The organism is Streptomyces purpurascens (genome assembly GCF_045040895.1).
Lineage (GTDB): Bacteria > Actinomycetota > Actinomycetes > Streptomycetales > Streptomycetaceae > Streptomyces > Streptomyces purpurascens.
Window position 1 is genome coordinate 7458181 of sequence record NZ_CP108341.1, and the last position, 112945, is coordinate 7571125.

Below are 112945 nucleotides of genomic sequence, written 5' to 3' on the forward strand. Positions count from 1 at the left end.
AAGCGGCAGGTCGTGTCGATGTCCGGCGACGGCGGGTTCTCCATGCTGATGGGCGACTTCCTGACGCTGGTGCAGTACGACCTCCCGGTCAAGGTCGTCCTGTTCAACAACTCCTCCCTCGGCATGGTCGAGTTGGAGATGCTGGTCGCCGGGCTGCCGTCCTACGGCACCGCCAACAAGAACCCCGACTTCGCCGCCGTCGCCCGGGCCTGCGGCGCGTACGGCGTACGGGTCGAGAAGCCCAAGGAACTCGCCGGCGCCCTCAAGGACGCCTTCAAGCACAAGGGCCCGGCCCTCGTCGACGTCGTCACCGACCCCAACGCGCTGTCCATCCCACCGAAGATCAAGGCCGAGATGGTGACCGGCTTCGCCCTGTCCGCCTCCAAGATGGTGCTGGACGGCGGGGTCGGCCGGATGCTCCAGATGGCCCGCTCCAACCTGCGCAACGTGCCCCGGCCTTGAGCGCGGTCAGCTGTAAGGCCCCCACTGGCGTGCCGAGGTGTCGTACATGTACCGGGGCAGGCCCTTGATGCCGCTGGTGCGGAACGGCCGACCGGCGTCGTCGATACGGACCGTGCCCTTGCGGCCCTGGGAGGACCAGTCCAGCTCCAGGTACCAGCGGCAGTCGCACGTCACGGTCCGCGCGGTGACCAGCAGCACCTCGGGGTCCTCGGCCGAGACGCGGTACGGCATGCGCACCGCCGGGATCGGCACGCCGGTGTCGCTCCCGGCGACCGCGTGGGCGATGGGGCGGTCCTTGTCCAGGTCCACGTCGAAGGAGCGCGGGGTGACCGCACCGCCGCAGCCCTGGTCCATGGCGTAGGCGTTGCCCGGGGCGGGGGCCGTGCGCCCCACCACGCGCACGCGCAGCGCGTTCAGCACGACGGCCGTGTCGGTCCGCCCCTGCACCGACAGTTCCACGAGCGTCTCGCCGCCGTGCACCGCGCCCTGCGTCGCCGCCCAGGTCCCGGCGTCCTGCGGGGCCGGGGGCGGGGGCACCTGCCGCGGCGGCTTGGCGATGACGTAGTCGTGACCGCAGCCGAGCTTCCAGGCCTGGGAGTTGACGGACCAGGTGAGAGGCAGGGCGGGCTTCTTCCCGCTGCGCGGCGGGGTGGTGGTGGTCCGGGCGGAGGGGGCGGGGGAAGATCTCTTCTTCCTCTTCGGGGTGGCGGATGCGGAAGGCCGCTCGGAGGCGGGGGTGCCGCTCGGGGTGGGCGAGGTGCTGCTTCGGTCCGGTGCCTTGGCTTCCGTCGTGCCGGACGCGGCGGGTCCGGCCGTACGGGCACGGTCGGCGGCGGAGCGCCGTCCGTCCGGCAGCGCCGACAGACTCCCGAGCGTCGCGAGCACCGCACAGGCGGCGGCCAGCCCGATCGCGACGCGCCTGCGGCGGTACCAGGGGTGGCGGGGGAGCGGGGACGGGTCCGGGTCGCCCGCTTCCTCCCCGGCAGGTGTCGTCTCCTCCGCCGCACTCGCCGTACGAGGCCGCCGGCGTGCCGCCACCGCCAGGAGCCAGCGGCGGTGGAGCTCCAGGCGTTCCTCCGGGGTCGCCCCGCAGAGCGCGGCGAAACGCTCCACGGGGGCGAAGTCGACAGGGACCGCCTCGCCCGCGCAATAGCGGTGCAGGGTCGAGGTGTTCATGGCCAGACGGCGGGCCAGCGCACCGTAACTGCGGTCCGTGCGCTCCTTCAGCGCCCTCAGCAGCGCCGCGAACTCACCGACGTCGTCCACGTCGTCCTGTGCCGACACGGTTCCCCCGCCCTCGTAAGGTCCGACCCGGCCCGGGACGGCATCCCAGGCACCCTTGTACCTGCACGTCAGACGGGCTGGGATGGTTCCACCCCGGCCGATCGGCAGCGGGCTGTTGCGCCCGGCCGCTGTGACCGCTGATGCTCTTGGTGTCGCACCGACCAGGCCCGGGCCGACCAGCCGGCCTCGCCGCGGCATCCACGTCCACGCACTCATCCACGGGGGAACACCCATGTCCATGCGCATCCGAACGAGCGCTCTCACCGCACTCACCGTCGCCGCCCTCGCGGCGGGCACGGTCCTCACGGCACCGGCCGCCGGCGCCGCGCCGAAGGCCGCCGCGCCCAAGTTCCTGTCGGCGTCCCAGCTGCCGCCGCACCCGACCTCGTCCTGGACCGCCGGGCCGGTCACCGAGGGGTTCCCGGAGGGACTCGGCTTCTGCGTGAGTACGGAGGGTGTGCTCGACTACGACTACCGGCACCGGGAGTTCCGGACCGACCTGGACACCAGCGCCGTGCAGTTGACCGTCGTGACGGGCTCAGCCGCCCAGGCCAAGGCCCTGGCGAAGCACTACGACGACCTGATCCGCACCTGCGCGGACCGCATCGAGGAGTCCTCCCCCGACATCGAGGCCGAGGGCCGGGACTACGGCTCGCTGCCGGTCGAGGAGGGCGCCCGCGTCCGCGGACTGCACACCGAGACCTCCTGGGGGGCCACGGACATCGCACTGCTGTCCGTCGGACAGGACGGCAGGACCGTCACCGTCGTGGAGTGGGGGCAGATGGGCGACTTCGGCGACGCCCCCGTGGCCGCCTTCAAGAAGACGACGACCACCGCCGTCAAGAAGCTGTACTGACCGCGCGACCACCGGAGAGAACCAGGGCCGTCCTCCCGCCACGGGGGTGGGGAGGACGGCCCTGTTCCGGTCAAGGGCCCGGGGAAGACCGTCGTACTTCGGCCAACTTCACCGGACCGCCGCGCACGGGGGCCGGCTGCCCCGCTCCTTCGTCGCGTACGCAAGGATCGGCAGCCGGCCCTCGGTACTTCGGCCGATCTCCTGCGGTCACGATCCGCACGAGGACATGTACCGGCTACCCTCTTGTCCCCCTCTCCGCATCCGCCGTACCGCTCAGCGGCCCGCAGCCCGGCCCGCCGGTCCCGTCCGATTGGCCGAACACCCGGTCGTTGACGACTCGACATGACTGCCGCGTGTCCGATCGGGCATGGATCCCCGTGAACGTGTTCGAGGCAGGAGGGGAACCGACATCGGCGCGCGGGCGGGGGTCATGGAGAGGCAGGCACGAGGAGGCGGTCCCATAACGATCGGGGCCTTCTCGGCGAAGACGGCGGACGACAAGACCGACGACGACACGGAGCAGGTGCCCGTGCCTCAGCTGAGGCGCAGACTCGGGCGGGCGGACCTGCGGGCCGTGCCGGAAGCCCGCAGGGCCCTGCGGGAGCTGCTCGGGCAGTGGGGGAGGACCGGGCGATCGGACGTAGCGGAACTGCTCACCAGCGAACTCGTCACCAACGCGATCGTCCACACCGATCGCGACGCGCTCCTGACGGCCACGGTCGGACCGCGTGGACTGCGGGTGGAGGTAAGGGACTTCGTGGCCCGCAGACCCCGGCTGCGCGTACCGATCGCCGACGACGGTACGAACGGCAGGGGCCTGTTCCTCGTTCAGTCCCTCGCGGACTCCTGGGGCGTCAGGCCGCACGGAGTGGGCAAGGCCGTCTGGTTCGAGCTGGAGGCCGAGGCGGCGTGAACGGGAAGGGGGCGCGGCCCGCAGGCCACGCCCCCTTCCCGGCTGTTCGGCCGGACTAGCCGAACTGCTGCTCCAAATCCTTGAGCTTGCGCTCCAGGGAGTCGAGACGCGGCAGTGCCATGGTGTCGTCCTCTGCGGTGAGGTCGACGGTCACCGGGTCAGCTCCTTTGCGAGCGGGCTGCAGGGAGGGACGCGAGCGGACGGGCAGCGGCTCCGGCGCGGATATGGCAGGCTCCGCGGTGACCTGCGAGGAGCCGCGCTCCACCTGCACCTCGAGCTGCCGGCCGCCACCGCGGCCGAAGTGGCCGCGGTGACCGCGGCTGATCGCCTTCAACTGGGCTCGCTCCACGCGCTGCTGGTCGCGGCGCCGCTGCCGGGCCTCGTCCTTCTTGCGCTTGTCGTCGCGCACCTCGTCGACCGCCTCGTCGAGGCTGCGCACGCCCTCCAGGAGCATCAGCGACCAGGCGCTGTACGTCTCCCGGGGGGCCCGCAGCCAGCGGACGATACGGATCTGCGGCAGCGGGCGCGGCACCAGGCCCTGCTCCCGCAGGGCGGCGCGGCGGGTCTGCTTCAGCGCGCGGTCGAAGAGCACCGCCGCGGACAGCGACATGCCGGCGAAGAAGTGGGGGGCGCCGTCGTGGCCGATGCCCCTGGGCGCGTGCACCCAGTTGAACCAGGCGGCGGCGAGGGCGAACGTCCAGACCAGTATCCGGGAGCCGAGCGCCGCGTCACCGTGGCTGGCCTCGCGCACCGCGAGCACGGAGCAGAACATCGCCGCGCCGTCCAGGCCGAACGGGACGAGGTACTGCCAGCCGCCGCTGAGGCCGAGGTTCTGCTCGCCGAAGCCGACCAGGCCGTGGAAGGAGAGTGCGGCGGCGACGGCCGCGCAGCAGAAGAGGAGGACGTAGGAGACGGTGCCGTAAAGGGCCTCCTTGCGTCTGCGGCGTTCCTCGCTGCGCTCCCAGGAATCGTCCGCGCTCGTGTCCTTGACCGAGGAGCGCTTGCCGCGCGCGAGAACCGCTATCGCCGCCAGCATGCCCAGGAGGAGCACGGCGCCCGGAAGCAGCCAGTTCAGCGATATGTCGGTCAGTTTCATCTGGGTGGTCCCTTGCATTGGGATAGGGCGTAACGCCCGCCATAGTGGCCCAATCCCAACGGCCCTCAGGGGGTTTCGGGGCAAGAGGCCGCCAAGGAAGTGCAAGGGAATGTTCAGGGCGGCGTTCTGCTCGAACTGCCGCGTGAGGGGCGGGAGTTGAGTTCGAACAAGACTACCCGTACGGGTGGTTCTCCGGAAAGTTCCTGCGAGTTCCCGCGATGATCTTACGGGTGGAGCCGACTAATTCTGAGTGCGTCTCAACTGGCGGTGGCCAGCAGCTTGGTGACCCGGTCGGCGTCGCAGGTGCGCGGGCAGGTGGCGCAGGTGTCCTGCGGGCGCAGTGTGTAGAACATGCAGCAGCTCGCGCGGTCCCGGGTGCGCAGCGGCTCGCCGCCGGGGCCGGTCAGCTCCCGGAACGCCGCCGTGCCCACGTACGGCTTCGTCGCGCCCGGCAGGAGCAGTTCCAGCTCGCGCATCGCGCGCCGTTCCTCGATCTCGCCGAACAGCTGGGCGACGTACCAGAGCCCCTCTACGATCTCGTCGGTCGCCATGCCCCACAGGGCCCGGCCGCGACGCCGCATCCGGGGGCCGAAACCGGTCAGGACCGGCTCCAGGTGCTCGGCGACCGCCGACCGCACCTCGGCCCGCAGCGCGTCCTCGTCCGGGACGACCCGGGCGCCGGGCAGTGCGGCGGCCTCGTCGCCGGGCAGACAGGCGAAGCCGGCCGGGCGGACGGCCATGCGGCCGATGGGGTGGCCGGGGGCGGTGCGGTCGTACGAGACGTGCGTCGCGGGGTAGCGGGGCACGCGGCGGTTCAGGAACCAGGGGACGGTGATCAGGAGGCAGGCGGGCCAGGCGTAGCGGTGCAGGCCGAAGCTGGCGACGACGTCGGGGCGGGCCCGCTGGTCGTAGTCCCGCTCTATCTGATCCTCGTCCCAGGACAGGAAGGCGTCGAGGGCGGGACCGGCGGCCGCGAGGTCGGTGGCCGCGGCCCAGGCGCCGCCCTGCGGGGTCGCGTCCCCGGGGTTCAGTTCGGTGACGGCGAGCCCCGGGAGGACCTCGGCCAGACGGGCGTAGGCGCCGGAGACGGCCGAACGGGGCACGGGCATGCGATCACCGATCCACGTCTGGATAAGAGCGGGGGTTCTTGGAGGTAAGCCTAACCTAACCCAAGATCGCTGGGATTTGAACTGGCGGCCGGTGCGCTTATGGTGCTTGACGGAGAAGTGACAACCCGCCGTAATGACCCCAAGTACCGATACGTCCGGAGGAGGACCCTTGAAGCAGGGCGCGCAGGGTTCCGCCGGGACGGGGGAGCCCTGGCCGGCTGTGCCGGCTGCCGGGCAGGCTCGGGTGCCGCGGCAGGCCGGGGCGGCGAGGGTCGAGGGGGTGGCGGGAGCCGACGGTGCGGTGCGCGGTGAGCACACGCACGGTGAGCCGGTCCTCCCGCGGCCCAGGCCCGTCGTCCAGCGGTCCTCCGTGCGCGGGCAGATCGTGGACGCGCTGCGGGCCGCGCTGGTGGCCGGGGATCTGAGGCCCGGTGAGGTGTACTCGGCGCCGGTGCTGGGCGAGCGGTTCGGGGTGTCGGCGACGCCGGTGCGCGAGGCGATGCAGCAGCTGGCCATCGAGGGTGCCGTCGAGGTTGTGCCGAACCGTGGGTTCCGGGTGGTCGAGCGGGGGGCGCGGGAGCTGGCGGAACTGGCCGAGGTCCGGTCCCTGATCGAGGTCCCGGTGATGCTGCGGCTGGCCCGTACTGTTCCCGCCGAGCGCTGGGCCGAGCTCCGGCCGCTCGCCGAGGCGACGGTCCGCGCGGCGTCCTCCGGCTGCCGCGCGACCTATGCGGAGTCCGACCGGGTGTTCCACCGGGCCGTGCTGTCCCTCTCCGGCAACGAGCAGCTGGTCCAGATCGCGGAGGACCTGCACCGGCGGGCGCAGTGGCCGCTGGTCGGGGGCGGGCCGGGCGGTCGGGGGCGGGCCGACCTGGTGGCGGACGCGCATGAACACACGGCGTTGCTGGACGCGTTGATCGCCCGGGATCTGGATGTGGTGCGGGGGCTGGTGGGGGAGCACTTCACGGGCGCGGGCTGAGGGGAGCGCGCGTCGCGCCTTTCGCCGGGTGGTGGGTCGGGGACGTGTCGGGGGGTGTCCGTCCTCGGAACGGCGCGATGGGGTTGGACGCCGACTGACTGGCGTTGACGCGCCAACCAGCTGCGGGCGGACACCCCCCGACACGTCCCCTTCCGTGCGTACCCAGCTGCGGGCATGCGTGCCGCTGGGGGCGGCACGGGTGGGCGCAGCGGCACCTCGTCGCGCCGAGCTGCGCACCCACCCGGCCTCAGCTGCCACGCCGGGTGCCTCGTGACGTGCTCAAGCTGTCGCCGCCGGCGGCAACGGGGCCAACTGCCGTGCCAGCCACGTCGGTACGCCCCCGAGCAGCCGGTACAGCCGCCGGGCCTCCTCCCGCAGCCGGGACGCCTCCGGCTCGGTCTCCGTGTCGGCCAGGGACACCAGGGCCGGGGCCGTACCCACGAGATACCCCAGCTCCTCCCGGATCCGCAGCGACTCCGCGAAACCATGGCGGGCCTCGGCCAACTCCCCGTCCCGCAGGGCGAGTCCGGCCAGATGGCGCCAGGTGAACGACAGCAACAGGGGGTTGGCGTGCGCCGTAGCCCCCGCGTGCGCACGGCGGTACGCCGCCCGCGCCGCCTGCGGGGCACTCGTCAGGTTCTCCGCCAGCAGACCGCGACGGAAGTCCAGCAGGGCCCGCTGCGCGGCCCCCGGAGGGATCAGCGCGGCCGCCCGCCCCAGCGCGGCCCGCGCCTCGTCGGCCCGGTCCCGCACCACGAGCAGCGTCGACGCGTAGGCCAAGTAACCGCGTTCACAAGCGGCCGCGCCCCGCTCGTCGTCGGTGTGGGCCAGCGCCTCGGCCGTGCGCAGCGCGTCCTCGGCCTCCTCCCAGCCCCGCTCGGTGTACAGACACCGTTCCACCAGCAACGACGCGCGTTGGAGCGCCGCCGCGGGCGTGTCCGGCAGCAGCAGGGCGGCCGCGTCGGCCCAGCACCCGCGTGAGCGCAGCCGCCATACCGCGGTCTGGAGGGGATCGTCGCCAGCGGTCGTTCCGTTACCAGACATGGCGGTATGCGCCACGTTGCCCTCCCCGAGCACGCCATCGAGCTGTTGAGTGGTGGCGGCATCTCAGCACGAATCGCGGCGTCGGGCCAAGAGGGTGGGTGAAGGATTTCACAAAGTCGTGGGACTCAGGGGCGTCCCGTGTTTGGGGACGGGACAGCCCGGGTCTCAGCTCATACGCAGGGCCAGGAAGAAATCCAGCTTGTCCTCGAGCCGCGACAGGTCACGGCCCGTCAACTGCTCGATCCGTCCGACCCGGTAGCGCAGCGTGTTGACGTGCAGGTGGAGGCGGCCGGCGCAGCGGGTCCAGGAGCCGTCGCAGTCCAGGAACGCCTCCAGGGTGGGGATCAGCTCGGCCCGGTGGCGGCGGTCGTAGTCCCGGAGGGGGTCCAGGAGGCGGGCCGTGAAGGCGCGGCGGACGTCGTCCGGGACGAAGGGGAGCAGGAGGACGTGCGACGCCAGTTCCTGGTGGCCCGCCGCGCAGACCCGGCCCGGGCGTGCCGCCGCCACCCGGCGGGCGTGGCGGGCCTCCTCCAGGGCGCCTCGCAGGCCCTCCGCCGAGTGCACGGCCGCGCTGACGCCGATGGTGAGGTGCCCGTCGCCGTCGAGACCCGCCGTGAGGGGGTCCCGTACGGATTCCAGGAGTGCGTCCGCGAGGACGCCGGTCTCGGAGCCGTCGTGCTCCGCCGTGACGGCGGGCAGGGGGACCAGGGCGATGGCCTCGTCGCCGGTGTGGGCGACGGCGATGCGGTCGGAGTGCTCCGGGCCCGCCGCCAGAGGGTCGACGAGGATCTCCTCCAGCAGGGCCTGGGCCACCGGGCCGCCCTCGATCTCGTCCCCGTCCCAGTCGACGCGGGCCACGACCACCTGCCAGTGCGGCGCGGCCCCGAGGCCGGGCAGCAGCACCGGCGCGGCCACGCGCAGGCGGGCGGCGATCTCGGCGGGGGCCGCGCCCGTCTGGACCAGTTCCAGCACCTCCTGGGCGAGACGGCGGCGGACCGTGCGGGCCGCGTCGCGGCGGTCCCGCTCGACCGCGATCAGCTGGGTGACACCGTGCAGCAGGTCGAGGCGCTCCTCGGCCCAGTCCCCGGCGTCCGCCTCGACGGCCAGCAGCCAGTCGGACAGCAGGGTCTCGCGGGCGTCGCGGGCGGTTTGCGGGGAGCGGACCGTCGAGCGGATCGGGAACAGGGAGTAGGTGGTGCCGCCCAGGAGGACGCGGTGCGGGGCGCGGCGGCCCGTGCGGGTGGCGGTCAGGTGTTCCGCCGCCAGTCGTCCGCAGGTCTCGGCGGGCAGAGCGGGCCCCGCGGCCTTCGAGCCCGCGATCAGCCGGCCGGTGGGGGCGAGCACCCAGGCCCGCAGGTCCAGGTCCGAGCCGAGCAGGTCCAGGACCACGTCCGGGCCGCCGCCCGCCGGGCCCGAGGTCATCATCCGGCGGTGGCGGTCGACCACCGCCGCGAGGTCTCCGGCGCGCTCACCTGAGACCTGTCGTACGACGTGCTCGGTGATCGTTGCGAACGCCACCGACTCGTGCACCGCGAAGAGGGGGAGACGGTGGCGGGCGCAGGCCGTGACCAGGTCGGCCGGGACGTCTCCGAGCTCGGCCTCGCCCGCGGCGAGGGCCGTCACGCCCTGCTGCACCAGGATCCGCACGAAGGGCTCCGAGTCCTCGGCGTCATGGCGCCAGGCCAGGCCCGTGAGCACCAGCTCGCCGCCCGAGAGGTAGCGGCTGGGGTCGCGGAGGTCGGTGGTCATCACGCCGCGCACCGAGCGGTCCAGCTCTTCCTCGCCGCCGAGCAGCTTGAGGCCCAGCGCGTCGGTGTCCAGCAGTGCGCGCAGCCGCATTCTCGTCGCCGCCGTTCTTTGTCTCGAAATCAGTGGTGGATCTTGGTGGGGTGCGGGGTGAACGTCTGTTCGTCGGGCTGGTGAGCGATGTTCACCAGCCCCGAACCGTTGTCCCGGCTGTGTCCCAGGTCACGCGGCTGTGTCGCGCGTTTCCACAGGAGAACGAGGAGGTTTCTGATGGCCTCCGTTCATACGAATCTACAAGATGCCCGTCCTGGCCAGCCAACTCCTTCATGGTTTCCGTGACTGACCCCGTCGGAGTACCGCGCTGTGTACTGAGGCCACTACGCGTAAACAGCACATGAACGAGCCGGGACCGCCGCACACGGATTGGCTCAATCTGAACGCCCCACGAGATGACGGAGAAGAGAGCCGGTCATGGACTTCCTTCGCCCCGCCAGCTGGGAGGAGGCGCTCGCCGCGAAAGCCGAGCACCCCACAGCTGTGCCGATTGCGGGTGGCACCGACGTGATGGTCGAGATCAACTTCGACCACCGCCGGCCCGAGTACCTCATGGACCTGAACCGCGTCGGCGATCTCTCCGAGTGGGAGGTCGGCGAGGAGAGCGTACGGCTGGGTGCCTCCGTGCCGTACACGAAGATCATGGAGAACCTGCGCGCGGAACTGCCGGGGCTGGCCCTCGCCTCGCACACGGTCGCCTCCCCGCAGATCCGCAACCGCGGCGGCGTCGGCGGCAACCTCGGCACCGCCTCCCCGGCCGGCGACGCCCACCCCGCCCTGCTCGCCGCGGGCGCGGAGGTGGAGGTCGAGTCGGTGCGCGGGTCGCGCCGTATCCCGATCGACGAGTTCTACAAGGGGGTGAAGCGCAACGCGCTGGCGGCCGATGAGCTGATCCGGGCCGTGCACGTCAAGAAGGCCGACGGGCCGCAGCAGTTCTCCAAGGTGGGGACCAGGAACGCGATGGTCATCGCCGTGTGCGCGTTCGGGCTCGCGCTGCATCCCGAGACGCGGACCGTGCGGACGGGTATCGGCTCGGCCGCCCCGACCCCCATTCGGGCCAAGGCCGCCGAGGAGTTCCTGAACGCCGCTCTGGAGGAGGGCGGCTTCTGGGACAACGGGAAGATCGTCACCCCGTCGGTCGCCAAGCAGTTCGCCGACCTGTGCTCCGCCGCCTGCAACCCGATCGACGACGTCCGGGGCACCGCGAGCTACCGCCGCCACGCCGTCGGCGTCATGGCCCGCCGCACGCTGACCTGGACCTGGGAGTCCTACCGCGGCGCCCGCCGCCACACGGAGGGAGCTGCGTAATGCGCGTCAACTTCACGGTCAACGGCCGTCCGCAGGAAGCCGACGACGTCTGGGAGGGCGAGTCCCTGCTGTACGTGCTGCGGGAGCGCATGGGCCTTCCCGGGTCGAAGAACGCCTGTGAGCAGGGGGAGTGCGGGTCCTGCACGGTCCGGCTCGACGGGGTGCCGGTGTGCTCGTGTCTGGTGGCCGCCGGGCAGGCGGAGGGCCGCGAGGTCGTCACCGTCGAGGGGCTCGCGGACTTCGCCAAGCAGCGCGCCGAGAGCGGCTGCGCGAGCGGGGCCTGCGGTACGTCGCTGCAGGACGCCCAGGAGTGGCAGGCCAAGGGCACCGACTCGCAGACCGGCGAGGGCACCGAACTCTCCCCGATCCAGCAGGCGTTCATCGACGCCGGCGCCGTCCAGTGCGGATTCTGCACGCCCGGACTGCTGGTCGCCGCCGACGAGATGCTGGAGCGCAACCCCAACCCGAGCGACGCGGACATCCGTGAGGCGCTGTCGGGCAACCTGTGCCGCTGCACCGGCTACGAGAAGATCATGGACGCGGTCCGCCTGGCGGCCGCCCGGCAGGGAGAGGCGGTCTGAGCATGCCCACCAATGGCGCACCTACGAAGATCACCCAGGGCTCCCGGACCAAGGGCGGCATCGGCGAGTCCACGCTCCGCCCGGACGGCACCCTCAAGGTCACCGGCGAGTTCGCGTACTCGTCCGACATGTGGCACGAGGACATGCTGTGGGGCCAGATCCTCCGGTCGACCGTCGCGCACGCCGAGATCGTGTCCATCGACACCAGCGAGGCACTGGCCACGCCGGGCGTCTACGCCGTGCTGACGTACGACGACCTGCCCACCGAGGTGAAGAACTACGGGCTGGAGATCCAGGACACCCCGGTCCTCGCCCACGGCAAGGTCCGCCACCACGGAGAGCCGGTCGCGATCGTCGCCGCCGATCATCCGGAGACGGCCCGCCGCGCCGCCGCGAAGATCAAGGTCGACTACCGCGAACTGCCCGTCATCACCGACGAGGCCTCGGCGACCGCGCCGGACGCGATCCTCGTCCACGAGGGCCGCGACGACCACCACGCCGGGCACGTCCCGCACCCGAACATCGTCCACCGCCAGCCGATCATCCGCGGTGACGTCGACGCCGCTCGGCAGCGGGCCGACGTCATCGTCGAGGGCGAGTACACCTTCGGCATGCAGGATCAGGCCTTCCTCGGCCCCGAGTCCGGCCTCGCCGTGCCGGAGGAGGACGGCGGCGTCCACCTCTACATCGCCACCCAGTGGCTGCACAGCGATCTGCGCCAGATCGCGCCCGTGCTCGGCCTGCCCGAGGACAAGGTGCGGATGACGCTGTCCGGCGTCGGCGGCGCGTTCGGCGGCCGCGAGGACCTGTCGATGCAGATCCACGCCTGCCTGCTCGCGCTGCGCACGGGCAAGCCCGTCAAGATCGTCTACAACCGGTTCGAGTCCTTCTTCGGGCACGTCCACCGCCACCCGGCGAAGCTGTACTACGAGCACGGGGCCACGCGCGACGGCAAGCTGACCCACATGAAGTGCCGGATCGTCCTGGACGGCGGCGCCTACGCCTCCGCCTCCCCGGCCGTCGTCGGCAACGCCTCCTCGCTGTCCGTCGGCCCGTACGTGATCGACGACGTGGACATCGAGGCCGTCGCCCTCTACACCAACAACCCGCCCTGCGGCGCCATGCGCGGCTTCGGCGCGGTCCAGGCGTGCTTCGCCTACGAGGCGCAGATGGACAAGGTGGCGAAGAAGCTCGGCATGGATCCGGTGGAGTTCCGGCAGCTCAACGCCATGGAGCAGGGCACGCTCCTGCCGACTGGCCAGCCCGTCGACTCCCCGGCCCCCGTCGCCGAACTCCTGCGCCGCGTCAAGGCGATGCCGATGCCGCTGGAGCGCCAGTGGGAGTCCAGCGAGGGCGCCGACGTACGGCAGCTGCCGGGCGGCCTGTCCAACACCACGCACGGGGAAGGCGTCGTACGCGGTGTCGGCTACGCGGTCGGGATCAAGAACGTGGGCTTCTCCGAGGGGTTCGACGACTACTCGACCGCGAAGGTGCGGATGGAGGTCGTGGGCGGCGAGCCCGTGGTCACGGTCCACACGGCCATGGCCGAGGTCGGGCAGGGCGGTGTCACCGTCCACGCGCAGATCGCCCGGACCGAGCTGGGCGTCACGCAGGTGACCATCAACCCGGCCGACACCCGGGTGGGCAGCGCCGGTTCGACCTCCGCCTCCCGGCAGACGTATGTCACCGGCGGTGCCGTGAAGAACGCCTGCGAGATCGTCCGCGAGAAGGTCCTGGAGATCGGGCGCCGCAAGTTCGGCTCCTACCACCCGGCCTGGGCCACGGCCGAGCTGCTGCTGGAGGGCGGCAAGGTCGTCACCGACGGCGGTGAGGTCCTCTCCGACCTGGCCGACGTCCTGGAGGGCGAGACCGTCGAGGTCGAGGAGGAGTGGCGGCACCGGCCGACCGAGGCCTTCGACCTGCGCACCGGGCAGGGCAACGGGCATGTGCAGTACTCCTTCGCCGCCCACCGTGCCGTCGTCGAGGTCGACACCGAGCTCGGGCTGGTGAAGGTCATCGAGCTGGGCTGTGCCCAGGACGTCGGCAAGGCGCTCAACCCGCTGTCCGTGCTCGGCCAGATCCAGGGCGGCACGACCCAGGGCCTGGGCGTGGCGGTCATGGAGGAGATCGTCGTCGACCCGAAGACGGCGAAGGTGAAGAACCCCTCCTTCACCGACTACCTGATCCCGACCATCCTCGACACGCCGACCATCCCGGTCGACGTCCTCGAACTCGCCGACGAGCACGCCCCGTACGGGCTGCGCGGCATCGGCGAAGCGCCCACCCTGTCGTCGACGCCGGCGGTCCTCGCGGCCATCCGGAACGCGACCGGGCTCGAGCTGAACCGGACTCCGGTACGGCCCGAACACCTCACGGGTACGTCACTCTCCGAGGCCTGAACGGGAGAGTTCCGTCCGGGGGACCGCGTCCCTCGCTCCCCCGGACCCCATTGGTTCGTCCAGTTCGTCTCGGGCCGTCCCCCGGGTCGTGCATCCCAACCCCCTATGAAACTTGGGAGTAGGCCCACATGACCCAGTCACTTGAGCCGAGGACCACAGCCGAAGACGCGGGCGAAGGCACCCGCGTCCCGGCCGGACGGTCCTGGCTCGACCGGTACTTCCACATATCCGGCAGAGGATCCACGGTCGCGCGTGAGGTGCGCGGCGGTGTCACGACCTTCATGGCGATGGCGTACATCCTCCTGCTCAACCCCCTGATCCTGTCCGGCAAGGACGTGGCGGGGGACACCCTCGCGCAGAAGGGCCTGATCACCGCGACCGCCTTCGCGGCGGCCCTCACCACGCTGCTGATGGGGTTCGTCGGCAAGGTGCCGCTCGCCCTCGCCGCGGGCCTGTCCGTCTCCGGCGTCCTCGCCTCCCAGGTCGCGCCCGAGATGACCTGGCCGCAGGCGATGGGCATGTGCGTGATGTACGGCGTGATCATCATGCTGCTGGTCGTCACCGGCCTGCGCGAGATGATCATGAACGCGATCCCGCTCGCGCTCAAGCACGCCATCACCATGGGCATCGGCCTGTTCATCGCCCTCATCGGCTTCTACAAGTCCGGCTTCGTGCACCAGGGGGAGGCCACTCCCGTCACGCTCGGCCCGGCGGGCGAACTGGCCGGCTGGCCGGTCCTGCTCTTCGCCGGCACCCTGCTGCTGATCTTCATGCTCCAGGCCCGGAACATCCCGGGCGCCATCCTCATCGGCATCATCAGCGGCACCGTCGTGGCCGCGATCCTGAACGCGGCCGGCGTCATCGATCCCAAGCAGTGGGCGGCCGGGGCACCCGAACTGCACGGCAGCGCGGTGTCCATGCCCGACTTCTCGCTCTTCGGGGACGTGGAGTTCGGCGGCTGGGGCGAGGTCGGCGCGATGACCGTCGGCATGATCGTCTTCACGCTGGTGCTGGCCGGGTTCTTCGACGCGATGGCGACCATCATCGGCGTGGGCACCGAGGCCGAGCTCGCCGACGACAAGGGCCGGATGCCGGGCCTGTCCAAGGCGCTGTTCATCGACGGGGCCGGCGGCGCGATCGGAGGCGTGTCCGGCGGCTCGGGACAGACGGTGTTCATCGAGTCCGCGACGGGTGTCGGGGAAGGCGCGCGCACGGGCCTCGCCTCGGTCGTCACCGGTGCGTTCTTCGCCGCCTGTCTGTTCTTCACGCCGCTCACCGCGATCGTGCCGCAGGAGGTCGCGTCCGCCGCCCTCGTCGTCATCGGCGCGATGATGCTGATGAACGCCCGGCACGTGGACTGGGCCGACCGGGCCACCGCCATCCCGGTGTTCCTGACGGTCGTCCTGATGCCGTTCACGTACACCATCACCACCGGTGTCGCCGCGGGCGTCATCTCCTACGTCGCCATCAAGACCGCCCAGGGCAAGGTGCGCGAGATCGGCGCCTTCATGTGGATCCTGACGGCGGTGTTCCTCGTGTACTTCGCCCTCAACCCGATCGAGAGCTGGCTGGGCGTCCACTGACGCCCGGCGCACCAGCCCCGCAGCCTCAAGGAGACCGAGACAGATGCTGGACATCGCCGAGGAGCTGAACCGGTGGGTCGGCCAGGGCCGTGACTTCGCCGTGGCCACCGTGGTGGCCGTAGGCGGCAGCGCGCCCCGCCAGCCCGGCGCCGCGCTCGCGGTGGACGCCGAGGGCACGGCGATCGGCTCGGTCTCCGGAGGCTGCGTGGAGGGCGCGGTCTACGAGCTGTGCGCACAGGCGCTGCGGGACGGCGAGACCGTCCTGGAGCGCTTCGGCTACAGCGACGACGACGCCTTCGCCGTGGGCCTGACCTGCGGCGGCGTCATCGACATCCTGGTCACCCCGGTACGGGCCGCCGATCCGGTCCGGCCGGTGGTCGCGTCCGCGCTCACCGCCGCCGCTCAAGGGGAGGCGGCGGCGGTGGCGCGGATCGTGTCGGGCCCGCGCGAACTGACGGGCCGGGCCCTGCTGGTCCGCCCCGACGGGTCCTGCGAAGGCGGTTTCGGCGCCCACCCGGAACTGGACCGTACGGTCGCCGCCGAGGCGGGCGCCTTCCTGGACGCCGGTCGCACCGGCACCCTGGAGATCGGGGAGCAGGGCTCACGCTGCGGAGCACCGCTCACGGTCCTGGTCGAGTCCTCGGTCCCGGCGCCCCGCATGATCGTCTTCGGCGCGATCGACTTCGCGTCGGCACTGGTCCGCATGGGCAAGTTCCTCGGCTACCACGTCACGGTGTGCGACGCGCGGCCCGTCTTCGCGACCCGGACGCGTTTCCCGGAGGCCGACGAGATCGTCGTCGAGTGGCCCCACCGGTACCTGGAGGGCACGGACGTCGACGCCCGTACGGTCCTGTGCGTCCTGACCCACGACGCCAAGTTCGACGTGCCCCTGCTGCGGCTGGCGCTGCGCCTGCCGGTGGCGTACGTCGGTGCCATGGGCTCCCGGCGCACCCACCTGGACCGCAACGCCCGTCTGCGTGAAGTCGGGGTCACCGAGCTGGAGTTGAGTCGGCTGCACTCGCCGATCGGTCTGGACCTCGGGGCCCGTACGCCCGAAGAGACGGCCTTGTCCATCGCGTCGGAGATCGTCGCCGACCGGCGCGGAGGCAGCGGGGTGTCGCTGACCGGGGCCCACACGCCGATCCACCACGAGCCGGAGCCGGGGAGGGTGGGGCGGATCGGGACGGTGGCCTGAGGCCCTGGGGGACCGGCCCGGTGTTCCCGGCGCCCGTCACGCCTGTCGCAGCAGGCGGTTCAGCGCACGGCCGAACACATACCGTGCCGAGCGCCGCACCACGCCGTCGAAGAGCGACGGCAGCAGCCGGATCCGGATCTCCTCCCGCCACACCACGCGGGTGCGGCCGCCGGGCCCCGGCCGCACCTCCAGCTCCGCCCAGCCCAGCACCACACGGCCCCGCTTCTCCAGACGGCACATCCCCGGGGCCCCGTCCTCCGGGGGCTCCCACACCGTGACCTCCATCGGGTCGTCGAACGACAGCGGTCCGACGCCCGTGCGGGCCACGACGCGAGTGCCGACGCGGGTCGGCCCGGCCGGGACCGGCCCGACCCGCGTCAAGGGCACCCCCTCACCGTGCCGCCGCCACTCCGTGATCCGCCGCCACGCCTCGTCGAGGGGGAGCGGGACCGTCCGTTCGAGCAGGATGTTCGCCACGTCCCGATCGTAGGGAACCCACGCTGCCCGGCGGCCCGCTCGGGTACGGCTCACCCACTCGGCCCAGAGCCGTCCGAGGGTTTGTGCCCTACCGGTACACCTTCCCGGGCTCCGCCTTCCCCGGTGCCAACAGGTGGGGCACCGTCACGAACACGTACCCCCGTTCCTTGAGCGCGTCGATGATGCCCGGGACGGCCGGCACCGTGCCGTCGTAGATGTCGTGCAGCAGGATGATCCCGTCCCGGGACGCCTGGGTGAGGACGCGGCGGGTGATCAGGTCCGAGTCGGTCGTCTTGTAGTCCTTGGCCGTCACGCTCCACAGCACCTCGGCGAGGCCCAGCTCGCGGCAGATCTCGTGCACGGTGTCGTCGGTGCGGCCCTGGGGCGGGCGCATCAGGGTCGGGCGCTGTCCGGTGAGGCGTTCTATCTCCTGGTTGGGGCGTTCCAGCTCCTCGCGTATCTCCTCGGGTCTCAGCTGGGTCAGGATCTTGTGGTCCCAGGTGTGGCTGGCCACCTCATGGCCTTCGTCGGCCATGCGCCGTACCAGCTCCGGGTACTTCTCGATGTGCCGCTTGCCGAGGAGGAAGAAGGTCGCCGGGACCTGTCTCTCCTTCAGGATGTCCAGCAGGCGCGCGGAGTGCTCGCTCGGCCCCGCGTCGAAGGTGAGCGCGATGCACTTCGCCCTACGGCAGTCGACAGTGCCGTAGCGGGCCGCCTGGACGTCCGTCGCCGCTTGGGCGCGGACGGCGCTGGGGGCTGTGGCGTCGGGCCCCGCGCAACCGCTCAGCACGAGTGTCAGAGCGGCGATCGCCGTGAGCGTTCCGGCAGTTCGGAACGCGGTCCCCGTTTTCTTCATCTTCTTGGTCAGAGAAGGCATGGCGAGACTATACAGAGCGTGTATACGCGCAGTGTATAGTCCCTGTGGCGTTTGAGACGGCCGTACCGCGGCACTCGCCAGCACCGAAGGCGGGCGATCGTCGCAGGGAGGACAGCCGTATGACCTCGTACGCCGTCGTGATCCCCACCCTCGTACGGGACACCCTCGCCGACTGTCTCGCGGCGCTCGCCGCCGCCACCGGACCGCGCCCCGGCGAGATCGTCCTCGTCGACGACCGGACCGACCCCGGTCCCGGGCAGCTGGAGCACCCGTTGAGCGTGCTCGGCGACCTGCGGGGGCGCACCACAGTGCTGGGCGGCGGCGGTCGTGGGCCCGCCGCCGCCCGCAACACCGGGCTGCGTGCCGTGACGGCGCCGTGGACCGTGTTCCTCGACGACGACGTCCAGGTCGGGCCCCACTGGTGCGATCAGCTGGCCGAGGACCTCGCCGAGGCGTCGCCCGACATCGCGGGCGTCCAGGGCGTCATCGCCGTCCCGCTGCCCGGCGAACGCCGCCCCACCGACTGGGAACGCGGCACGGCGGGACTCGCCCGCGCCCACTGGATCACCTCGGACATGGCGTACCGCACGGAGACGCTCAAGCAGGTCGGCGGCTTCGACGAACGCTTCCGGCGCGCCTTCCGCGAGGACGCCGACCTCGCGCTGCGTGTGCTCGACTCGGGCTGGCGCATCCGGCAGGGCAGCCGCACCACGCGGCACCCCGTGCACCCCGCCTCCCGCTGGGAGTCGGTGCGCCAGCAGCGCGGCAACGCCGACGACGCCCTCATGCGGCATCTGCACGGGCCCGACTGGTGGGACAAGGCGGTCGCGCCGCGCGGCCGGATCCGCACCCACGCGGCGATCACGACCGCGGGTGTCGCCGCGTGCGCCCTCGCCGCCGCCGGGCACGGACGGGCCGCGACGGCCTGCGCGCTCGGCTGGGCGGCCGGCACGGCGGAGTTCGCGCGGGCCCGCATCGCGCTCGGCCCGCGCACCCGCCACGAAGTGACGACCATGGTGGCGACCAGCGTGCTCATCCCGCCGACCGCGACCTGGCACCGGCTGACCGGCGCTTGGCGCCACCGCCACGCCCCCTCCTGGCAGGACGAGGTGACCCCATGAGGCCCATGGGCCCCGAAAGCCCGGTACGTCCGGTGAAGGCCGTGCTGTTCGAGCGCGACGGCACGCTCGTCGAGGACGTCCCCGACAGCGCCGATCCCGACCGCGTACGCCCCGTCGAAGGCGCCCGCGAGGCGCTCGCCCTGCTGCGCGGGCACGGTATCCGCACCGGCGTCCTCACCCACCGGTCCGGTGTCGCGCGCGGGCTGCTCACCGACGCCGACATGCGCCGCGTCAATCACCGCGTCGACGAACTCCTCGGCCCCTTCGACGTGTTCGCCGTCTGCCCGCACGGCCCCGACGACGGCTGCCACTGCCGCTCGCCCCGGCCCGGCATGGTGCTGTGGGCAGCCGGGCGGATCTGCACCCGGCCCGCCGACCTCGTCGTCATCGGCGACACCGGGGCCGACGTGGAGGCCGCACGCCGGGCGGGCTGCCACGGCATCCTCGTCCCGACCGGGCGGACCCGCCCCGAGGAGACCACGCGCGCGGACCACGTCGCCCCGGACCTGCTGACCGCCGCCCGCGCGCTCCTGGACGGACTGCCCCAGGGCCGCTTCCTCGCCGACGAACGCCCCATCCAGGAGGCCTTCACGGCCGATCCCGGGTAGGGCGGCGGACACTCAGGTCCCGCACCACCGGCACATCAACCGGAACGTCGCGTACAGGGTCAGCGGGCACAGGGCGGCGAACGCCCAGATCACGCCCGGATCGGAGGTGACGATCCCGGCCACCAGCAGGCCGACCGACACCGCGAACAGGACCACCACGGTCCAGACGCGGGGGCGGTAGCCGGCCACGCGGGCCAGGACGCGGGCGGGGTCGGGGCGACGGCGCACGCGCAGGGTGCGCAGCCGGCGGTCGAGGCGGCGGTCGCGGCGCAGGGCGCGTTCCATCTCGTCGAGGATGCGTTGCTCGTGATCGGGAAGTCGGCCGATGGACACGCTCTCTCCTTCCGGGCGGCCGGACCGTCTCTCCTCCCGGGGGGACGTGCGGCGGGGGAAGCGGGGAAGTGCAGCGGGGAACGTAGATGCGGATGCCCCGTGAGGTCAGGGAGCTAACCGGCGACCGGTCGTGCCAGTGCCTCGACGAGCCGGTCCGCGCTGTCCGGCACGGTGCCCTCGCGGAATCCGTCGCGGATCTGCCGGGCGGTCACCCGGCCGCCGGTCAGGCACCAGTCCCACCAGCGGTCCAACTGCCGCACGTCCAGCCGCTCGGCGGCCACCAGCGCGGGCCAGCCGCAGGCACGGGCCTGCGCGGTCAGCTTGGCGCCGCCCGCGACCGGGTCGACGGCCAGCACCGGGGTGCCGACCCGCAGCGCGATCACCAGTCCGTGCAGCCGGTCGGTGACGACGAGGTCCATCCGGGCCAGCACCGACTGGAGCTGCGCCGGCGTCGCACTCAGATGCCAGTCGTGCGTGTCGAGCCGCGTCTCCAGTTCCAGCCTGCCGCAGTCCTTCCCGGCCAGCCACCGCGTCACCTCCTCGGCCACCTGCCCGTGCCGCCTCAGCTGCCCGTACTCGTGCTGCCCGTGCGCGAGGATCACCCCGACGACGGGCCGGGCGGGCACGTCCGGGGCGCGGGCCGCCAGATCCTCCACCGGCTCGCGGTCGGGAGCGTCCCGCGGCAGCACCCGGTGGAAGCCGGTCACGGCCGTGCTGCCGGGGTCGATCACGGAGGTGCCCACGGCGATCCGCACACAGTGCGCGAACCGCCGGTGCAGCTCCTCGACCTGCGGCCCGTGCAAGGGGCCGCACACGAACACCAGGTGGGTGTAGTCCTCGGGCCACAGCCGCTCCAGATGCAGGGCCTCCGGACGGAAGCCCGGACTCCAGGCGACGTCGTAGGGGATGCCCGTCCCCCGCAGCACGTCCTCCACCCGGCGCAGGGCCAGGACGTCCCCGGCGGTCGCCTCCCGGTCGCGGAAGCTGAACCATCCGGTCAGCAGAACCCTGCGCGGTCGCTTGCCGTCTTGTGTGTGCACATGCCCTGAGTGCCCCTCCCGCCGGGAAGACAATCGGAACATTACGTGCGATTGCGTGCGTTTAACCTGCCGTCACTGGGCGTAGAAGGTGGCGTCCGCCCGGTCGGTCGCCGTGCTCACCGCCTGCACGTTCAGCAGGTACTCCCAGTGGCGGACGTATCGCCCCGGGTAGTTGTACGACTCGTACGACACGCCCGCCGGGTCGGCCAGCCCGGCACGCCGGTGGAAGGTGGCGTCGGACGCGAACCGCGCGGTGCCGTCGTTCTTCTCCAGCCACACCTCGAAGTTCCTGTGCCGCAGGTAGTGGCCGGGGAAGTTGGCCGACTCCAGTGAGACCGTGCCGCTGCCGGTCAGGCCGCTGACCACGCGGAACTGCGAGTCCGCGAGCGGGGAGACACCGGCCTCGATGCGGGCGCGGTACTCCCAGTGCCGGACGAAGCGGTCCGCGAAGTTGTACGACGAGAAGCGCTGCGGGGTGACCCCGTCGGCCACGGGAATGCCGAAGTCCGGCGTGCCGTCGGCCTTCCAGTACACCTTCTGCACGCGGGTGCGGCGGTTGGGGTCGTTCAGGGGATCGCCGCTGATGTCCTTGTAACCGCGGTCGTGGTACACGAGGACATCGCTCTTTCCGTCCTCGGAGACGGTGAACGAGTTGTGGCCCGGGCCGTACTGGCTGGTCGCGGCGCTGCTCGCGAACACCGGGGCGGGGCTCTTGCTCCAGGACGCCTGGCTGAGCAGGTTCGCGCTCGCGGAGGCGGTGAGCATGCCCAGGCAGTAGTTGCTGTCGGTGGCGCTGGCGGAGTACGTCATGAACACCTTGCCGCCGCGCTGGATGACCGCCGGGCCCTCGTTGACCTTGTAGCCGACGGTCTCCCAGGAATAGGTGGGGCGCGACAGCATCACCGGAGTGCCGGTGATCGTCCAGGGGTTGGCCATCCTCGCCAGATAGATGTCCGTGTTGTTGTTCACGGACGGGTCGCGCTGGGCCCAGGCCAGGTAGCGCACGCCGTTCACGACGAACGTGGTGGCGTCCAGGGAGAAGCTCTCCCACTGGGTCCTGAGCTGCCCCTTCTCCGTCCAGCCGGCGGTGAGCGGGTTGGCGCCCGTGCCCTCCAGGACGTACATCCGGATCGCCCACACGTCGTTGGTGGCGCCCGCCGCGAAGTACACGTACCACTTGCCGTCGATGAAGTGGATCTCCGGCGCCCAGATGTGGGCCCCCATCACACCGCTCGCGTGCTTGGTCCAGATGGTGGTCTCGGGAGCCGTCTTCAGTCCCTGGATGGTGGTCGCCCGGCGCAGCACGATGCGGTCGTACTCGGGGACGGTCGCGGTGAAGTAGTAGTAGCCGTCGGTGTGTTTGAAGATGTGCGGGTCGGCCCGCTGCTCCGCGATCGGGTTGGTGTACGTGACGGCGGGGGAGTCGGGCACGGCGGCGTGTGCGGGCGCTCCCGCGAGGCAGGGTGCGAGGGCGACGAGGACGGCCAGGAGCAGCCGTACGGCGGTGCGTCTCAAGGGAGTTCTCCGGATCAGAGGGGGAACGATCAGGCGGTGGGAACGAGCTTCCACTGCTGGCAGTTGTTGTTCAGCCATGTCCACTGCCGTACGTCGGCGCCGTTCGCGGTGGAGCAATCGGCCACGTCGGCGACCTTGCCGGTGGCCTCGTTGACGATCCGGACGTGGTCGCCGGTCGCGGTGAAGACGAGGCGGTAGCGCTGGCACTTGTTGTTCAGCCAGGACCACTGCCGGATGTCGGCGCCGTCGGAGGCGGAACACTCCGCGGTGTCCATCACCTTGCCGGTGGCGACGTTGACCAGCCGGCTGGTGTCGTCACCCAGGTCCTCGATCCTCCACTTCTGGTTGGCGCCGCCGGTGCAGCTCCACTGGAAGACATCGGTGCCGTCGGCGCTGCTGCCGCCCGCGACGTCCAGGCACTTGCCGCTGTTGCGGTTGACGAGGGCGTACGACGTCGGGGTCGTGGCCGTTTCGCCGGACGGGCCCGGGCGTGTGCCGCCGAGGGTGACCGGTGTGCCGAAGTCGGGGGTGCCGTCGGCGTTCCAGGTGAACTTCTGGGCGCGGGTGGTGCGGGCGTTGCCGCAGCCGCCGTTCGCCGAGGAGTTGGCGTGGTAGACGATCCAGTTCTCGGTGCCGTCGGGCGAGGTGAAGAACCCGTTGTGCCCGGGGCCGTACACGCCGGCCGCGTCATCGCGCTGGAGGACCGGGCTCTGCTTCTTCGTCCAGGACGCCGGGGCGAGCGGATCGGTGCCGGTGAGCTCCAGCAGCCCCAGCTTGTAGTCGGCCGTCTGGCACGAACTCGCGCTGTACGTCAGGAAGGTGCGGCCGTTCCGGTAGAGCGGCTCGGGCGCTTCGTTGACGGGGGAGCCTGATCTCTCCCAGCTCAGCGTCGGGCTGGAGACGACGGTGAAGGCGCTGCTCGCGAGGGTGTACGGATTGCTCATCGGCGCGATGACGAGGCTCTGCGTACCGCCGTTCACGAAGCCGCTGCCGACGAGGTACAGCCGCCCGTTCGCCTGGAGCACGCTCGCGTCGATCAGCCAGCCGCCCGGCGTGAGATTCGATCCGGTCAGCGACCCCTTGTAGGTGTAGGGACCCATCGGGTCGGAACCGGCGCTCTCCAGGACGTGGGTGCGCTGCGAGTCGCAGCAGGCCACACCGCTCCGGCCGGCGGAGTAGTACAGGTACCAGCGGCCGTTCAGGAAGTGGAGCTCCGGCGCCCAGATGTTGGTGTTGCGGCTCGCGTTGGTGTCCGACCACACCTGGACGCTGGGCGCGGTGGCGAGCCCGGCCAGGGTCGGTGACTTCCGCATCGCGAGGATGCCGGTGAACGTCGTGGTGATCAGGTAGTAGTCGCCGTCGTGGTACGTCAGCCAGGGGTCGGCGCCCTTGGCCGACTTGAGCGGGTTGGTGTAGGGCCGCCCGTCGGCCGCGGCCGCCTGCGGGGCGGTCGCCGTCACGAGGGCGAGGAGCAGGGCGAGCACGCAGACGAGCAGGGGGCCGCGGCGCCTGGCCTCAGGGGGAGTCCGGAGCATACGAGCCGCCTCTGTCGGTCCTGTGTCCGTGATTTCGAACGCAGTTCGTGAATTCGGCCATGAGTCGGTCAGAAGATAAGTGGGGCTCTTACCTCCGTCAACGGTTCGGACACGCCTAGGGCGCGGCTGTGCGTCTCGGCTCGTAGGAGAGCTGCTTGATACGGCGCAGGGTCAGCGCGGTCTCGACGGACTGGACGCCTTCGAGGGCCCCGATCTTCTCGCTCAGGTACGTGTACAGGTCCCCGGCGCTGCGGTGCAGAGTCGCGGCGAGGATGTTGGCCTGGCCCGTGACGGCCGCGGCGAAGGGGACCTGGGGGTGCTCGGCGAGGACGCGGCCGACGGAGGCGAGGGAGGCCGGGGCCACGGTGAGCCACAGCATCGCCTCCACCTCGTGGCCGAGGAGTTCGGCGTCGTGCTGGACGTCGAAGTAGAGCACGCCGCTGGACCGCAGGCGTTCCAGGCGCCGCTTGACCATGGACTCCGACTGGCCGGTGGCCGCCTGGAGTTCGGTGAGCGTGGCCCGTCCGTCGTGCCGGAGGACGTCTAGGAGCGACTCGTCGTCCGCGTCCAGGGCGACCGGGCCCGTGGCCGTCGCGACGGGCGGCGGGCGCAGTGCCGCCTCCTCGTCGGGGGAGAGGGCGTCGGCCTTGTTGAGCCAGCCGAGCGCGCCGCCGTAGAAGGGGTGCAGGACGCAGTGGGCGCTGACCGACGTGACCCGCGGGGTGCGCTGGAGCCGGTCGAAGAGGAGCTCGTCGCGGGCCTCCCGGCTGCGCGGCTTCATCGTGCACATCACCTCCGTGCCGCCGGAGTTCAGGCTGACGTACGAGGTGTCCGGGCGGCGGGCGAGCGCGCCCGCGAGCTGCTCGGCCACGTCCGGGGTGCAGCGCAGCCGGACGATCCAGCTGCTGCGGCCGAGGCGGTTCTCGTCGGTCACGCCGAGCACCTTCAGACGCGCACGGGTGCGCAGCCCCCGGTAGCGCCGGGCGACGGTCTGGTCGGAGACGCCGAGCACCTGAGCGATCCGGCTGAACGGCGCGCGCCCGTCCAGCTGGAGCGCCTGGAGCAGCTTCAGGTCCAGCGGATCGAGGGCGGCGCCGGGTTCCATCGGGGTCTCCTCCTCGGGCGTGATCGCGTACGGACTGCAAGGAGACCATGCCGCCCATTTCCTTGCTGATCACTGACTCCGGCTTTGCTCAATCACCGAGTGGCCGCCTCTACGCTCACACCCGCCCCCCGGATCTCCCCGAATCGCGCACGTGTGCCTGCGGGCACCAGTACGGATGGTCATGAACAGCAGACGCAGACAGCAGGTCCTCACAGCGGTCACCCCCCTGCTCGCCCCGGGGGAGCAGGTCGAGCTCATCTCGCTCGCCAAGGTCGGATCCGTCTCGGTCAAGCGGCGGGTCCTCACCTCCGCGCTGGTCGGGGCGCTGACCGCCGGGACCGTCATCGCCACGGTTCAGCCGCGCCCCTTGTACTGGGCGCTCACCGACCGGCGTCTGCTCTTCTTCGAACCCGGCTCCGTCACCGGCCGGCCCGGCAAGCCCGTGATGATCCTGCCCCGAGACCTGATCGCCGCCTCCCCGGCCCGCAAGGCCCTGCTCGGACTCGGCGCCCAGACCGTGCTGACCGTCCAGGGCGAGGAGAAGGCCCTGAAACTGACCTTCCCGCCGGCCTTCAAGGCGGCAGGCCGCGACTTGGCGGCGCGACTCACGGGCACGGCGTGAACCGCCCGTAGGCTGGACGCATGGCTCGTGCGGCCGAGGAGACGTCCCTCTCGCTCACGGTCCGGCCGTCGGCGGCCGGGCTCGGGTCGTCGATCGGTGCGCTGGGGTATGTCGAGGGTCGGTTCGCGCATGGTGCCGAGCTGGCGCTGCCGACGGGTGGGGCGCAGTTGCTGGTGAACCTCGACGGGGACCTGTTCTCGTCGTCGCCGCTGAGGGGCGCTGACCGGCGTACGCGGGGCGCGGCCGTGCAGGGGCCGTACACCGAGCCGGCGCTGATCGACCCGGCGCAGCAGCGTGCCGTCGTGTGGGTGGCGTTCCGTCCGGCGGGGGCGGATCCCTTCCTCACCGCCCCGGTCTCCGCGGTCCGCGACGAGCTGGCCGGGCTCGACGAGCTGTGGGGCACGGACGGCGCGGTGCTGCGCGAGCGGTTGCTGGAGGCCATGGCCGCCGGTGGCCCGGAGGCGGTGCTGCGGGAGCTGGAGACGGTCCTGCTCGGGCGGGCGGAACGTCCGCTGGAGCCCGACCCGGCGGTCCGCCTCGCCGCCGTGCTGCTCGATCGCGGCACACCCGTGGGCGAGGTCGCCGACCGGCTCGGCTGGACCTCCCGGCGGCTGGCCCGCAGATGCGCCGAGCAGTTGGGGCTCCCGCCCAAACGGTATGCGCGGGTACGGCGCTTCCAGCGGCTGCTGCGGCGCGTGAACTCCGGGGCCGGGGCCCCGGACTGGGCGGTCCTCGCCGCGGACTGCGGCTACCACGACCAGGCCCATCTGATCCATGAGTTCCGCGCGCTCGCGGGGATCACCCCGACCGCGTACGCACCGCGCTCGCCGCTGGAGCGCAACCACGTTCCGCTCGGCGGGTGACGGCCCCCGCCCGGCCGGCCGTTTTCTACAATCCACGGCCCCCGGGACCCGCGATCGTGAAGGCATGACGAACACACCCGACACCCCACCCGACGCCCCGGCCGTCACCCGGCTCTACGCCCGGCTCGTGGTCTCCGACGGCCCCCGGGCGATCGACTTCTACCGCACCGCGCTCGGCGCCGAGGAGATCGAGCGGTACACCGAGCCCGAGGGGAGGATCGTGCACGCAATGCTGCGTCTCGGCGGCGCCGTGATCGCGGTCAAGGACGCCGACGACGGCGACCCGGCGCCGCCCTCCCTCGGCGGCTCCCCGGTGATCATGGCGCTCGACGTGTCCGACGCCGACGTCGTCGCCGAGGCCATGCTGCGGGGCGGCGCGACGGTGGTGTACCCCGTCGCCGACCAGCACTACGGGCAGCGCGGCGGCCGTCTCGCCGACCCGTTCGGCCATCTCTGGATGATCTCCCAGCCGATCGAGGAGCTGACGCCGGAGGAGATCCAGGCGCGTACGACCGGCCTGTTCACCTGACGAGCCCGCCGCCGTACGGTCGTGAGGCGCCGTCAGTGTTTCTGCGCGACCGGTTCCTCCACCGGCGCGTTCGCGGCCGGCCGCCCGCCCGGGTGGCGCAGGGCGCACAGGTACCCGATGCCCAGGGCGATGGCCATGCCGTAGAACACCCACTGGTTGGCCTCGGCGAAGTCCATGCGGATGGCGTTCATCGCGTCCCGGGTCGCCTCGGCGGCGGGGCCCGTTCCGGTGGGCGGCTGGGAGTCGCCGCTGCCCGTGATCGACTCGGTGATGTCACGGGCCACGGTGTTCGCGTCGTCCGTGGACATGCCCCGGGACTGCAGGGTCTGCACCACCTTGTCGGTCGTGACGTGCGTCAGGATCGTTCCGTAGACGGCCAGGCCCACGCTCGCCGCGTAGTTGCGCACCGTCTGGGTGATGCCGGTGACCTCGCCGTACGAGGCGCCGATGGACCGGTTGACGGCGTCCGTGGAGGCCGGCGCGAGGATGAAGCCGATACCGGCCCCGGCGAGCGCCGCGTACGGCCACTGATCGTGCATGGACAGGTCGGTGAGCTTGTTCGCCCACAGGGCGAACCCGACGCAGCCCACCACCGTGCCCAGCTTCAGGGCCGGGCGCGCGCCCTGTTTGTCGAGGATCCGGCCGCCCCACTGCGAGGCGATCGCGAAGCCCACGAAGAAGTACAGCAGGAACAGGGCCGCCTGGTTCGGCGAGGCGCTCAGGGACACCTGGGCGTAGACCGAGGTGAAGAAGAACAGCGGTACGAAGGCGAGCATCGAGAAGAACAGCACCGCCGCGTCCACGGTGAACGCCTTGTCACGGAAGACCCGCAGGTCGATCAGCGGATGCTCCACGTCGCGCTCGAACCGGACGAACCCGAGGAGCACCGCGAGGCCGCCCGCGATGCAGAGCCAGGTCGCCCAGGAGTCCCAGCCCCAGGACCAGGCCTGCTGGAAGCCGAGGACGCTCAGGCCCATGCCGATCGCGATCAGGGCGGCGCCACGGACGTCCAGGGTGCCGGACCGCCGCCGGTCGGCGATGTGCGCCAGCGCGGTGAGGACCAGCGCCACGATCGCCACCGGGACGTTGACCCAGAAGACGGCCCGCCAGGTCCAGTTCGTGAGCCAGCCGCCCAGCAGCGGGCCGAGCGCGGTCAGAGCGCCGGAGACACCGAAGAACAGGGCGAGGGCGCGACCGCGTCTCTCGACCGGGAACACCGCCACCACCACGGCCAGAGCCGCGGGGAAGAGCAGTGCCGCCCCGAATCCCTGGGTGGCGCGGAACACGATCATCCAGGTCTGCGCCGCGCTGCCCTCGGGAACACAGCCGCACAGCACCGACGACACGACGAACACCAGCGTGCCGATCACGACGACCCGGCGCGGCCCGTAGAGGTCCGCGAGACGCCCGCCGAGGGCGAAGAACGCCGCGAGGGCCAGCAGATAGGCGTTCACCACCCACTGCATGCCCGAGGACGACAGGTGCAATTCGCGGACGATGTCCGGAGCCGCGATCGACACGATGGTCTGGTCGATGAAGGTCATGGCGACGGCGAACATCATCGCCGCCAGTGCCACAGTCTGCTGCTGCGGCGCCGATCGGGAGGGGGGCGAGGCCTCGCCGCGCCCCGGGCGCGTGCTGCTCACGCACCCAGTCTGCGCCGGGCCGTGTCATGTCGCATCACAAGGCAACTCCGGCCCCGCGCGCCACACCGATACCTTCAAACGCGTCCCGCGGCAACCCCTGGGCGGTGTGAGGACGACCTCCTCGGCCATGTGACCACGGTCCGCCACAGTTGCGGCGTCGAAGGTGCAGGATGCGGGCACCAAGGAGGACAGGCAGTCGAACGACGAGAGAGGCAGACGATGGCCCCAGCGGAACCGGAACCCCAGCGGATCGGCGTACCCGCCGAGTCCACTGCGGGCGAGACCAGGGTGGCGGCGACGCCGGCCACCGTGGGGAGACTTGTCGCGCTCGGATACGACGTGGTGGTCGAACCGGGAGCGGGAGCCTCGTCCCGCTTCTTCGACTCGGCCTACGAGGAGGCGGGAGCCCGCCTCGGGGACCCGTGGTCGGCGGAGATCGTACTGAAGGTCAACGGCCCCTCGAGCGAGGAGATCGGCCGGCTGCGCGACGGGGCGACACTGATCGCGCTCATCAGCCCCGCGCTCAACCCCGAACTGGTCGAGGAGCTGACGCGGCGGCCGGTCACCGTGCTCGCCATGGACGCCGTGCCGCGGATCTCGCGCGCCCAGTCCCTGGACGTGCTCAGCTCGATGGCGAACATCGCCGGATACCGGGCCGTGGTCGAGGCCGCGCACGCCTTCGGACGGTTCTTCACCGGCCAGGTGACCGCCGCCGGCAAGGTGCCGCCCGCCAAGGTGCTGGTGGCCGGCGCCGGTGTGGCCGGACTCGCGGCCATCGGCGCGGCCCGCAGCCTCGGCGCCGTGGTCCGGGCCACCGACCCCCGGCCCGAGGTCGCCGAGCAGGTCCGCTCGCTGGGCGGCGAGTTCCTGACGGTGAGCGCCGAGCAGGAGGTGAGCACCGACGGCTACGCCAAGGCCACCTCAGACGACTACAACCAGCTCGCCGCGCAGCTGTACGCCGAGCAGGCCGCCGACGTCGACATCATCATCACCACCGCGCTCATCCCGGGCCGCCCGGCGCCCCGGCTGGTCACCGCCGAGGACGTCGCGCGCATGAAGCCCGGCAGCGTCATCGTCGACATGGCAGCGGCCCAGGGCGGCAACGTCGAGGGCACGGTCGCCGGGAAGGCCGTCGTCACCGACAACGACGTGACGATCATCGGCTACACCGACCTGCCCGGCAGGCTTCCCGCCCAGGCCTCGCAGCTGTACGGCACCAACATCGTCAACCTGATGAAGCTGCTCACCCCGGGCAAGGACGGGCAACTCGTCCTCGACTTCGACGACGTGGTGCAGCGGGCCATGACCGTGGTCCGCGAGGGCGAGAAGACCTGGCCCCCGCCCCCGGTCCAGGTGTCCGCCGCGCCCGCCCCGGCAGGGGCCCCGGAACCCGTGGCCGTGCCCTCTCAGACCCCGGCGAAGCCCGCCCGTCCGGCGTGGGCGCCGTACGCCCTCGTCGGTGCCGGGGCGCTCGCGCTGTTCCTGGTGACCGCCTTCTCGCCGAGTGAACTCATCGGCCACTTCACGGTGTTCGTCCTGGCGATCGTCATCGGCTTCTACGTCATCGGCCATGTGCACCACGCGCTGCACACCCCGCTGATGTCGGTCACCAACGCCATCTCAGGGATCGTGGTGGTCGGCGCGCTGCTGCAGATCGGGCAGGGGAACACCGCCGTCACCGTGCTGTCGTTCGCCGCGATCCTGCTGGCGAGCATCAACATCTTCGGCGGATTCGCCGTCACCCGCCGCATGCTCGGCATGTTCTCGAAGGGCTGATCACGGATGACCACAGTCACGGCCGCAGAGGCCGCCTACGTCGTCGCCGCGCTGCTGTTCATCCTCAGCCTGGCCGGCCTCTCGCAGCACCGGACCTCCCGCTCGGGAGTCGTCTGGGGCATCGCGGGCATGGTCATCGCCCTGGCCGCCACCGTCGGTCTCGCCTCCCGGAGCATCACCGCCACCGGTCTCGTGCTGATCGCCGTCGCCACGGCCGTCGGCGCGGGCATCGGACTGTGGCGTGCCCGGGTCGTCGAGATGACCGGCATGCCGGAGCTGATCGCGATCATGCACAGCCTCGTCGGCCTCGCCGCCACGTTCGTCGGCTGGAACGGCTACCTCGACGTCGACGCCGAGCTCAGCGGTTCGCTGCTGGGCATCCATCACGCCGAGGTGTTCATCGGGGTGTTCATCGGCGCCGTCACCTTCACCGGCTCGGTCGTCGCGTATCTGAAGCTGTCCGCGCGGATCAAGTCGAACCCGCTGACGCTGCCCGGCAAGCACATCCTCAACGTGGGTGCCCTGGTCGCCTTCGTCGCGCTCACCGTCGCGTTCGTGGCCCGCCCGAACATCGGCCTGCTCATCGCCGTCACCGTGATCGCGCTCGCCCTCGGCGCGCACCTGGTCGCCTCCATCGGCGGCGGTGACATGCCGGTGGTCGTCTCCATGCTGAACAGCTACTCCGGCTGGGCCGCGGCGGCCTCGGGCTTCCTGCTCGCCAACAACCTGCTGATCGTCACCGGCGCGCTGGTCGGCTCCTCCGGTGCCTACCTGTCGTACATCATGTGCAAGGCGATGAACCGCTCCTTCATCTCGGTGATCGCGGGCGGCTTCGGAACCCCGGCGCCGGCCGCCGACGACGGCGAGCAGGGCGAACACCGGGAGATCAACGCCGAGGAGACCGCGGAACTCCTGCGCGACGCCTCCTCGGTGATCATCACGCCGGGCTACGGCATGGCGGTCGCCCAGGCCCAGTACCCGGTCGCCGAACTGGCGCGCAAGCTGCGCGAGCGGGGCGTCGAGGTGCGCTTCGGCATCCACCCGGTCGCCGGCCGGCTGCCCGGGCACATGAACGTGCTGCTCGCCGAGGCGAACGTGCCCTATGACGTCGTCCTCGAAATGGACGAGATCAACGACGACTTCGCCGCCACCTCGGTCGTCCTGGTCATCGGCGCCAACGACACCGTCAACCCGGCCGCCACCGACAACCCGTCCAGCCCCATCGCCGGCATGCCGGTGCTGCACGTGTGGGAGGCGGCCAACGTGGTCGTCTTCAAGCGGTCGATGGCCGCCGGGTACGCCGGTGTGCAGAACCCGCTGTTCTTCCGGGAGAACACCCAGATGCTCTTCGGCGACGCCAAGCAGCGGGTGGAGGACATCCTGCGCGGCCTGGACGCCCTCGACGCGCCGGTTCCGGAGATGGCCGGCACGTCGCGGTGAACAACGGTGCCCCGCCGGCGCGGTCCGGCGGGGCACCCCGGGCACCGGCCGCCTGTCAGGGCCGCCGAACCTGCCCTGCCTCCCCCGACAGGCGGCTCGCCGCCTCGTACACCAACCGTGGCGGGCGGATCCGTGTGGCCTCCTCACTGGGGAGGCCGCACGGCCGCGGCAGACCGCGTACCGGTCATGCGCGCGCTCCGCCGGTGCGGCGCTGCACCAGCCACCACGCGCCGCCGCCCACGACGAGCAGGGCCACGAGCACGCCGCCCGCGACCAGGCCCGGCGACGGACCGTCGTCCTCGGCCGCGGTGGTGTCGCCGGCGGGGGAGACCTCGGACGGAGCCGGACCCGAGGCCTCGGGTGAGGCGGGGACGGAACTGGGGCGTGGACTGGAGGCGGTGGGCTTCGCACCCGGCGCCGCCGCCTTCAGCTTCAGGACGGGCGCGGGCTGGGCCGGTTCCGTGTCGCCGGCCGGCAGTTCGATCCAGCGGGAGACCTCGCCGTCGCTGTAGGTCTCGACGGTCTTGAAGGCCAGTTCCGCGGCGTCCGGGAGCCGCCGCACCTTGATCTTGTGCTCGGCGTCCACGCCCGTCCCGAGGGCCGGGCCGCCGATGGTGTATCCGTCGCCGCCGGGCTTCAGCTTCCAGCCCTCGGGTGCCTCGGCGAGTGTCACGTCGGCGGGTGCGATGCCCTCGGGCAGGACGACCCGGAGCCGGGTGAAGCCCGCCGAGTCGGACTCCGCCTCGGAGACGAAGGCCAGGGTGACGTTCTCGGCCAGGGCCTGCGGCTTGTCGGCCTCGACCTCGGCGTGGGCCGAGGCCGTTCCGGTCGCGGTGAGGGCGGCTGTGATGACGGCCGCGCCGACGACGGCGACACGCCGTACGGCACAGGCGAAGTGGTACGTGGACATGCGGGAACTCCTTGCTGGTGAAGCCGGGCACGGCGAAGCCGCGGCCCGGACGAGGGGACGACCGGGACGTGGAGACGTCCCGGCGGGCCCCTGCGCACCAGCGCGTGGTCCAGTGTTCGTGTCCATGGGGCGGACGGCGGGTCGAAGCAGCCGAGCAGCGGCACGGCGGGCGGCGCGCCACCGGTGCCCCCGCCGGGCAGCAAGGACCGCCGTACGCGGGCCACGACGGCGGCGGCGGCGCGCCGCACGGTGCGGGCGGCGGCGAACGCGGCCGTCAGTGCCGCGTCGGCCCGGTGCAGCAGCCAGCCCGCCGCCAGCGCGGCGACGACATGGGCGGCCGTCATACCGGCCGAGACCTGGTGCCAGGCATGACCGTCGCCGCCCGTCCCCTGATGCCCGGCATGACCCGCCCCGGTGGCATGGGCGCCGCCCGCCAGGGTCAGGCCGGCGTGCAGGACCCCCTGCGCCCCGAGGGTGGCCGCGGCCACGGTGGGCAGGGAGAGCCGACGGCGGGCGACGGGCCGGACGGCCGCGAACTGCACCAGGACGAACCCGGCGACGAGCCGCCAGGGCACCGCGCCCTCGGCGACAGTGTGGTGCCCCAGAGCCGCGAGCACGCTGCCGACGAGGGCGAACATGCCCGCCCGCACGCTCGCACCGACGTTCACCCCGTCGTATACGTCAGGTACGGAAGGGCTGTTCAGACGGCTATCCGGTGGTCAGTACTCCCTGATGAAGCAGTCGGAGACGTAGCCCTCGACCCCGGTCCGGTTGTTGTGGACGTACGTCCAGTGGTCCTTCACCGAGCCGTCCGGGCAGGGCACGCTCTCCGCGTTGCTCTGCCCGCCCATGTGCGTGTAGCCGTCGCCGGGATTGCCGTGCCCTCGCACGGAGGATGTGGTGCTGTAGCCGCTGTGGATCTTCACGCCTCTGGCCGTGAAGTCCCCCTGGGGCGGCGCCGCGGCGATCGCCGTCGCGGAGAGCAGAGTTCCCAGCAGCGTGAGTAGGGCCGTGGTCGTCACGGTGGCGTGCTTGACGCTCATGAGACTGCTCCTGGCTTTGAGTGATCAGTCGATCACAGAGTGGCATGAGGCTGGGAAGGCGGAGGCCACTGCCGCGATGGCGCGGGGAGCACCGGCGGGGCGTGTGGAAGTCATGCCGTGGGCCGCGCGAGGCTTCTCGCCTCGTCAGTCCGCCGTCTGCGCCGGGTTCGCCGTCACCCTGCGCAGCAGTGGCCTGCTGCCCCCGATCGCGGCGAGCATCGCCAGCGCGCCGGCGGTCACGCAGAGGACGAGTTGGAGTGCGCCGGAGCCGTTGACGGTGGCGCCGGCCGCCTGGTTGAGCTGGTAGCAGCCGAAGACGCCCATCGCGGTGGTGCCGCCGGCCAGGACGACCAGCGGCAGGACCGTCTCACGGACCCGGGCCCGGTCCAGCACCCTCAGCGGGGTGCCGGACAGCCGAAGCAGTCCGTAGACGCGGCGCCGGTCCAGGACGCCCGCGGCGGCGGTCAGTCCCGCGGAGGCCGTCGCACGAGGAAGCTCAGGAGCAGCGTGGCGGTGCTGACCGTGGCGACGCGGTCGGTGATGGTCTCGTCGGGGGCGGACACATAGTCCTGCGAGACCGGGAAGCGGCCCTGCCCGGCGGGTGCCAGGGCGGTGACGGCCGCGTCGATCCGCTCGGGCCCGCCGGGGACCCGGGCGACCACACCGGTGTTGCCGAGCAGCACGGTGTCGAAGCCGCCGTCGTCCACCGTACTGACGGTCGCCTCGACGCCCGCCCGGTCCAGCAGCCTGCGGGCCTCGGCCGCCGTGTGCCGGGCGTCGGCGCCGCCGTCGGTCAGCACCGCGACCTGGTCGGGGTGCTCGGGGAAGCCGATGTCCAGCTGGCTCACAGGACCTGGCCGCCGTCAGGCCTGATGATCCCGGCGAGCGTGTGCAGCAGGGTGGACTTGCCCGAGCCGGACGGGCCCATGACGGCCAGCGAGTCGCGCTCGGCGACCTCGACGTCCACGCCGGCCGGCGCGGTGGTGGAGCCGTACTTCTTGGTGAGGCCGTGACCGGCCAGGACGATACTCATGACGCGGTGTGCTCCCGGGTGGGTGTCAGCGCTCGAACTGCCAGGTGACCCGCGGTGTCGCGGGGTCTCCCTCCGTACCAGCCGTCGATGCGGGCCTCGAGGATGGTCCTCTCCACCGCCAGGTGGCCGTCCGCCTTCACGTGGAACTTGCGGGGGATGGTGTCGATCGTGGTGTGCTGAACGTCCTTCGAGGCCAGCAGCCAGGTGACGAGACCGCCCACGGCGGCCATGGCGGTCACACCGCCGACGGCACCGACGAGGAAACCGCGCTGCATCTCGTACTCCTGGTTCGGGGTCAGGTTCCAGCAGAGGAAGTGGCTCCACTCTCGCCCGGGAGCGCGGGCGCGCGCCTCGGCCGTTCGGCCAGACCCCCGGGAGCCCGGCAGCACGTGCCCTCGGCCGTTCGGCCGATCAGAAAAGGGCCGGCTCGACACCAACGGTGTCGAGCCGGCCCTTCCGTGCGGGTCCGGTCAGTCCGTGCCGGACTCCATCGCGGCGCGGTCCAGCCAGGCGTCCTCTTCGGAGACCTCGCCGCGGGAGGCGATGGCCTCGGCGCCGCCCTCGGGAAGCTCCGGCATGGTGCCGATGAGGCCGGTCGCGGCCGCCTGCGAGGCGCCGATGGTGGGGCTGCCGGTGCCGATCAGGCCGATGCCGGCGTACTGCTCCAGCTTGGCGCGCGAGTCGGCGATGTCGAGGTTGCGCATGGTGAGCTGGCCGATCCGGTCCACCGGGCCGAACGCCGAGTCCTCGGTGCGCTCCATGGACAGCTTGTCCGGGTGGTAGCTGAACGCCGGGCCGGTCGTGTCGAGGATCGAGTAGTCCTCACCGCGCCGCAGCCGCAGCGTCACCTCGCCGGTGACGGCCGCGCCCACCCAGCGCTGCAGCGACTCGCGGATCATCAGCGCCTGCGGGTCCAGCCAGCGGCCCTCGTACATCAGCCGGCCGAGCCGCCGTCCCTCGGCGTGGTACTGGGCGAGGGTGTCCTCGTTGTGGATCGCGTTGACCAGCCGCTCGTAGGCGGTGTACAGCAGGGCCATGCCGGGCGCCTCGTAGATGCCGCGGCTCTTGGCCTCGATGATCCGGTTCTCGATCTGGTCCGACATGCCCAGGCCGTGCCGGCCGCCGATGGCGTTGGCCTCCATGACCAGGTCGACGGGGGAGGCGAACTCCTTGCCGTCGATCGTCACCGGGCGGCCCTGGTCGAAGCCGATCGTCACGTCCTCGGTGGCGATCTCGACCTCGGGGTCCCAGAACCGGACGCCCATGATGGGCTCGACGGTCTCGACGCCGGTGTCCAGGTGCTCCAGGGTCTTGGCCTCGTGGGTGGCGCCCCAGATGTTGGCGTCGGTGGAGTACGCCTTCTCCGTGCTGTCCCGGTAGGGCAGCCCGTGGGCGAGCAGCCACTCGGACATCTCCTTGCGGCCGCCGAGCTCCGTCACGAAGGCCGCGTCCAGCCAGGGCTTGTAGATCCTGAGGTGCGGGTTGGCGAGCAGGCCGTAGCGGTAGAACCGCTCGATGTCGTTGCCCTTGAAGGTCGAGCCGTCGCCCCAGATCTGGACGTTGTCCTCGAGCATCGCCCGGACCAGGAGCGTGCCCGTGACGGCACGGCCGAGGGGCGTGGTGTTGAAGTACGCCCGCCCGCCCGAGCGGATGTGGAACGCGCCGCAGGTCAGCGCGGCCAGGCCCTCCTCGACCAGCGCCGCACGGCAGTCGACCAGGCGCGCGATCTCGGCACCGTAGGTCTTCGCACGGCCGGGCACCGACGCGATGTCGGGCTCGTCGTACTGGCCGATGTCGGCCGTGTAGGTGCACGGGACGGCACCCTTGTCGCGCATCCACGCGACCGCGACGGACGTGTCGAGACCGCCCGAGAAGGCGATGCCGACGCGCTCGCCGGCGGGCAGGGAGGTGAGGACCTTGGACATAGGAAGAGTATGTATCATCACGCATAATCATGCAAGTGGGTTGCATGGGCTCCGGCCGGGGGGTCCGGGTCTCGCCCCGTTCCGGCCGGAATCAGCTCAGAGAACGTCTTGCTCGGAGCCTCCGAGCGCCCCGAGAATCCGCTCGGCGGCCAGGGTCGGTGTCAGCTCGCCGTCCCTGACCCGCTGTTCGAGCGTCGGCGCCAGTGCCCGTACCGCCGGGTCGGCCTTCAGACGGCCGAGGAGTTCGTCGCGGACCATGGTCCAGGTCCAGTCGACCTGCTGGTCACGGCGCTTGGCGGCGAGCCGGCCGGTCGAGTCCAGCAGGGTGCGGTGCTGTTCGAGGCGCTCCCACACGGTGTCCAGACCGGCCGACTCGCGGGCGCTGCAGCTGAGCACGGGCGGGGTCCAGGCAGCGTCCTTGCCGTGCATCAGGCGCAGCGCGCCCGCCAGCTCTCGCGCGGCGGCGCGGGCGTCGCGCTCGTGCGGGCCGTCCGCCTTGTTGACGGCGATCACGTCGGCCAGCTCCAGGACGCCCTTCTTGATGCCCTGGAGCTGATCGCCGGTGCGGGCGAGGGTGAGGAGCAGGAAGGAGTCGACCATGTTCGCGACCGCGGTCTCGGACTGGCCGACGCCGACCGTCTCCACCAGGATCACGTCGTAGCCGGCCGCCTCCATCACCACGATCGACTCACGGGTCGCCTTGGCCACTCCGCCCAGCGTGCCCGCGGTCGGGGAAGGGCGGACGAAGGCCGCCGGATCCACGGCCAGGCGTTCCATCCGGGTCTTGTCGCCGAGGATCGAGCCGCCCGTACGGCTGGAGGAGGGGTCGACCGCGAGCACGGCCACCCGGTGCCCGAGCGAGGTCAGCAGCGTGCCGAACGCGTCGATGAACGTCGACTTGCCCACGCCCGGCACCCCGCTGACGCCGATCCGCCGGGCCCGCCCGCTGTGCGGCAGCAGCCCGGTCAGCAACTCCTGGGCCAGCGCCCGGTGCTGGGGCCGGGTCGACTCGACGAGCGTGATGGCGCGGGCGATGATCGCCCGCTTCCCGTCGAGTACGCCCTTCACATACGCGTCGACATCGATCACAGCTCGTGCCCGAGGTCGGCCGCCAGCCCCTTCACCAGGTCGTACGCCGCGTCCGGGATCACCGTCCCCGGCGGGAAGACGGCCGCCGCGCCCATCTCCAGCAGCGTGGGCACGTCCTGCGGCGGGATCACCCCGCCGACCACGATCATGATGTCCTCGCGCCCCTCCTCGGCGAGCTGCTCGCGCAGCGCCGGTACGAGGGTGAGGTGACCGGCCGCCAGCGACGAGACCCCGACGATGTGCACATCCGCCTCGACGGCCTGCCTGGCCACCTCGGCGGGGGTCTGGAACAGCGGGCCGACGTCCACGTCGAAGCCGAGGTCGGCGAAGGCGGTGGCGATCACCTTCTGGCCGCGGTCGTGGCCGTCCTGGCCCATCTTGGCGACCAGGATGCGCGGGCGACGGCCCTCGGCCTCCTCGAAGTCGGACACGAGGGTGCGGGTGCGGTCCACGGACGGGGACTCTCCGGCTTCGTTGCGGTACACGCCGGTGATGGTACGGATCTGGCTCGCGTGCCGCCCGTACACCTTCTCCAGGGCGTCGGAGATCTCCCCGACGGTGGCCTTCGCACGGGCCGCGTTCACCGCCAGCTCCAGCAGGTTGCCCTCGCCCCCGGCGGCCCGGGTCAGCGCGTCCAGCGCGTCCCGGCAGGCCGTCTCGTCCCGCTCCTCGCGCAGCCGCCGCAGCTTCTCGACCTGCTGGGCCCGCACCGAGGAGTTGTCGACCTTGAGCACCTCGATCTGCTCGTCGCTGTCGACCCGGTACTTGTTGACCCCGATGACCGGCTGGCGGCCGGAGTCGATCCGGGCCTGGGTACGGGCCGCGGCCTCCTCGATGCGCAGCTTGGGGATGCCCGCGTCGATGGCCTTGGCCATGCCGCCCGCGGCCTCTACCTCCTGGATGTGCTGCCAGGCGCGACGCGCGAGGTCGTACGTCAGCTTCTCCACGTACGCGCTGCCGCCCCACGGGTCGATCACCCGGGTCGTGCCGGACTCCTGCTGGAGCAGCAGCTGCGTGTTGCGGGCGATGCGCGCCGAGAAGTCGGTGGGCAGCGCGAGGGCCTCGTCGAGGGCGTTGGTGTGCAGCGACTGCGTGTGCCCCTGGGTGGCCGCCATGGCCTCGACGCAGGTGCGCGTCACGTTGTTGAACACGTCCTGCGCGGTCAGCGACCAGCCCGACGTCTGCGAATGGGTGCGCAGGGAAAGGGACTTGGCGTTCTGCGGATCGAACTGCCTCACCAGCTTCGCCCACAGCAGGCGCGCCGCCCGCAGCTTGGCGACCTCCATGAAGAAGTTCATGCCGATCGCCCAGAAGAACGACAGCCGGGGCGCGAACGCGTCCACGTCCAGGCCGGCCTCACGGCCCGCGCGGATGTACTCCACGCCGTCCGCGAGCGTGTACGCCAGCTCCAGATCGGCCGTCGCCCCGGCCTCCTGGATGTGGTAGCCGGAGATGGAGATGGAGTTGTAGCGGGGCATCCGCTGCGAGGTGAAGGCGAAGATGTCGGAGATGATCCGCATCGACGGCTTCGGCGGATAGATGTAGGTGTTGCGGACCATGAACTCCTTGAGGATGTCGTTCTGGATGGTCCCGGCCAGCTTCTCGGGCGGTACGCCCTGTTCCTCGGCGGCCACGATGTACAGCGCCAGCACCGGCAGCACCGCGCCGTTCATCGTCATCGACACGGTCATCCTGTCCAGCGGAATGCCGTCGAACAGCTGGCGCATGTCGTAGATCGAGTCGATCGCCACACCCGCCATGCCGACGTCACCGGTCACCCGCGGGTGGTCGCTGTCGTAACCCCGGTGCGTGGGCAGGTCGAAGGCGACCGACAGGCCCTTCTGCCCGGCCGCGAGGTTGCGCCGGTAGAAGGCGTTCGACTCCTGGGCCGTGGAGAAACCGGCGTACTGGCGGATCGTCCAGGGCTGGTTGACGTACATCGTCGGGTACGGGCCGCGCAGATACGGCGCCTGGCCCGGGCGTGTGTCCAGGAAGTCCAGGCCCTCCAGGTCACGGCCGGTGTACAGCGGCTTGACCGCGATGCCCTCCGGGGTCTCCCAGAGCAGGTCGTCCCCGCCGGACGCGTTCTTGACCGCCGTACGCCACTCGTCGGGCCCGCCGTCGGCGGCCGGGGAGCCCAGCTCGATCCCGGAGAAGTCGGGGATTCCCATCAGGACACTCCCATGCGGTCGAGGGTGGCGGACAGCACGGCGACGGCGTCACAGCCCGCGAAGACGTACGAGTCGACACCGGGGTGGTTCCCCGGCCGCCCGGCGAGGAACACCTGTGCGGCACCGGCGGCCTTGAGCTGTCCGGCCACCGCCTCCGCCTGCTCCTCGTACAGGGCGTCACTGGAGCACAGCACGGCCTCGCTCGCGCCGCTCTCCTCGAAGGTGCCCTCCGTGACGGGCTCGATGCCGCCCGCCTGGAAGAGGTTCGAGGCGAAGGTCAGGCGCGCGGTGTGGGCCGCGGCCGGGCCGATCGCGGCCAGGAAGATCCGGGGCCGGGAGCCGGTCGCCGCGAGGTGGGCGTCGGAACGGGCGCGCAGCGCCTCGTACGCCTCGTCGCGACGCACCCGCGGCAGCCCGCCGGACCGCGGCTCGGGAGCCGGCTCGCGGACGACCGGCTTCTCGGCGATGTGGGGGAACTCGCTGACGCCGGTGATGGGTTCGCGCCGCTTGGCGAGCTTCCCGCTCCGGGCCGCCCAGGTGTCGGCGAGATCCTGGCCGAGGTCGCCCGACCGCAGGGCGGCCGCCTGGCCGCCGAGCCGTTCGATCCGCCGGAAGAACTCCCAGCCCGCGTGGGCGAGTTCGTCGGTGAGGCGCTCCACGTACCAGGAGCCGCCCGCCGGGTCGATCACCCGGGACAGGTGCGACTCCTCGATGAGGATCGTGGAGGTGTTGCGGGCGATACGGCGGGCGAACGCGTCCGGCAGGCCGAGCGCGTGGTCGAAGGGCAGCACGGTGACCGAGTCGGCCCCGCCCGCCCCCGCGGCCAGCGTCGCGATGGTCGTGCGCAGCATGTTCACCCACGGGTCGCGGCGCGTCATCATCACCGGTGAGGTCACGACGTGCTGGAGCTGCGCCCCCGCACGCGGGGCCCCGCAGGCCTCGGCGACCCTCGCCCAGAGCCGGCGCGCGGCCCGCAGCTTGGCGATCGTCAGGAACTGGTCGGCGGTCGCCGCGTACCGGAACTCCAGCTGCGCACAGGCCTGTTCGACGCTCAGGCCGGCATCCGTCAGCTCCCGCAGATACGCGACCGCGGTGGCCAGCGAGCAGCCCAGCTCCTGGGCGGCCGAACCGCCGGCCTCGTGGTACGGCAGCGCGTCCACGGTCAGCGCCCGCAGCCCCGGGTACTCCTCGGCGCACCGCCGCGCGAGATCCGTCACCGGTGCGACGTCGTAGCCCTGTCCGGTACGGGCCTCGTGGCCCAGCGGGTCCGCGCCCAGGTTGCCGCGCGCCACGTCCCGGGCGACACCCCGCTCCTCGTACAGCCGCAGCAGCTCCCGTGCGGCGGGCTCGGTCTCCCGCCCCGCGTCGAGGACGACGGGTGCCAGGTCGAGATAGACGCCGTCGAGGACCGTGCCGAGGGCCGGCACCGGAATGCCGTCCTCGCCCACGGTCAGCCAGAGGGAGGAGACACCGTTCTCCAGGTCCGCGAGCACCGCGGTGCCGTCGGCCGCCGTGTGCCGCTGCCGTACGTCCCAGCCGCCGACCGTGTTCCCCTCGGCACGGCCGCCGCGCACAAAGGGCGCGAACCCGGGGAAACCAGGCTTGGGGGCGTTGTCGCGCGCGGTGTAGAGGGGCCGGGTGCGCAACCCGTCCTCAAGGGCGGTGGACAGGGCTTCCTCGGCCTCGGCTCCCTCGACGTCCTTGCCCGACTTGCGCAGCACACCCGCCACAAGGCGCTGCCACTGCTCATGGGGCACATCAGGGAACTCGCCGGCCAGCTCAAGCCCGTCGTCAGGCAGGACCGTCATGCTCGGATGTTAGGCCACGTTAACGAAAGAGCAGGAGTGGGCGCGGCTGTGACCTTGCCCTCTCCCTGACTGTGGCCTCGGTCTCCATGATCCGCGCGGCGTTCGTGCCGGTGTCGTTCACGCCGGTGTCGTGATCCGGTCCCCGGACCCTCGCAGCGCCTGGTACACGGACCACACCACGGCCACCAGCGGCACGGCCACCACGGCACCGATCACCCCCGCCGCGACCGCTCCGCCGACGACCGCCAGGGCCACCACCACCGGGTGCAGCCGGACGGCCCAGCTCATCACGATGGGGTGCAGGAGATGGCCCTCGATCTGTCCGATGATCACGATCAGGGCCACCACCACCAGGGCGATGAGCGGTCCCTTCGACGCCAGCGCGACGACGGCCGCGACCGCCAGGGCGATCGGCGAGCCGATCAGGGGGATGAAGGCGGCCAGGAACTCCAGCAGCGCCAGCGGCATGGCCAGCGGCACCCCGAGAGCGAACAGGGCGATGCCCACGAGGACCGCGTTGGTCGCCGCCACCAGCAGGATGCCGTGCGTGTAGCCGGTGAAGGTCCGCCAGGCGGCCCGGCCCGCGACCGTGACGTGCTGCCGCGCCCCGTCGGGGAGCTGGTCGCACACCCACCGCCACTGCCGCTCGCCGGAGTGCGTGAAGAAGACCGCGCAGAACAGGGCCAGAGCCAGCACGGTCAGCACCTCCAGCAGCCGGCTCGCGCCGCTGAGCGCCGTACTGATGAGGGTGGAGCGATGGCTCGAGAGGAGTTTGCCGATCCGGGACTGGAGATCGGCGAAGGCGTCGGCGGGAAGCCGGAACGGCGGCTCTTCCAACCGGCGCTCGATCCGGTCGATCCCCGCCACGAACTCCCGCTCCAGTCCGCTGCGCTGATCCGCCACGGTCTCACCCACCAGGGCCAGCGCCCCGAGGACGAGGACGATGCCGCCGACGATCGCGACGGCGACCGCGAGCGGCCTGGGCATGAACCGGGCCAGGAGCCCTGCCGCGGGGCGGAGCACGGCGGCGATGACGAGGCCGAGGAAGACGGCGACGGCGATCCGGTGGAACTGCCCGAGCACGGAGAAGGCGAAGCGGACGACGATGCCGACGGCGATGATCCGCCAGGCGTACGCGCCCGCGGTCCGCAGCCAGGCCGGCACACGCGGCTCCTCACCGCCGGGGCGTTCGAGCGGCGAGGGAGGCGGTTCGACAGACGCGGCCATCTCATCCCCGTACCACCCACCGCCCGCCGGACCGCGGTGCCGGCCCTGAATTCCCCCGAAGGCCGGTACCGGCCGGTGCGGCGTCGGGGAACATGCACGGGGAAGCCGGTCAGGGACCAGCCGTACGACAAGGAGCGTCCACGCCATGGGTACCGCCGTCCACGTCCCGCAGACCCGGGACATGATCGGAGACGAACTCTCCGGAGACGAGGCGTTCACCGCCCTGCGCCACTACGGGGGGCTGCGGCTGCTGACCGACTCCTTCGCACGGTTCCGTTACGCGGACGGCTTCACCAACGCGCGAGCCCTCGCCTTCCAGGTGGTGCTCGGGCTGGTTCCGTGCACCGTGGCGCTCGTCGGGCTGGCCACGTCCGTGCACACCGAGGGTGTGGGCCGCGTCATCGAGCTCACGCTCGGCCGGATCGTGCCGGGTGCCAGCGCGGAGATCGTCGAGGACGCCTTCGAAGGGACACGGCGCACCGCCCATGGCGATGTCTGGAGCACGCTCGCCCTGTGGCTCGGTCTGGGCTTCGCACTGTTGAACCTCGCCTCGGCCATGGGCCAGATCGAGCGCGGCGCCAACCGTATCTACGGCATCGAGCGCGACCGTCCCTTCCCGCGCAAGTACGCGCGAGGCATCGTGCTCGCGCTCGCCGCCGGTCTGCCCCTGGTGCTGGGGTTCGTCGCCCTCGTCGCCGGCGAGGCCGTGGGCGACGCGGTGGCGGACTCCGCCGGCCGGGAGGGCAGCGGGCCGCAATGGTGGGGCGTGCTCGACATCCCCGTGGGGCTCGCGCTGGCCTGGGTGGCCTCCGCCGTGATCTTCCGCTGGTCGCCTCGCCGCGTCCAGCCCGGCTACACCTGGCTGGCCTTCGGCTCGGCCGTGCACCTCCTGCTGTGGGTGTCGGCCACCTGGCTGCTCGCGCTGTACGTCGAGGAGAGCGGTGCCTTCGGCGCCGTGTACGGGCCGCTGACCGCGTTCATCGCCCTGCTGCTGTGGGCCAACCTCACCGCCGTGGCGCTCTTCCTCGGCATCGCGTTCGCAGCCCAGCTGGAAGCGGCCCGCGCCGGCATCGAATCGGCCGTGCGGCCGGACCCCGGACCAGGTGCGTGAGGCCGTCCGACAGCTGATTCCGTACGGCAGCCGAAACCGCCGCCGTGCCGTCAGCCGCTCGTCGCAGCGGTCACCGTCGCGGGGTCCACCCCGGTGAGTTCGACGATGCGGTGCGGTGCCACGCCGGCGGTCAGCGCGCGGGCGATCAGGCCGTCGCGGCCGTCCGCGCAGTCGCGGAAGGCGAGCAGCTCCTCCTCCACCCGGGCGAGTGACTGCGGTGCGTTCAGATGGCGGACCCGGCTCAGTTCCTCGTCGCCCAGCGGGACGGGCAGCCGTTCCGCTCCCTCGGGGATGGCCGCCGTCTCCTCCGGCGGCAGCAGCCGCAGCTGCGGGGAGACCGGCGTGCTTCCCTGCGCGTCCAGCCAGGCGCGTACCGCGGGAGTCTCCATGCACGCGAGATCGCCGACGGCGGCAGGGGCCACGCCGAGCGTCGCGGACGGGTCGTCAAGCAGGAACAGGTAGGCGTCGTCGGTCATCCTCGGCTCCTTCTCGGCGGGGGCTGATCGACTCCCTTTACCCCGCCGCGCCCGGATTACCGCCGGCTCCTCCGTGCCGAGTCGCGGCCATCATGACCATCGCGGTCAGAACCTGTCCGCAAGCCCGACTACCGTGCCCTCATGGCGAACACCCAGCGGAGCGTCCTCGGTACCCGTGCCCTCAACCGCGCCACCCTCGACCGGCAACTGCTGCTGCGCCCCGCCCGGATGTCCGCCGTCGCGGCCGTCGAGCATCTGGTCGGTCTCCAGGCGCAGAACGTCAAGCCTCCGTACTACGCGCTCGCCGCACGCCTCGACGGGTTCGACCCCGAGGCGCTGTCGACGCCCATGGCCGGCCGCGAGGTCGTCCGTATCGTCACGATGCGCTCCACCATCCACACCCACACCGCGGACGACTGCCTCACCCTGAGGCCGCTGGTGCAACCGGCCCGGGACCGGGAGCTGGTCACCTTCCGCAAGGGACTCGCCGGTGTCGACCTGGACCGGCTCGCCGGTCTCGCCCGGGACCTCGTCGAGACCGAGCCCCGCACGATGAAGCAGTTGCGCGAGGCCCTGCTCCAGGAGTGGCCCGACGCCGATCCGCAGGCCCTGGCGGTCGCCGCCCGGTGCCGTCTGCCGCTCGTGCAGGTGACCCCGCGCGGCCTGTGGGGCCGCAGCGGGCAGGTCAGTCTCACCACCGCCGAGCACTGGCTCGGCCGCCCGTCCGAACCCGCCCCCACCCCCGACGCGGTCGTCCCGCGCTACCTCGCCGCCTTCGGCCCGGCCTCCGTGAAGGACATGCAGACCTGGGCCGGACTGACCCGTCTGCGGGAGGCATTCGAACGGCTCCGCCCGCGACTCGTCACCTTCCAGGACGACAACGGCGTCGAGCTCTTCGACCTTCCGGACGCCTCCCGCCCCGACCCGGAGACCCCGGCCCCGCCGCGCTTCCTGCCCGAGTTCGACAACCTGCTGCTCTCCCACGCCGACCGCACCCGCGTCGTCCCACCGCAGTACCGGGGCCGCTCCTGGCAGGGCAACATCGCCCACCGCACGCTCCTCGTCGACGGCTTCCTCAAGGGCCTGTGGCGGCTGGAGGAGCAGGCGCTCGTGATCGAGCCCTTCGACCGGCTCACCAGGGCCCAGCGGGACGAGGTCACCGCCGAGGGCGAGCGGATGCTGCGCGTGATGCACCCGGGGACGTCGTACGACATCCGCTTCGGGGTCGTACGGACCTGACGCACCGCACATGGAGAGGGGGCGTTGCGGGCCGCTCGTGGAGGCCCGCAACGCCCCCTGGTCTTTCACCTGAGGGGTACTCAGGAGCTAGTTCTGGTTACGAGTTGACCTGCGTCGTGACCAGGTTGGAGAAGGTGGTCAGCCGGGTGTAGACACCCGGGTAACCGGCCTGGGCGCAGCCTTCGCCCCAGGAAGTGATGCCTGCCAGGACGCCCCCGATGAGCAGGGGGCCGCCGCTGTCGCCCTGGCAGGTGTCCACGCCGCCGGAGGTCTTTCCGGCGCACACCATGTCGCTCTGCACGAAGTCGGAGCCGTAGGAGCTCGCACAACTGGAGTCGGACACGGTCGGTACGGTCGCGGTGCGCAGCTGGTTGGAGGAGCTGCCGCCCGCTGAGGTGGTGCCCCAGCCGAGGATGCGGGCGGTGGCGCCGGCCGCGTACACCGAGGTCTGGGAGGAGGAGACGTACTTCGCCGTCGTGTACGGCATCGACGTCGACAGCGTCAGCACGGCCACGTCGTCGCCGTTGGTGGCGTCGGTGTAGCTCGGGTGGATCCATATCTTGCTGACTCTGCTGACCGTGCCGTTGGTGCCGTTGAGGTAGGTGCGGCCACCGACCACCCGCACGCTGCTGGTGGTCTCCCCGACCATGCAGTGCGCGGCGGTGACGACCTTGGTGGGCGAGACCAGCGTGCCGCCGCAGAACTGGCTCTGCGAGGCGTCCGTGATCTGCATGACGAACGGGTACGCGGTCGTCGTGGTCGTGGTACCGCCGACGATCGGCTGGGGCGCGGCGACGGCGGCGGGAGCGGTGAGCAGCGCGGTCGCGGCGGCGGCAGCGGTCACCGCGGCGACGGCGGCGGCCTTCTTGGCACGGTTGAACCCGAACATGGGTCTCCTTGGGGAGTTGCCGGTGGGGGGTCGCGCGGGTGGTCGTGAAGCACGGGGACCCTGACGCCGTTGTTCGGATCTCCGTGTGCCCGGCGAGCGGCACGCCCCCAAGCTAGAGCCCGGCACAGGGGGCTCCCAATGAGGGAACCCCCTAAGGGAGTTGGGCAGGGAAAACCCTCGGTCGCGCCCCGCAAACCCAGGTGGGGGTCAGGTCGTGCGGCGGCCGGCGGCCAGCCGGACGATGTCCACCCGCGAACGGATCCCCAACTTCCGGTAGACCCGGGTCAGCGTCGCCTCGACGGTCTTGACACTGATGAACAGACGGGCCGCGATCTCCCGGTTGGTCGCGCCCTCCATCACGAGCGAGGCGACCTGACGCTCCATCGAGGCCAGGCCCTCCAGCGCGTCCAGCGCGACGGGTGTCGCCACGGAGGCCGGCTCCACCGCCGTGGAACCACCCGCGACGGCCGCGTCGACCTGCCGCAGCCAGGGCAGCGCCCGGCAGCGCCGGAACAGCCGGGCGGCCTCGTCGTACGATGCCGGCCCCGGCAGGGGAGTGCCGCCGGTGCGGGGCAGGGCGGCGGCCTGGGCGCGCAGGCGGGCCAGCGCGAAGGCGGCCCGCGCCTCCTCCAGGCCGTAGCCCAGCCTGCCGAGCCGGTCCCGCACGGACGCCAACCGGACGAGGGCGGCCTCGTGTTCGCCGCGTGCCGCCCGCACCAGCGCCTCGGCCCGGTCCAGCACGGCCAGCACGCTCTCCCGGCCCAGCCGCAGCGCGTGCGCGCGGGTCGTGTCGATGACGTCCTGGGCCTCGCCCGGTTCCCCGATGCGGACCAGGGCCTCGGCGAGGTCGCCGTGCCAGCGGCCGCGCGCCGGGTCGTTGATGCCGAGGCCGTGCTCCAGCTCCCGCACCCGGCGCAGCGAACGGACCGCGGCCGCCGGGTCCCCGGCCACCAACTGGGCGTAGCCCAGGGCCGCCAGAGCCCGGGACAGATACATCTGGTCGCCGTCGACCTCGGCGTGGTCGGCCGCCTCGCGCGCGAGCGCCAGCGCCCGGTCCACGTCCCCGGCGGAGGCCTCCGCGAGGGAGGCGAGCATCGCCGAGGCGCCCTCGCCGATCCCGGCGTCCCGGGCCAGCCGCAGGCTCTCGCGGGCCAGGTCCAGGGCCCGGCCGCAGTGCCCGGTGCGCAGCTCCGTGTCGGCGAGGAAGCGCAGGAAGTGCACCTCGCTCTCGACCATGCCGCGCCGCCGCACCTCGCGCAGCAGCGCGGTGATCACCGCCCGCGCCTCGGGCAGCTGGTCGCTCATGATCAGCCAGCGGAACCGGGCCGAGCCGGCGCCGTTGTGGTGGCAGGCCACATACGGGTCCTGGGGTTCCCGCAGCGCCCGTTTGACGGTCGCGGGCGCGCCCGGATGGCCCATCAGGGTCTCGGTGGAGGCCTGGAAGGACAGCGCCATCAGCTCGGTGCGCCGGTCCCCGCCCCGGGCGGCCAGCTCCGCCGCGTGCTCGGCCTCCTGCCGGGCCTCGGCGAAGTCGCCCTCCACGACCAGGCCGCGCCAGGCCAGCTGGTAGTGGACCAGGGCGAGCAGCCGCGGGTCGTCGCCCGCGTCGGCCAGGACCTGCGGGAAGACGGCGTCGACCTCGCCGAGCGCCTGTCCGGCCGCCTCGATGACCACCATCCAGGCCCGTACCCGCTCGGCCGGCACGGTGGCACGCGTCAGTACGTCGCGGGCGATGTCCCGGGCGAGATCGGCCTCGCCGGCGGTGATCGCGTCCTCCGCGGCCTGCAGCCGCCGCTCGTCCGGGCCGGGGGTGCTGTCCGCCGGGGTGTGCCGGGCCGCGAGCAGCCCGAGCGAGGCGGCCACGGACGGCGCCCCGCGGTCCAGGGCCAGCGCGCCGGCCTCGGCGAGCCGGGCCGCCACCTCCGGGTCGGTGCCGGTGGTCGCCAGGGCCAGGTGCCGGGCCCGCTCGATCGGGTCGGAGGCCGCCGTGGACAGCGCGGCGTGCACGGCCCGCCGCTCCTGCGCCGGGGCCTCCGCGTACAGCGCGGCCGAGATCAGCGGATGCGCGAACCGTACGGCGGGCCCCTCCGCCTCGGTCGCCAGCAGCCCGAGCGCCGCCGCCTGGGCCGTCTCGGCCTCGGCCTGCTGCCGGCCGGCCGCGTGCAGCAGGGCCAGGGTGGGGCGGGCACCGGCGCTGGCCACCAGGAGGGTGCGGCGCGCCTCGTCCGACAGCATCTCCAGCCGGCTCAGCACCAGGGCCCGCAGCGAGGTGGGCACGGGCAGCGGCTCGCCGGGCCGGGGCCGGGTGGGGCTCTCGGCCAGGGCACGGCCCAGTTCCAGCGCGAAGAGCGGGTTGCCGCCGCTGGTGCGGTGGATGTCGCGGATCGTGGAGCGGGACATGGGGGTGTAGCCGCGGTGGTCGAGCAGCGCCGAGACCTGCGTACGGGTCAGCGGGCCCAGCCGGACGGCGAGCGTGTCGGGCGGGGACGCGCGTAGATGGCGGTCGTACTCCTGGCCCTCGGTCCGCACCGCGCACAGCATCTGCACGGGCGTGTCACCCAGCCGGCGGGCGGCGAAGCCGAGCAGTTCGGCACTGGCGGCATCCAGCCACTGCAGGTCGTCGGCGACGACCAGCACCGGGCCCTCGGCGGCGAGGGCGCGCAGCGCCGACAGTACGGCCAGACGCAGCGCGAGCCCGTCACGCTGGAGGGTGGACTCGCCGCGGCCGGTGAGCGCCGACTCCAGGGCGGTGCGCTGGGCCGAGGGCAGCTGTTCCGAGACCTCGTCCAGGACCAGGCCGAACAGGTCGGCCAGCGCCAGGAAGGGCAGGTGGGATTCGGACTCGGTGGCCGAGCAGCGCAACACCCTCCGGGCCGAGCCGCCGTAATCCGCGGCCAGTGCCCGCAGGACGGTCGACTTTCCTATTCCCGCGGGGCCGTGGAGCAGCACACTTCCGCCTCGGCCCAGCTGTTCACGCGCCGACGTGAACAGATCCTCCCTGCCGATGACCAGGTCGGGGCGGCACCTGGGAGGCTCCTGGAAGTCCCGTCGCACGGTCACCGCTCCCCTCCCTGTGTCGTGTCCTGGCCAATATTAGGCAACAGCTCTTTGAATTTCGGACGGACGGCGTGGTGAGGGAAATAACAACCGACGCCGACGGGCGAATTCATTGGGCCCCCGAATGCGGCGGCAGACGCCGTAGGCGCCCCGTCGGGAGCCCTTCGGCATTTCGAACAGACCGGTATATCAGAAAACATCACAAACCTACGGCAACCATCCCGCCCGACGCGCGGCGACCACGGCCTCGCCCCGTGTCCGGGCCCGCAGCTTCCGCATGGCCGACCGCAGATACCCCTTGACCGTCTCGGGCGTCACACCCAGCCGCTCGGCGGCGACCGCGTTCGTGGCCCCGGCGGCGACACACGCCAGCACGTCCACCTCGCGCGGCGCCGGCCGGACCCGGGCCGGCGAGGCGGACCCGGCCGTCAGCAGCGCACATGCCTCCAGCAGCTCGTCCCGCAGCTCCGGGTCCGCGATCCTCGGGGCCAGCGCCCGCAGCGCCGCGTGCGCCTCCCGCACCTGCTCCCACCCCGCGCCCGCCCCGCCTCCGGCGGCGAGCGTGCGCGCCTCGTCCCGCACGACCAGGGCCCGCTCCACGTCCCGCGCCGCCTCGACCGCCGCTTCCAGCATGCGCCCGCCCAGCGGCAGGGCCGTGCGCAGCGCGCCGTACAGCACCCCGCGCACCCCGTGCCGTACGACCACCGGGACGGCCAGCACCGAGCGCAGCCCCTCCACGGCCACCGGGGCGTCGTACTCGTGACTGATCTGCCGCGACACCGAGTAGTCCGTCACCACGCACGGCCGGGCGAGCACCACCGTCTTGCCGCCCAGCCCGTTCCCGGACGTCACCACGAACGAACGCAGGGCGTCCGTCGCCGTGCCGCTCAGTTCGCTGATGCGCATCTGTCCCCCGGCCTCCATCAGGCCGCCGAAGGCGACCGGGAGGCCGGTGGCGCGCCGCAGACGCAGCAGCGCGTTCCGTATCTCGACCGCGTCGGACGCGTCTGCTGTCACCTGTTCGCCCCTTCACTACGGCTCCTGTGCGGGCGCACCCCCCGTTCGGGGGTAGTGAGTCCTGCATCACGGATTACACGATGGTTCGGAGCCGCCCGGCAATGGTCCGGTACTCAGGAGGACAGATGACATCGGCGACGGAGATGTTCCGCGGGGCGCGGGACTTCCTGCTGGAACACCGCGAGGACTACGCCACGGCCTACGACGGCTTCCGCTGGCCCCGTCCCGAGTACTTCAACTGGGCGCTCGACTGGTTCGACGAGATCGCGGACGGCAACGCCCGCACCGCCCTGCACATCGTCGAGGAGGACGGCCGCGAGACCCGGCTGTCCTTCGGGGAGATGTCCGTGCGCTCGGCACAGTTCGCCAACTGGCTGCGCGCCCGGGGCGTGCGCGCCGAGGACCGGATCCTCGTCATGCTCGGCAACCAGGCCGAACTGTGGATCACCGCGCTCGCGGCGATGAAGCTGCGCGCGGTCGTCATCCCGGCCACGCCGCTGCTCGGCCCCGCCGACCTGCGCGACCGCGTCGAACGCGGCCGGGTCCGGCATGTCATCGCGCGCTCCGAGGACACCGGCAAGTTCGCCGAGGTCCCCGGCGACTACACGCGCATCGCCGCCGGTACCGCCCCCGAGGGCTGGCTGCCGCTGGAGGACGCCTACGGCGCCCCCGCCGACTTCACGCCCGACGCCCCGACCAGGTCCGACGACCCGCTGATGCTCTACTTCACCTCGGGCACCACCGCCCGGCCCAAACTCGTCGAGCACACCCACACGTCGTACCCGATCGGGCATCTGTCGACCATGTACTGGATCGGCCTCAAGCCCGGCGACGTGCATCTGAACATCTCCTCCCCGGGCTGGGCCAAGCACGCCTGGTCCAACCTCTTCGCCCCCTGGAACGCCGAGGCGACCGTCTTCCTGTACAACTACACGCGCTTCGACGCCGCCCGGCTCATGGCCGAGATGGACCGGGCCGGCGTCACCACGTTCTGCGCCCCGCCCACGGTCTGGCGCATGCTCATCCAGGCCGACCTGACCCAGCTGCGCAGCCGGCCGCGCGAGGTCGTCGCCGCCGGTGAGCCGCTCAACCCGGAGGTCATCGAGCAGGTCCGCCGGTCCTGGGGCGTCACCATCCGGGACGGCTTCGGCCAGACCGAGACGGCCGTGCAGGTCGCCAACAGCCCCGGCCAGCCCCTCAAGACCGGCTCGATGGGCCGGCCGAGCCCCGGCTACCGCGTCGAGCTGCTGGATCCCGTCTCGGGCGCGCCGGGCGCGAGCGAGGGGGAGATCGCCCTCGACCTGTCGGGCCGCCCCGTCGGCCTGATGACCGGCTACCACGGCGACGCGGACCGGACGGCGGAGTCGATGGCCGGCGGCTACTACCGCACCGGTGACATCGGCGCGCGGGACGAGGACGGCTACATCACCTACGTCGGCCGCGCGGACGACGTCTTCAAGGCGAGTGATTACAAGATCTCGCCCTTCGAGCTGGAGAGCGCGCTGCTGGAGCACGAAGCGGTGGCGGAGGCGGCGGTGGTGCCCGCCCCGGACGAACTGCGCCTCGCCGTCCCCAAGGCATACGTCGTGCTGGCGGAGGGCTGGGAGCCGGGCCCCGACACCGCGAAGGTGCTGTTCGAGCACTGCCGGGAGGCCCTGGCCCCCTACAAGCGCATCCGCCGCCTGGAGTTCGGCGACCTGCCCAAGACCGTCTCCGGCAAGATCCGCCGCATCGAGCTGCGCGAGGCCACTGCGGCCGGATCGGACGCCGAGTACCGCGAGGAGGACTTCCGGTGATCTCTTACAGCCATGGAACCGGCGGGACGGCTCTGCTCGGCGACACGATCGGGGCCAATCTGGACCGGGCGGTGTCCGCCTGGCCGGAGCGCGAGGCGCTGGTCGACGTCCCGTCCGGGAGACGCTGGACGTACGCGCAGTTCGGTTCCGCCGTGGACGAGTTGGCGTCCGCGCTGCATGCCTCCGGTGTCGCCAAGGGCGACCGGGTGGGCATCTGGGCGGTCAACTGCGCCGAGTGGGTGCTCGTCCAGTACGCCACCGCCCGCATCGGCGCGATCATGGTCAACATCAACCCGGCCTACCGCACGCACGAGGTCGAGTACGTTCTCAACCAGGCCGGTGTGTCCCTGCTCTTCGCCTCCGTCAGCCACAAGGCGAGCGACTACCGGGCGATGGTCGAGCAAGTGCGGGGCAGGTGTGCCGAGTTGCGCGAGGTCGTGTACGTCGGCGACCCGAGCTGGGAGGCGCTGCTGGGACGGGCCACCCCGGACGCCCGGTCCCGGTACCCGGAGCTGTCCTGCGACGACCCGATCAACATCCAGTACACGTCGGGCACGACGGGCTTCCCCAAGGGCGCGACCCTCTCGCACCACAACATCCTCAACAACGGTTACTTCGTGGGCGAGTCGATCGCCTACAGCGAGCAGGACCGGGTGTGCGTCCCCGTCCCCTTCTACCACTGCTTCGGCATGGTCATGGGCAATCTGGCCGCCACCTCGCACGGCGCCTGCATCGTCATCCCCGCCCCGTCCTTCGACCCGAAGGCCACGCTGGACGCGGTCCAGCAGGAGCGCTGCACCTCGCTCTACGGCGTCCCGACCATGTTCATCGCGGAGCTCAACCTCCCCGGCTTCGCGGCGTACGACCTCTCCTCCCTGCGCACCGGCATCATGGCGGGCTCGCCCTGCCCGGTCGAGGTGATGAAGCGGGTGGTCACCGAGATGCACATGGCGGAGGTCTCCATCTGCTACGGCATGACCGAGACCTCCCCGGTGTCCCTCCAGACCCGGAGGGACGACGACCTGGAGCACCGCACGGGCACCGTGGGCCGGGTCCTGCCGCACATCGAGGTCAAGATCGTCGACCCCGCGACGGGCGTGACACAACCCCGGGGCACAGCGGGCGAGTTGTGCACCCGCGGCTACAGCGTGATGCTCGGCTACTGGAACGAGCCGGAGAAGACCGCCGAGGCCGTCGACGCCGGCCGCTGGATGCACACCGGCGACCTCGCCGTGATGCGCGAGGACGGCTACGTCGAGATCGTCGGCCGCATCAAGGACATGATCATCCGGGGCGGGGAGAACATCTACCCGCGCGAGATCGAGGAGTTCCTCTACGCCCACCCCAAGATCCAGGACGTCCAGGTCGTGGGCGTCCCGCACGACCACTACGGCGAGGAGGTCCTGGCCTGCGTCATCCCCCGCGACCCGGCTGCCCCGCCGACGCTGGAGGACCTACGGGCCTTCTGCGAGGGGCAGTTGGCGCACTACAAGATCCCGAGCAGGATTCAGGTCCTCGACTCCTTCCCGATGACGGTGTCCGGGAAGGTCCGCAAGGTGGAGCTGCGGGAGAGGTTCTCGGAGGGGCAGAGGTAGCAGAGCGCGGGGTCGCCCTCTCGGTCACAACGGTGCGCGCATGCACACCCGAGGCCACCGATCGAGCCCGTGCTCGGCTTCCGCAGCGCGGATCTCGCGCAGCCCGGCGGTGAGGTCGGGCTCGCCCAACGCGTGGAAGCCGAGGCGGGCGTAGTAGGGGGCGTTCCACGGGACCTCCGTGAAGGTGGTCAGGGTCAGGGCGGTCAGGCCCTCCTCGCGGGCGCGGTCGGCGGCGTAGGCCAGGAGGTCTCGGCCCACGCCTCGGCGCGCGGCGCGCGGGTGGACCGAGACCTGCTCGATGTGCAGCGCGCCGTCCACGGGTTCGGCGAGCAGGTAGGCGACCGGATGGTCCCGCTCGTCCACCGCGACCCAGCAGCGGCCGGCCCGGCGGTAGCGCTCCAGCACGTCGAGCCCCGGTGGCTCGTCGTCGGCGATCTCCGGCATGCCGAGGTCGCGGAAGGGGGCGCCGGCGGCGCGTTCGATGTCCTGGAGGGCGGGGAACTCGGCGGGGGCGGCGGGGCGGATGCGGGGAGGCCTGGAATGCATTCGTTCACCAACTCGTCAGGCCGGCACCGGATCGGCGTCGTCGAAGGGCGGATAGGTCTGGCTGCCCAAGCGCTCGGCCGCGTCGATGTAGTCGGCAAGAGCGTCGCGGGACCGAGCGAGTGTGGCCAGCTGGTCGTCCAGTCGCCGCAGCCGTGACCGCATCGCGGCGAGCAGTTCGGGACAGCCGAGCAGCTCCGGGGCCTCCCCGACCGCACAGGGCAGCAGATACGCGATGTCCTCGGACGATAGGCCGGCGCCGAGCAGGTGGCGGATCTGTCTCACCCGCAGCACGGCGTTCGCACCGTACTCGCGATATCCGTTCGCGCCGCGGTCCGCCTCCAGCAGGCCCTGGGCCTCGTAGTAGCGCAACTGATGGGCGTTCACGCCCGTCCGGTGACTCAGTTCCCCGATACGCATCGAAACCTCGCTTGACCTTCACACCGGTATCAACGTTGACGATGCTGCCATGAACACAACCGACACACCCGTGACAGTCATCGGACTCGGGCTGATGGGCCAGGCACTCGCCGGCGCATTCCTGAAAGCCGGGCATCCCACAACTGTGTGGAACCGTACGACCTCCAAGGCCGACGCGGTGGTGGCCGGAGGCGCACGGCTCGCGCCGACGGTCGGCGACGCGCTCGAGGCAGGTTCTTTGACGATCATCTGCGTCACCGACTACCAGGCCGTGCGGGAGCTGTTCGGCGCGAGCGATGTCGGGCTCGACGGCACGACGCTGGTCAACCTGACCTCGGGCGACTCGGCCCAGGCCCGGGAGACCGCCCGATGGGCCGAACAGCGCGGCGCCCGTTACCTGGACGGCGCCATCATGGCCGTCCCGCCGGCGATCGGCACCGCCGAGGCGGTGATTCTGCACAGCGGGTCGGAGGCGGACTTCGAGGCACACAAGTCGACACTCGGCGCGCTCGGCACCGTCACCTACCTCGGTGCTGACCACGGCCTGGCGTCCCTGTACGACGTGGCCGGCCTGGCCATGATGTGGAGCGTCCTGAACGCCTGGCTCCAGGGCACCGCCCTGCTCGGGACGGCCGGTGTCGACGCCGCGACGTATGCGCCCTTCGCGCAGCGGATCGCGGCCGGAGTCGCCGAATGGCTGCCTGGCTATGCCCGGCAGATCGACAGCGGCTCCTTCCCGGCGGAGGTCTCGGCCCTGGAGACCGACGCGCGGGCCATGGCGCACCTGATCGAGGAGAGCGAGGCGGTGGGTGTCAACGCCGAACTGCCCAAGCTGATCAAGGCGATGGCCGACCGCTCGATCGCCGCCGGACACGGTGGGGAGCAGTATCCCGTGCTGATCGAGGAGTTCGGCAAGCCGAGCGGCGACTGACCGACCCTTCAGCGGTCAGGACGCTCGGTCGTCGCCGCCGGTGGGTCCAGTGCGTCGGCCGGGGGGTTCACCGGGCGGGGTGTGCCCGTGAGGTCGAGGACGAACAAGGGGATTCCGAGGGCGTCCGCGCGGGCCCGGGCGTCGTTCGCGTACCCGGCGAGGGAGAAGTAGAGGCAGTCGGCGGACTCCGTCATGGCCGTCAGCCACAGGCACTCCACGTCCCGCAGTGTCGCGGGGCGCACCGCCGGGTCGACCTGCGCGAGGACGCCGCGGGCGGCGAGGCCGATGCCCGACGGGGGACGCTGGTCCGCCCGGCGTACGTCCCGGTAGCCGAGCCAGCGCAGATACAGGGCGGTGGCCGTGACGGCGTCGAGCGCGGTACGGATGGTGACGGAGCGGAAGGGGGGCCTGGCGGCAGCGGCGGCGCCCGCGATCGCGGTGGCGGCCACGGCGTCGCGTGCGTCCGGCGTGGACTGCCGGGCGGCGTCGGCGCCCTGGTCCGTCCCGTCGTGCGAGTCGGCAGGCCCCCGCCCCTCCGCCACCGGCACCCGCAGCACCGTCCCGCACGCGCACCCCAATTCCGGGCGCGGCCACTCCCCGCTCCGGCCGCAGGACTCACAGCGCACCGCCACCCAGTCGTCCTGCCAGACGCGATGGGGAACGGGCGTAGCCGCACCCTGGCGGTCCAGCGGCGGGGTGACCGGCGCGCCGCACACGCAGGGATACACCGGAGCCGTGTAGCGGTGCTCGCGTCGGCAGGCCGGACAGTTCACCGGCACGCTCTCGGCCATGGCCACTCCAGTACGGCGTCACGACGGGACAGCGGCTCCATCGTGCTCCTCCGGGCCCCTGTCTGTCCGCCCCTTGCCATCTCTTGACGGCCTTCGTCCACCCCACTTACATTAATTCCAGATCGTAGAAAAAACTTTCCGCAATACGGAAGAGCTCACCGCGGGGCGCGACGGGAGTGCGAATCCGACAGCCGAAGCAGGAGTACTCGATGGCTCGAATGACCGCTGCCCGCGCGGCAGTTGAGATCCTCAAGCGCGAGGGCGTGACCGACGCGTTCGGTGTCCCGGGCGCGGCGATCAACCCCTTCTACGCGGCGCTCAAGGCCTCCGGCGGCATCGCCCACACCCTCGCCCGGCACGTCGAGGGCGCCTCGCACATGGCCGAGGGCTACACCCGCACCCACCCGGGCAACATCGGCGTCTGCATCGGCACCTCCGGCCCGGCCGGCACCGACATGATCACGGGCCTGTACTCCGCGACCGGCGACTCCATCCCGATCCTGTGCATCACCGGCCAGGCCCCGACCGCCGTGATCCACAAGGAGGACTTCCAGGCCGTCGACATCGCCTCGATCGCCAAGCCGGTCACGAAGATGGCCGTGACCGTCCTGGAGGCGGCGCAGGTCCCCGGCGTCTTCCAGCAGGCCTTCCATCTGATGCGCTCCAGCCGCCCGGGGCCGGTCCTCATCGACCTGCCGATCGACGTCCAGCTCACGGAGATCGAGTTCGACCCGGAGACGTACGAGCCGCTCCCGGTCTACAAGCCGGCCGCGACCCGCGCCCAGATCGAGAAGGCGGTCACGCTCCTCAACGAGTCCGAGCGGCCGCTGATCGTCGCCGGCGGCGGTGTCATCAACGCCGATGCCGCGGAACTGCTCGTCGAATTCGCCGAGTTGACCGGCACTCCGGTGGTCCCCACCCTCATGGGCTGGGGCATCCTCCCCGACGACCACGAGCTGAACGCCGGCATGGTCGGCCTCCAGACCTCGCACCGCTACGGCAACGCGACCTTCCTGGAGTCCGACTTCGTCCTCGGCATCGGCAACCGCTGGGCCAACCGTCACACCGGCAAGCTCGACGTCTACACGGCCGGGCGCAAGTTCGTCCACGTCGACATCGAGCCCACCCAGATCGGCAAGATCTTCGCCCCGGACTACGGCATCGCCTCCGACGCCAAGGCCGCGCTGGAGCTGTTCGTCGAGGTGGCACGGGAGCTGAAGGCGGCGGGCAAGCTCCCCGACCGCGGCGCCTGGGCCGCCTCCGCTCAGGAGAGGAAGGCGACGCTCCAGCGCCGTACGCACTTCGACGACATCCCGATCAAGCCGCAGCGTGTCTACGAGGAGATGAACAAGGCCTTCGGCCCGGAGACCCGCTATGTCTCCACCATCGGCCTCTCACAGATCGCCGGCGCGCAGATGCTGCACGTCTACCGGCCCCGTCACTGGATCAACTGCGGCCAGGCCGGCCCGCTCGGCTGGACCATCCCGGCCGCGCTCGGCGTCGCCAAGGCCGACCCGGAGGCGTCCGTCGTGGCGCTCTCGGGCGACTACGACTTCCAGTTCATGCTCGAGGAACTGGCCGTCGGCGCGCAGCACAAGATCCCGTACGTCCATGTCCTCGTCAACAACTCCTACCTGGGCCTGATCCGCCAGGCGCAGCGGGCGTTCGACATCGACTTCCAGGTCAACCTGGAGTTTGAGAACATCAACGCTCCGGAGCTCGGCGTCTACGGCGTCGACCACGTCAAGGTCGCCGAGGGCCTCGGCTGCAAGGCGATCCGCGTCACCGACCCCGCCGAGCTGGGCGCCGCCTTCGAGCAGGCCAAGAAGCTCGCCGCTCAGTACCGGGTCCCGGTCGTCGTCGAGGCGATCCTGGAGCGGGTCACCAACATCTCGATGTCGACGACCAACGACATCGGCAACGTCGTGGAGTTCGAGGAGATCGCGACCGAGCCCGGGCATGCGCCGACCTCGATCAAGACGCTGAAGGTCTGACGCGCGGGAGAACGTACGAGCAGAGGGGCGGTCCGTCCGTGGGACGGACCGCCCCTTACGCATGGGTGACACAGGAGGTCAGCTCCCGCCGCCTCCGCATCCGCCCCCGCCGCCACCCCCACCGCAGTAGTGGTAGCCCCCGCCACCGCCGCCCCTGCCGCGCGGTGAGTTCTTGAGGAGGTTCTTGCCGCCCACCTCGGCCCGGCGGACCAGCCCCGCCCGCAGGGCGAAGCGCGGCACCAGCAGGTGCAGGGCCGGCTCGCCGTGCAGTGCGACGGCCAGCAGCCTCTCGTCGTCGGTCAGGCCGTGCCGGCTCGCGGGCAGCGGATGGCTCTGCCGCAGCTCCCGCACCTGGCGGCGGGCGGCGCGCGTCGGTCCGAGCAGCGGGTAGCGCAGCAGGCCCGCCTCCGCGAGGGGGATGCGCATCAGCGCCACCGCGATCCGGATGGCCGGGTCCTTCACCAGCGTCCGGGGGCCGGCGGGCTCGTGCAGGGACGTGTGCACCGCCTGCGCCAAGGGGGACGGCGGCCGCTGCGCGGACACGACGTCCGCGATGCCCTTGCGTACCGTGCCCGGCCGGTCGGCCTCCACCAGGCCCCGCAGATACAGGTCCACCACGGCGACGGTGACGGCGGCCCGCGGGCCGTCCCCCAGCAGTGCGATCTCGTGCGGCTCCAGCCGGACCGCCGTACCGTCGCTCATGGCCTCACCCCCCGTGACGGGGTCCGCCGCCCCCGTGCCGGCGGGCCCCGTGTGTCGAGAATGTGCCCGGCCCCGGGGGCGGTTGAAGCCCCCGGGGCCGGGTTCAGAGGTTGATTTGAGGGTTCCGTACGGGGTCTACGACCGCTGCCGTAGGCGTCTTCACGCGTCGTGGTGCTCCGAAAGCCCCGGCCAGTCGTCCGGGCCGCCGCCCTGCCACTCGACGAGGTCGCTCTCCGCGACGTCGGTGACGTACAGGTCGGCCAGCCGCAGGATCTCGGCGACGTCGTCGGCGTGGGTGGCGACGCCCAGGGGTTCCTCGCCCAGGGTGACCCGGCGGGATCCGTCCAGGGCGGGGGAGTGGACCACGACATGCGGATGCTCGGTGGGATGCGCCATGCCTTCAGGCTCCTGCGGACGCACCTGTTCCGCACCCTGAACGGGCTGGTGGCCGTCCGGCGGCGCGAGGCTGGGCGCGACAGGACATTCGCGCCGCCGGACGGGGTCTGTGAGGGGAGGGAGGAGAGAGGTGCTGGGACCGCGGCGGGTGCGACGGAGCCCGGAACGGTCTTCCCTCGGGTCGAGAAGCCCGCTCCCGGTCCTTCACCACCGCACTGGCTCGCAGCCGCCGCGGTCCACACCCTGCCCGCGTCCGTGCCCGGGGCGACCACCCCTCATCCGGGTCGCCCCGCGCGGTCGGACGCGGTCAGGGAGTTCAGTCCTCGCGCAGAGCGCGGACCGCCTCCGCCACGCGCCGTCCGTACTCGGGGTCGGCGGCGTGGAAGTGCGCGAGGTTCTTGTCGATCACGTCGTCGCGGGAGACCTGGGAGAGGCCGCCGGCGATGTTCGCGATCAGCCGTGACTTCTCCTCGGCGGACATCAGCCGGTACAGCTCACCGGCCTGGAAGAAGTCGTCGTCCTTGGTGTGCGGGGGCGCCGCGTGGGTGCCCGTGTGGCCGGCGACCGCCAGCGGGGCCGACAGCGGGCGGCCGGTCTCGGCCGGGCCGTCGTAGGAGTTCGGCTCGTAGTTCTTCGCCGCGCGGCCCTGGGCGTTGGACGCCATCAAGCCGTCCCGGCCGTAGTTCCGGGCGGTCGTGGCCTTGGGCGCGTTGACGGCCAGCTGCGTGTGGTTGACGCCCAGGCGGTAGCGGTGGGCGTCCGCGTAGGCGAACAGGCGGCCCTGGAGCATCTTGTCGGGGGAGGGACCGATGCCCGGCACGAAGTTGTTCGGGGAGAACGCGGCCTGCTCGACCTCGGCGAAGACGTTGTCCGGGTTGCGGTCCAGCACCAGCCGGCCCACGCGCCGCAGCGGGTAGTCCTGGTGCGGCCAGACCTTGGTCAGGTCGAACGGGTTGAAGCGGTAGCCGTCCGCCTCGGCCGCCGGCATGAGCTGGACGTAGAGGGTCCAGGACGGGCGCACGCCCCGCTCGACGGCCTGGAGCAGATCCGTCTGGTGGGAGTTCGCGTCCCTGCCGACGGTCTCCGCGGCCTGCTCGGCGCTGAGGCAGCGGATGCCCTGGTTGGTCTTGAAGTGGTACTTGACGAAGAAGGCCTCGCCCGCGCTGTTCGTCCACTGGTAGGTGTGCGAGCCGTAGCCGTTCATGTGCCGGTACGAGGCCGGGATGCCGCGGTCGCCCATCAGCCAGGTCACCTGGTGCGTCGCCTCTGGGGAGTGCGCCCAGAAGTCCCAGACGTTGTCCGGCTCCTGACGGCCCGTGAACGGGTCGCGCTTCTGCGAGTGGATGAAGTCCGGGAACTTGATCGGGTCCTTGATGAAGAACACCGGGGTGTTGTTCCCGACGAGGTCGTAATTGCCCTCCTCCGTATAGAACTTGACCGCGAAACCGCGCGGGTCGCGCACCGCGTCCGCGCCGCCGAGCGAGTCGGCCACGGTGGAGAAGCGCACGAACACCTCGGTGCGCCTGCCGACGGTGCTCAGGAAGTCGGCGTACGTGAACTCCGTGACGTCGTCGGTCACTTCGAAGTGGCCGTAGGCGCCCGAGCCGCGGGCGTGCACCACGCGCTCCGGGATGCGCTCGCGGTTGAAGCGCGCCAGCTTCTCCAGCAGATGCTGGTCCTGGAGCAGGAGCGGGCCTCCGGCGCCGGCGGTGGCGGAGTTCTGGTTGTCGGCGACGGGGGCGCCGGACTCGGTGGTGAGCACGCGCTGCGACATCGTGACCTTCCGATACGAGAGGGCAGCGGAAAAATGTTTCCGCTTCGTGGAGCCTAGGGTCGGGGCGAACCGGGCGTCAACAGTTTGTTGAAGTGGTGGGTATGGCTGGGCCGGGCGGCGCCGCCCCTTTGGGCGCGACAGGACAGGTGTCAGCGGCGGCGCCGCCCGGGGTACGGGGGACCCCCGGGGCTACGAGGGTCTGGAGGGGGTCAGACCTGGGCGCCGGACAGCCGCTCCACGGCCCGCAGCAGCGCCGAGTGGTCCAGGCCGCCGTCGCCCTGCGCGCGCAGGCTCGCGACCAGCTGGGCGACCACGGCGCCGACGGGCAGGGCCGCGCCGACGGTGCGGGCGGCGTCCGTGACGATGCCCATGTCCTTGTGGTGCAGGTCGATGCGGAAGCCCGGCTTGAAGTCCCGGCCGAGGAAGTTGTCCTTCTTGCGGCTCAGCACGGTCGAGCCGGCGAGTCCGCCGTTGAGGACGTCCAGGGCCGCCTTCAGGTCCACGCCGGACTTCTCCAGGAAGACCACGGCCTCGGCGCACGCCTGGATGTTCACGGCGACGATCAGCTGGTTGGCGGCCTTCACGGTCTGGCCGGAGCCGTGCGGGCCGCACAGCACGATGGTCTTGCCGAGCGCCTCGAGGATCGGCTTCGCGGCGTCGAAGTCGCTCTGCTCGCCGCCGACCATGATGGACAGTACGGCCTCGATGGCGCCTGCCTCACCGCCGGACACGGGGGCGTCCAGGACGCGGAGGCCCTTGTCCTTGGCCGCCTTCGCCAGGTCGACCGAGGTCTGCGGCGTGATCGAGGACATGTCGATCAGCAGGGCGCCGGGCCTGGCGTTCTCCAGGATGCCGTCGGCGCCGTAGGAGATGGCCTCGACCTGGGGGGAGGCCGGGACCATCGTGATGACGACGTCGGCGTCCCGCACGGCCTCGGCGATGGAGGGGGCGGCGGTGCCGCCCGCCGCCGCGAGACGGTCCAGCTTGTCCTGCTCCAGGGTGAAGCCGGTGACCTGGTAGCCCGCCTTGATCAGGTTCTCGGACATGGGGGAGCCCATGATGCCGAGGCCGATCCAGGCGACCTTGGGGAGATTGGTGCTCATGATGGGGTGCCTTTCGGTGCGGGGGTCAGCGGGGCAGCCAGTCGAAGGCCTCGGCGCTCGGGCGGTCGCCCGGCTTGTACTCGAGGCCGACCCAGCCGTCGTAGCCCGCCTTCCGCAGCTGGTCGAGGAGGTCTTCGAGGGGGAGTGAGCCCGTCCCGGGGGCGCCGCGGCCGGGGTTGTCGGCGATCTGGACGTGACCGGTCTTCGCGGCGTACCGCTCGATCACCGACGGGAGGTCCTCGCCGTTCATGGACAGGTGGTAGAGGTCCATGAGGAACCGCGCGTTGCCCAGGCCGGTCGCCTCGTTGACCCTGTCGACGACGTCCACGGCCGCCGGGGCGGAGACCAGCGGGTAGAGCGGTGACTCGGGCCGGTTCAGTGCCTCGATCAGCAGCACCGCGCCGATCCGGTCCGCGGCCCGGGCTGCCAGCGTCAGGTTCTCCAGCGCGAGCGCGTCCTGCTCGGCCGGGTCCACGCCCTCGACGCGGTTGCCGTACAGGGCGTTGAGGGCCGTGCAGCCCAGGGAGGCGGCGAAGTCGGCGGCCACGTCGATGTTGGCGCGGAACCGCTCCGACTCCTCGCCGGGGAGCGACAGGGCGCCGCGGTCCGGGCCCGGGAGCTGCCCGGCGTAGAAGTTCAGGCCGGTGAGGCGGACGCCCGCCTCCTCGATCGCCCGCCGCAGGGCGTCGAGCTCGGACCGCTCGGGGACGGGCGAGTCGACCCAGGGCCACCACAGCTCGACCGCGGTGAAGCCGGCCGCGGCGGCGGCAGCGGGACGCTCCAGGAGGGGGAGCTCCGTGAAGAGGATCGACAGGTTGACGTTGAAGCGCTGGTCTGCGAATCCCATCGGGTCGGCGCTCCCTTCCTTGTCTTTCGGTGCCTTCTTTGGAGTATTCCGTATTGTGGAATCTCGTTTCTGCTTAACGGAAGATTGCCCGTGGTGTGCGAGGGCTGTCAAGAGGGGCTGCCGGAAAGTCCGTCCCGCGCGTTAGGTTGAGCGCGTGCGACTGAGAGTGGAGTTCACGACCGAGCCCTTCGACCTGGACGAGGCACCCGCGCACGCGCTGGTGGCCCGCGAGGTCGTGGAGGCCGCCGAGCTGGACGCCGTGGACGTCGGCCCGTTCGGCAACACCGCTGAGGGCGGTGCCGACGCGGTGCTCACCGCCGTGGACGCCCTGCTCCGCAAGGCCCTGGAGGCCGGTGCCACCCGGATCTCGCTCCAGGTCAACGTGGCCGAGGAGGGCGAGGCATGAGCGGCGCGGGGGACGAGCCGTTCATCGCGGCCGTGAAGCCCCTGGTCGACGCCATGGGCGGGGAGATGATCCCGCCGGACGAGGCCGGCCCCGACGACGTCGTCCTCGCCTGGGAGGGCAGTGACGCCGTCGCCGTACGGCTGCCGCAGCTCGCCGACTCCCTCGATCACATCCTCGCCGCGATGGAGCGCCGCAAGGGGCCGCTGGCCGACCTGGACCGCAAGGCGAAGCAGGAGGTCGTACGGATACTCGAGGCGCGCGGCGCCTTCTCCGTACGGCACGGGGTGGAGACCGTGGCGAGCGCGCTCGGTGTCAGCCGCTTCACCGTCTACAACTACCTCAACCGCGAGAAGGGGGCCTGACCGGCCTCCGTGTCCGCGTACGTATCCTCGTCGCGAATTTTCAACAAACTGTTGACGTGTCGTCGCGGGAGGGCGTTAGCTATCGGCACGCCCGTTCAGCACGAAGGCCGTATCCGGCCACGGAGGCTCCCGTGACTTCCACTTCCACGCCGCCGGGCCTGGCCCGGTTCAACACCCTCGAGGAGCACGCGGCCTTCACCGCGCTCCACGAGGCGTGCGCCTCCACGGCGTGGGCGAAGCGACTGCTCGCCGCCCGCCCCTACGCCACCCCCGAGGACCTGTACGCCGCGAGCGACGCCGCCATGGCGGAACTGACGGTCACGGACCTGGAAGAGGCGATGGCCGGCCACCCGCCCATCGGCCGCCCCAAGACCGGCGACCCCACCTCGGCCCGGGAGCAGCGCGGCATGTCCGGCGCCTCCGACGAACTCAAGGCGGAGATGCTCGAACTGAACCTCGCCTACCAGGAGAGGTTCGGCCATGTCTTCCTGATCTGCGCCACCGGCCGGACCGGCGAGCAGATGCGCGACGCGGTCAGGGAACGGATCGGCAACCCGCCGGAGCGGGAGCGGGAGATCGTCCGCACCGAACTGGGGAAGATCAACCGCATCCGTCTGGCCCGACTCGTCGAAGAGGACTGACAGCAGCATGAGCACCTCCGCCACCGCGTCCGTGTCCACCCACATCCTGGACACCAGCGCCGGCCGCCCCGCCGGGGGCGTCGCCGTCCATCTGTCCGCCCGCTCGGGGCGCGAGGCGGACTGGCAGGCGCTCGGCGGCTCCGCGACGGACGCGGACGGCCGGTGCAAGGACCTCCCGGCGCTGCCGGAGGGGACCACCCACGTACGGCTCGACTTCGCGGTGGAGCCGTATTTCGAGAAGAAGCAAGCCGATGCGCAGCAGGACGCCCCCGCGAATCGGGACAGCGGCGCCGGTGTGTTCTTCCCGGAGGTGGCGATCACGTTCGCCGTCGTACCGGGCGAGCACTACCACGTACCGCTGCTGCTCAACCCGTTCGGCTACTCCGTTTACCGAGGGAGCTAGCTATGCCCACCATCCTGGGACAGAACCAGTACGGCAAGGCCGAGAACCGAGTCGTAAAGATCACGCGGGACGGCGCCACCCACCACATCAAGGACCTGAACGTGTCCGTGTCGCTGAGCGGCGACATGGAGGAGGTCCACTACTCCGGCTCCAACGCCAACGTCCTCCCCACCGACACCACCAAGAACACGGTGTACGCGTTCGCCAAGGAGCACGGCATAGAGTCGGCCGAGCAGTTCGGCATCCATCTCGCCCGGCACTTCGTCACCTCGCAGGAGCCGATCAAGACGGCCCGGATCCGCATCGAGGAGTACGCCTGGGAGCGGATCGAGGCCGCCGACGCCAACTCCCGGTTCATCGGCGCCGACGAGGTCAAGCACTCCTTCGTCCGCAAGGGCCAGGAGACCCGGCTCACACAGATCACGTACGACGGCTCGTCGTGGGAGGTGATCTCCGGTCTGAAGGACCTCGTCGTGATGAACTCGACCAACTCCGAGTTCTGGGGCTACGTCAAGGACAAGTACACGACGCTGAAGGAGGCCTACGACCGTATCCTGGCCACCCAGGTCTCCGGCCGCTGGCGCTTCAACTGGACCGACGACGACCAGCGCATGCCCCACTGGGAGAAGTCCTACGAGCAGACGAGGAAGCACATGCTCCAGGCCTTCGCCGAGACGTACTCGCTGTCGCTCCAGCAGACCCTGTACCAAATGGGGTCGCGGATCATCGAGAACCGCGGCGAGATCGACGAGGTCCGCTTCTCCCTGCCGAACAAGCACCACTTCCTGGTCGACCTGGAGCCGTTCGGGCTGAAGAACGACAACGAGGTGTACTTCGCCGCCGACCGTCCCTACGGCCTGATCGAGGCGACGATCCTGCGGGACGGCTGCGAGGCGCGCATCCCCGTGGACCTCACCAATCTCTGACGTTCCCTCTTTCGGCACCCGTGGCCTGGGAACCCGTCTCTCCGGCCACGGCACTCAAACTTCCGGGGTCCTGCCGTGCCCACTCCACAACAGCGCAAAGGACGAACCATGGCAGCAGACCGGCGCATCGTCATCGAGAACTGCGCGATCGCGACCGTCGACGCGAACGACACCGAGTACGCCTCCGGGTACGTCGTGGTCGCCGGCAACCGCATCGAGTCGCTCGGCGCGGGCACGGCCCCCGAGGGCCTGGAGAACGTCGCACGCCGTATCGACGCCACCGGCCACCTGGTGACCCCCGGCCTGGTCAACACCCACCACCACTTCTACCAGTGGATCACCCGGGGTCTGGCCACGGACCACAACCTCTTCGACTGGCTGGTCGCGCTCTACCCGGTCTGGGCGCGCATCGACGAGCGGATGGTGCGCGCGGCGGCCCAGGGCTCGCTCGCGGTGATGGCCCGCGGCGGCGTCACCACCGCCATGGACCACCACTACGTCTTCCCGCGGGGCTCCGGCGACCTGTCCGGCGCGATCATCGGCGCCGCCCGCGACATGGGCGTCCGCTTCACCCTCGCGCGCGGCTCCATGGACCGCAGCGAGAAGGACGGCGGCCTGCCACCGGACTTCGCCGTCGAGACCCTGGACGGCGCGCTGGCCGCGACCGAGGAGACCGTCCGGCAGCACCACGACTCCTCCTTCGACGCCATGACCCAGGTCGCCGTCGCGCCCTGCTCGCCCTTCTCCGTCTCCACCGACCTGCTGCGGGACGGCGCCCAGCTCGCCCGCCGGCTCGGCGTACGGCTCCACACCCACGGCTCGGAGACCGTGGAGGAGGAGAAGTTCTGCCACGAACTGTTCGGCATGGGCCCGACCGACTACTTCGAGTCCACCGGCTGGCTCGGCGAGGACGTGTGGATGGCGCACTGCGTCCACATGAACGACTCCGACATCGCCGCCTTCGCCCGGACCGGGACGGGCGTCGCCCACTGCCCCTCCTCCAACGCCCGCCTCGCGGCCGGTATCGCCCGTGTCCCGGACATGCTCGCGGCCGGCGTCCCGGTCGGCCTCGGCGTCGACGGCACCGCCTCGAACGAGTCCGGCGAACTCCACACCGAGCTGCGCAACGCCCTCCTCATCAACCGCCTCGGCCCGCACCGGGAAGCCGCCCTGAACGCCCGTCAGGCCCTGCGCCTGGGCACCTACGGCGGTGCCCAGGTCCTGGGCCGGGCGGCGGAGACCGGCTCCCTGGAGCCGGGCAAGCTCGCCGACCTGGTCCTGTGGAGGCTGGACACGGTCGCCCACGCCTCCATCGCCGACCCCGTGACCGCCCTGGTCTTCGGCGCGGCGGCCCCGGTCACGGCCTCCTTCGTCGACGGCCGGCAGATCGTCGAGGACGGGCGGCTGCTCACGGCCGACGAGGACGCCATCGCCCGCTCGACGCGGGACGAGGCCCAGCGGCTGGCGAGGATCGCCGCGCAGGGCTGAACACCCCCATGACTCCGGCCGGGAGGGACGGCTCCCGGCCGGTGGCCGTGGACCCGAGCGGGGACCACGGCGCCGTCTCCGGGGCGCGCGGATGCGTGCGCCCCGGAACGGTCCCCGTCACCCGCATGTCCGGTCCCGCACGACCACCCGCACCACCTCCTTGACACCCACGGCAGCCATGGACGCGGCCGTGTACCCGACCGGAGGGACGCCGCCGTGGCCGACCACCCCGTTGACGAAAAACTCCCCGCGCTCAAGATGGCGACGACCGGCCTCCAGCACGTGGCCGCCATGTACGCCGGAGTCGTCGCCCCACCCCTGATCGTCGGCGCGGCCATCGGCCTGACCGCCACCGATCTGACCTTCCTCACCGGCGCCTGCCTGTTCACCGCGGGCCTCGCCACGTTCCTGCAGACCCTGGGCATCTGGAGGATCGGCGCCCGGCTGCCCTTCGTCAACGGCGTCACCTTCGCCGGTGTCGCCCCCATGACCGCGATCGTCGCCTCCACCGAGGACAAGTCCGACGCCCTGCCGATCATCTTCGGCGCGGTCATCGTCGCCGGACTCCTGGGCTTCATCGCCGCCCCCTTCTTCAGCAAGGCGGTGCGCTTCTTCCCGCCGGTGGTCACGGGGACGGTCATCACCCTCATCGGCATCTCCCTCCTCCCGGTCGCCTTCGGCTGGGCGCAGGGACCCGACCCCGCGGCGCACGAGTACGGTTCGGCGACCAACCTGGGGCTGGCCGCCGTCACCCTGTTGATCGTGCTGCTCCTACGCCGCTTCACCACCGGCTTCGTCAAGCAGATCGCGGTGCTGCTCGGCCTGGTCGCCGGCACGCTGATCGCGATCCCGTTCGGCGCCACGGACTTCGGCCCGGTCGCGGACGCGGCCGTCATCGGCTTCCCGACCCCGTTCCACTTCGGTGCCCCGCAGTTCCAGGCCGCCGCGATCATCTCCCTCTGTGTGGTGATGGTGGTCTCGATGACCGAATCGACCGCCGACATGCTGGCGTTGGGCGAGATAGTCGACCGCCCGGCGGACGAGAAGACCATCGCGGCCGGCCTGCGCGCCGACACCCTCGGCTCGGCCGTCAGCCCGCTCTTCAACGGCTTCATGTGCAGCGCCTTCGCGCAGAACATCGGCCTGGTCGCCATGACGAGGATCCGCAGCCGGTACGTCGTCGCCACCGGCGGCGGCTTCCTGGTGCTGATGGGCCTGTGCCCCATGGCCGCCTCGCTGATCGCCGTCGTACCGCGCCCGGTGCTCGGCGGCGCCGGCGTGGTCCTGTTCGGCTCGGTCGCCGCCAGCGGCATCCAGACCCTGGTCAGGGCCGGCCTGGACAAGGACAACAACGTCCTGATCGTGGCCGTCTCCCTGGCCGTCGGCATCATCCCCATCACGGCGCCGGAGTTCTACCACGCCTTCCCGGAGACGGCGCGGATCGTCCTGGACTCGGGCATCTCCACGGGCTGTGTGGCGGCCGTCCTGCTGAACCTGGTCTTCAACCACCTGGGCAACAAGGACGCGCAGGACGTCACCCACCCCATGGAGGCGGGTGAGGAGATCACCGGCGCGACCCGCGCCGCCTAGAGGCCGAACAGGCCCGGGTCCGTGGCCAGTTCCTTGAAGACCTTCGCGGGGTCGGCGACCAGCCTGCGTTCCTTGAGGTCCAGGATGCCGCCGACCGCCGTGATCTCGGCGGCCACCGTGCCGTCGGTCTTGCGGACGGTCTGCTCGATACGGAACGTCTTGCCGCTGCCCCAGTCGAAGGCGCAGGTCACCTCGACCTCGTCGCCCGCGAGCAGCTCCCGTTTGTAGCGGATGGTCGTCTCCAGGGCCACCGGGCCCACGCCGGTGCCCGTGAGTGCGGACTGGCTGATGCCCGCGGCGTGCAGCAACGACCAGCGGGCGTGCTCCGCGTAGTTCAGGTACACGCTCTGGTTGAGGTGACCCTGCACGTCGGTCTCGTAACCACGGACGGTCACAGGGACGGAAAACGGCTCGCTCACGGCATTCCCCTCTCGCACCGGACTCTCATGCATCGCACAACGATCCACCGATCTTGGCATGCACATCACGCTCGGCGCGGCGAAGCCAGGAGATACCGGTTTCCGGTGCGCGGTTCGCGGTGGTCGCTCACCTGCCAGCCTGCCCCCTCCAGGGTGGCCGCGCAGGCGCGCAGTGCCTCGCCGTCCGGCTCGTGCACGGCCACGGCCTCCGGCTGTGGGGTCGTCCGCACCCGGTACCCCGAGGCGCCCGGGCCCGGCCCGGCCGGACGGTGCCCGGCCGCCTCCAGGGCGAGCGCGGCGGCCTCCGCCAGATGCTTACGCTCCCAGCCGCACGGCCGGTCCACGGCCCCGTCCGGGTTGGTCATCCGGCGCAGCTCCAGCAGGCCCTGCCAGGCGCTGTGCACCTCGCGGAGCCGGACCGGCCGCCCGGTTTCCGGCGCCGTCTCCTCGCCCCCGACGCGCGCAGCGAAGACGCCCGTCGACGCGGGGGCCTCACCGGCCGGCTCGGGCGTCCCCGTCACGCCCTGCCGTACCCGATGCCCCTCCGGCGTCAGAAAGTGATCGTGCGGCGGCCGGGGGTGCCGGAAGGCCAGCCCGCGCTTCACCAGCGCGGCGAGCTGCGCCTCCGTACCCCTGAGCCGCCCGGTGACCGGGTCGGCGGCGTCGATGACACGCCGCTGCGCGGCGGTCGGCGGTCGGGTCACGGCGCGCTCCTCTCCGGCCTCGGACAGGCCCCGGGGCACTCGCCCCACCTGCTCGAAGGCTACGACCCGCCACTGACAACCGGGCCTACTGGCGGTACCCGCTCAGGAACCGCCCGATCCGCCCGATGGCCGCCTCCAGATCATCGGCGTGCGGCAGGGTCAGGATCCGGAAGTGATCCGGGGTCGGCCAGTTGAAGCCCGTGCCCTGGACCACCTGGATCTTCTCCCGCAGCAGCAGGTCCAGGACGAACTTCTCGTCGTCGTGGATCTTGTGCACCTTGGGGTCGATGCGCGGGAAGGCGTAGAGCGCGCCCTTGGGCTTCACGCAGGTCACGCCCGGGATCTCGTTGAGCTTCTCCCAGGCCACGTCCCGCTGCTCCAGCAGCCGCCCGCCCGGCCTGGTGAGGTCGCCGATGGACTGCCGCCCGCCGAGCGCGGCCTGGATGGCGTACTGGGCGGGCGCGTTGGCGCACAGCCGCATGGAGGCCAGCATGGTGAGGCCCTCCAGGTAGTCCTTGGCGTGCTGCCGCGGGCCCGTGACCACCAGCCAGCCGGAGCGGAAGCCCGCGACGCGGTAGGTCTTCGACAGCCCGCAGAAGGTGAGAACGACCAGGTCGGGGGCGAGCGCGGCGGCGGAGTGGTGCACGGCGTCGTCGTAGAGGATCTGGTCGTAGATCTCGTCGGCGAACACCATCAGGCCGTGCCGCCGGGCGAGATCGAGGATGCCCTCGATGATCTCCTTGGGGTAGACCGCGCCGGTGGGGTTGTTCGGGTTGATGATCACGACCGCCTTCGTCCGGTCCGTGATCTTCGACGCCATGTCGTCCAGGTCCGGGTACCAGTCGGCCTGCTCGTCGCACAGGTAGTGGACGGCCTTGCCGCCCGCGAGGGTCGTCACCGCGGTCCACAGGGGGAAGTCCGGGGCGGGGATGAGGATCTCGTCGCCGTCCTCGAGCAGTGCCTGCACGGCCATGGAGACCAGCTCCGACACGCCGTTGCCGAGGAAGACGTCGTCGACGCCGACCTCCAGGCCCAGCGTCTGATAGCGCTGGGCGACCGCCCGGCGGGCGGACAGGACGCCGCGCGAGTCCGTGTAGCCGTGCGCCTGCGGCAGCATCCGGATCATGTCCTGGAGGATCTCCTCCGGCGCCTCGAACCCGAAGAGCGCGGGATTGCCGGTGTTCAGGCGCAGCACACTGTGCCCCGCCTCCTCCAGAGCGTTGGCGTGCTCGATGACCGGTCCGCGGATCTCGTAACAGACCTCGCTGAGCTTGCTCGACTGCCGGAACTCCATGCGCGCGCTTCCCCTCGGCCGACTTGTGTTGCTTGGTTTTACCAAGTAGCCCCTTGGAAAGTCCAACAACTTGTCTAGACTGCGTCGCATGCCACCTCGCCGAAGCTACGACCAGTACTGCTCCGCCGCCCGCGCGCTCGACCTGGTCGGCGACCGCTGGACCCTGCTGATCGTCCGTGAGCTCCTCGCCGGTCCCCGCCGCTACACCGACCTGCACGCGGACCTGCCCGGCGTCAGCACGGACGTACTCGCCTCTCGGCTCAGGGACATGGAGCGCGACGGCCTCGCGACCCGGCGCCGGCTGCCACCGCCAGGGGCGGCCTCGGTGTACGAACTCACCGATCGAGGGCGGGAGTTGCTGCCCGTGCTCCAGGCGCTGGGGGCGTGGGGGCAGGAGGAACTGGGGGAGCGGCGGCCGACGGACGCGGTACGGGCGCACTGGTTCGCCCTGCCCCTGCTGCGTCAGCTGGACGGGGAGGGCCTTGTCGAAGTCCGCCTGGAGGAAGGGCACTTCCACCTCCACGCCGGTGCCGAGGACGGGCCCGTGTACGGCGACGGGCCCGCCCCCGGGGAGCCGGACGCCCTGCTGGTCCTGGACACCGGGACATGTACGGCGATCGGCCGGGGCGAGCTGAGCCTGCTCCAGGCGGTCCGGGAGGGCCGGGTCGAGGTGAGCGGCGCCGGCACCCTCGCCAAGGCGCTGCGCGAGACATGACAGAAGGCCCGCACGTAGCGGGCCTTCCGAGTCCGGGTCAGGCGGCGGGCGGCACCCGTGACGGCCGCCCCGAGCCGCGCGTCAGCGCGTACCCGGCGACACCCGCCAGCGCGGCCAGCACGCCGCCGACGGCGGTCCACACCCACCGGTCCGACCACCAGCCGGACGCCCAGCCGTCCTCGGGTTCGAGCCCGGAAAGGACCGCCGAGGACTCCTCCTCGTCCCCGGACCTCGTCGCGATGCCCGGCACCAGCGGCTCGGCCAGCGAGCCGTCCACCGCGGCCGAGCCGCCGATGTCCCGGGAGTCCACCCGTACTTCGGAGTCGACCGGGAGGCCCAGGTCGGAGGCGGCGACGCCGGTGGCCGTCAGCCGGACGTAGTACGTCCCTGGCAGCGGGTCGTTCGCCCAGGGCTCCGACCAGGCGCGGACCGTGCGCAGCACGCAGGCCAGTTCGACGGAGCCGGCGTCCGCGGCGGCGGTGCGCGTCTGCGCCCCGTACTGGCAGGCCTGGCGGCGGCGCAGACCGTCGTACACGTCGATCTGCCAGGTCTGCGCGGCATGGGTGTCCGGCAGCTTCACCGTCGCCCCGACCGTGGGGCGCTGGCCGGTGTCGGCGGGGAACGACCAGTACAGGTAGTCACCCGTGGAGCCGCTCGCCGTGGCCCGCTGCCCCTGCTCGATCTCGGCCGCCGTACGGAACGACGTGCCCGCCTGCGTGGGTGCCGACGAGTCCGAGGCGTCCTGCGACGGACTCGGCGAGGAGTCGGCCGCCGCCGGAGCGGCGGCCAGCCCCAGGGTCAGCAACGCGGCGCTCAACGCACGTACCACTCGCATCAGTTGGTCCTCCAGACCGCGAACCGCCAGCGCGACAGCCAGCCCCAGACGAGACCGGCGAGGAAGCCGGTGAGGATCAGCGCGCCGAGCAGCCACCAGCCGCGGCCGAGACCGAAGGAGGCCACGTCGCCCGCCCCGCTCGGCCCGTCCACGACGTCGACGGTCAGCTCCAGCGGCAGCCCGGGCGTGGTCTTCACACCGGAGGCAGCCGAGAAGGAGTGGGTGACCGCCAGGCACACGGTCTCCGCGGCAGGCTTGTCACCGTCGGTGTCGTCGCGCTCGGGCTCGGGGTACCTGAGCCCCGTCGAGATCACGTCCGTACGGCCGTTGCCCGCCGCCTCGCCGCGCACGATCTCCCGGCCCTTGACCGTCACGGCCCGCATCAGCACGCCGTAGCCGGGGTTCACGGCCCGGTCGGCCGCGACACTCACCGAGGCACGCAGCTCCTGCCCCGGCAGCACCTCCACCCGGTACCAGCGCTGCTGCCCGAACTCCTCCCGGTCGGTGTACAGGCCCGACTTCAGTGTCGGTGCCTCCACGCACCGGGACGCGCCCTCCGCGGGCACCGGCGTCACCACCGGATCGGCCGCCCGGTCCACCAACTGGTTGACCTTGTCGGTGAGTTCGTCCTGGTGCTCCACCGAGGTGTACGTGCCGCCGGTGGCCTCCGCGATGCAGCTCAGCTGCCTGCTCAGCTTGGCCGTCGGCACCAGGCCCAGCGTGTCGATGGTCAGGCCTATGCCCTTCGCCGCGATCTCGCGGGCCACCTCGCACGGGTCGAGCGGGGCACAGGTGTCCTCGCCGTCGCTGATCAGCACGATGCGCTTGGAGCCGTCGCCGCCGTCCAGGTCGTCGGCCGCCTTCAGCAGGGCCGGGCCGATCGGCGTCCAGCCCGTCGGGGTGAGCGTGGCGACCGCCGTCTTGGCCTCGGTGCGGTCCAGCGGGCCGACCGGGTAGAGCTGCGCGGTGTCCTTGCAGCCCGTCTTCCGGTCGTCCCCGGGATAGTCGGCGCCGAGGGTGCGGATGCCGAGTTCGACCTCCTCGGGCGTCGCGTCGAGCACCTCGTTGAACGCCTTTTTCGCGGCGGCCATCCGCGACTGTCCGTCGATGTCCCGCGCCCGCATCGAGCCGCTCACATCGAGGACGAGGTCGACCTTGGGGGCGGCCTGGCCCGTGGGTTCGCCGGCGGCCGCTCCGGCCGGGAAGGCGATCCCGGCCGTCAACGCGGCGAGCAGGGCACCCACGCCCGCCGCCAGCCGTTTTCTTGTGATCATCGGCGGATCTTATTGACCGGCGGGGTCCTGCTCCAAAACGGGGCTCACGCCAGGGGATTGGGCAGTTCCGCCCACTGGTCCCCGGGCGTCTGCGGCGAGAGCCGCATCAGCGTCAGCGCCTTGGAGGGCACGGGCTCCGTACGCAGTGCGGTGAGGTCCGGGGAGCGCGGGAGGCCGGACACAGCCGTCTCCAGCGCCGCCGTGAGCGCCGCCCCCGACCCCGCCGTCCCGGCCAGCGCGCCCGCCACCAGCGAGCCGAACAGCTTGCGGCGGAGCGTGCGTTCGTCGTCCGTGACCATCCGGGCGGGCAGGTCGGGCACCGTGATGCCGTGCCGGGCCAGGCGGGCCGGGCTGACGCGGATGTCGGCCAGGTCGCGGTAGACAAGACGCAGCGGATCGCCCTCCGGCGAGAGGACCACGAGGAGGTTCTGGCCGTGTGCCTCCAGGGCCACGCCCAGCTCCAGCAGCCGCAGCCCGACGGTGAGGGTGAGGCGCGCGAAGCCGGCCAGCCAGGCGGGGGAGCGCGGGAGCGCGCTGGTGGCGAGCGCCGCCACCGGCAGGACCCGTTCACCGCTCCTGGCGTACGTCTGCGGCGACTCCCGCAGAACAGCCGCGAAGTCGGGGGAACCGGCCGCGGCGGCGCCCAGGGTGCGGGTCACGTGCAGCAGGCCGTCCGTGCGGCCGGCGGGCGTCTCGGCGAAGTCCGACAGCGCCGCGGACGCGGCCACCGAGGGCAGCGAGATGTCCCGCACCGACGACGTCAGCCGGGCGCTGAGCGAGGTCTTGACGTGCGGCCCGCCGGGCAGGGCGAGCGTCCGCAGGGACATCAGCGGATGCCCGGCGCGCCGCTCCTCGCACGCCCGCTTCAGCACATGCGCCGCCTGCCAGGGGTGCACCGGCAGCACCACACGCCGCCCGTCCCGCAGGTCCCGCGGCCACGCCCCCGTCACCAGGCACTCCTCCGCCCGGACCGGCACCAGCCCGAGCTCCACGACCGGCCGGTGCTCGGGCCCGTAGGCGAGCTGCTCGGCCACCGAGAAACCCGGCCGGGACCGGCAGGTGGGGTGGAACGGATGCCCGTCGACGATCCGCTGCTCCCACTCCCAGTCGTTCCCCGGCCACTCGTCCGCCGCGTGCCCCTCCTGCCCCGCTCTCGACAGCGCCAACGAGGCGACACTGTGCCCGAGTTCGGCGGCGAAGGAGGCGGAGTGCGGGACGGCGAGGTCCGTCACCAGCCGCGCCGGATCGTCGTACTCCGCCCCGTCGAGCCCTACGACGGTGACGTAGCCGCCGGTCGCGTACGGATCCGGCGGCGGGCCGTGCAGCCGGCGGCCGTCGGACAGGAACAGCGTCAGCCCGTCCCGGCCCGGCTCCCTGCGGGCCACCCAGGGCAGCGGATCATGGGCGAGACCGCGCCACAGACGGGACAGCACGGCCGCCCGGGCGCCGGGCAGTTCGGCCTCGTACCGCGGCAGCAGGCCGGGCCGTACGACGGCCAGTTCGTCGGCGACCTCGGCCTCGGCGGTGGGGGAACGGTGCACGGGCGGGCTCCTCGGGTACGAATAGGGCGTCACGGCGCGATGACGACGACCGACATACTGATCATCTCCGCCAGGAAGTCCGGAAGTCCCGGAAGGGCTGTGGGGAACGTAGAGAACACGAGCAACACAGGGAAACGAGTGGATCGCGTGGACCTCATGCCCCCGCCCGCCGACGCGTACGCCGCCGTGCCGCTGCTGAACTGCCTGCTGCGGGAGGTCGCCCGGCCGGTGCGCCGGACCGGTGAGCACCGGATCTACCGGCTGCCCGGCGGGGACCGTCTGCTGCGGGTGCGCGGGACACGGCGGCCAGCCGAGCCCGAGGTGCACGGGCCGGACGGCTGGCGGCGCGTCGGCCACACCGAACTGGTCAAACTCGTCGCCGAGGAACTGCGCCGGCACACCGGTCTTTCCAACCACGAACTGCCCGCCGAGATGATCGACAGCAGGGACGCCGTGGCCGCCTTGCTGGAGGCCCGCGACCGCGCGACCCCGCCCGACGACCCCTACCTGCGCTCCGAGCAGTGTCTCCTCACCGGCCACACCCACCACCCGGCCCCCAAGGCGCGCGGCGGCGGCCCGGCCGCGGGCTGGCTGCCGTACGCGCCCGAGGCGTACGCCCGCTTCCCGCTGACCCTGCTCGGGCTGCGCGAGGACTGCGTCGTCGAGGAGGGCGACACCTCGGCCCTCGACGCCCTCGGCACCGCCCCGCCCGGCTACCGGCTGCTCCCGGCCCACCCCTGGCAGCTCGACCTGGCGAGCGCGGAGCTCGCCGCCGCCCTCGCGGACGGCAGGCTGGTCCGGCTCGGCACGACCGCCTTCGACACCTGGCCCACGGCCGCGATCCGCACGCTCTACACACCCGGGCACGACCTCTTCCTGAAGTTCAGCCTGGACGTGCGCATCACCAACGACATCCGCCGGCTGTGGCGCCACGACCTGCTCGCCCTGCGCCGGACCGACGCGGCCGTGTGCGCCGCCTTCGAGACGTTCGACGGCCCACCGGCCTGGCTCGGCGACCGCGGGTACCGCACCGCCGGCTTCGCCTTCGAGGCCCTGGCCGTCCTCGTCCGCGACGGCTTCGCCGGCCGTCTCCTGCCCGGCGCGACCCCGCTGCTCGCCGCCGGACTCGTCGAGGGCTTCGACGGCAGCCCGCTCGACCGCGCCGCCGACCCCGAGGCGTGGTGGGCGGCGTATCTGGCGCAGGTGGTGCCCCCGGCCCTGGAGGCCTTCGCCCGGCACGGCGTCGTCATCGAGGCTCATCTGCAGAACGCCCTGGTCGCCGTGGACGCCGACGGCCTGCCCGTGCAGGCGCTGTACCGGGACGCCGAGGGCGTGAAACTGCTGCCGGACGTCTCCCGGGAATCCGGCTGGGAGCGACTGGTGTACTGCCTGGTCGTCAACCACCTCACCGAGATCGCCGGGGCCCTCGCCGACCGCCACCCCGGCTTCGACCCCTGGCCCGCCGCCCGCCGCGAACTCGCCCGCCACGACCTGCCCGAGATCTCCGCCCTGCTCACCTCGCCCACCCTCCCCGCCAAGACGAACCTCCTGTTGCGCTGGACGGGCGCGGACGGGGCCGACGCCCGCTACCTGCCGCTGCCCAACCCGCTCAGGGAAGGAACGTGACCAGGTGGTTGGTGGGTTCGTCGAGGACGAGCAGTACGAGTTGGTCGGTGAGCCGGACCAGGTCGGGAACCTTCAGGGCGTCGGCGATATGGGGGTGGATCACCCGTAGCCTCCTTGGGCGAAAGAGCACTGGTGGCCGAGCGAGCGGAAGAACGCGGACAGTTCGGATCTGACGCGGGAGCCCGGGCGGCGGGCGAAGAGATAGCCGGTCAGACAGCCCGTGTGCGCGACGAAGACACCGTCGGCACCGAACCGCTCCCGGTGGGCCAGCACCCGGTCGAACGTCGCTTTGGGCAGCACCTCCTGGGACAGCACGGCGCTGGTGGTCGCCGCCCGCGCCACGGCGGCGGCGTCGCCGCAGGCGAAGCCCTTCAGCAGGTCGGTCAGGCACTGCTCGTACTCCTCCCCGCGGCGCCGGTAGTGCTCCAGGAGCGGCGAGGTCACGGCGGCGGTGTCCACCGTGCCCGGCTCGATCACATAGGCGGTGTGGAAGCCGATGTCCGTGCCCAGCCGCCGCACCACCCGGTGCCGGCCGCTGAGATGCAGCGCGAACTCGTCGAGGAAGACGCTGTCGGACCGTTCGATCGCCGCCAGGATGCCGAGCACCACGTCGGTGTCGCAGGGCAGCGAGAAGATCCCCGACAGACAGCGCAGGGTCGCCACGATGTCCGCCGTCGAGCTGGCCATCCCGACGCCCACCGGCAGATCGGAGTGCGTGGTCCAGGTGCCCGGCGGCAGGGACAGGCCGTGGTGCTCCAGGAAGAGCCGGGCCGCCGTCAGGGACTTCTCCCCGAGCGGAAGCGGCTGCGCCGGCCCCGGCGTGAAGTGCACCCGGGAGTGGCGGTCCACGGGGAACGAGATCACCGCGATGTCCGGGTCGGGGCCCGCCCGCAGCGGCCCCTGGTACAGCTCGCCGAGCGTGCCGTGACAGACGCCGGACACGACACCGCGCACGTGCCTTCCTCCGTCCCTGAGCCCTGAACACACGGTCAGGGAGGGAGGCGCGGCCCGGCGCATGCCCTACGACCGCCGCTACCGCCGACCCAGTCCTCGAGGTCACCGTGCACAGCCCGCGCGTGACGCACGGGCGCAGTGGCAGGTCTTCGGACTCGCGGGCCGGCGTGCGCTCCCACTCACCGCTGCGGGACAGTCCCGGATTCCCACCGGGTTCCCCTGCGACCGCGCGCCTCAGCGTAAGGACGCCCGCAGCGGATGGAAAGGGTGCCTCCAGGGGCTCGGCGGGCCCCGGCCGGCTGCCGGTCTCCCGGCGGGTCCTGGAGCGCCGGCACCGCACCACGAGCCTGACCACGATGGCCCTGATGGCCGCGCACGCGCTGATGTTCGCGGCGGAACTCGTGCGCTACGGGCCGAACGGCTCGCCGGGCCGGGTGCGCGGGCGGGCGTGGCGTGGCCGGCCTGGGCGGCACGGGCTGCGGGGCGGATCGCCGCGGGGGCCGTCGTCGTAGGGCTCCTCGCCGTGGTGGCCTCCGGCCGGGACGGTGGCCGCGAACGCCCGGCCGAACCGCCCACGAGACGGAATGAACCCGCGCACCGGCCGCATGGAATGATGGCCGGCGACATGGCGACGGCGGAACGAGGAAGCCGGTGTGAATCCGGAGCGGTCCCGCCACTGTGACCGGCATCGGCCGGGAGCCAGGAGACTCACGCGGTCGCCTCCTCGACGAACCACCGGGGCGGATCTCCCCGGAGAGAGGAAGGGTGCGGCATGTCCGCAACCCCGGCCGGAGGGGTTCCGTGCCGCGTCGTCGTGTGCCGGGACTGCTGCTGCGGCAGCGGCAAGGTGACCGGCGTCGACCACGCGGCCCAGACCGAGCGGCTGCGCGAGGCGGCGCCCGTGCGGGTCTCCGAGTGCCTCGACGTCTGCGACCAGGCCAACGTCATCGTCGTACAGCCGTCCGCGGCGGGCCGGGCCGCCGGGGCCCGGCCGGTGTGGTTCGGTCTGGTCAACGACCCGGCCGCGACCGAGGACATCGTCTCCTGGGTCCGCGAGGGCGGCCCCGGCGTCGCCCCCCGGCCCGACATCCTCGACCTGTACGCCTTCAGCCCACTCGCGAAACGGCGCGCGGGCGGCTCCTGACCCGGCCGCGACACGGGAAGAACCGGGACCTCATGACTCGTCGGCCGGCACGCACAGAACGGGGACGTTCGAGAGGTGCAGCAGTTTGTGGGGGGTCGAGCCCAGCAGCGCGCCGCGCACCGGGCTCTCGCCCCATGTGCCCACCACGATCACCCGGCCGTCGTGGCGTGCCGCGGCGTCGATCAGGGCCTGCGCGGGCCGCTGGTCGATGAGTTCGACCCTGCTGGGCACGCCGGCCTCGTCGGCGACGCGGACCGCGTGAGCGAGCACGGTGCTCCCGGCCTCGCGCACGGCCGCGTGGTGGGCGGTGTACTCGTCGCCCGTGAGGCCCGGGGCCGCGGCGCCGTAGACGATCACCAGCGGTTCGCCGTACGCGGCCGCCACCTCGATCGCGACCCGCAGCGCGCGCCGGGCGCCCGGGGATTCGTCGTAGCCGAGGACCACCGACATCTCAGGACTCCTTGCCGTGCCGGCCGGGGACGAGGTCGGGGTCGACCACGCTGGGGTGTTCCGACCAGAAGACGGGGGCCATCAGCCGCCACACGACCATGAGGACCACGCCCGTGACGAGGATGCCGATCCCGATGACCAGCGGGGGACCGAGCCCCAACCACGAGACGCCGCTGTAGGAGTTGGCGGGGTCGGACATGTCCGCCACGGATTCCACCAGCAGCCAGGCCAGCAACCCGGCACCGATCAGGGGGCCGAGCCCGATCAGGAAGAAGTTGCGGGCACTGCGGGTCAGCTGGCGGCGGTAGTAGACCGCACAGGCGACACCCGTGAGCGCGTAGTAGAACGCGATCAGCAGGGACAGCGCGGTCAGCGAGTCGAAGAGGGCGTTCTCGCTGAGCTGGTAGAGGACGAGATACCAGACGATGGCGATGCCGGCGACCCACCAGGTGCTCACGTCGGGGGTGCGGAACCGCGGGTTGATGCGGCCGAAGTGAGCGGGCAGCGCGTGCCGGCGTGCCATCGACAGGCCCGTGCGCGACGCCGGGATGATCGTCGTCTGCGTGGACGCGAGCGCGGACGTCGAGACAGCCAGCAGCACGACCCAGTCCCAGCCGCCCATCGCCTCTTCGGCGAGCAGCGCGAAGATGAACTCCTCCTCCGCCGCGTTCTCCGCCAGGTAGGCCGTTCCGGCGTAGCCCACGACCGCGAAGGCGACCGCGAGGTAGGTCACCAGCAGCAGCACCGTCGACCACACGGCCGCCTTGCCGGGCGCGGTGGCGGAGTCCTCGACCTCCTCGGTGAGGTTGACCGCCGACTCCCACCCCCAGTAGATGAACACGCCCAGCAGCAGGGAGGCGGTCAGGGACGCCCCGCCCGCTCCGAAGGGATCGAGCCAGCTGAACTTCGGTTGGACGGAGTCGAGGGTGCCGGTGTCGGCGTAGACGCGGTAGAGCGCCACCACGGCGAAGACCAGCAGACAGGCGACCTGCGCCAGGATGAGGACGTTCTGGATCCTGGCCGACACCTCGGTGCCGATCACGCACAGGGCCGTCATCACCACGATGAGGAGCACCGTGAGCACTTGGCGCACGACGTCGTTGTCCGCCCAGCTGTCCAGGCCGACGGCGAGCAGGAAGAAGGTCACGGCGACATCCGCCAGCGACCCGACGACCAGGACGCCCGTCATCGTGATGGCCCAGCCGCCCAGCCAGCCCGCCCACGGACCCATGGCCCGGGTGACCCACGAGAAGGTCGTGCCGCAGTCCTGGTCGACCTTGTTGAGGTAGTAGAACGCCGACGCGATCAGCAGCATCGGCACGAACGACGCGATCATCACCCCGGGGGCGTAGATGCCCACCAAGGCCACGATCGGGCCGATGACCGCCGCCACCGAGTACGCCGGTGAGGTCGCGTTGAGCCCGATGACCAGCGCGTCGAGGAACCCGATCGCATTGGGCTTCAGGCTCGCGGACGGTGGCGGGCCCGCGTCCGTGATGTCCTTGGCCATGCTCCCTCACTCCCGTTGTGCCTGGCTCCATACAACAGGTAGGCGTGAGGCATTTTAGCCATTGATGACTCTTTGGGTTCTTATGTCGCCTTTCGGCTTCGCGCCAGCAGACGCAGGAAGTGCGGCGTGCCGATCACGGCCGTCATCAGCCCGGCGCCCAGCTGGGCGGGGGCCTAGCCTTACCGGGGATTCCGGGGCGGGCAGAACTCGGCCGAGACGACGTTCTTCCCGCCGCCGACCCAGTCCCCGTTGAAGTTCAGGGTGATCATGTGGCGGCCGTCCCTGGAGCCGAAGGACTGGGTCGAGGAGCCGTGGATCCCGCCCGAGTGGCCCCAGACCGGGACCCCGCAGCTCGTCTCGTACTCGATGAGGCCCAGGCCGTAGCGCTGGCCCGGCAGATTGCCCTCCGTCGAGACCGTCCTAGTCATCTGCCGGAGCTGGGCCGGACGCAGCAGCCTGCCGCCGAACAGCGCGCTGAAGAAGCGGTTGAGGTCGGCGGAGTTGCTGATCATCTCGCCCGCCGCCCACGCCCAGGACGGGTTGAGCTCGGTCACGTCGTAGGTCTTGCCCGGGTCCTCGGTGAAGGTGGAGTAGTGCCGGGTGGGCGCGGGCACGTGCGGGTCCCTCCCGGGGAAGCGCGTGGCGCGCATCCCCAGCGGCCCGGTGACGCGCCGTTCGATCTCCTCGGCGTAGGGCCGGCCGGTCAGCTTCTCGACGATCAGCCCGAGCAGCAGGTAGTTGGTGTTGGAGTACTTCCAGGAGGTGCCGGGCTCGAACTGGGGAGGGTTCTCCAGGGCGAGGGCGATGACCTGCTGCGGAGTCCAGTCGTCGTAGCGGGTCTCGAGGAAGTCGATGCCGAGCACCTTCTTCGCGAACGTGGCGTCGTCGGTGAAGTTGAAGATGCCGCTGGTGTGGTTCATCAGCTGACGCACCGTGATCTTCGTACCGTCGTGGCCGTTCCCCCGCACCAGCCCGGGCAGGTAGTGGTCGACCGTGGCATCGAGGTCGACCCTTCCCTCCGCCTGGAGCTGGAGCATGACGGTGGCCACCAGGGTCTTGGTGACACTTCCCGCGCGGAAGCGGTCGCCGTGGCCGCGCGGCTGCTTCGTGGTGAGGTCGGCGACGCCCGAGGTGCCCTTCCACACTCCACGGGTGTCGCGCACCTCCGCGACGACTCCCGGCACACCGGCGGCGACGGCGGCGTCCATGGCGGCCTGGGTGGCGCCGTGCCCGGGCCCTCGCGTCTCCGTCGCGGCCGCCGGCGTGGACAGCAGGGCCGTACTCGTCGCCGCGATCGCCGTCACGCAGACCAGCGTCGTCCGTATCGGGCGTGTCGACATGTGCACCGACCTCTCTCGGCTCGTGGGAGGGACATCGTTCCGACCGGCCCTAACAGGCTCCCCATGCGCCGCTAACAACGATGTGTGACGCTCTTCGAGCGAGAGCCGATGCCGAACACGGGGGAGTGCTGGTGAAGTTCGCGGTACTGGGAGCACTGACGACGGCCGACGACGACGGCGTGGCCTTCGTCGTCCGGGGAGCGAAGCCCCGTGCGCTGCTCGCCGTCCTGCTGCTGGAACCGAACCGCACCGTGCCGACGGACACGGTGACGGCGGCGCTGTGGGGCGAGGACCCGCCGCCGACCGCCACGGCCTCGCTGCACAACCACGTCGCCCGGCTGCGCCGCGACCTCCGCGACGCCGGCGGCACCCGGCTGCGCACCATGCCCCACGGTCTCGAACTGCGGGTCGATGCCGACGAGTTGGACCGCGACGCGTTCGAGGGGCGGGTGCGCCGGGCGGTGGCGGCCCGCAACCGGGAGGACTGGGAGACGGCGGAGCGTGCGGCGGGCGCCGCGCTCGCCCTGTGGCGCGGCACCCCCTTCGCGGACGTGCCCGCAGTCGCCGGGCGCCCCGTCGTCACCTTTCTCCAGGAACAGCGGCTCCAGGCGCTGGAATGCCGCTTCGAGGCCCTGCTGCGCCTGGGCCGTCCCGACGGGCTCGCGGCCGACCTGGGCCTCCTCGTCGAGGAGCATCCGTTCCGGGAGGCGCTGCACCGTCAGCTGATCCTCGTCCTCGGCCGCACCGGCCGCCGAGCCGAGGCGCTGGCCCGCTTCCGGTCCCTGCGCCGGAACCTGGTCGAGGAACTCGGGGTCGAGCCGGGCCCGGCCCTCCAGGACGCCCACCGGGAAGTGCTGCGCGGCGCCACCCGCCGGCACCGCGAACCGCCCGCTCCCGCCGACCCGTTCACGGCCGCCGCGTCCGAACCTCCGGCCGTGCCCGGGCGGACGCCCCCGCGGCCGGAGCAACTCCCCGCGCCGCCCGACGGGTTCGTCGGCCGCGCCGAGCACATCGCCGAGATCCGTACCGCGCTGGAGTCGGACCGCGCCGGCACCGCGTGCGCGGTGATCAGCGGCATGCCGGGCGTCGGCAAGACAGGCCTCGCCCTGCACATCGCGGACCAGCTCAGGCCCGTGTTCCCGGACGGCCGCCTCTACCTCAACCTGCACGGCGCCACACCCGGCATCGCCCCCCTCACACCCGCCGACGCCCTCGCCGCCCTCCTGCACGGCCTGGGGGTGGACACCCGGCGGATCCCCGGCGACGAGGCGGCCGGCTCCGCCCTGCTGCGCTCCGCGCTGGCCGCCACCCGCACCCTCCTGGTCCTCGACGACGCGGCATCGGTGAGCCAGGTGCGTCCCCTGCTCCCGGCAGGCGCCGGCTGCGCCGTACTGCTGACCAGCAGACAGCCGCTGGCCACCCTCGGAGCCGCCACGCACGTCCGGCTCGAACCGCTCCCGCCGCAGGACGGCGCCCTCCTGCTGGAGCGGGCCGCGGGCCGCACCTGGGCCGCGGCCGACGCCCGGCCGGTCGCCCGGCTGGCTGACCTGTGCGGCCACCTCCCCCTGGCGCTGCGCATCTGCGCGGCCCGCCTCAGGAGCCGGACGGCGCTGTCGGTGGAGAAACTGGTGGAACGCCTCGCCCGGCTGGAGGACCGCCTGGACCACCTCGAACTGGAGGACCTCAGCGTCCGCCGCTCCCTGACGGCGGCCCACGAGGCACTCACCGGCTCGGGCGACCCCCGCGACCGCGACGCCGCCACGGCCCTCGCTCTCGTCGGCGCACTGGACCTGCCCGAGTACGGCGCACCGCTGATGGCCGTCGCGACGGGCTCCTCCGAACGCGGCGCCGAACAGGCCCTGGACCGCCTGGCGGAGGTGGCGCTGCTCCAGGAGACGCACTGGGGCCGCTACGTCCCGCACGACCTGGTCCGCGACTTCGCCCGGGAACTCGCCGACCGGCCGGACGCCCGGGCCGGGAACACCGACGCCGTCGAACGCGCCCTGCGCTGGTACCGGCAGCGGCTCGCCCGATGCGCCGCCGCTCTCCGTCCGGGGCCCGGCCGGGCGCCCGAACAGTCCGGGGACGCCCCGGCCTTCGCCGACGCGTCGGCGGCACTCGCCTGGGGCGACACGGAGGCCGCGAACCTGCTCTTCCTGGCCGACACCGGCGCCCACGGACGCCTGGGACCCGGCCGCACCCTGGAACTGATCAACTCCCTGTTTCCCTATCTGCACGACCGGGGCCGGGCGCGGGACCTCGAACGCCTGACGCGGCACGCCATCGCGCTCGCCAGATCGGGCGGCGACGCCGCGGCCGAGGCACGGGCCCTCGGCCAGCTCGCCTCCGCGCACTACTCGGCCGGACGCGTCCGCCAGGCACTGCTCCTGCTGGACGAAGCCGTGGAGCTCAGCGGGCACCTCTGCGACGACGCTGCCCGGATGCGGCACCTCGGCAACCGGGCCGCGCTGCTGCGGGAACTCGGCCGCGGCGCCGAGGCCCGGGCGACGCTGGCACGGTGTCTCGCGCTGCGTCCCGACACCCTCGCGCCGGGCGAGGAGGCGACGCTCGTCGGCCACCAGGGGAACGTCGCCGAACTCGGCGACCCGCGCTCGGCCCTCTCGTTCCACCTGCGCAGCCGGGACCTCGCCCGGCAGGGCGGCAGTGCCGTGCTCGAACAGGTCGCCCTGTGCAACGCGGGCCGCGCCCATCTGGCCCTCGGCGAGCCCGCCCGGGCCCTGCGGAGTTTCGACGAGGCGCTGAGCGCCACAGCCTCCGGCGCCGGCCACTGGAACGCCGAGCGGGAGGCCCGCCTGGGCCGCTCACAGGCCCTGCGGGCGCTCGGCCGTCCCGGACCCGCCCGGGAGGCGTGCGAGGCACTGATCCGGGAAGCCGCCGCACGCGGCGACTCCTACGGGCGGGGCCTCGCCGAGTACGAGCTGGGCCACCTCCTGAGGGAGCTCGGGGACGAGGGGGCGGCCCTGACCCGGTGGCGCGGCGCGCTGACGGCCCTGGACGGCACGGACGCCCCGATGCTCGCCGACCTGCGCACCCGCACGGGGGCGACCACTCCTTACTATGCTCAGGTCATCCCGGAGGCCGGAAGCGAGGGGCGCACATGCTGAGAGAGGTCACCGCCACCCGCTACGTCGCACCCCTGCACTCCGGCGGCTCCGTCCCCGGCGTCGTCGAGGCGGACGACCTGGGCACCTACGTCGTCAAATTCACCGGCTCCGCGCAGGGCCGCAAGGCGCTGGTCGCCGAGGTGATCGTGGGCGAACTGGCCCGTGCCCTCGGGCTGCGGTTCCCCGAGCTGGTGCTGGTGCACTTCGACCCGGCGGTCGCGGACGCCGAGCCCCACCAGGAGGTGCGGGAGCTGCACGCGGCCAGCGCGGGTGTGAACCTCGGCATGGACCATCTGCCGGGCGCCCGGGACTTCACGCCGGAGATCGCCCGGGTCTTCCCCGTCGACCCCCTGGAGGCGGGGAAGGTCGTCTGGCTCGACGCCCTCACCGTGAACGTCGACCGTACGGTCCACAGCTCCAACCTGATGGTCTGGCCCACCCTGGGCGTCGCGCCCCCGCGCCTGTGGCTGATCGACCACGGCGCCGCCCTCGTCTTCCACCACCGCTGGGACGGCGCCGACCCGGCCAAGGCCTACGACTTCCGGCACCACGCCCTCGGCCACTACGGGCCCGATGTGCGGGCCGCCGACGCCGAGTTGGCTCCCCGGGTGACCGAGGAGCTGCTGCGCGGCATCCTCGCGGAGGTCCCCGACGCCTGGCTCGCGGACGAGCCCGGCTTCGCCGGTCCGGACGAGGCGCGTGAGGCGTATGTGACGTACCTCCACGCGCGCGTGCGGTCCTCCGAGGCCTGGCTGCCCACCGGCTTCCCCAGCCGGGAGGAGCTCGCCGCCGAGGAGGCCGTCCGGGCGGCGAGAACCAGGCAAGGACGACCCGCGTGGCTCAAGCAGGTCCCCGACCTGCACGGCAAGCCCGCGGCCCAACAGGATTGGTCGGTGCACCTCGGATGAGTGGCCGTGTGGAGATCGAGTACTGCACCCAGTGCCGCTGGCTGCCCCGAGCGGCATGGCTGGCGCAGGAGCTGCTCACGACCTTCGAGGCGGAGCTGACGGAACTGGCGCTGAAGCCGGGCAAGGGCGGCGTGTTCGTCGTCCGCGTCGGCGACGAGGTCGTCTGGGACCGGCGCGAGCAGGGCTTCCCCGAACCGACCGCCGTGAAGAAGGCCGTACGCGACCGAGTGGCCCCGGGAAAGACCCTGGGCCACTCGGAGCGCTAGCGGTCCGGCCCGCGCGTCAGCCCTTGAGCTGCTCGTACGCCGGCAGCGTGAGGAAGTCGGCGTAGTCCTCGTCGAGGGAGACCGTCAGCAGCAGGTCGTGCGCCTGCTGCCAGTTGCCGGCCGCGAAGGCCTCGTCGCCGATCTCGGCGCGGAGGTTCGCCAGTTCCTCGGCGGCGACCTTGCGGGCCAGCTCGGCGGTGACCTGCTCGCCGTTGTCGAGGACGACCTCCGCGTTGATCCACTGCCAGATCTGCGAGCGGGAGATCTCGGCGGTGGCCGCGTCCTCCATCAGGTTGAAGATCGCGACCGCGCCGAGCCCGCGCAGCCAGGCCTCGATGTAACGGATGCCGACCTGCACGGCGTTGACCAGACCCGCGTACGAGGGCTTGGCGTCGAGCGAGTCGATGGCGATCAGGTCGGCCGCCTTGACGTCGACGTCCTCGCGCAGCCGGTCCTTCTGGTTGGGCTTCTCGCCGAGAACCTTGTCGAAGGACTCCATGGCGATCGGCACCAGGTCGGGGTGGGCGACCCAGGAGCCGTCGAAACCGTCGTTCGCCTCGCGGTCCTTGTCGGCACGGACCTTCTCGAAGGCGACCTTGTTGACCTCCGCGTCCCGGCGGGACGGGATGAAGGCCGCCATGCCGCCGATCGCGTGCGCGCCGCGCTTGTGGCAGGTGCGGACGAGGAGTTCGGTGTAGGCGCGCATGAACGGGGCCGTCATCGTCACCGCGTTGCGGTCCGGCAGGACGAACTTCGCTCCGCCGTCACGGAAGTTCTTGACGATGGAGAAGAGGTAGTCCCAGCGGCCGGCGTTCAGCCCCGAGGCGTGGTCGCGCAGCTCGTAGAGGATCTCCTCCATCTCGTACGCGGCCGTGATCGTCTCGATCAGCACGGTCGCGCGGACGGTGCCCTGCGGGATGCCGACGTACTCCTGGGCGAAGACGAAGACCTCGTTCCAGAGGCGGGCCTCCAGGTGCGACTCCGTCTTGGGGAGGTAGAAGTACGGACCCTTGCCGAGGCCCAGCAGGCGCTTGGCGTTGTGGAAGAAGTACAAGCCGAAGTCGACCAGCGCGCCGGGCACCGGGGTGCCGTCCGCGTCGACGAGGTGACGCTCGTTCAGGTGCCAGCCGCGCGGGCGCATGACGACCGTGGCGAGTTCCTCGTTCGCCTTCAGGGCGTACGACTTACCGGACTTCGCGTCCGTGAAGTCGATGTTCCGGGTGTAGGCGTCGCTCAGGTTGAGCTGGCCGAGGACCACGTTCTCCCAGGTGGGCGCGGAGGCGTCCTCGAAGTCCGCGAGCCACACCTTGGCGCCCGAGTTGAGGGCGTTGATGGTCATCTTGCGGTCGGTGGGGCCGGTGATCTCGACCCGGCGGTCGTTCAGGGCGTCCGGACTCGGGGCGACCTTCCAGGAGTCGTCGGCGCGGATCGCGGCGGTCTCCGGGAGGAAGTCGAGGGTGGAGGTGCGGGCGATCTCGGCGCGGCGCTTGGCGCGGCGGGCGAGGAGTTCGTCACGCCGGGGCGTGAACCGACGGTGCAGCTCGGCCACGAAGGCCAGCGCCGCTTCGGTGAGGACCTCCTCCTGCCGGGGCAGGGACTCGGCGTCGACGATGGCCAGCGGTGACGGCGCTGGTGCGGACATGAACGGTCACTTCCTTCAGCGAGCTACGAAGACGAGCCTGCGGTTCGGCACCGGGTGCCAGTCTTCCCGGATACGGGCGTTCGGCGCCCGCGGAGCCCTCGGGCGCTTCTGAACTGTGGATACTAGTTTCCTCATAGTGGAAGTTCAATCGTGTGTTGATGTCGAGACTCTTCGGGTCGAGGAAAGGTGGCGCTCCGTGCCACCCCGCTCACTCAAGGTGGGCCAGATCGGCCTCGGTGTCGATGTCGAAGGGCCGGGCCACGTCCCCGCACTCGACGAGCGCGATCGCCCGCTCGTGTTCCTTCAGATAGGCGCGTGCCCCCCGGTCCCCGGTGGCCGTCGCGGCGATGCCCGCCCAGTGGGCGGCGCCGAACAGGACCGGATGGCCCCGCACCCCGTCGTACGCGGCCGACACCAGCGATTCCTCGCCCTGGTGCGCCCCGAGGACCCGGGCCACCGCCTCCGGGCCGATGCCGGGCTGGTCGACGAGCGAGACCAGGGCGGCCCGGGCGCCCGTACCGGCGAGCGAGTCGAGTCCGGCCCGCAGGGACGTGCCCATGCCCTGCTCCCAGTCGGGGTTGTCGACGAGGACGCAGCCCGGCAGGGCGGCTCGTTCGCGCACTTCTTCGGAGCGGGCGCCCAGTACTACGTGGATCCGTGCGCAACCGCCCTCCCGCAGCACCCGCACCGCGTGCTCCACGAGCGGCCGCCCCCGATGGGGGAGCAGTGCCTTGGGCCGCCCTCCGAGGCGTCGCCCGCCCCCGGCGGCGAGCAGTACCCCGGCAACCTCCCGGGTCTCTCCCGGCGTCTTACGTGTCGTCATGGGTCCTGCATACCGCACGATCTCGGGCCGAGAAGTCACGCAGCGGAGCAAGTCGATGACGCAATGGACTGGCGCCTGGTGGGCCCTGTCGTTTAATCTCGCCCGCACCGACCGTCCGGGCGTCCGGCCGATGCCCGGTGTGGGGGACTTCGCGTCGGAATGGCACGCGCACGACGAGGTGCGAGGGGGAGGACTGTGTTGCGGAGCGTGGAGCAGAAGCGGCAGGGGCCTGTGACCAGCGGCGACGAGGACCCGCGCGTGACGGAGCTGCGCTCCGCCGTGTCCGGGCTGCGCCGCCGGCTCGCCGCCCATCCCGGCGATTTCGCCGACCGGGGCATCGCCGAGGAGGAACTGGCCGCGCTGGACGCGATGGCCGTCGCCGGCATCCCCGAGATCCCGCGGCTGCGCCGCTCCCTGCTGCTGATCGCCGGCGCGATCGGCTCGGTGAGCGCGCTGTCCCCCGGCCTGTCGGAGGTCCGCCGGGCCGTGGACCTCTTCGGAGGGCCGGTGCGCGGGGAGGGCTGAGCCGCCGCGCGGCCAGGGTCGGTCAGCGTGCCGTCATGACGCGGGGCTCTGGTTGGCCAGAGCCTCCGACAGTTCGGCGGCGACCTGCTGGAGCACCGGCACGATCTTGTCCGTCGCCGCCTCCGTGACCCGGCCCGCCGGGCCGGAGATGGAGATGGCCGCGGCGGTGGGGGAGTCGGGCACCGAGACCGCCAGGCAGCGGACCCCGATCTCCTGCTCGTTGTCGTCGATCGCGTAGCCCTGCCGGCGTACGTCCTCCAGCGCCGTGATGAACCCGTCGGGCGTCGTGATCGTCTTCTCCGTCGCGGCGGGCATGCCCGTGCGGTGGAGCAGGGCGCGCACCTCCTCCGCCGGGAAGCCGGCGAGCAGGGCCTTGCCCACGCCCGTGGAGTGCGGCAGCACGCGTCGGCCGACCTCCGTGAACATGCGCATCGAGTGCTTCGACGGCACCTGTGCGACGTAGACGATCTCGTCCCCGTCCAGCAGCGCCATGTTCGCCGTCTCGCCGGTCTCCTCGACCAGCCGGGCGAGGTAGGGCCGTGCCCAGGTGCCCAGCAGCCGGGAGGCCGACTCGCCGAGGCGGATCAGGCGGGGGCCGAGCGCGTACCGCCGGTTCGGCTGCTGACGTACGTACCCGCAGGCCACCAGGGTGCGCATCAGGCGGTGGATGGTCGGCAGGGGCAGTCCGCTGCTCGCGGACAACTCGCTCAGGCCGACCTCGCCACCCGCGTCCGCCATCCGTTCGAGCAGGTCGAAGGCGCGCTCCAGGGACTGTACGCCGCCGTTGGCGGAGGACCGGGCGGAGTCGGTGGTGCTGGCGCTGGACGTCGGCACGGCGCGTTCCTTTCGGGGCTGGCGGCGGAAGAGCAGAAGCCTACCCGGCAGTCGGTTGACTCCCCGCTCGTACGTAGCTACGTTCTGCGTACTAAAAGTTTAATTCCGCTTTGTGGAAACGTCCAGGAGTGGCCACATGAAGGGCGCCCAAGTCCAGTGTGCCCTTGACTGGCAGGGGAGAGGGAGTGAAACTCCTTCAACAGAAAGTTGAATTCCGGTAGGTGGAAGTAAGGGGTTCGGGTGTCCGACGCTGAACTGGTGCTTCGCTCGACGCGTGTCATCACTCCCGACGGGACGCGCGCCGCGTCCGTCGCGGTCGCCGACGGCACGATCACGGCCGTCCTCCCGTACGACGCGCCCGTACCGGAGGGCGCCCGCCTGGAGGATCTGGGCGACCACGTCCTGCTGCCCGGCCTGGTCGACACCCACGTCCATGTGAACGACCCCGGCCGCACCGAGTGGGAGGGCTTCTGGACCGCCACCCGCGCCGCGGCGGCCGGCGGCATCACGACCCTCGTCGACATGCCCCTCAACTCCCTTCCGCCGACCACCACCGTCGCGCACCTCCGTACGAAACAGCGGGTCGCCGCCGACAAGGCGCACATCGACGTCGGCTTCTGGGGCGGCGCCCTGCCCGACAACGTCAAGGACCTGCGCCCGCTGCACGAGGCCGGCGTCTTCGGCTTCAAGGCGTTCCTGTCGCCCTCCGGCGTGGACGAGTTCCCGCACCTCGAGCGCGACCCGCTCGCCCGCTCCATGGCCGAGATCGCCGCCCTCGACGGCCTGCTCATCGTGCACGCCGAGGACCCGCACCTCCTCGCCTCGGCCCCACAGCAGCCCGGCCCCAGGTACGCCGACTTCCTCGCCTCCCGCCCCCGGGACGCCGAGGACACCGCCATCGCCCAGCTCATCCGCGAGGCGAAGGCCCTCCACGCGCGCGTGCACATCCTGCACCTGTCCTCCAGCGACGCCCTGCCGATGATCGCCGAGGCGAAGGCGGAGGGCGTCCGCCTCACCGTGGAGACCTGCCCCCACTACCTGACCCTCACCGCGGAGGAAGTCCCCGACGGCGCCAGCGAGTTCAAGTGCTGCCCGCCGATCCGGGAGTCCGCCAACCAGGACCTGCTCTGGCAGGCGCTGGCCGACGGCACCATCGACTGCGTCGTCACCGACCACTCCCCGTCCACCGCCGACCTCAAGACGGACGACTTCGCTACGGCATGGGGTGGCATCTCCGGACTCCAGCTGAGCCTGGCGGCGGTGTGGACGGCGGCCCGCGAGCGGGGTCACGGCCTGGAGGACGTGGTCCGCTGGATGTCCGCGCGGACCTCCGAACTGGTCGGACTCGACACCCGCAAGGGCGCCATCGCGGCGGGCCGCGACGCCGACTTCGCCGTCCTCGCACCCGACGAGACCTTCACCGTCGACCCGGCGGCCCTCCAGCACCGCAACCACGTCACGGCGTACTCGGGGAAGACCCTGCACGGCGTCGTGAAGTCCACCTGGCTGCGCGGGCAGCGCATCGTCGCGGACGGCGAGTTCACCGAACCGAAGGGCCGACTCCTCACCCGGCAGCCCTAGACCTCCCCGCACCCGCATCCACACCGGCCGACTCCCGAAAGGCACCCATCCCGTGACGGCGATTCCCAGCTTCACCGGCGACGCGAACCCCTACGGAGGCGGCGACCCGTATGCGGACTACCGCACCGCCGACTTCCCCTTCACCCAGTACGCCGACCTCGCCGACCGGCGCCTCGGGGCCGGTGTCCTCGCCGCCAACGACGAGTTCTTCGCCCAGCGCGAGAACCTGCTGGTGCCCGGGCCCGCCGAGTTCGACCCCGAGCACTTCGGGCACAAGGGCAAGATCATGGACGGCTGGGAGACGCGGCGGCGGCGCGGTGCCTCCGCCGGGCACCCGTGGCCGACGGCCGAGGACCACGACTGGGCACTGGTACGTCTCGGCGCGCCCGGGGTGATCCGCGGGATCGTCGTCGACACGGCCCACTTCCGCGGCAACTACCCGCAGGCGGTGTCCGTCGAGGGCACCTCCGTGCCGGGCTCCCCGTCGCCGGAGGAACTCCTCGGGGACGACGTGAAGTGGACGACCCTGGTCCCGCGCACCCCGGTCGGCGGCCACGCGGCGAACGGCTTCTCCGTCGCGGTCGAGCAGCGCTTCACCCACCTGCGGGTGAACCAGCACCCCGACGGCGGCATCGCCCGCCTGCGCGTGTACGGCGAGGTCGTCCCGGACCCCGCGTGGCTGGAGACGCTGGGCACCTTCGACGTCGTCGCCCTGGAGAACGGCGGCCAGGCGGAGGACGCCTCCAACCTCTTCTACTCGCCCGCCTCCAACACCATCCAGCCGGGCCGCTCCCGCAAGATGGACGACGGCTGGGAGACCCGGCGCCGCCGCGACCAGGGCAACGACTGGATCCGCTACCAACTGGCCTCCCAGGCACAGATCCGCGCCCTGGAGATCGACACCGCCTACCTCAAGGGCAACAGTGCCGGCTGGGCGTCCGTGTCGGTCAAGGACGGTGAGGACGGCGAGTGGCGCGAGATCCTGCCCCGCACCCGCCTCCAGCCCGACACCAACCACCGCTTCGTGCTCCCGGAGCCGGCCGTCGGCACGCACGCGCGCGTGGACATCTTCCCGGACGGCGGCATCTCCCGGCTGCGTCTGTTCGGCTCCCTGACGCAGGACGGCGCGAGGCGTCTGGCGGCGCGTCACCAGGAGCTGGGCGGCTGAGCCGACCCCGGCCCATGGGGCGCACCGGCCCGACAGCACCGGTGCGCCCCATGTACCTCACGTGCGTCCCATGTACCTCATGCCGCGTGCCCGCCGTCCACGGCGAACTCCGCACCGGTCACATACGTCGCCCCGGCCAGATAGGCGACCATGGACGCCACCTCACCGGCCGTCCCGAACCGGCCCAGCGCGGTCATCGCCGCCTGGCCGGACGCGAACGGCCCGTCCGCCGGGTTCATGTCGGTGTCGATCGGGCCGGGCAGGACGAGGTTCGCGGTGATCCCGCGCTCGCCCAGCTCCCTCGCCAGGGCCTTCGTCAGACCGGCCAGGGCGGCCTTGCTCATCGCGTAGAGCGCCCCGCCGGGTCCCGGCACGCGTTGTGCCATGCAGCTGCCGAGGGTGATGATCCGGCCGCCCTCCGGCATCCGCGCGGCGGCCGCCTGGGAGGCCAGGAAGACCGCCCGTACGTTGACGGCGAGGACACGGTCCACATCCGTGAGCGACAGGGTCTCCAGCGGCCCGAGCAGACCCACGCCCGCGTTGTTCACCAGGATGTCGAGGCCGCCCAGCGCCTCGGCCGCCGCGGCCACCACACCGGCGGCCTCGGCGGCGTCCGCCGAATCCGCCCGCAGCGCCACCGACCGGCGCCCCAGCGCCTCCACGGCCCGCACGACCTCCTCGGCCGCCTCCTTGCCGTTCACATAGCCGACGGCCACGTCCGCGCCCTCCTGGGCCAGCCGCAGGGCCGTCGCCGCGCCGATGCCACGGCTCCCGCCGGTCACGAGAGCCACCTTGCCGTGCAGGGTTTCCTGAGAAGTCGCTCGAGAAGTTCCTTGTGAAGTCATGTCTTCATCCCAGCGGCCGCCCGGCGGCGACGCTGGCGGCGAACGGACATCGAGGTCCCTCGGCGGGACGCGCACGCCCGAGGGGACGGCACGCGCGCGTGGCGTACGGCCCAGCGATGAGTTGCGGGTGCCGGCGGGGTCTGAACCCATGACAACGGACCCCCTTCACAACGGACCCCCTTCGTTCCGGATGGAAAGGCCCCCGCCATGGGCAAGCTCGTCTCCACCCTCTTCGTCACCCTCGACGGCGTCTACCAGGCCCCGGGCGGGCCGAAGGAGGACACCCGCGGGGGCTTCACCCACGGTGGCTGGAGCTTCTGGTACGCCGACGAGGACTTCGGCCGGTTCGTCAACGACGTCTTCGCACGCCCGGAGGCCTTCCTGCTCGGGCGCCGTACGTACGACATCTTCTCCTCGTACTGGCCGAAGGTGACCGACCCGGCCGATCCGGTCGCCTCGAAGCTCAACTCACTGCCGAAGTACGTCCCTTCCTCGACCCTGAAGGACCCCGGCTGGGCGGGCACCACCGTGCTCTCCGGGGACCTCGCCAAGGAGGTCACCGCCCTGAAGGAGCGCGTCGACGGCGAGGTCCAGGTGCACGGCAGCGGCGCTCTCGTCCGCTCCCTGCTCTCGCTCGACCTCGTCGACACCCTCCACCTGCTGACCTTCCCGGTCGTGCTCGGCACCGGGTTCCGGCTGTTCCCGGAGGGCGCCGTGCCGACCGCGTTCCGGCACAGGGGAGGGAGCGTCTCCGGCGCGGGGGTCTCGATGCAGACGTACGACCTGGCGGGCCGCCCGGAGTACGGCGAGTACAAACTGCCCGAGGACGCGTAGCCGCCCGGGTTAACTTCCCGCAAACTCATCGGACTTGACGGGAAAATCTCTGCACTTGACATTGACATGCCACTGTCTACGCGCGTCATCATGAGCGCATGAATTTCCCCCCACGCGCCTCGCGGCTCGGCGCAGCAGCCGCCCTTGTGTCCGCTCTCCTCATCGGCGGGACCGTCTCCGCCACCACGGCCGACGCGGCCCCCACCGCCGTCGGTGACATCTGCTACAGCAAACTGCCGTCCCAGGCCCACGACACGCTCGACCTGATCGAGAAGGGCGGCCCCTACCCGTTCGAGCAGGACGGCACCGTCTTCCAGAACCGGGAGCGCATCCTGCCCCAGCAGTCGACCGGGTACTACCACGAGTACACGGTCATCACCCCGGGCTCCTCCAACCGCGGTGCGCGGCGCATCGTCACGGGTGAGGAGAACCAGGAGGACTACTACACGGCCGACCACTACGAGTCGTTCGACCTGGTCGACTACGGCTGCTGAGCCGGGCCCGCAAGGTGGTGCCGGAGGTCCGTCCGCTGCTCAGACGGACTTCCGGCTCCCGGCCGCCGCGAACAGGGCGACGCCCAGCACGAGCAGGGTGACGCTCGCGTAGATCTCGTAGCCGTCGAGGAACCCCAGTCGTTGCACGAGCCCCCAGTTCCAGTCGGTGAACTCGTGCACCAGGCCCGCCACGCCCTGGACCAGGGCGAGGAAGCCGAGAATCTCCAGTACCTGCTTCATGCCATGAGCCTCGCCCAGCGGACCCCCCGAGCGCATCGGCCGCGGGGCGGGCATCCGGAGACCGAAGTCCCGGTTCGGGCCCGTCCGGCGGCGTCGAAAGTCTCCGGTGTGACGACTTTGGTCGACGATCCCGCCCGGGAGGCGGTGGAACGGGACCGGGCTGCGTAGATTTGTCGACCGTGAGTGGTGACAACGCGGGGCAGGCCGCCACGGTGCCGGCGGGGGAGACGCCCTCGCTGTTCACCGGGCGCACATGGTTCATCCCGTCCGCCCTGCTGTACGAACTCGACCCCGACGCCGAACGGGACGGGCGTCGGCCCCGGCGCACCGCGCGCGACTGGGCCGTCGACTTCTGCTGCTTCCTGCTGGCCGTGCTGGTGGGGGCGGTCGCCCTGGAGGCCCTCGTCAAGAACCCTCATGTCCCGGAAGGGCTGGCCGTCGTCGACCAGGTCATCGGCGCGCTGGCCTGCGCGGCGGTCTGGCTGCGCCGCCGCTGGCCGCTGGGGCTTGCCGTGGCGCTGACTCCCGTCACCCTCGTTTCGGACACCGCGGGCGGTACGGCCGTGATCGCCCTGTTCACCCTCGCGGTGCACCGCCCCTTCCGTTACGTGGCCTGGGTGGGCGGCGTCAACGTCGCGCTGATCCCGTTGTTCTACTGGCTGCGTCCCGACGGGGACATCGCCTACCTGGTGAGTGTGCTCTTCGCCGTGCTGCTCACGGTGGCGATCGTCGGGTGGGGCATGTTCGTACGGGCCAAGCGGCAGTTGCTGGTGAGCCTCAGGGACCGTGCCCGGCGGGCCGAGACGGAGGCGCGGCTGCGGGCCGAGCAGGCGCAGCGGCTCGCCCGCGAGGCCATCGCGCGGGAGATGCACGACGTGCTCGCCCACCGGCTGACGCTGCTCAGCGTGCACGCGGGGGCCCTGGAGTTCCGGCCCGACGCGCCCCCGGCGGAGACCGCGCGGGCCGCGGGCGTGATCCGGGAGAGCGCGCACGAGGCCCTCCAGGACCTTCGGGAGATCATCGGCGTGCTGCGGACGGACGAGCCCGACGACGCGGGCAGACCGCAGCCGACCCTCGGGGCGCTGGACGCGCTGGTCGCCGAGTCCCGCCAGGCCGGCATGAAAGTCTCCCTGGACCAGCGTGTCGGCGACCCCGCCGCCGTCCCGTCCTCCGTCGGCCGCACCGCCTACCGCATCGCCCAGGAGGGCCTGACCAACGCCCGCAAGCACGCGCCCTGCACGGAGGTCACGGTGTCCGTCACCGGCGCACCGGGCGACGGCCTCACCGTCTCCGTGCACAACCCGCCCCCCGCGGGTGAGGCGCCCCCCGTACCCGGCTCCGGCCAGGGTCTGATCGGCCTGACGGAACGGGCGACCCTGGCGGGCGGCCGCCTGGAGCACGGGCACACGCCGGAGGGCGGGTTCGAGGTGCGGGCGTGGCTGCCGTGGGGGATGGCCTGACGCCGATTCCTGAAAACCTTGTGGCAGTCGAGGGACGCGACGGATCATGGGCATATGTCGCCTGGTGCACCGCAGTTCGAGGTCGCGTCCGTGTTGAGGGAGGTGAAGACGGTCCGGGTCGAGGGTCTGGTCCGGATCCGGGAACTCCACGTCCCGCTGCTCCGCCGGGCCGCCGCCGCGCACTCCGCCGCCGTCACCGACGCCTGGCCCGTCGAGGTGGAGAACCTGCTGCGCACGGCCGTGTCCCGGCTCGGCGGCGGCGACCTGGAGCAGGCGGCGGGCTACTCGCTCGGCCTGGCGCCCGGACTGCGCGACCGCCCGGCGGCGGACCGGCGCCGGCTCGCCGCCCAGGTGTACAGCGTCAGCGTCGAGCGCTTCCGCAAGAGCCAGGAGGAGATGGTCCTGGCCCAGATCGCCGAACAGGTGTGCTGGCTGGCCGGTGTCGCCCCACAGCGCGCGGCGACGCCCCGACCGCCTCTTCTCGCCCCGCACTTGCAGCACCGCTTCCTCCGTGTCGGATCCCGCGAGGTACTGCTGCACGTCCACCCCGTCGAACTCCTCCGGAACGTCGACGTGATCGTCTCCCCGACCAACACGCACCTCTCCCTGCCCGCGATGTTCAAGGCCTCCGTCTCCGCGTCCCTGCGCCGCGCGGGCGCCGTGCGCGGCGCGGCCGGGGACGTCACCGCCGACCCCGTGCACGACGCGCTGCTCGACTGGCGTACGGCGAACGGGCTGCTGGGACGCCCCGCACTGCCCGGCACGGTCGCCCCCACCGAGCCGGGCGCCCTCGCGGCCCGGGGCGTCCGCCGTCTCTACCACGCCGCCGTCGCCGTCCCGAGGCCCGGAACCAACGACTACGACGTCGCCGCCCAGGACGTCGCCACGGCCGCGGCCCGCGCCCTGGCCCTGCTGTCGGAGGAACGCGCCGCCTTCACACCGCCGTTACGGTCGATCTGCTTCCCCTTGCTCGGCGCGGGCCGCGGCGGACTGCCCCCGCAGACCGGCGTCAGCGCCCTGTGGGCCGCGCTGGACGCCGGCACCGCCCCCGGCACCGACCTCCACCTCGTCGTCCGCCGCCCCCTGGTCGCCGACCTGCTGGCCGAGACGCTGGGCGCGCGCGAACGCCCGCCGTCCGCACATGCGTCAGCCGAAACCGAGGAGAAGGGACACAGGTGCGGGTGAACCCCTTCATGGTGCTCGCCGCCGCCGCGGCGGACTGGCGGAGACTGTCCGGCCTGCTCGACCCGGGCACCCGGCGGACGCTGAGCGAGCGGTTGTCCCGACTGCGAGCCGGGGTGGACGCCCCGGACCCGGCCGCCGTCCTGGCCGCCGCACAGACCCTCCTCGACGCCCTCCCCGCCGACGAGTCCGCCCGACTGCGACAGCACGGCGACACCGGGCGGTTCACTCACCAGCCCCCGTCCGAGCTGTACGAGGGGTACGCGGCGGCCGACCTGTGCATGCTCGTCCTCGACGGCAACCCCATGGTCGGACCCGTCCTGGGGCCCGTCCGCGAACGCCTGCTGAGCGAACCGTCCACGCCTTGGTCCGAGAGCGCCGACCAGCGGCTGATCGCCCTCTCCGGTACGGACGGCCGCAGACGGCTGCCGCTCTTCCAGTTCGAGGCCGGGGCCATGCCCTGGCGGATCGTCCTGGAGGTCAACTCCGTCCTGCGCGCCGCCACCGACCCGTGGGGCGCCGCCGACTGGTGGCTGTCCCGTACGACATGGTGGGACGGCACCCCCGCGGCCCTGCTGGGCCGTGACCGCGACGCCGAACTGCTCGGCGCGGCAAGGGAACTGGCCGGCCCGGAGGGGGAGGAGTAGCCCATGGGCAAATACCCGCCACCCGAGGCCCTGCCGGGCGAACCGACCCGAGCCGTGCTGCGCGCCGGCACACCGGTCTACCGCGTGCACTCCACCCACCGCCCGCCGACCGCGTACAACGCCCGCCCCTCGCACGCCTTCTAATACGGTGGCCGTTTCGACAGCACTCCCTACGACCGCTACGGCTACCTCTACGTCGGCTTCGGCGTCGGTGCCGCCGTCTGCGAGGTGCTGCTGCGCTCACTGCCGTTCGACTCCGAGCCGGGCCACCGGCTGCTGCCCCGGGTGGCGTTCGAACGCCGCAGCCTGTCCTTCCTCAGGCTCGCCGCCGACATCGAGGTCGTCTCGCTGATGTCCGGCGCGGATCTCGCGGCGGTGGCACAGGACTCGTGGCTGGTGCACACCGAGGGCGCGGACTATCCGCAGACCCGCGACTGGGGCCACTGGATCCGCCGCCGGACCGAGCCCTGGGCGCAGGGTTTCGTCTGGCCGTCGAAGCGCGAGCCCGCCGACCGGGTCGCGATCCTCTTCGACGACCGGGGCGGGCCGCCGGTGCTGGAACCCACGGGCGCGCCCGGCGTCGACTTCGGGACCGAGGAGGGGGAACGCTGGCTCAACGGGGTGCTGGCGCCGTACCGGACACGGACCGCGCCGCGGCCCGCGGGAACGGGGGATGCGAGATGACGACTCCGTACGACCTCCAGGCGCTGCGCTGGGAGATCGAGCAGCGGATCGAGGGCGTCGTGAACGGCCGGGAGCTGGCCGGCATGACCCAACTGGTACTGGACCGGCTGGGCTGTACGACGGCGCGACAGGCGTACGACCGGTTGATCCAGGACTGGGCGGCGTTGCCCCGGGGCACCGTCATGTCCGGCCTGCGCGCGGGACATGTGCTGAGCGTGCTGCCGATCCTGCGGCTCGAGCAACCGCTCTTCGATCCCGTGCGCGAGGAGGAGCTCTGGCAGGAGGTGCGCGACTACGGGCCGGCGGACGAGACCTGGCAGGCCGACGTCGTGGTCAAGAACAGCGCGTTCGGCCTGCGGCACCTCACCGACCCCGCCGACATCGAGCGTGCCATCGCCCGGATCGAACGGGCCCGGGCCGTGGTTCCGTCCGGCACCCGGACCCGCGAGAACCTCGACTTCGCCCATGCCATCCTGCGGACCTATCTGGCCCAACTGGGCGGCGGAGAGGATGACTTCGACACCGCCGTGGACGACATGGCGCGCATCGTCGGGACGGCGGCACTGCGACCGGACGAGCGGCTGGCCCTGAACGCGCAGATCGCCCTGTTCCGTGTGCACCAGGCGGCCCGCGGCGCCGACGAGGAGGCCCTGGCCGAGCAGATCCGCGTGCTCGAACGGGCCCTGGAGGAGCTGCCCGCCGAACACATCGACCTGCTCGCGTTCGAATCGAACCTGGAAGGCGCCCGGAGTCACCTGGGCCTCCTGCGAGCGCGGCGCACCGGACGCTTCGAACCCGCTGCCGAAGGGGCGGGCGCCGCCACACCCGCACACGAGATCCGCCGCCGGATCGCGGGGCTGCCCCGCAACGCCCAGGCCGACAAACTGGCCGAGGCGGCCTTCGCGGTCGGAGCACGCGCCCTGCCGGCGATGGACCACCAGGGAATGCTGGAGGCCATGGAGCTGCAGGAAGCCACACTGGAGCTGCTCGAACCGGACGACGAGCGATGGATCCGGGCCACGGGCTCGCTGGGAGTGGCGCACTGCACCATGGCCGGACTCCCCATGGGACCTCCGGCCTACCGCCTCGACCACCTGGACCAGGGCATCGCCTGGCTGCGGCACACCCTGAAGCTCGCCGATGGCCCGCACCACCCCCTGTGGGGCGGCACCGGCATGTCGCTGGCCAGGGCCTACCGCCTGCGCGGCGACGAGTACACCCACGATGCCCGCACGAGACGCCTGAACTACGACGCCTCGCGCCGCGTCGGCCTCGACTGCCTGCGCGCGGCGGCCTGGAGTTCCCTGCTCCAGTCCGGTACGGCCCATGCCGCCCAGACCGCCCGGCTGGCGGGCGGCCAGGCCCTCGACGTAGCGCGCTGGTGCCTGGCCGACGGCGCCCACGCCGACGCCGTACGGGCCCTGGACGCGGGGCGCGGCCTCGTCCTGCACGCGGCGACCGTGGTCACCACCGTGCCCGACATGCTGAGGGAACTGGGCAAGACCGAACTCGCGCGGGAGTGGCAGGCGGCGGGCACTGTGCCCGAGCTGGGGGAGGAGATGCTGATGGCCGCTCAGGCCACGGTCGCGGGGCCCTCCAGCCGGCTGCGCCGTCGGGTCCTGGAGGCGCTGGCCGACTCCCCCCGGCAACACGGCCTGCTGGACGTGCCCTCGCCCGGGGACATCGGCTCGGCGCTGCGCGCGATGGGCGCGACCGCGCTGGTCTATCTGGTGCCCGGCGACGGGGACGTGCCCGGACTCCTCGGCCCGCGGCACGGCTCCGGCGCGGCCGTCATCGTCAAGGCCGACGGCAGCACAGACGCCCTCGACCTGCCCGGCCTCACCCTCGACGCACCCCCGCTCACCGCCTACCGGGCCACCGGCACCCCCGGCCGCGACGCCGGCGGCCCGCCCGAGGCCGACGCCCTGCCCGGGCCGGCCCCGAGCCCCGGCGCGAGCCGCGCCGCCCTGGAGCGGGTGTGCGCCTGGGCCGGTACGGCGGTGATGGAACCGCTGCTGAGCCGTCTCCCGCGCGGCTACGGCCGGGTGCCCACGGTCGTGCTCGTCCCCATGGGCGACCTGGGCGTCGTGCCCTGGCACGCGGCACGCGTGCGTGGCCGGCGCAGGTCGCACGGATACGCCTGCGAGGAGGTCGACATCTCCTACCTGCCCTCCGCCCGGCTGCTGTGCGACGTGGCCGCCCGGCCCGCCGCCGGCACCCGCCGGACCCTGGTCGTCGGCAACCCGACCCGCGACCTGCACCACGCCGGTGAGGAGGCCGAGGCCGTCCACAGCGTCTTCCACCCCGAAGGCGACCTGCTCGGCCCCGGTGCCGCCACGCCCGCCGCCGTCACCGACTGGCTGCGCCGGCAGCAGGGCGGACTGCTGCATCTCGCCTGCCACGGAGTGGTGCGCCAGGGCGAGCGGCACAGCGCCTATCTCGCCCTGTCCGGCGGGCGGCTGGCCGCCGAGGAGCTGACCGAGGGCGCGACCCGCTACCGCGGCCTCGACCTGGTCGTGCTCGCGGCCTGCCGTACCAACGTCTCCGGCCACGGCTACGACGAGGCGTACAGCCTGTCCACCGCGTTCCTCGTCGCGGGCGCGCGCTCGGTCATCGGCTCCCTGTGGCCCGTACCCGACGAGGCGACGTCCCTGCTGATGTACATGACCCACCACTTCATGAGCCACGAGCGCCTGCCGCCCGGAGCGGCGCTGCGCAGCGCACAGTCGTGGATGCTGAACGACCGCCGCGAGGCGCCCCCCGGCATGCCGGACCGGCTGCGGGCCCGGGTGCGGCACATCGACGGCGACGACCTGACCGCGTGGGCGGGCTTCACCCACCTGGGCTGGTGACGGCTCCTCACACCTGGGTGCGTACGACCACCTGCGCCGTCCCCCACCGGGCCGCCCCGTAGACCGGACCGCCCGCGTCCCGGTCGCCCTTGGCGCCCGCCCCGACCAGCCGCAGCAGGCCGCCTCCACCGGCCGGGGCCGGACCGAGGCGTGCGCCGGAGGGGGCGGCGGAGGACCAGGCGGGCAGCCGGAAGGGCGCGAGGTTCAGCTCGTCCTCCGCGACGATCACCTTCAGCCAGTCCCGGGTGGAGGCACCCCGCACCGTCGAACGCCCCGGCGGCAGCCGCAACCACACGGGCTGCCCGCGCCGGGCCCACCCGACCCTGCCGTCCCCGATGAACTCCCCCTCGAACAGGTGCGGGGACGAGGCGTAGCCATCCGTCAGGTCGAGCAGCACCGCCCACAGTTGACGTCCGGAGACGTTGTGGATGCCGACCCGCACCTGTGGTTCACGGCCGTCGGGTGTGTAGGCGCAGACGACCTCGCCGTCCGCCGAGTGACGCAGACCGCCCACCGACGTCTCCTCGACGGTGATCCGTACCAGCGACGACAGCAGCGGATCGGGATTGGCCAGGTCCCGGATGTGGTGCCAGCGGGCGATGTGGGCGAGGCATTCGGTGACGCCGGCCGCGTCCGCGGGGGACCGCAGCGGCAGGTCGGGCACGGGATATCCGGCGCCGCCCGACACCCGGGCCCGGCCGTACCCGGCTTCCACGCGCAGGCGCAGCGCCCCGTCCGCTCCGGGTGACGCGTCCGGCTCCAAGGTCAGCGCGGGCACCGCCGCGACGGCCTCCGCGACCAGACGTACGGCGGCCGGCTCACCGGACAGCGTCACGACGGCCGGCGGGAACGCCATGGCCGACGGGGTGACGGCGTGCGCCACCTGTTCGTCCTCGGCGGTCGGTTCCCAGTCGACCGGGTCCACCAGAGCCGACTCGGTCCGCACCTCCCGGACCACGACCACGCGCTCCCCGGCGTCCCCGGTCAGGGTGAACTCGGCGCCCGCCGACCGCAGCCCGTGCGCCGCGCCGCAGTCGACCTCCCAGCCCCACGCCGTGTGCCGCAGCAGGAACGGCGAGGCCGGCACCGGCTCGCCGGACAGGAAGCCCCCGTCCTCCGGACCGCGCAGTTCGGGATGCTGGACGTGGCCCATGGCGCGCACGCGCGCGTGGGCGAGCGTGTGCACCTCCCCGTACGTCGTCGTGGGACCGAGCCCGTCGAGCGCGCTCAGCAGCGCATGACTGAAGCAGCCCCGGGTCAGCCCGTCGATGACCTTCTCGTGCGCGAGCTCCTGCGGACGGCACGCGGCCAGCAGGACATGCCGACGCTGCTCGGGTCCCGCCCCGCCGCCCTCGCGCGACCCCGTGTGCCACCACGACCGCCAGGGCACGCCCCGGACCGCCGCACCGGCCGGACCGTCCGCGCTCTCCCGTGTCGCTCCGCCCGAATGGCAGCAGTCCAGCACCGCGACGACATGGGTGCCGCGGGCGGCGATGGCGTCCAGGAGCGCCCCGAGTTCGGTGTCCCGCAGCACCGGCTGCCCGCCCGGGACGAGGCTGTCGTGGCACACCAGCGCCTGGGACCAGCCGGTGGCCTCGCCCGGGTCGGTGGTCGGGCTCTGGCTGCCGTGCCCGCTGAACCACAGCAGCGCGGTATCGCCCGGACCACCGCGCCCCAGATGCTCCTCCAGGCCCGCGAGCACCGCCGCCCGGGTCGCCCGGTCGTCGTACAGCGTCCGGACCTGAGGCTGTAGACCGGTCCTGCCGCGCAGCCGGTTCTCCGCCGCCCGTACGTCGTTGACGCAGCCGCGCAGCGGCGCGCCGGGGTAGTCGTCGATGCCCACGAACAGGGCGTACACGGTGCGCATACGGTGATCCTTTCAGGTCCGCCCGGGCGCGGGCAGGGCGTTTCCGGGGCGCATGCCGGGCGCCCGCGCGCAACCCCATGACCCCTCGCGCCGCAGCCAGTTGACTTGACTGCGGAGATGGCTGATGTTTGTGCCGCCTTCAGCACCGCGAGTAACGGAAGGAACACCACGTGAGTTTCGGGGGACCCGCCAACCCGTACCAGCCGCCCGGCCCACCCGCCGGGGGACCGTACCCGCCGCCTCCGGTCACGGGCCCCTACGTACCGCCCCAGCCGGGCCCGGCACCGTACGGTTACCCGCAGCCACAGCCGTATCCCCATCCGTATCCCCATCCCCATCCGTATCCCCATCCCTATCCACCGCAGCCCCACCCGGCGCCGGGGCCGGGCGGTCTGCGCGGTGGTGAATGGCCCTCGCTGCGCCAGCTGTTGCGGCAGGGGCGGTCGAACACCTCCGGCTGCGTGTGGCTGGTGCTGCTCGCCCCGTGCACCTGGTTCGCGTTCCTGCCGCTCGTGGTCGGCTACTCGTTCGCGCGCTCGGCCCGCAACCGGGCCCACCGGCTCTTCCCGCGGCACGGGCACCGGGCGGTCGACGACCGGCACGTCACGCGAGTGCAGAAGGTGCGGGCCTGGACCGCGGCCGCCATGTCCCTGCTGCTGCTCGGCGTCTACGGAAAACCGGAGGACGTCGCCGAGGCCCAGGAGCAGTACATGATGCGGCTGGCGGTCACCCCGCCGCTGCTGCTCCTGAGCGCGCCCGTCGTGATCGCGGTGCTCTTCCGCTGGGCTTCGGCGGAGCGACGGTCGGCGATGCGCGCCGGTGTGCGGGCCGCCCTGCGGTCGGCCGGGTGGTACGTCGGCGCCGTGACGGCCCTTCCGCTGCTCGGCGGGGCGATCATCCTGCTCGGCCGGAACCGGTCGCCCTCCGCCGGGGCGTCGGAACCCGCTCCCTGGCTGATCCTCGCGGCGGCCCTGCCCCTGGTCTGGCTCCTGTTCTTCATCGGCTTCGCCACCGGCCCGGCCATCCGCACCGGTTTCAACACCTCGTCCGTGCACGCGGCGCTCCCCGCCCTGCTGACCGGCACCCTGGTGTGGGAGTTCGCCGTCATCAGCCTGGTCGCGGGCGGTCTGCCGCCCGGGCCGCCGGTGATCCAGGCCCTCGCCGTCCTCGGCGGCCCCGCCTCGGTGACGGCGGTGGTCTGGTGGGAGATCCGCCGCCTGCGCACCCTGTACGGCGTGACCCTGCGCGCCTGACCGCGGCCGTGATTACGTAACGCCCATGACTGCGATCAGAGTTCTCCTCGTCGACGACGATCCGCTGGTGCGGGCCGGACTGTCCTTCATGATGGGCGGCGCCGACGACATCGAGATCGTCGGGGAGGCCGCCGACGGCGGCGAGGTGGAGGCGCTCGTCGACCGCACCCGCCCGGACGTCGTGCTCATGGACATCCGGATGCCGACGGTGGACGGTCTCACGGCCACGGAGCGGCTGCGCGCCCGCGAGGACGCCCCGCAGGTGGTGGTGCTCACCACCTTCCACGCCGACGAACAGGTGCTGCGGGCGCTGCGCGTGGGGGCCGCCGGTTTCGTCCTCAAGGACACCCCGCCCACCGAGATCCTCGCGGCGGTGCGCCGGGTCGCGGCCGGCGACCCGGTCCTGTCGCCCAGCGTCACCCGTCAGCTGATGCAGCACGCGGCCGGCACCGCCGCCGACACGCGCCGCGCACGCGCGCGTGCACGCATGGCCGTCCTCAACGACCGCGAGCGCGAGGTCGCCGTAGCGGTCGGCCGGGGCCTGGCCAACGCCGAGATCGCCACCGGCCTCTTCATGAGCGTCGCCACCGTCAAGACCCACGTCTCCCGCGTCCTGGCCAAGCTCGACCTCAACAACCGGGTACAGATCGCGCTGCTGGCCTACGACGCGGGACTCCTGGACGAGGAACAGGGAGAACAGGGGGAACGGGAGAGGCACTGACCCGGCGCCGACCGCCGTACGGGCCCGCCGTCACGCGAACGTCTGGGCGGCCCCGCCGGGGATCTCCGCCAGACGCACCGCTCTGCGCTCCCGGCGCGACAGCTCGCACGCCTCGGCGATGCGCAGGGCCTGCAGCGCCTCGCGCCCGTCGCAGGGGTTGGGCCGCTCGCCCCGGACGACCTCGACGAACGCGTTCAGCTCCGCCTCGTAGGCCGGGCCGAACCGCTCCAGGAAGCCCGTCCAGGGCTTGTCGGCGGCCGGTGGCCCGGTCGGTTCGGTGGACGCGATCGGCGTACGGTCGTCCAGGCCGACCACGATCTGGTCGAGCTCCCCGGCGAGCTCCATGCGCACGTCGTAGCCGGCCCCGTTCATCCGGGAGCCGGTGATCGTGGCGAGCATGCCGTCGTCGAGGGTGAGGAGCGCGGCGGCGGTGTCGACATCGCCGGCCTCGCGGAACATCGCGGGCCCCGCGTCGGACCCGGCCGCGTACACGTCCGCCACCTCCCGCCCCGTCACCCAGCGCAGGACGTCGAAGTCGTGGATCAGGGTGTCCCGGTACAGCCCGCCCGACAGCGGCAGCCACGCGGCGGCCGGCGGCGACTGGTCACTGGTCAGCGCCCGGACCGTGTGCAGCCGACCCAGCCTGCCGGATCGCACGGCCTCGCGGGCGCCCGTGTAGCCCGTGTCGAAGCGGCGCTGGAAGCCCATCTGGAGGACCGTCCCGACCGTCTCGACCTCGGCGATCGCGCTCAAGGTCCCCGGCAGATCCAGCGCGATGGGTTTCTCGCAGAACACCGGCAGGCCCGAGCGTGCTGCCCGACCGATCAGTTCGGCGTGGGCGGACGTATTGGTCGTGATCACCACGGCGTCGACCCCCCAGCGGAAGATCTCCTCCACGCCCGGCGCCGCCGTCTCACCCAGCCGGTGCGCCAGATCCTGGGCCCGCGTGGGGTCCGCGTCCGTGAGGATCAAGGACCCGACGTCGCGGTGCCGGCTGAGCGTGTTCGCGTGGATCGTGCCGATGCGGCCCGTCCCGATGACCCCGATGCGCATGAAAACAAAGTGCGTCCACAGCCCGCCGCTGTCAATCTGTTTGTCCGGACAATCTGACTACACAACTTCCCGTCAACAACGCACGGAGCTACGCTCGGCCCGTGCCGAAACCAGAAGTGGACCCGACCGTGCAGCTCGAGCTGAGCGTGGACCGCAGCTCTCCCGTGCCGTTGTACTTCCAGCTGTCCCAGCAGCTGGAGGCAGCGATCGAGCACGGCACGCTGACCCCCGGCAGCCTGCTGGGCAACGAGATCGAACTCGCGGCCCGGCTCGGCCTGTCCCGGCCGACCGTCCGCCAGGCCATCCAGTCGCTCGTCGACAAGGGCCTCCTCGTCCGCCGCCGCGGCGTGGGCACCCAGGTCGTGCACAGCCAGGTCAAACGCCCGCTGGAGCTCAGCAGCCTCTACGACGACCTGGAGGCGGCAGGCCAGCGCCCGGCCACGAAGGTCCTGGTCAACACGCTCGAGCCCGCCTCCGCCGAGGTCGCCGCCGCACTCGGCGTCGCCGAGGACAGCGACGTCCACCGCGTGGAACGCCTCCGCCTCGCCCACGGCGAGCCCATGGCCTACCTCTGCAACTTCCTGCCCCCCGGCCTCATCGACCTCGACACCGGCCAACTGGAGGCCACCGGCCTCTATCGCCTGATGCGAGCGGCCGGCATCACCCTCCACAGCGCCCGCCAGTCCATCGGCGCCCGAGCGGCGACACCGCCGGAGGCGGAGCGACTGGCAGAGGAGACCGGGGCTCCACTGCTGACCATGCAGCGGGTGACGTTCGACGACACAGGCCGAGCAGTGGAATACGGCACACACACGTACCGCCCGACGCGCTATTCGTTCGAGTTCCAGCTGTTGGTACGCACCTGATTCTTCAGGGGCGCGGGGCTGTGGCGATTTGCGGCTCCGCCGCGTGGGCGCGAGCAACCAACCACTCACCCGCACCCGGCAATGATCCGCACCACCCCGCCCCTGCCCCGCTCCGCACACACCCCCACGGTGAGGCAGAATCGGGCCCGATGAGCACCTACCGCGACTTCACCGCCCCCATCGGCTCCCGCCGTGCCACCGTGCTCCGCACCGTCGGCACCCGGGAGCGCCGCTCACACCTGACGGCACCCCGCGTGCCGACGGTCGGCATCGACATCGGCGGTACGAAGGTGATGGCGGGCGTCGTCGACGCCGACGGCAACATCCTGGAGAAGCTCCGCACGGAGACCCCGGACAAGTCCAAGAGCCCCAAGGTCGTCGAGGACACCATCGCCGAACTGGTCCTGGATCTCTCCGACCGGCACGACGTGCACGCCGTCGGCATCGGCGCGGCCGGCTGGGTCGACGCCGACCGCAACCGCGTGCTGTTCGCCCCCCACCTGTCCTGGCGCAACGAACCGCTGCGCGACCGCCTGGCCGAGCGGCTCGCCGTGCCCGTCCTGGTCGACAACGACGCCAACAGCGCCGCCTGGGCCGAGTGGCGCTTCGGCGCCGGCCGCGGCGAGGACCACCTCGTCATGATCACGCTGGGCACCGGCATCGGCGGCGCGATCCTGGAGGACGGCCAGGTCAAGCGCGGCAAGTACGGCGTCGCCGGCGAGTTCGGCCATATGCAGGTCGTGCCCGGCGGCCACCGCTGCCCGTGCGGCAACCGCGGCTGCTGGGAGCAGTACAGCTCCGGAAACGCCCTGGTCCGCGAGGCACGCGAGCTGGCCGCCGCCGACTCGCCGGTGGCGTACGGGATCATCGAGCACGTCAAGGGCAACATCTCCGAGATCAGCGGCCCGATGATCACCGAGCTGGCCCGCGAGGGCGACGCCATGTGCATCGAGCTGCTCCAGGACATCGGCCAGTGGCTCGGCGTCGGCATCGCCAACCTCGCGGCCGCCCTCGACCCCTCCTGCTTCGTGATCGGCGGCGGTGTCTCGGCCGCCGACGACCTGCTGATCGGCCCCGCGCGGGACGCGTTCCGCCGGCATCTGACAGGCCGCGGCTACCGCCCCGAGGCCCGCATCACCCGGGCCCAGCTCGGCCCCGAGGCCGGCATGGTCGGGGCCGCCGACCTGGCCCGGCTGGTCGCACGCCGCTTCCGCCGCGCCAAGCGCCGCCGCGTGGAGCGGTACGAGCGCTACGAGCGGTACGCGCAGGCCCGCCGCAGTACCCAGGAGACGCCGTGACCGCTTCGCTGCCCCACCAGGGCCCGTGGCCCGACGAACCGGAGCGTCCGGTCGAGGGCCGCCGCCACATGATCCGCCGCAGGGCGCTCACCCTGCTGATCATCGTGCTGCTCATCGGCATCCCGGCGGGCTACCTGGTGATCTCCGCGAACCAGAGCCGGGACAGCGGCAAGGACAAGGAGGCGAAGTACTCGGCGACCGGTCTCACCGAGGGCTGGCCCTCCAAGCTCCAGCGCCGGATCTACCAGGTGCCCGTCCCGCACCCGGCCTGGCACGTGGCGTACTACGAGACCAACAACTGGAAGACCAGCCGCCTGTACGCCCAGTTCGAGACCAACGCGGCCGGTCTGGACGCGTATCTCACGGGCCTCGGCCTGACCCGGGACGACCTGAAGAAGGGCAAGGTGACCATCGGCGCCCGCGACCGGAAGGTCACCGGCTGGAAGTTCGCCGAGAACGGCCTGTGGTCGGGCGTCGTCCACCGGCAGAAGAATCCGGCCCCCACGCATGACGTGGTCGTGGACCTGTCCAACCCGGCGTACCCCTGGGTGTTCGTGGTCTCCCGGACCGTGCCCTGATCCGAAGCCCGGCGGGCCGGTGCGGCCGCCGGGGACGGTTGTCAGACCCCGCCCGTAGAGTCGGAGACGACTGATCCGGCACGCGGGACGGGAGGTGGCAGGACGTATGGGCGACACGGCCGCGGTGGCCGAGCGGGCGGGGGAGCCGACGGTCCCGGTCCGCCTTCCGGCCGTCTTCCTGCCCGCGCCCCTCCCGCGCGACGGGCGGATCGCCTTCTGGGACCCCCAGGGTGAGCCCCTGCGCACCGGGGACGCGGAGGACACCGAGGAGGCCGCGCCCACCGAGCTGACCGTCGTACGACGGCACGGCGCCGGAGTCCGGCGGCGGACCACCCCGGCGCTGTCCCTCCCGCTGGACACGGCCCTGCCGCTCCTGGTGCGCGCCCGGCACGACCCAGCGGCCCACCCCGCCACCGCCTGCTGGGGCGCGGCCGCCCTGCACGCCCTGCGGCTGACCGCGCGCGGCCGGCTGCTGCCCGGCCTGACCGCCGCGGGGCACGACGCGTGGCGCGCCGGCCCCCTCGACCCGGACGACATCGCGCACCTGCGCGCGGTGGCCGCCGCCCTGCCGTACGAGGGGCACGCCGTGCCGCTGCCCGGCCCGGGCCCGATCCGCCTCCCCGAACCGGAAGCGCTGGTGCGCGCCTTCCTGGACGCGGTCGCCGACACCCTGCCCCGCACCCCGGCCGCGCCCCACACCTCCGGCAGGCCCTTCGCGGCCCGCGAGGCCCAGCGCCTGCCCGACGCCCACGACTGGGCCGCCGAGGTCGCCGCCGGCATGGACGCCGGGGTGCGGATCTCGCTCCGCCTGGACCTGTCGGCGTACGACCTCTTCGACGACGCCTCCGGCGGCGGCGTACGCAGCGCCGGCGCGGCGATCGTCCAGGTGCACAGCCTCGCCGACCCGACCCTCGTGGCCGACGCGGCGGCCCTGTGGGCGGGCGGGGCCGACGACGCCTTCGGTCCCCGCGCACGCGTGGACGCGGCCCTCGCGGTCCGCCGGGCGGCCCGGGTCTGGCCCCCGCTCGACCGGCTCTCCGACCAGGACGTGCCCGACGTGCTGGCTCTGACGGAGGAGGAGCTGAACGACCTGCTCGGCGTCGCGGCCACCCGGCTCGCCGCGGCCGGGGTCGCCGTGCACTGGCCGAGGGACCTCGCCCAGGACCTGTCCGCCACGGCGGTGGTCCGCCCGGCCCCCGGCTCGGCGAAGGACGGCACCGGCTTCTTCGAGAGCGAGGACCTGCTCCGGTTCAGCTGGCAGCTGGCGCTCGCCGGCGATCCGCTCACCGACACCGAGATGGACGCCCTCGCCGAGGCCCACCGCCCGGTCGTCCGGCTGCGCGACCAGTGGGTGCTGGTCGACCCGGCCCTGGTCCGCAAGGCCCGCAAACGGGACCTGGGCCTGCTCGACCCGGTCGACGCGCTGTCCGTCGCCCTCACCGGCACGGCCGACGTGGACGGCGAGACGGTCGAGGCCGTCCCGGTCGGCGCGCTGGCAGGCCTGCGCGACCGCCTGACCGCGGGCATCCGCCCCGCCGAACCGCCGCCGGGCCTGCACGCCACCCTCCGCGACTACCAGCTCCGGGGCCTGGCC

104 protein-coding genes, 3 pseudogenes and 2 riboswitches (2 of these 109 running past the window's edge) are annotated in these 112945 nt (G+C 72.1%); of the genes and pseudogenes, 53 read left to right on the forward strand and 54 right to left on the reverse strand.

Annotated elements, in window-relative coordinates; genetic code table 11:
• Window positions 1–462, forward strand: partial view of a pyruvate dehydrogenase gene (locus OHU35_RS33915; protein ID WP_405508039.1) — the 3' end only. 1281 nt of this gene lie to the left of the window's left edge; only the last 462 of its 1743 coding nucleotides appear in the window; the start codon falls outside the window, past its left edge; it ends in the stop codon at window positions 460–462.
• A 6-nt stretch (window positions 463–468) separates the two neighbouring features.
• Here the strand turns inward: OHU35_RS33915 and OHU35_RS33920 are convergent, their stop codons facing one another.
• On the reverse strand, window positions 469–1746 hold the full coding sequence (locus OHU35_RS33920) for a helix-turn-helix transcriptional regulator (RefSeq protein WP_189721407.1): 1278 nt from the start codon (window positions 1744–1746) through the stop codon (window positions 469–471).
• Between the two features lie 232 nt (window positions 1747–1978).
• On the opposite strand from OHU35_RS33920, the gene OHU35_RS33925 reads away from it, so the two are divergent.
• Both OHU35_RS33925 and OHU35_RS33930 read left to right on the forward strand, forming a co-directional pair.
• Entirely contained in the window at window positions 1979–2602 is a 624-nt protein-coding gene (locus OHU35_RS33925) for a hypothetical protein (protein WP_189721406.1), read from the forward strand.
• 430 nt (window positions 2603–3032) lie between these two features.
• Window positions 3033–3515: an ATP-binding protein gene (locus OHU35_RS33930; RefSeq protein ID WP_189721405.1), complete on the forward strand. Its 483-nt coding sequence runs from the start codon at window positions 3033–3035 to the stop codon at window positions 3513–3515.
• 55 nt (window positions 3516–3570) lie between these two features.
• Here OHU35_RS33930 and OHU35_RS33935 read toward each other — a convergent pair whose 3' ends face one another.
• Window positions 3571–4611, reverse strand: coding sequence for a DUF2637 domain-containing protein (locus tag OHU35_RS33935; RefSeq protein WP_189721404.1), 1041 nt, complete (start codon window positions 4609–4611; stop codon window positions 3571–3573).
• Between the two features lie 257 nt (window positions 4612–4868).
• Window positions 4869–5720, reverse strand: coding sequence for a (2Fe-2S)-binding protein (locus OHU35_RS33940; protein ID WP_405508042.1), 852 nt, complete (start codon window positions 5718–5720; stop codon window positions 4869–4871).
• 169 nt (window positions 5721–5889) lie between these two features.
• Here OHU35_RS33940 and OHU35_RS33945 point away from each other — a divergent pair, with 169 nt between their 5' ends.
• On the forward strand, window positions 5890–6699 hold the full coding sequence (locus OHU35_RS33945; protein ID WP_189721402.1) for a GntR family transcriptional regulator: 810 nt from the start codon (window positions 5890–5892) through the stop codon (window positions 6697–6699).
• A gap of 279 nt (window positions 6700–6978) precedes the next feature.
• Here OHU35_RS33945 and OHU35_RS33950 read toward each other — a convergent pair whose 3' ends face one another.
• Together OHU35_RS33950 and OHU35_RS33955 are read right to left on the reverse strand one after the other, a co-directional pair.
• Window positions 6979–7743 carry a hypothetical protein gene (locus OHU35_RS33950; protein WP_229872755.1) on the reverse strand — a complete coding sequence of 255 codons (765 nt, stop codon included), beginning with the start codon at window positions 7741–7743 and terminating at the stop codon, window positions 6979–6981.
• Between the two features lie 165 nt (window positions 7744–7908).
• Window positions 7909–9582, reverse strand: coding sequence for a PucR family transcriptional regulator (locus OHU35_RS33955; RefSeq protein WP_405508044.1), 1674 nt, complete (start codon window positions 9580–9582; stop codon window positions 7909–7911).
• A gap of 378 nt (window positions 9583–9960) precedes the next feature.
• Between OHU35_RS33955 and OHU35_RS33960 the strand changes: the two genes are divergently transcribed.
• From OHU35_RS33960 to OHU35_RS33980, 5 genes are all read left to right on the forward strand, one after another.
• Window positions 9961–10851: a xanthine dehydrogenase family protein subunit M gene (locus tag OHU35_RS33960; protein ID WP_189721399.1), complete on the forward strand. Its 891-nt coding sequence runs from the start codon at window positions 9961–9963 to the stop codon at window positions 10849–10851.
• Window positions 10851–11432, forward strand: coding sequence for a (2Fe-2S)-binding protein (locus OHU35_RS33965; protein ID WP_189721398.1), 582 nt, complete (start codon window positions 10851–10853; stop codon window positions 11430–11432). Before OHU35_RS33960 ends, OHU35_RS33965 begins: the two co-directional genes overlap by 1 nt.
• 2 nt (window positions 11433–11434) lie before the next feature.
• Entirely contained in the window at window positions 11435–13831 is a 2397-nt protein-coding gene (locus OHU35_RS33970) for a xanthine dehydrogenase family protein molybdopterin-binding subunit (protein WP_405508046.1), read from the forward strand.
• Between the two features lie 128 nt (window positions 13832–13959).
• Complete coding sequence (locus OHU35_RS33975) at window positions 13960–15414, forward strand: NCS2 family permease (protein ID WP_189721396.1); 1455 nt, start codon at window positions 13960–13962, stop codon at window positions 15412–15414.
• Window positions 15415–15457: 43 nt separating this feature from the next.
• A complete protein-coding gene (locus OHU35_RS33980) occupies window positions 15458–16609 on the forward strand; it encodes an XdhC/CoxI family protein (RefSeq protein ID WP_233878519.1) in 1152 nt (383 codons plus the stop codon).
• A 36-nt stretch (window positions 16610–16645) separates the two neighbouring features.
• Here OHU35_RS33980 and OHU35_RS33985 read toward each other — a convergent pair whose 3' ends face one another.
• Together OHU35_RS33985 and OHU35_RS33990 are read right to left on the reverse strand one after the other, a co-directional pair.
• A complete protein-coding gene (locus tag OHU35_RS33985; protein WP_189721394.1) occupies window positions 16646–17086 on the reverse strand; it encodes an SRPBCC family protein in 441 nt (146 codons plus the stop codon).
• A gap of 88 nt (window positions 17087–17174) precedes the next feature.
• Entirely contained in the window at window positions 17175–17963 is a 789-nt protein-coding gene (locus OHU35_RS33990; protein WP_372498739.1) for a polysaccharide deacetylase family protein, read from the reverse strand.
• Window positions 17964–18082: 119 nt separating this feature from the next.
• Between OHU35_RS33990 and OHU35_RS33995 the strand changes: the two genes are divergently transcribed.
• Both OHU35_RS33995 and OHU35_RS34000 read left to right on the forward strand, forming a co-directional pair.
• Window positions 18083–19084 carry a glycosyltransferase family 2 protein gene (locus OHU35_RS33995; protein WP_189721393.1) on the forward strand — a complete coding sequence of 334 codons (1002 nt, stop codon included), beginning with the start codon at window positions 18083–18085 and terminating at the stop codon, window positions 19082–19084.
• Complete coding sequence (locus OHU35_RS34000; protein WP_405508049.1) at window positions 19081–19692, forward strand: D-glycero-alpha-D-manno-heptose-1,7-bisphosphate 7-phosphatase; 612 nt, start codon at window positions 19081–19083, stop codon at window positions 19690–19692. Before OHU35_RS33995 ends, OHU35_RS34000 begins: the two co-directional genes overlap by 4 nt.
• Window positions 19693–19704: 12 nt before the next feature.
• Here OHU35_RS34000 and OHU35_RS34005 read toward each other — a convergent pair whose 3' ends face one another.
• The 5 genes from OHU35_RS34005 to OHU35_RS34025 all read right to left on the reverse strand — a co-directional run bounded on the left by OHU35_RS34005 (window position 19705) and on the right by OHU35_RS34025 (window position 25220).
• Complete coding sequence (locus tag OHU35_RS34005; protein WP_189721392.1) at window positions 19705–20025, reverse strand: DUF3040 domain-containing protein; 321 nt, start codon at window positions 20023–20025, stop codon at window positions 19705–19707.
• Between the two features lie 113 nt (window positions 20026–20138).
• Entirely contained in the window at window positions 20139–21065 is a 927-nt protein-coding gene (locus tag OHU35_RS34010; RefSeq protein WP_189721391.1) for a polysaccharide pyruvyl transferase family protein, read from the reverse strand.
• Window positions 21066–21137: 72 nt separating this feature from the next.
• The gene (locus OHU35_RS34015; RefSeq protein ID WP_405508051.1) at window positions 21138–22580 is read right to left on the reverse strand and encodes a family 43 glycosylhydrolase; all 1443 of its coding nucleotides are present in this window, start codon (window positions 22578–22580) and stop codon (window positions 21138–21140) included.
• Between the two features lie 29 nt (window positions 22581–22609).
• On the reverse strand, window positions 22610–24115 hold the full coding sequence (locus tag OHU35_RS34020; protein ID WP_405508052.1) for a family 43 glycosylhydrolase: 1506 nt from the start codon (window positions 24113–24115) through the stop codon (window positions 22610–22612).
• 115 nt (window positions 24116–24230) lie between these two features.
• Window positions 24231–25220 carry an Lrp/AsnC family transcriptional regulator gene (locus OHU35_RS34025; protein WP_189721388.1) on the reverse strand — a complete coding sequence of 330 codons (990 nt, stop codon included), beginning with the start codon at window positions 25218–25220 and terminating at the stop codon, window positions 24231–24233.
• A gap of 181 nt (window positions 25221–25401) precedes the next feature.
• On the opposite strand from OHU35_RS34025, the gene OHU35_RS34030 reads away from it, so the two are divergent.
• The 3 genes from OHU35_RS34030 to OHU35_RS34040 all read left to right on the forward strand — a co-directional run bounded on the left by OHU35_RS34030 (window position 25402) and on the right by OHU35_RS34040 (window position 27234).
• Entirely contained in the window at window positions 25402–25842 is a 441-nt protein-coding gene (locus OHU35_RS34030; RefSeq protein WP_229872753.1) for a hypothetical protein, read from the forward strand.
• 20 nt (window positions 25843–25862) lie between these two features.
• Window positions 25863–26705 (forward strand): AraC family transcriptional regulator, encoded by an 843-nt coding sequence (locus tag OHU35_RS34035; RefSeq protein ID WP_189721386.1) that lies wholly within the window; start codon window positions 25863–25865, stop codon window positions 26703–26705.
• Between the two features lie 64 nt (window positions 26706–26769).
• Window positions 26770–27234 (forward strand): VOC family protein, encoded by a 465-nt coding sequence (locus OHU35_RS34040; RefSeq protein ID WP_189721385.1) that lies wholly within the window; start codon window positions 26770–26772, stop codon window positions 27232–27234.
• A 32-nt stretch (window positions 27235–27266) separates the two neighbouring features.
• Here the strand turns inward: OHU35_RS34040 and OHU35_RS34045 are convergent, their stop codons facing one another.
• Window positions 27267–28796, reverse strand: a complete 1530-nt coding sequence (locus tag OHU35_RS34045; RefSeq protein WP_189721899.1) for an MFS transporter — start codon at window positions 28794–28796, stop codon at window positions 27267–27269.
• 303 nt (window positions 28797–29099) lie between these two features.
• Here OHU35_RS34045 and OHU35_RS34050 point away from each other — a divergent pair, with 303 nt between their 5' ends.
• Both OHU35_RS34050 and pntB read left to right on the forward strand, forming a co-directional pair.
• Window positions 29100–30656, forward strand: a complete 1557-nt coding sequence (locus OHU35_RS34050) for a Re/Si-specific NAD(P)(+) transhydrogenase subunit alpha (protein WP_189721384.1) — start codon at window positions 29100–29102, stop codon at window positions 30654–30656.
• Window positions 30657–30662: 6 nt separating this feature from the next.
• Window positions 30663–32096 carry a Re/Si-specific NAD(P)(+) transhydrogenase subunit beta gene (pntB, locus tag OHU35_RS34055; RefSeq protein WP_189721383.1) on the forward strand — a complete coding sequence of 478 codons (1434 nt, stop codon included), beginning with the start codon at window positions 30663–30665 and terminating at the stop codon, window positions 32094–32096.
• Window positions 32097–32280: 184 nt separating this feature from the next.
• Here pntB and OHU35_RS34060 read toward each other — a convergent pair whose 3' ends face one another.
• From OHU35_RS34060 to OHU35_RS34110, 11 genes and pseudogenes are all read right to left on the reverse strand, one after another.
• The gene (locus OHU35_RS34060; RefSeq protein ID WP_359888132.1) at window positions 32281–33006 is read right to left on the reverse strand and encodes a DUF1775 domain-containing protein; all 726 of its coding nucleotides are present in this window, start codon (window positions 33004–33006) and stop codon (window positions 32281–32283) included.
• 719 nt (window positions 33007–33725) lie between these two features.
• Window positions 33726–34049: a hypothetical protein gene (locus OHU35_RS34065; protein ID WP_405508055.1), complete on the reverse strand. Its 324-nt coding sequence runs from the start codon at window positions 34047–34049 to the stop codon at window positions 33726–33728.
• A 144-nt stretch (window positions 34050–34193) separates the two neighbouring features.
• Complete coding sequence (locus OHU35_RS34070) at window positions 34194–34442, reverse strand: hypothetical protein (protein WP_405508056.1); 249 nt, start codon at window positions 34440–34442, stop codon at window positions 34194–34196.
• Window positions 34443–34513: 71 nt separating this feature from the next.
• Window positions 34514–34897 (reverse strand): hypothetical protein, encoded by a 384-nt coding sequence (locus OHU35_RS34075; protein ID WP_405508058.1) that lies wholly within the window; start codon window positions 34895–34897, stop codon window positions 34514–34516.
• Window positions 34897–35082: pseudogene (locus OHU35_RS34080) on the reverse strand (ATP-binding cassette domain-containing protein); the annotation flags it as partial. The pseudogene OHU35_RS34080 and the gene OHU35_RS34075, both read right to left, overlap by 1 nt.
• Window positions 35079–35357 (reverse strand): hypothetical protein, encoded by a 279-nt coding sequence (locus OHU35_RS34085; RefSeq protein ID WP_189721379.1) that lies wholly within the window; start codon window positions 35355–35357, stop codon window positions 35079–35081. The gene OHU35_RS34085 and the pseudogene OHU35_RS34080, both read right to left, overlap by 4 nt.
• A 195-nt stretch (window positions 35358–35552) precedes the next feature.
• Window positions 35553–37007, reverse strand: a complete 1455-nt coding sequence (argG, locus tag OHU35_RS34090; protein WP_189721378.1) for an argininosuccinate synthase — start codon at window positions 37005–37007, stop codon at window positions 35553–35555.
• A gap of 96 nt (window positions 37008–37103) precedes the next feature.
• Window positions 37104–38096 (reverse strand): methylmalonyl Co-A mutase-associated GTPase MeaB, encoded by a 993-nt coding sequence (meaB, locus tag OHU35_RS34095; protein ID WP_189721377.1) that lies wholly within the window; start codon window positions 38094–38096, stop codon window positions 37104–37106.
• Window positions 38093–40267, reverse strand: coding sequence for a methylmalonyl-CoA mutase (gene scpA / locus OHU35_RS34100; RefSeq protein ID WP_189721376.1), 2175 nt, complete (start codon window positions 40265–40267; stop codon window positions 38093–38095). Before scpA ends, meaB begins: the two co-directional genes overlap by 4 nt.
• The gene (locus OHU35_RS34105) at window positions 40267–42075 is read right to left on the reverse strand and encodes a methylmalonyl-CoA mutase family protein (protein WP_189721375.1); all 1809 of its coding nucleotides are present in this window, start codon (window positions 42073–42075) and stop codon (window positions 40267–40269) included. The genes scpA and OHU35_RS34105 overlap by 1 nt, the downstream gene beginning before the upstream one ends.
• 117 nt (window positions 42076–42192) lie before the next feature.
• Window positions 42193–43302: an AI-2E family transporter gene (locus OHU35_RS34110; RefSeq protein ID WP_189721374.1), complete on the reverse strand. Its 1110-nt coding sequence runs from the start codon at window positions 43300–43302 to the stop codon at window positions 42193–42195.
• 145 nt (window positions 43303–43447) lie between these two features.
• Between OHU35_RS34110 and OHU35_RS34115 the strand changes: the two genes are divergently transcribed.
• A complete protein-coding gene (locus tag OHU35_RS34115) occupies window positions 43448–44413 on the forward strand; it encodes a YihY/virulence factor BrkB family protein (RefSeq protein WP_189721373.1) in 966 nt (321 codons plus the stop codon).
• A gap of 50 nt (window positions 44414–44463) precedes the next feature.
• On the opposite strand, the gene OHU35_RS34120 is transcribed toward OHU35_RS34115, so the two are convergent.
• On the reverse strand, window positions 44464–44889 hold the full coding sequence (locus OHU35_RS34120) for a DUF6003 family protein (RefSeq protein ID WP_189721372.1): 426 nt from the start codon (window positions 44887–44889) through the stop codon (window positions 44464–44466).
• A 141-nt stretch (window positions 44890–45030) separates the two neighbouring features.
• Here OHU35_RS34120 and OHU35_RS34125 point away from each other — a divergent pair, with 141 nt between their 5' ends.
• Complete coding sequence (locus OHU35_RS34125) at window positions 45031–46128, forward strand: winged helix DNA-binding domain-containing protein (protein WP_189721371.1); 1098 nt, start codon at window positions 45031–45033, stop codon at window positions 46126–46128.
• Window positions 46129–46225: 97 nt separating this feature from the next.
• On the opposite strand, the gene OHU35_RS34130 is transcribed toward OHU35_RS34125, so the two are convergent.
• From OHU35_RS34130 to OHU35_RS34140, 3 genes are all read right to left on the reverse strand, one after another.
• Window positions 46226–47017 (reverse strand): trypsin-like serine protease, encoded by a 792-nt coding sequence (locus tag OHU35_RS34130; protein WP_189721370.1) that lies wholly within the window; start codon window positions 47015–47017, stop codon window positions 46226–46228.
• 207 nt (window positions 47018–47224) lie between these two features.
• Window positions 47225–50077 carry a LuxR family transcriptional regulator gene (locus tag OHU35_RS34135; RefSeq protein WP_189721369.1) on the reverse strand — a complete coding sequence of 951 codons (2853 nt, stop codon included), beginning with the start codon at window positions 50075–50077 and terminating at the stop codon, window positions 47225–47227.
• A 204-nt stretch (window positions 50078–50281) separates the two neighbouring features.
• Complete coding sequence (locus OHU35_RS34140) at window positions 50282–51091, reverse strand: LuxR C-terminal-related transcriptional regulator (RefSeq protein ID WP_189721368.1); 810 nt, start codon at window positions 51089–51091, stop codon at window positions 50282–50284.
• 125 nt (window positions 51092–51216) lie between these two features.
• Between OHU35_RS34140 and OHU35_RS34145 the strand changes: the two genes are divergently transcribed.
• Complete coding sequence (locus OHU35_RS34145; RefSeq protein WP_189721367.1) at window positions 51217–52887, forward strand: AMP-binding protein; 1671 nt, start codon at window positions 51217–51219, stop codon at window positions 52885–52887.
• Window positions 52884–54482: an AMP-binding protein gene (locus OHU35_RS34150; RefSeq protein WP_189721366.1), complete on the forward strand. Its 1599-nt coding sequence runs from the start codon at window positions 52884–52886 to the stop codon at window positions 54480–54482. The genes OHU35_RS34145 and OHU35_RS34150 overlap by 4 nt, the downstream gene beginning before the upstream one ends.
• Window positions 54483–54506: 24 nt before the next feature.
• Here the strand turns inward: OHU35_RS34150 and OHU35_RS34155 are convergent, their stop codons facing one another.
• On the reverse strand, window positions 54507–55028 hold the full coding sequence (locus tag OHU35_RS34155) for a GNAT family N-acetyltransferase (protein WP_189721365.1): 522 nt from the start codon (window positions 55026–55028) through the stop codon (window positions 54507–54509).
• Between the two features lie 15 nt (window positions 55029–55043).
• Complete coding sequence (locus OHU35_RS34160; RefSeq protein ID WP_189721364.1) at window positions 55044–55445, reverse strand: MerR family transcriptional regulator; 402 nt, start codon at window positions 55443–55445, stop codon at window positions 55044–55046.
• 49 nt (window positions 55446–55494) lie between these two features.
• Between OHU35_RS34160 and OHU35_RS34165 the strand changes: the two genes are divergently transcribed.
• Window positions 55495–56376, forward strand: coding sequence for an NAD(P)-dependent oxidoreductase (locus tag OHU35_RS34165; protein ID WP_189721363.1), 882 nt, complete (start codon window positions 55495–55497; stop codon window positions 56374–56376).
• 8 nt (window positions 56377–56384) lie between these two features.
• On the opposite strand, the gene OHU35_RS34170 is transcribed toward OHU35_RS34165, so the two are convergent.
• The gene (locus OHU35_RS34170; RefSeq protein WP_189721362.1) at window positions 56385–57167 is read right to left on the reverse strand and encodes a hypothetical protein; all 783 of its coding nucleotides are present in this window, start codon (window positions 57165–57167) and stop codon (window positions 56385–56387) included.
• Window positions 57168–57376: 209 nt separating this feature from the next.
• On the opposite strand from OHU35_RS34170, the gene gcl reads away from it, so the two are divergent.
• The gene (gene gcl / locus OHU35_RS34175) at window positions 57377–59161 is read left to right on the forward strand and encodes a glyoxylate carboligase (RefSeq protein WP_189721361.1); all 1785 of its coding nucleotides are present in this window, start codon (window positions 57377–57379) and stop codon (window positions 59159–59161) included.
• A 78-nt stretch (window positions 59162–59239) separates the two neighbouring features.
• On the opposite strand, the gene OHU35_RS34180 is transcribed toward gcl, so the two are convergent.
• From OHU35_RS34180 to OHU35_RS34200, 5 genes are all read right to left on the reverse strand, one after another.
• Window positions 59240–59863, reverse strand: a complete 624-nt coding sequence (locus OHU35_RS34180; RefSeq protein WP_189721360.1) for a TIGR04222 domain-containing membrane protein — start codon at window positions 59861–59863, stop codon at window positions 59240–59242.
• Window positions 59864–60022: 159 nt separating this feature from the next.
• Complete coding sequence (locus OHU35_RS34185; RefSeq protein ID WP_189721359.1) at window positions 60023–60259, reverse strand: hypothetical protein; 237 nt, start codon at window positions 60257–60259, stop codon at window positions 60023–60025.
• Window positions 60260–60575: 316 nt separating this feature from the next.
• Window positions 60576–62033 (reverse strand): catalase, encoded by a 1458-nt coding sequence (locus tag OHU35_RS34190; RefSeq protein ID WP_189721358.1) that lies wholly within the window; start codon window positions 62031–62033, stop codon window positions 60576–60578.
• Between the two features lie 209 nt (window positions 62034–62242).
• A complete protein-coding gene (locus OHU35_RS34195; RefSeq protein ID WP_189721357.1) occupies window positions 62243–63136 on the reverse strand; it encodes a 2-hydroxy-3-oxopropionate reductase in 894 nt (297 codons plus the stop codon).
• A gap of 25 nt (window positions 63137–63161) precedes the next feature.
• A complete protein-coding gene (locus tag OHU35_RS34200) occupies window positions 63162–63983 on the reverse strand; it encodes a TIM barrel protein (protein ID WP_189721356.1) in 822 nt (273 codons plus the stop codon).
• A gap of 154 nt (window positions 63984–64137) precedes the next feature.
• Between OHU35_RS34200 and OHU35_RS34205 the strand changes: the two genes are divergently transcribed.
• From OHU35_RS34205 to OHU35_RS34235, 7 genes are all read left to right on the forward strand, one after another.
• Window positions 64138–64389, forward strand: a complete 252-nt coding sequence (locus tag OHU35_RS34205; protein WP_184588829.1) for a hypothetical protein — start codon at window positions 64138–64140, stop codon at window positions 64387–64389.
• Window positions 64386–64751: a helix-turn-helix domain-containing protein gene (locus OHU35_RS34210; RefSeq protein WP_189721355.1), complete on the forward strand. Its 366-nt coding sequence runs from the start codon at window positions 64386–64388 to the stop codon at window positions 64749–64751. The genes OHU35_RS34205 and OHU35_RS34210 overlap by 4 nt, the downstream gene beginning before the upstream one ends.
• A 131-nt stretch (window positions 64752–64882) precedes the next feature.
• Window positions 64883–65392 (forward strand): 2-oxo-4-hydroxy-4-carboxy-5-ureidoimidazoline decarboxylase, encoded by a 510-nt coding sequence (gene uraD / locus OHU35_RS34215; RefSeq protein WP_189721354.1) that lies wholly within the window; start codon window positions 64883–64885, stop codon window positions 65390–65392.
• A 7-nt stretch (window positions 65393–65399) separates the two neighbouring features.
• Complete coding sequence (gene uraH, locus OHU35_RS34220; RefSeq protein ID WP_189721353.1) at window positions 65400–65795, forward strand: hydroxyisourate hydrolase; 396 nt, start codon at window positions 65400–65402, stop codon at window positions 65793–65795.
• Between the two features lie 2 nt (window positions 65796–65797).
• Window positions 65798–66721 carry a factor-independent urate hydroxylase gene (gene pucL, locus OHU35_RS34225; RefSeq protein ID WP_189721352.1) on the forward strand — a complete coding sequence of 308 codons (924 nt, stop codon included), beginning with the start codon at window positions 65798–65800 and terminating at the stop codon, window positions 66719–66721.
• Between the two features lie 108 nt (window positions 66722–66829).
• The gene (locus tag OHU35_RS34230) at window positions 66830–68209 is read left to right on the forward strand and encodes an 8-oxoguanine deaminase (protein WP_189721351.1); all 1380 of its coding nucleotides are present in this window, start codon (window positions 66830–66832) and stop codon (window positions 68207–68209) included.
• A gap of 216 nt (window positions 68210–68425) precedes the next feature.
• Window positions 68426–69799: a nucleobase:cation symporter-2 family protein gene (locus tag OHU35_RS34235; protein ID WP_189721350.1), complete on the forward strand. Its 1374-nt coding sequence runs from the start codon at window positions 68426–68428 to the stop codon at window positions 69797–69799.
• On the opposite strand, the gene OHU35_RS34240 is transcribed toward OHU35_RS34235, so the two are convergent.
• The 3 genes from OHU35_RS34240 to OHU35_RS34250 form a co-directional block, all read right to left on the reverse strand.
• Complete coding sequence (locus OHU35_RS34240; protein ID WP_189721349.1) at window positions 69796–70218, reverse strand: thioesterase family protein; 423 nt, start codon at window positions 70216–70218, stop codon at window positions 69796–69798. The two genes, OHU35_RS34235 and OHU35_RS34240, sit on opposite strands and share 4 nt — an antisense overlap.
• A 65-nt stretch (window positions 70219–70283) precedes the next feature.
• Window positions 70284–70922: a hypothetical protein gene (locus OHU35_RS34245; RefSeq protein WP_189721348.1), complete on the reverse strand. Its 639-nt coding sequence runs from the start codon at window positions 70920–70922 to the stop codon at window positions 70284–70286.
• Window positions 70923–71007: 85 nt separating this feature from the next.
• Entirely contained in the window at window positions 71008–72216 is a 1209-nt protein-coding gene (locus tag OHU35_RS34250; protein ID WP_189721347.1) for a pyridoxal phosphate-dependent aminotransferase, read from the reverse strand.
• Between the two features lie 88 nt (window positions 72217–72304).
• Here OHU35_RS34250 and OHU35_RS34255 point away from each other — a divergent pair, with 88 nt between their 5' ends.
• Entirely contained in the window at window positions 72305–72931 is a 627-nt protein-coding gene (locus tag OHU35_RS34255) for a helix-turn-helix domain-containing protein (protein WP_189721346.1), read from the forward strand.
• Window positions 72932–72968: 37 nt separating this feature from the next.
• Here the strand turns inward: OHU35_RS34255 and OHU35_RS34260 are convergent, their stop codons facing one another.
• Genes OHU35_RS34260 through OHU35_RS34270 form a run of 3 tightly spaced genes read right to left on the reverse strand, consistent with a single transcriptional unit; the run spans window position 72969 to window position 76581 of the window.
• On the reverse strand, window positions 72969–73766 hold the full coding sequence (locus tag OHU35_RS34260; RefSeq protein WP_189721345.1) for a hypothetical protein: 798 nt from the start codon (window positions 73764–73766) through the stop codon (window positions 72969–72971).
• A complete protein-coding gene (locus tag OHU35_RS34265; RefSeq protein WP_189721343.1) occupies window positions 73766–75040 on the reverse strand; it encodes a VWA domain-containing protein in 1275 nt (424 codons plus the stop codon). The genes OHU35_RS34260 and OHU35_RS34265 overlap by 1 nt, the downstream gene beginning before the upstream one ends.
• Window positions 75041–75084: 44 nt before the next feature.
• Window positions 75085–76581 (reverse strand): IucA/IucC family protein, encoded by a 1497-nt coding sequence (locus tag OHU35_RS34270; RefSeq protein ID WP_189721340.1) that lies wholly within the window; start codon window positions 76579–76581, stop codon window positions 75085–75087.
• A gap of 156 nt (window positions 76582–76737) precedes the next feature.
• Between OHU35_RS34270 and OHU35_RS34275 the strand changes: the two genes are divergently transcribed.
• Window positions 76738–78207, forward strand: a complete 1470-nt coding sequence (locus tag OHU35_RS34275) for an IucA/IucC family protein (protein ID WP_189721898.1) — start codon at window positions 76738–76740, stop codon at window positions 78205–78207.
• Between the two features lie 99 nt (window positions 78208–78306).
• On the opposite strand, the gene OHU35_RS34280 is transcribed toward OHU35_RS34275, so the two are convergent.
• Window positions 78307–79161 (reverse strand): hypothetical protein, encoded by an 855-nt coding sequence (locus OHU35_RS34280; RefSeq protein ID WP_229872752.1) that lies wholly within the window; start codon window positions 79159–79161, stop codon window positions 78307–78309.
• A 144-nt stretch (window positions 79162–79305) separates the two neighbouring features.
• Window positions 79306–79380: riboswitch (cobalamin riboswitch) on the reverse strand.
• A gap of 137 nt (window positions 79381–79517) precedes the next feature.
• On the opposite strand from OHU35_RS34280, the gene OHU35_RS34285 reads away from it, so the two are divergent.
• Window positions 79518–79673, forward strand: coding sequence for a hypothetical protein (locus tag OHU35_RS34285; protein WP_372498740.1), 156 nt, complete (start codon window positions 79518–79520; stop codon window positions 79671–79673).
• Between the two features lie 102 nt (window positions 79674–79775).
• A riboswitch (cobalamin riboswitch) is annotated at window positions 79776–79872 on the forward strand.
• A gap of 61 nt (window positions 79873–79933) precedes the next feature.
• Window positions 79934–80305, forward strand: a complete 372-nt coding sequence (locus OHU35_RS34290) for a (2Fe-2S) ferredoxin domain-containing protein (protein ID WP_189721336.1) — start codon at window positions 79934–79936, stop codon at window positions 80303–80305.
• Window positions 80306–80335: 30 nt separating this feature from the next.
• Here OHU35_RS34290 and OHU35_RS34295 read toward each other — a convergent pair whose 3' ends face one another.
• The 4 genes and pseudogenes from OHU35_RS34295 to OHU35_RS34310 form a co-directional block, all read right to left on the reverse strand.
• Window positions 80336–80755, reverse strand: a complete 420-nt coding sequence (locus OHU35_RS34295) for a universal stress protein (RefSeq protein ID WP_189721334.1) — start codon at window positions 80753–80755, stop codon at window positions 80336–80338.
• A gap of 1 nt (window position 80756) precedes the next feature.
• A complete protein-coding gene (locus OHU35_RS34300) occupies window positions 80757–82265 on the reverse strand; it encodes an APC family permease (RefSeq protein ID WP_189721332.1) in 1509 nt (502 codons plus the stop codon).
• 80 nt (window positions 82266–82345) lie between these two features.
• Window positions 82346–82438 (reverse strand): annotated as a pseudogene (locus OHU35_RS34305) (ferrichrome ABC transporter permease); the annotation flags it as partial.
• 6 nt (window positions 82439–82444) lie between these two features.
• Window positions 82445–83605 carry a serine hydrolase domain-containing protein gene (locus OHU35_RS34310; RefSeq protein WP_359888063.1) on the reverse strand — a complete coding sequence of 387 codons (1161 nt, stop codon included), beginning with the start codon at window positions 83603–83605 and terminating at the stop codon, window positions 82445–82447.
• Between the two features lie 131 nt (window positions 83606–83736).
• Here OHU35_RS34310 and OHU35_RS34315 point away from each other — a divergent pair, with 131 nt between their 5' ends.
• From OHU35_RS34315 to OHU35_RS34325, 3 genes are read left to right on the forward strand one after another with little or no spacing between them, the layout of a single operon-like run.
• Entirely contained in the window at window positions 83737–86730 is a 2994-nt protein-coding gene (locus tag OHU35_RS34315; RefSeq protein ID WP_189721328.1) for a BTAD domain-containing putative transcriptional regulator, read from the forward strand.
• Complete coding sequence (locus OHU35_RS34320; protein WP_189721326.1) at window positions 86724–87638, forward strand: HipA family kinase; 915 nt, start codon at window positions 86724–86726, stop codon at window positions 87636–87638. The genes OHU35_RS34315 and OHU35_RS34320 overlap by 7 nt, the downstream gene beginning before the upstream one ends.
• Window positions 87635–87904, forward strand: coding sequence for a SelT/SelW/SelH family protein (locus OHU35_RS34325; RefSeq protein ID WP_184588795.1), 270 nt, complete (start codon window positions 87635–87637; stop codon window positions 87902–87904). Before OHU35_RS34320 ends, OHU35_RS34325 begins: the two co-directional genes overlap by 4 nt.
• 16 nt (window positions 87905–87920) lie before the next feature.
• Here OHU35_RS34325 and aceB read toward each other — a convergent pair whose 3' ends face one another.
• Together aceB and OHU35_RS34335 are read right to left on the reverse strand one after the other, a co-directional pair.
• A complete protein-coding gene (gene aceB / locus OHU35_RS34330; protein ID WP_189721324.1) occupies window positions 87921–89546 on the reverse strand; it encodes a malate synthase A in 1626 nt (541 codons plus the stop codon).
• 208 nt (window positions 89547–89754) lie between these two features.
• Complete coding sequence (locus tag OHU35_RS34335) at window positions 89755–90369, reverse strand: NTP transferase domain-containing protein (protein WP_189721322.1); 615 nt, start codon at window positions 90367–90369, stop codon at window positions 89755–89757.
• Window positions 90370–90564: 195 nt separating this feature from the next.
• Between OHU35_RS34335 and OHU35_RS34340 the strand changes: the two genes are divergently transcribed.
• Window positions 90565–90894 (forward strand): DUF5955 family protein, encoded by a 330-nt coding sequence (locus tag OHU35_RS34340; protein ID WP_189721320.1) that lies wholly within the window; start codon window positions 90565–90567, stop codon window positions 90892–90894.
• Between the two features lie 33 nt (window positions 90895–90927).
• On the opposite strand, the gene OHU35_RS34345 is transcribed toward OHU35_RS34340, so the two are convergent.
• The gene (locus tag OHU35_RS34345) at window positions 90928–91728 is read right to left on the reverse strand and encodes an IclR family transcriptional regulator (RefSeq protein ID WP_189721318.1); all 801 of its coding nucleotides are present in this window, start codon (window positions 91726–91728) and stop codon (window positions 90928–90930) included.
• Between the two features lie 240 nt (window positions 91729–91968).
• On the opposite strand from OHU35_RS34345, the gene allB reads away from it, so the two are divergent.
• Both allB and alc read left to right on the forward strand, forming a co-directional pair.
• A complete protein-coding gene (gene allB, locus OHU35_RS34350) occupies window positions 91969–93309 on the forward strand; it encodes an allantoinase AllB (protein WP_189721316.1) in 1341 nt (446 codons plus the stop codon).
• A gap of 52 nt (window positions 93310–93361) precedes the next feature.
• Window positions 93362–94477: an allantoicase gene (gene alc / locus OHU35_RS34355; RefSeq protein ID WP_189721315.1), complete on the forward strand. Its 1116-nt coding sequence runs from the start codon at window positions 93362–93364 to the stop codon at window positions 94475–94477.
• Window positions 94478–94554: 77 nt separating this feature from the next.
• On the opposite strand, the gene OHU35_RS34360 is transcribed toward alc, so the two are convergent.
• Entirely contained in the window at window positions 94555–95322 is a 768-nt protein-coding gene (locus OHU35_RS34360) for an SDR family oxidoreductase (protein ID WP_189721313.1), read from the reverse strand.
• 207 nt (window positions 95323–95529) lie between these two features.
• On the opposite strand from OHU35_RS34360, the gene OHU35_RS34365 reads away from it, so the two are divergent.
• Together OHU35_RS34365 and OHU35_RS34370 are read left to right on the forward strand one after the other, a co-directional pair.
• A complete protein-coding gene (locus OHU35_RS34365; RefSeq protein WP_189721310.1) occupies window positions 95530–96156 on the forward strand; it encodes a dihydrofolate reductase family protein in 627 nt (208 codons plus the stop codon).
• A 98-nt stretch (window positions 96157–96254) separates the two neighbouring features.
• Window positions 96255–96650 (forward strand): ribonuclease domain-containing protein, encoded by a 396-nt coding sequence (locus OHU35_RS34370; protein ID WP_189721308.1) that lies wholly within the window; start codon window positions 96255–96257, stop codon window positions 96648–96650.
• Window positions 96651–96689: 39 nt separating this feature from the next.
• Here OHU35_RS34370 and OHU35_RS34375 read toward each other — a convergent pair whose 3' ends face one another.
• Window positions 96690–96890, reverse strand: coding sequence for a hypothetical protein (locus tag OHU35_RS34375; RefSeq protein WP_184588775.1), 201 nt, complete (start codon window positions 96888–96890; stop codon window positions 96690–96692).
• A gap of 179 nt (window positions 96891–97069) precedes the next feature.
• Between OHU35_RS34375 and OHU35_RS34380 the strand changes: the two genes are divergently transcribed.
• The 6 genes and pseudogenes from OHU35_RS34380 to OHU35_RS34405 all read left to right on the forward strand — a co-directional run bounded on the left by OHU35_RS34380 (window position 97070) and on the right by OHU35_RS34405 (window position 103715).
• Window positions 97070–98350 (forward strand): histidine kinase, encoded by a 1281-nt coding sequence (locus tag OHU35_RS34380; protein WP_372498741.1) that lies wholly within the window; start codon window positions 97070–97072, stop codon window positions 98348–98350.
• A 54-nt stretch (window positions 98351–98404) separates the two neighbouring features.
• Window positions 98405–99535 carry a hypothetical protein gene (locus tag OHU35_RS34385; protein WP_189721306.1) on the forward strand — a complete coding sequence of 377 codons (1131 nt, stop codon included), beginning with the start codon at window positions 98405–98407 and terminating at the stop codon, window positions 99533–99535.
• Window positions 99526–100179 carry a hypothetical protein gene (locus OHU35_RS34390; RefSeq protein WP_229872751.1) on the forward strand — a complete coding sequence of 218 codons (654 nt, stop codon included), beginning with the start codon at window positions 99526–99528 and terminating at the stop codon, window positions 100177–100179. The genes OHU35_RS34385 and OHU35_RS34390 overlap by 10 nt, the downstream gene beginning before the upstream one ends.
• 3 nt (window positions 100180–100182) lie before the next feature.
• A complete protein-coding gene (locus tag OHU35_RS34395; protein WP_405508078.1) occupies window positions 100183–100323 on the forward strand; it encodes a hypothetical protein in 141 nt (46 codons plus the stop codon).
• Window positions 100324–100335: 12 nt separating this feature from the next.
• Window positions 100336–100863, forward strand: a pseudogene (locus tag OHU35_RS34400) (RES family NAD+ phosphorylase); the annotation flags it as partial.
• On the forward strand, window positions 100860–103715 hold the full coding sequence (locus OHU35_RS34405; RefSeq protein WP_189721302.1) for a CHAT domain-containing protein: 2856 nt from the start codon (window positions 100860–100862) through the stop codon (window positions 103713–103715). The pseudogene OHU35_RS34400 and the gene OHU35_RS34405, both read left to right, overlap by 4 nt.
• 7 nt (window positions 103716–103722) lie before the next feature.
• Here the strand turns inward: OHU35_RS34405 and OHU35_RS34410 are convergent, their stop codons facing one another.
• The gene (locus tag OHU35_RS34410; protein WP_189721299.1) at window positions 103723–105582 is read right to left on the reverse strand and encodes a caspase family protein; all 1860 of its coding nucleotides are present in this window, start codon (window positions 105580–105582) and stop codon (window positions 103723–103725) included.
• A gap of 170 nt (window positions 105583–105752) precedes the next feature.
• Here OHU35_RS34410 and OHU35_RS34415 point away from each other — a divergent pair, with 170 nt between their 5' ends.
• Window positions 105753–106835 carry a hypothetical protein gene (locus OHU35_RS34415; protein WP_229872750.1) on the forward strand — a complete coding sequence of 361 codons (1083 nt, stop codon included), beginning with the start codon at window positions 105753–105755 and terminating at the stop codon, window positions 106833–106835.
• 25 nt (window positions 106836–106860) lie between these two features.
• Window positions 106861–107556: a response regulator transcription factor gene (locus OHU35_RS34420; protein WP_189721297.1), complete on the forward strand. Its 696-nt coding sequence runs from the start codon at window positions 106861–106863 to the stop codon at window positions 107554–107556.
• Window positions 107557–107586: 30 nt separating this feature from the next.
• Here OHU35_RS34420 and OHU35_RS34425 read toward each other — a convergent pair whose 3' ends face one another.
• The gene (locus OHU35_RS34425) at window positions 107587–108609 is read right to left on the reverse strand and encodes a Gfo/Idh/MocA family oxidoreductase (protein WP_189721295.1); all 1023 of its coding nucleotides are present in this window, start codon (window positions 108607–108609) and stop codon (window positions 107587–107589) included.
• A gap of 128 nt (window positions 108610–108737) precedes the next feature.
• Here OHU35_RS34425 and OHU35_RS34430 point away from each other — a divergent pair, with 128 nt between their 5' ends.
• The 4 genes from OHU35_RS34430 to OHU35_RS34445 all read left to right on the forward strand — a co-directional run.
• Window positions 108738–109475 (forward strand): GntR family transcriptional regulator, encoded by a 738-nt coding sequence (locus OHU35_RS34430; protein ID WP_189721894.1) that lies wholly within the window; start codon window positions 108738–108740, stop codon window positions 109473–109475.
• 149 nt (window positions 109476–109624) lie between these two features.
• On the forward strand, window positions 109625–110773 hold the full coding sequence (locus OHU35_RS34435; RefSeq protein ID WP_189721293.1) for an ROK family glucokinase: 1149 nt from the start codon (window positions 109625–109627) through the stop codon (window positions 110771–110773).
• Window positions 110770–111351, forward strand: a complete 582-nt coding sequence (locus OHU35_RS34440) for a sugar kinase (RefSeq protein WP_189721288.1) — start codon at window positions 110770–110772, stop codon at window positions 111349–111351. Before OHU35_RS34435 ends, OHU35_RS34440 begins: the two co-directional genes overlap by 4 nt.
• A 106-nt stretch (window positions 111352–111457) precedes the next feature.
• Window positions 111458–112945: the 5' portion of a DEAD/DEAH box helicase gene (locus tag OHU35_RS34445; protein ID WP_189721286.1), read on the forward strand. It continues 1383 nt past the right edge of the window; only the first 1488 of its 2871 coding nucleotides appear in the window; its start codon is at window positions 111458–111460; the stop codon falls past the right edge of the window.

Excerpts from the sequence above, each read along its gene's own strand:
- OHU35_RS33925 (WP_189721406.1), top strand. The coding sequence starts at position 1,979 with ATGTCCATGCGCATCCGAACGAGCGCTCTCACCGCACTCACCGTCGCC.
- OHU35_RS33930 (WP_189721405.1), top strand. The coding sequence starts at position 3,033 with ATGGAGAGGCAGGCACGAGGAGGCGGTCCCATAACGATCGGGGCCTTC.
- OHU35_RS33935 (WP_189721404.1), bottom strand. The coding sequence starts at position 4,611 with ATGAAACTGACCGACATATCGCTGAACTGGCTGCTTCCGGGCGCCGTG.
- OHU35_RS33940 (WP_405508042.1), bottom strand. The coding sequence starts at position 5,720 with ATGCCCGTGCCCCGTTCGGCCGTCTCCGGCGCCTACGCCCGTCTGGCC.
- OHU35_RS33950 (WP_229872755.1), bottom strand. The coding sequence starts at position 7,743 with ATGTCTGGTAACGGAACGACCGCTGGCGACGATCCCCTCCAGACCGCG.
- OHU35_RS33955 (WP_405508044.1), bottom strand. The coding sequence starts at position 9,582 with ATGCGGCTGCGCGCACTGCTGGACACCGACGCGCTGGGCCTCAAGCTG.
- OHU35_RS33960 (WP_189721399.1), top strand. The coding sequence starts at position 9,961 with ATGGACTTCCTTCGCCCCGCCAGCTGGGAGGAGGCGCTCGCCGCGAAA.
- OHU35_RS33965 (WP_189721398.1), top strand. The coding sequence starts at position 10,851 with ATGCGCGTCAACTTCACGGTCAACGGCCGTCCGCAGGAAGCCGACGAC.
- OHU35_RS33970 (WP_405508046.1), top strand. The coding sequence starts at position 11,435 with ATGCCCACCAATGGCGCACCTACGAAGATCACCCAGGGCTCCCGGACC.
- OHU35_RS33975 (WP_189721396.1), top strand. The coding sequence starts at position 13,960 with ATGACCCAGTCACTTGAGCCGAGGACCACAGCCGAAGACGCGGGCGAA.
- OHU35_RS33980 (WP_233878519.1), top strand. The coding sequence starts at position 15,458 with ATGCTGGACATCGCCGAGGAGCTGAACCGGTGGGTCGGCCAGGGCCGT.
- OHU35_RS33990 (WP_372498739.1), bottom strand. The coding sequence starts at position 17,963 with ATGCCTTCTCTGACCAAGAAGATGAAGAAAACGGGGACCGCGTTCCGA.
- OHU35_RS33995 (WP_189721393.1), top strand. The coding sequence starts at position 18,083 with ATGACCTCGTACGCCGTCGTGATCCCCACCCTCGTACGGGACACCCTC.
- OHU35_RS34000 (WP_405508049.1), top strand. The coding sequence starts at position 19,081 with ATGAGGCCCATGGGCCCCGAAAGCCCGGTACGTCCGGTGAAGGCCGTG.
- OHU35_RS34020 (WP_405508052.1), bottom strand. The coding sequence starts at position 24,115 with ATGCTCCGGACTCCCCCTGAGGCCAGGCGCCGCGGCCCCCTGCTCGTC.
- OHU35_RS34025 (WP_189721388.1), bottom strand. The coding sequence starts at position 25,220 with ATGGAACCCGGCGCCGCCCTCGATCCGCTGGACCTGAAGCTGCTCCAG.
- OHU35_RS34030 (WP_229872753.1), top strand. The coding sequence starts at position 25,402 with ATGAACAGCAGACGCAGACAGCAGGTCCTCACAGCGGTCACCCCCCTG.
- OHU35_RS34035 (WP_189721386.1), top strand. The coding sequence starts at position 25,863 with ATGGCTCGTGCGGCCGAGGAGACGTCCCTCTCGCTCACGGTCCGGCCG.
- OHU35_RS34040 (WP_189721385.1), top strand. The coding sequence starts at position 26,770 with ATGACGAACACACCCGACACCCCACCCGACGCCCCGGCCGTCACCCGG.
- OHU35_RS34045 (WP_189721899.1), bottom strand. The coding sequence starts at position 28,796 with ATGATGTTCGCCGTCGCCATGACCTTCATCGACCAGACCATCGTGTCG.
- OHU35_RS34050 (WP_189721384.1), top strand. The coding sequence starts at position 29,100 with ATGGCCCCAGCGGAACCGGAACCCCAGCGGATCGGCGTACCCGCCGAG.
- pntB (WP_189721383.1), top strand. The coding sequence starts at position 30,663 with ATGACCACAGTCACGGCCGCAGAGGCCGCCTACGTCGTCGCCGCGCTG.
- OHU35_RS34060 (WP_359888132.1), bottom strand. The coding sequence starts at position 33,006 with ATGTCCACGTACCACTTCGCCTGTGCCGTACGGCGTGTCGCCGTCGTC.
- OHU35_RS34065 (WP_405508055.1), bottom strand. The coding sequence starts at position 34,049 with ATGAGCGTCAAGCACGCCACCGTGACGACCACGGCCCTACTCACGCTG.
- OHU35_RS34085 (WP_189721379.1), bottom strand. The coding sequence starts at position 35,357 with ATGCAGCGCGGTTTCCTCGTCGGTGCCGTCGGCGGTGTGACCGCCATG.
- argG (WP_189721378.1), bottom strand. The coding sequence starts at position 37,007 with ATGTCCAAGGTCCTCACCTCCCTGCCCGCCGGCGAGCGCGTCGGCATC.
- scpA (WP_189721376.1), bottom strand. The coding sequence starts at position 40,267 with ATGGGAATCCCCGACTTCTCCGGGATCGAGCTGGGCTCCCCGGCCGCC.
- OHU35_RS34105 (WP_189721375.1), bottom strand. The coding sequence starts at position 42,075 with ATGACGGTCCTGCCTGACGACGGGCTTGAGCTGGCCGGCGAGTTCCCT.
- OHU35_RS34110 (WP_189721374.1), bottom strand. The coding sequence starts at position 43,302 with ATGGCCGCGTCTGTCGAACCGCCTCCCTCGCCGCTCGAACGCCCCGGC.
- OHU35_RS34115 (WP_189721373.1), top strand. The coding sequence starts at position 43,448 with ATGGGTACCGCCGTCCACGTCCCGCAGACCCGGGACATGATCGGAGAC.
- OHU35_RS34120 (WP_189721372.1), bottom strand. The coding sequence starts at position 44,889 with ATGACCGACGACGCCTACCTGTTCCTGCTTGACGACCCGTCCGCGACG.
- OHU35_RS34125 (WP_189721371.1), top strand. The coding sequence starts at position 45,031 with ATGGCGAACACCCAGCGGAGCGTCCTCGGTACCCGTGCCCTCAACCGC.
- OHU35_RS34130 (WP_189721370.1), bottom strand. The coding sequence starts at position 47,017 with ATGTTCGGGTTCAACCGTGCCAAGAAGGCCGCCGCCGTCGCCGCGGTG.
- OHU35_RS34145 (WP_189721367.1), top strand. The coding sequence starts at position 51,217 with ATGACATCGGCGACGGAGATGTTCCGCGGGGCGCGGGACTTCCTGCTG.
- OHU35_RS34155 (WP_189721365.1), bottom strand. The coding sequence starts at position 55,028 with ATGCATTCCAGGCCTCCCCGCATCCGCCCCGCCGCCCCCGCCGAGTTC.
- OHU35_RS34160 (WP_189721364.1), bottom strand. The coding sequence starts at position 55,445 with ATGCGTATCGGGGAACTGAGTCACCGGACGGGCGTGAACGCCCATCAG.
- OHU35_RS34165 (WP_189721363.1), top strand. The coding sequence starts at position 55,495 with ATGAACACAACCGACACACCCGTGACAGTCATCGGACTCGGGCTGATG.
- OHU35_RS34170 (WP_189721362.1), bottom strand. The coding sequence starts at position 57,167 with ATGGCCGAGAGCGTGCCGGTGAACTGTCCGGCCTGCCGACGCGAGCAC.
- gcl (WP_189721361.1), top strand. The coding sequence starts at position 57,377 with ATGGCTCGAATGACCGCTGCCCGCGCGGCAGTTGAGATCCTCAAGCGC.
- OHU35_RS34180 (WP_189721360.1), bottom strand. The coding sequence starts at position 59,863 with ATGAGCGACGGTACGGCGGTCCGGCTGGAGCCGCACGAGATCGCACTG.
- OHU35_RS34185 (WP_189721359.1), bottom strand. The coding sequence starts at position 60,259 with ATGGCGCATCCCACCGAGCATCCGCATGTCGTGGTCCACTCCCCCGCC.
- OHU35_RS34190 (WP_189721358.1), bottom strand. The coding sequence starts at position 62,033 with ATGTCGCAGCGCGTGCTCACCACCGAGTCCGGCGCCCCCGTCGCCGAC.
- OHU35_RS34195 (WP_189721357.1), bottom strand. The coding sequence starts at position 63,136 with ATGAGCACCAATCTCCCCAAGGTCGCCTGGATCGGCCTCGGCATCATG.
- OHU35_RS34200 (WP_189721356.1), bottom strand. The coding sequence starts at position 63,983 with ATGGGATTCGCAGACCAGCGCTTCAACGTCAACCTGTCGATCCTCTTC.
- OHU35_RS34210 (WP_189721355.1), top strand. The coding sequence starts at position 64,386 with ATGAGCGGCGCGGGGGACGAGCCGTTCATCGCGGCCGTGAAGCCCCTG.
- uraH (WP_189721353.1), top strand. The coding sequence starts at position 65,400 with ATGAGCACCTCCGCCACCGCGTCCGTGTCCACCCACATCCTGGACACC.
- pucL (WP_189721352.1), top strand. The coding sequence starts at position 65,798 with ATGCCCACCATCCTGGGACAGAACCAGTACGGCAAGGCCGAGAACCGA.
- OHU35_RS34230 (WP_189721351.1), top strand. The coding sequence starts at position 66,830 with ATGGCAGCAGACCGGCGCATCGTCATCGAGAACTGCGCGATCGCGACC.
- OHU35_RS34250 (WP_189721347.1), bottom strand. The coding sequence starts at position 72,216 with ATGGAGTTCCGGCAGTCGAGCAAGCTCAGCGAGGTCTGTTACGAGATC.
- OHU35_RS34255 (WP_189721346.1), top strand. The coding sequence starts at position 72,305 with ATGCCACCTCGCCGAAGCTACGACCAGTACTGCTCCGCCGCCCGCGCG.
- OHU35_RS34260 (WP_189721345.1), bottom strand. The coding sequence starts at position 73,766 with ATGCGAGTGGTACGTGCGTTGAGCGCCGCGTTGCTGACCCTGGGGCTG.
- OHU35_RS34265 (WP_189721343.1), bottom strand. The coding sequence starts at position 75,040 with ATGATCACAAGAAAACGGCTGGCGGCGGGCGTGGGTGCCCTGCTCGCC.
- OHU35_RS34275 (WP_189721898.1), top strand. The coding sequence starts at position 76,738 with ATGCCCCCGCCCGCCGACGCGTACGCCGCCGTGCCGCTGCTGAACTGC.
- OHU35_RS34285 (WP_372498740.1), top strand. The coding sequence starts at position 79,518 with ATGGCCCTGATGGCCGCGCACGCGCTGATGTTCGCGGCGGAACTCGTG.
- OHU35_RS34290 (WP_189721336.1), top strand. The coding sequence starts at position 79,934 with ATGTCCGCAACCCCGGCCGGAGGGGTTCCGTGCCGCGTCGTCGTGTGC.
- OHU35_RS34295 (WP_189721334.1), bottom strand. The coding sequence starts at position 80,755 with ATGTCGGTGGTCCTCGGCTACGACGAATCCCCGGGCGCCCGGCGCGCG.
- OHU35_RS34300 (WP_189721332.1), bottom strand. The coding sequence starts at position 82,265 with ATGGCCAAGGACATCACGGACGCGGGCCCGCCACCGTCCGCGAGCCTG.
- OHU35_RS34310 (WP_359888063.1), bottom strand. The coding sequence starts at position 83,605 with ATGTCGACACGCCCGATACGGACGACGCTGGTCTGCGTGACGGCGATC.
- OHU35_RS34320 (WP_189721326.1), top strand. The coding sequence starts at position 86,724 with ATGCTGAGAGAGGTCACCGCCACCCGCTACGTCGCACCCCTGCACTCC.
- OHU35_RS34325 (WP_184588795.1), top strand. The coding sequence starts at position 87,635 with ATGAGTGGCCGTGTGGAGATCGAGTACTGCACCCAGTGCCGCTGGCTG.
- aceB (WP_189721324.1), bottom strand. The coding sequence starts at position 89,546 with ATGTCCGCACCAGCGCCGTCACCGCTGGCCATCGTCGACGCCGAGTCC.
- OHU35_RS34335 (WP_189721322.1), bottom strand. The coding sequence starts at position 90,369 with ATGACGACACGTAAGACGCCGGGAGAGACCCGGGAGGTTGCCGGGGTA.
- OHU35_RS34360 (WP_189721313.1), bottom strand. The coding sequence starts at position 95,322 with ATGACTTCACAAGGAACTTCTCGAGCGACTTCTCAGGAAACCCTGCAC.
- OHU35_RS34365 (WP_189721310.1), top strand. The coding sequence starts at position 95,530 with ATGGGCAAGCTCGTCTCCACCCTCTTCGTCACCCTCGACGGCGTCTAC.
- OHU35_RS34370 (WP_189721308.1), top strand. The coding sequence starts at position 96,255 with ATGAATTTCCCCCCACGCGCCTCGCGGCTCGGCGCAGCAGCCGCCCTT.
- OHU35_RS34375 (WP_184588775.1), bottom strand. The coding sequence starts at position 96,890 with ATGAAGCAGGTACTGGAGATTCTCGGCTTCCTCGCCCTGGTCCAGGGC.
- OHU35_RS34385 (WP_189721306.1), top strand. The coding sequence starts at position 98,405 with ATGTCGCCTGGTGCACCGCAGTTCGAGGTCGCGTCCGTGTTGAGGGAG.
- OHU35_RS34395 (WP_405508078.1), top strand. The coding sequence starts at position 100,183 with ATGGGCAAATACCCGCCACCCGAGGCCCTGCCGGGCGAACCGACCCGA.
- OHU35_RS34405 (WP_189721302.1), top strand. The coding sequence starts at position 100,860 with ATGACGACTCCGTACGACCTCCAGGCGCTGCGCTGGGAGATCGAGCAG.
- OHU35_RS34410 (WP_189721299.1), bottom strand. The coding sequence starts at position 105,582 with ATGCGCACCGTGTACGCCCTGTTCGTGGGCATCGACGACTACCCCGGC.
- OHU35_RS34420 (WP_189721297.1), top strand. The coding sequence starts at position 106,861 with ATGACTGCGATCAGAGTTCTCCTCGTCGACGACGATCCGCTGGTGCGG.
- OHU35_RS34425 (WP_189721295.1), bottom strand. The coding sequence starts at position 108,609 with ATGCGCATCGGGGTCATCGGGACGGGCCGCATCGGCACGATCCACGCG.
- OHU35_RS34435 (WP_189721293.1), top strand. The coding sequence starts at position 109,625 with ATGAGCACCTACCGCGACTTCACCGCCCCCATCGGCTCCCGCCGTGCC.